Source organism: Kitasatospora sp. NPDC023385, from assembly GCF_055664045.1.
On record NZ_JBVOOL010000004.1, the window covers coordinates 57,672 to 173,014 of the forward strand.

The 115,343-nt window shown below is 72.7% G+C and carries 88 protein-coding genes, 1 tRNA gene and 2 pseudogenes (2 of these 91 cut by a window edge); 35 read left to right on the forward strand and 56 right to left on the reverse strand.

Annotation, left to right across the window (positions count from 1 at the left end; translation table 11 throughout):
* Together AC0B61_RS08420 and AC0B61_RS08425 are read right to left on the reverse strand one after the other, a co-directional pair.
* A protein-coding gene (locus AC0B61_RS08420) for a threonine synthase (RefSeq protein WP_471739840.1) crosses the window boundary here: on the reverse strand, positions 1-241 show its 5' portion. It extends 989 nt beyond the left edge of the window; the window shows 241 of its 1,230 coding nt (coding positions 1-241); its start codon is at positions 239-241; its stop codon lies off the left edge, out of view.
* A 146-nt stretch (positions 242-387) separates the two neighbouring features.
* On the reverse strand, positions 388-951 hold the full coding sequence (locus tag AC0B61_RS08425; RefSeq protein WP_471739841.1) for a YceI family protein: 564 nt from the start codon (positions 949-951) through the stop codon (positions 388-390).
* 186 nt (positions 952-1,137) lie between these two features.
* On the opposite strand from AC0B61_RS08425, the gene AC0B61_RS08430 reads away from it, so the two are divergent.
* Positions 1,138-1,440, forward strand: coding sequence for a hypothetical protein (locus AC0B61_RS08430; RefSeq protein ID WP_471739842.1), 303 nt, complete (start codon positions 1,138-1,140; stop codon positions 1,438-1,440).
* A 43-nt stretch (positions 1,441-1,483) separates the two neighbouring features.
* Here AC0B61_RS08430 and AC0B61_RS08435 read toward each other — a convergent pair whose 3' ends face one another.
* The 5 genes from AC0B61_RS08435 to AC0B61_RS08455 form a co-directional block, all read right to left on the reverse strand.
* Positions 1,484-4,300, reverse strand: coding sequence for a penicillin acylase family protein (locus AC0B61_RS08435; protein ID WP_471739843.1), 2,817 nt, complete (start codon positions 4,298-4,300; stop codon positions 1,484-1,486).
* A 107-nt stretch (positions 4,301-4,407) separates the two neighbouring features.
* Positions 4,408-5,340 (reverse strand): N-acetylglucosamine kinase, encoded by a 933-nt coding sequence (locus AC0B61_RS08440; protein ID WP_471739844.1) that lies wholly within the window; start codon positions 5,338-5,340, stop codon positions 4,408-4,410.
* A 68-nt stretch (positions 5,341-5,408) separates the two neighbouring features.
* Positions 5,409-6,005 (reverse strand): DUF1349 domain-containing protein, encoded by a 597-nt coding sequence (locus AC0B61_RS08445; protein ID WP_471739845.1) that lies wholly within the window; start codon positions 6,003-6,005, stop codon positions 5,409-5,411.
* Positions 6,006-6,027: 22 nt separating this feature from the next.
* Complete coding sequence (locus tag AC0B61_RS08450) at positions 6,028-6,396, reverse strand: DUF4180 domain-containing protein (RefSeq protein WP_471739846.1); 369 nt, start codon at positions 6,394-6,396, stop codon at positions 6,028-6,030.
* Positions 6,397-6,499: 103 nt separating this feature from the next.
* Complete coding sequence (locus tag AC0B61_RS08455; protein ID WP_471739847.1) at positions 6,500-7,183, reverse strand: macro domain-containing protein; 684 nt, start codon at positions 7,181-7,183, stop codon at positions 6,500-6,502.
* A 262-nt stretch (positions 7,184-7,445) separates the two neighbouring features.
* Between AC0B61_RS08455 and AC0B61_RS08460 the strand changes: the two genes are divergently transcribed.
* Together AC0B61_RS08460 and AC0B61_RS08465 are read left to right on the forward strand one after the other, a co-directional pair.
* Positions 7,446-9,065: an ADP-ribosyltransferase domain-containing protein gene (locus AC0B61_RS08460; protein WP_471739848.1), complete on the forward strand. Its 1,620-nt coding sequence runs from the start codon at positions 7,446-7,448 to the stop codon at positions 9,063-9,065.
* 326 nt (positions 9,066-9,391) lie between these two features.
* A complete protein-coding gene (locus AC0B61_RS08465; RefSeq protein WP_471739849.1) occupies positions 9,392-9,655 on the forward strand; it encodes a hypothetical protein in 264 nt (87 codons plus the stop codon).
* A 51-nt stretch (positions 9,656-9,706) separates the two neighbouring features.
* On the opposite strand, the gene AC0B61_RS08470 is transcribed toward AC0B61_RS08465, so the two are convergent.
* The 3 genes from AC0B61_RS08470 to AC0B61_RS08480 all read right to left on the reverse strand — a co-directional run bounded on the left by AC0B61_RS08470 (position 9,707) and on the right by AC0B61_RS08480 (position 12,707).
* Entirely contained in the window at positions 9,707-10,339 is a 633-nt protein-coding gene (locus AC0B61_RS08470; protein WP_471739850.1) for a phosphatase PAP2 family protein, read from the reverse strand.
* Positions 10,332-11,642, reverse strand: a complete 1,311-nt coding sequence (locus AC0B61_RS08475) for a diacylglycerol/lipid kinase family protein (RefSeq protein WP_471739851.1) — start codon at positions 11,640-11,642, stop codon at positions 10,332-10,334. Before AC0B61_RS08475 ends, AC0B61_RS08470 begins: the two co-directional genes overlap by 8 nt.
* Positions 11,643-12,161: 519 nt before the next feature.
* Entirely contained in the window at positions 12,162-12,707 is a 546-nt protein-coding gene (locus AC0B61_RS08480) for a MarR family winged helix-turn-helix transcriptional regulator (RefSeq protein WP_471739852.1), read from the reverse strand.
* 231 nt (positions 12,708-12,938) lie between these two features.
* Here AC0B61_RS08480 and AC0B61_RS08485 point away from each other — a divergent pair, with 231 nt between their 5' ends.
* The 3 genes from AC0B61_RS08485 (at position 12,939) to AC0B61_RS08495 (ending at position 15,688) form a co-directional block, all read left to right on the forward strand.
* On the forward strand, positions 12,939-14,138 hold the full coding sequence (locus AC0B61_RS08485) for a cytochrome P450 (RefSeq protein WP_471739853.1): 1,200 nt from the start codon (positions 12,939-12,941) through the stop codon (positions 14,136-14,138).
* Between the two features lie 156 nt (positions 14,139-14,294).
* Complete coding sequence (locus AC0B61_RS08490; RefSeq protein WP_471739854.1) at positions 14,295-14,492, forward strand: ferredoxin; 198 nt, start codon at positions 14,295-14,297, stop codon at positions 14,490-14,492.
* The gene (locus tag AC0B61_RS08495) at positions 14,489-15,688 is read left to right on the forward strand and encodes an NAD(P)/FAD-dependent oxidoreductase (RefSeq protein WP_471739855.1); all 1,200 of its coding nucleotides are present in this window, start codon (positions 14,489-14,491) and stop codon (positions 15,686-15,688) included. The genes AC0B61_RS08490 and AC0B61_RS08495 overlap by 4 nt, the downstream gene beginning before the upstream one ends.
* Before the next feature lie 162 nt (positions 15,689-15,850).
* Here AC0B61_RS08495 and AC0B61_RS08500 read toward each other — a convergent pair whose 3' ends face one another.
* The 4 genes from AC0B61_RS08500 to AC0B61_RS08515 all read right to left on the reverse strand — a co-directional run bounded on the left by AC0B61_RS08500 (position 15,851) and on the right by AC0B61_RS08515 (position 19,905).
* Complete coding sequence (locus AC0B61_RS08500) at positions 15,851-17,035, reverse strand: alcohol dehydrogenase catalytic domain-containing protein (RefSeq protein ID WP_471739856.1); 1,185 nt, start codon at positions 17,033-17,035, stop codon at positions 15,851-15,853.
* Between the two features lie 59 nt (positions 17,036-17,094).
* On the reverse strand, positions 17,095-18,066 hold the full coding sequence (locus tag AC0B61_RS08505) for an SDR family NAD(P)-dependent oxidoreductase (protein ID WP_471739857.1): 972 nt from the start codon (positions 18,064-18,066) through the stop codon (positions 17,095-17,097).
* A gap of 63 nt (positions 18,067-18,129) precedes the next feature.
* Positions 18,130-19,203 carry a PHP domain-containing protein gene (locus AC0B61_RS08510; protein WP_471739858.1) on the reverse strand — a complete coding sequence of 358 codons (1,074 nt, stop codon included), beginning with the start codon at positions 19,201-19,203 and terminating at the stop codon, positions 18,130-18,132.
* Positions 19,204-19,581: 378 nt separating this feature from the next.
* The gene (locus AC0B61_RS08515) at positions 19,582-19,905 is read right to left on the reverse strand and encodes a plasmid stabilization protein (protein WP_471739859.1); all 324 of its coding nucleotides are present in this window, start codon (positions 19,903-19,905) and stop codon (positions 19,582-19,584) included.
* A gap of 290 nt (positions 19,906-20,195) precedes the next feature.
* On the opposite strand from AC0B61_RS08515, the gene AC0B61_RS08520 reads away from it, so the two are divergent.
* The 3 genes from AC0B61_RS08520 to AC0B61_RS08530 all read left to right on the forward strand — a co-directional run bounded on the left by AC0B61_RS08520 (position 20,196) and on the right by AC0B61_RS08530 (position 23,124).
* On the forward strand, positions 20,196-21,116 hold the full coding sequence (locus tag AC0B61_RS08520; protein ID WP_471739860.1) for a SigB/SigF/SigG family RNA polymerase sigma factor: 921 nt from the start codon (positions 20,196-20,198) through the stop codon (positions 21,114-21,116).
* Between the two features lie 118 nt (positions 21,117-21,234).
* On the forward strand, positions 21,235-21,912 hold the full coding sequence (locus tag AC0B61_RS08525) for an HAD family hydrolase (protein WP_471739861.1): 678 nt from the start codon (positions 21,235-21,237) through the stop codon (positions 21,910-21,912).
* Between the two features lie 270 nt (positions 21,913-22,182).
* On the forward strand, positions 22,183-23,124 hold the full coding sequence (locus AC0B61_RS08530; RefSeq protein WP_471739862.1) for an iron-containing redox enzyme family protein: 942 nt from the start codon (positions 22,183-22,185) through the stop codon (positions 23,122-23,124).
* On the opposite strand, the gene AC0B61_RS08535 is transcribed toward AC0B61_RS08530, so the two are convergent.
* The 3 genes from AC0B61_RS08535 to AC0B61_RS08545 form a co-directional block, all read right to left on the reverse strand.
* Complete coding sequence (locus AC0B61_RS08535; RefSeq protein WP_471739863.1) at positions 23,121-23,321, reverse strand: CDGSH iron-sulfur domain-containing protein; 201 nt, start codon at positions 23,319-23,321, stop codon at positions 23,121-23,123. The two genes, AC0B61_RS08530 and AC0B61_RS08535, sit on opposite strands and share 4 nt — an antisense overlap.
* Positions 23,322-23,364: 43 nt before the next feature.
* Positions 23,365-24,030: a HemK2/MTQ2 family protein methyltransferase gene (locus AC0B61_RS08540; RefSeq protein WP_471739864.1), complete on the reverse strand. Its 666-nt coding sequence runs from the start codon at positions 24,028-24,030 to the stop codon at positions 23,365-23,367.
* 243 nt (positions 24,031-24,273) lie between these two features.
* Positions 24,274-25,161, reverse strand: a complete 888-nt coding sequence (locus AC0B61_RS08545) for a Rieske (2Fe-2S) protein (RefSeq protein WP_471739865.1) — start codon at positions 25,159-25,161, stop codon at positions 24,274-24,276.
* Between the two features lie 157 nt (positions 25,162-25,318).
* Here AC0B61_RS08545 and AC0B61_RS08550 point away from each other — a divergent pair, with 157 nt between their 5' ends.
* Positions 25,319-25,777, forward strand: a complete 459-nt coding sequence (locus AC0B61_RS08550; protein WP_471739866.1) for an SRPBCC family protein — start codon at positions 25,319-25,321, stop codon at positions 25,775-25,777.
* A gap of 137 nt (positions 25,778-25,914) precedes the next feature.
* Here AC0B61_RS08550 and AC0B61_RS08555 read toward each other — a convergent pair whose 3' ends face one another.
* A complete protein-coding gene (locus AC0B61_RS08555; protein ID WP_471740102.1) occupies positions 25,915-28,074 on the reverse strand; it encodes a catalase in 2,160 nt (719 codons plus the stop codon).
* A gap of 228 nt (positions 28,075-28,302) precedes the next feature.
* Complete coding sequence (locus AC0B61_RS08560) at positions 28,303-28,932, reverse strand: HAD-IIIA family hydrolase (RefSeq protein WP_471739867.1); 630 nt, start codon at positions 28,930-28,932, stop codon at positions 28,303-28,305.
* Positions 28,933-29,097: 165 nt separating this feature from the next.
* Between AC0B61_RS08560 and AC0B61_RS08565 the strand changes: the two genes are divergently transcribed.
* The 5 genes from AC0B61_RS08565 to AC0B61_RS08585 all read left to right on the forward strand — a co-directional run bounded on the left by AC0B61_RS08565 (position 29,098) and on the right by AC0B61_RS08585 (position 33,216).
* A complete protein-coding gene (locus AC0B61_RS08565; protein WP_471739868.1) occupies positions 29,098-29,262 on the forward strand; it encodes a hypothetical protein in 165 nt (54 codons plus the stop codon).
* Positions 29,263-29,295: 33 nt separating this feature from the next.
* Positions 29,296-31,767: a molybdopterin oxidoreductase family protein gene (locus tag AC0B61_RS08570; protein ID WP_471739869.1), complete on the forward strand. Its 2,472-nt coding sequence runs from the start codon at positions 29,296-29,298 to the stop codon at positions 31,765-31,767.
* Entirely contained in the window at positions 31,764-32,252 is a 489-nt protein-coding gene (locus tag AC0B61_RS08575) for a hypothetical protein (protein WP_471739870.1), read from the forward strand. Before AC0B61_RS08570 ends, AC0B61_RS08575 begins: the two co-directional genes overlap by 4 nt.
* Before the next feature lie 65 nt (positions 32,253-32,317).
* Positions 32,318-32,394: transfer RNA gene (locus tag AC0B61_RS08580), tRNA-Met, on the forward strand.
* Positions 32,395-32,733: 339 nt separating this feature from the next.
* Complete coding sequence (locus AC0B61_RS08585; protein WP_471740103.1) at positions 32,734-33,216, forward strand: hypothetical protein; 483 nt, start codon at positions 32,734-32,736, stop codon at positions 33,214-33,216.
* Between the two features lie 40 nt (positions 33,217-33,256).
* On the opposite strand, the gene AC0B61_RS08590 is transcribed toward AC0B61_RS08585, so the two are convergent.
* From AC0B61_RS08590 to AC0B61_RS08615, 6 genes are all read right to left on the reverse strand, one after another.
* Complete coding sequence (locus AC0B61_RS08590) at positions 33,257-33,838, reverse strand: hypothetical protein (RefSeq protein WP_471739871.1); 582 nt, start codon at positions 33,836-33,838, stop codon at positions 33,257-33,259.
* A gap of 142 nt (positions 33,839-33,980) precedes the next feature.
* On the reverse strand, positions 33,981-34,985 hold the full coding sequence (locus AC0B61_RS08595) for a LacI family DNA-binding transcriptional regulator (protein WP_471739872.1): 1,005 nt from the start codon (positions 34,983-34,985) through the stop codon (positions 33,981-33,983).
* Positions 34,986-35,110: 125 nt separating this feature from the next.
* The gene (locus tag AC0B61_RS08600; RefSeq protein ID WP_471739873.1) at positions 35,111-36,577 is read right to left on the reverse strand and encodes a glycoside hydrolase family 1 protein; all 1,467 of its coding nucleotides are present in this window, start codon (positions 36,575-36,577) and stop codon (positions 35,111-35,113) included.
* Between the two features lie 60 nt (positions 36,578-36,637).
* Entirely contained in the window at positions 36,638-37,495 is an 858-nt protein-coding gene (locus AC0B61_RS08605) for a carbohydrate ABC transporter permease (protein ID WP_471739874.1), read from the reverse strand.
* Between the two features lie 5 nt (positions 37,496-37,500).
* On the reverse strand, positions 37,501-38,484 hold the full coding sequence (locus tag AC0B61_RS08610; RefSeq protein WP_471739875.1) for a carbohydrate ABC transporter permease: 984 nt from the start codon (positions 38,482-38,484) through the stop codon (positions 37,501-37,503).
* A gap of 142 nt (positions 38,485-38,626) precedes the next feature.
* On the reverse strand, positions 38,627-40,000 hold the full coding sequence (locus AC0B61_RS08615) for an ABC transporter substrate-binding protein (protein ID WP_471739876.1): 1,374 nt from the start codon (positions 39,998-40,000) through the stop codon (positions 38,627-38,629).
* Positions 40,001-40,292: 292 nt separating this feature from the next.
* Here AC0B61_RS08615 and AC0B61_RS08620 point away from each other — a divergent pair, with 292 nt between their 5' ends.
* Together AC0B61_RS08620 and AC0B61_RS08625 are read left to right on the forward strand one after the other, a co-directional pair.
* The gene (locus AC0B61_RS08620; protein WP_471739877.1) at positions 40,293-41,327 is read left to right on the forward strand and encodes a LacI family DNA-binding transcriptional regulator; all 1,035 of its coding nucleotides are present in this window, start codon (positions 40,293-40,295) and stop codon (positions 41,325-41,327) included.
* A gap of 375 nt (positions 41,328-41,702) precedes the next feature.
* Positions 41,703-44,684, forward strand: coding sequence for a glycoside hydrolase family 48 protein (locus tag AC0B61_RS08625; protein ID WP_471739878.1), 2,982 nt, complete (start codon positions 41,703-41,705; stop codon positions 44,682-44,684).
* A 135-nt stretch (positions 44,685-44,819) separates the two neighbouring features.
* Here the strand turns inward: AC0B61_RS08625 and AC0B61_RS08630 are convergent, their stop codons facing one another.
* From AC0B61_RS08630 to AC0B61_RS08675, 10 genes are all read right to left on the reverse strand, one after another.
* Positions 44,820-47,408: a glycoside hydrolase family 3 protein gene (locus AC0B61_RS08630; protein ID WP_471739879.1), complete on the reverse strand. Its 2,589-nt coding sequence runs from the start codon at positions 47,406-47,408 to the stop codon at positions 44,820-44,822.
* Positions 47,409-47,412: 4 nt separating this feature from the next.
* Complete coding sequence (locus tag AC0B61_RS08635; protein ID WP_471739880.1) at positions 47,413-48,204, reverse strand: PIG-L deacetylase family protein; 792 nt, start codon at positions 48,202-48,204, stop codon at positions 47,413-47,415.
* Positions 48,201-49,184 carry a glycosyltransferase gene (locus tag AC0B61_RS08640; RefSeq protein WP_471739881.1) on the reverse strand — a complete coding sequence of 328 codons (984 nt, stop codon included), beginning with the start codon at positions 49,182-49,184 and terminating at the stop codon, positions 48,201-48,203. The genes AC0B61_RS08635 and AC0B61_RS08640 overlap by 4 nt, the downstream gene beginning before the upstream one ends.
* Entirely contained in the window at positions 49,181-50,458 is a 1,278-nt protein-coding gene (locus AC0B61_RS08645; RefSeq protein WP_471739882.1) for a sugar efflux transporter, read from the reverse strand. Before AC0B61_RS08645 ends, AC0B61_RS08640 begins: the two co-directional genes overlap by 4 nt.
* Positions 50,455-52,011, reverse strand: a complete 1,557-nt coding sequence (locus AC0B61_RS08650) for a flavin-containing monooxygenase (protein ID WP_471739883.1) — start codon at positions 52,009-52,011, stop codon at positions 50,455-50,457. The genes AC0B61_RS08645 and AC0B61_RS08650 overlap by 4 nt, the downstream gene beginning before the upstream one ends.
* Before the next feature lie 114 nt (positions 52,012-52,125).
* Positions 52,126-53,268, reverse strand: coding sequence for a radical SAM protein (locus AC0B61_RS08655; RefSeq protein WP_471739884.1), 1,143 nt, complete (start codon positions 53,266-53,268; stop codon positions 52,126-52,128).
* Between the two features lie 357 nt (positions 53,269-53,625).
* On the reverse strand, positions 53,626-55,053 hold the full coding sequence (locus tag AC0B61_RS08660; protein WP_471739885.1) for a GH1 family beta-glucosidase: 1,428 nt from the start codon (positions 55,051-55,053) through the stop codon (positions 53,626-53,628).
* Positions 55,054-55,122: 69 nt separating this feature from the next.
* Complete coding sequence (locus tag AC0B61_RS08665) at positions 55,123-56,088, reverse strand: carbohydrate ABC transporter permease (RefSeq protein ID WP_471739886.1); 966 nt, start codon at positions 56,086-56,088, stop codon at positions 55,123-55,125.
* Positions 56,089-56,105: 17 nt separating this feature from the next.
* On the reverse strand, positions 56,106-57,107 hold the full coding sequence (locus tag AC0B61_RS08670; RefSeq protein ID WP_471739887.1) for a carbohydrate ABC transporter permease: 1,002 nt from the start codon (positions 57,105-57,107) through the stop codon (positions 56,106-56,108).
* Positions 57,108-57,296: 189 nt separating this feature from the next.
* Positions 57,297-58,598: an ABC transporter substrate-binding protein gene (locus AC0B61_RS08675; RefSeq protein ID WP_471739888.1), complete on the reverse strand. Its 1,302-nt coding sequence runs from the start codon at positions 58,596-58,598 to the stop codon at positions 57,297-57,299.
* A gap of 598 nt (positions 58,599-59,196) precedes the next feature.
* On the opposite strand from AC0B61_RS08675, the gene AC0B61_RS08680 reads away from it, so the two are divergent.
* Complete coding sequence (locus AC0B61_RS08680; RefSeq protein WP_471739889.1) at positions 59,197-59,355, forward strand: hypothetical protein; 159 nt, start codon at positions 59,197-59,199, stop codon at positions 59,353-59,355.
* On the forward strand, positions 59,355-59,777 hold the full coding sequence (locus tag AC0B61_RS08685; RefSeq protein ID WP_471739890.1) for a Tn3 family transposase: 423 nt from the start codon (positions 59,355-59,357) through the stop codon (positions 59,775-59,777). The genes AC0B61_RS08680 and AC0B61_RS08685 overlap by 1 nt, the downstream gene beginning before the upstream one ends.
* A 194-nt stretch (positions 59,778-59,971) precedes the next feature.
* On the opposite strand, the gene uppS is transcribed toward AC0B61_RS08685, so the two are convergent.
* From uppS to AC0B61_RS08700, 3 genes are all read right to left on the reverse strand, one after another.
* Entirely contained in the window at positions 59,972-60,748 is a 777-nt protein-coding gene (gene uppS / locus AC0B61_RS08690; RefSeq protein ID WP_471739891.1) for a polyprenyl diphosphate synthase, read from the reverse strand.
* Positions 60,749-60,814: 66 nt separating this feature from the next.
* Positions 60,815-61,603 carry a hypothetical protein gene (locus AC0B61_RS08695; protein ID WP_471739892.1) on the reverse strand — a complete coding sequence of 263 codons (789 nt, stop codon included), beginning with the start codon at positions 61,601-61,603 and terminating at the stop codon, positions 60,815-60,817.
* Positions 61,600-61,899, reverse strand: a complete 300-nt coding sequence (locus tag AC0B61_RS08700; RefSeq protein ID WP_097241037.1) for a PadR family transcriptional regulator — start codon at positions 61,897-61,899, stop codon at positions 61,600-61,602. Before AC0B61_RS08700 ends, AC0B61_RS08695 begins: the two co-directional genes overlap by 4 nt.
* 84 nt (positions 61,900-61,983) lie before the next feature.
* Between AC0B61_RS08700 and AC0B61_RS08705 the strand changes: the two genes are divergently transcribed.
* A complete protein-coding gene (locus tag AC0B61_RS08705) occupies positions 61,984-63,015 on the forward strand; it encodes a hypothetical protein (RefSeq protein ID WP_471739893.1) in 1,032 nt (343 codons plus the stop codon).
* A 258-nt stretch (positions 63,016-63,273) separates the two neighbouring features.
* Here the strand turns inward: AC0B61_RS08705 and AC0B61_RS08710 are convergent, their stop codons facing one another.
* Complete coding sequence (locus AC0B61_RS08710; RefSeq protein ID WP_471739894.1) at positions 63,274-64,299, reverse strand: LacI family DNA-binding transcriptional regulator; 1,026 nt, start codon at positions 64,297-64,299, stop codon at positions 63,274-63,276.
* A gap of 303 nt (positions 64,300-64,602) precedes the next feature.
* Here AC0B61_RS08710 and AC0B61_RS08715 point away from each other — a divergent pair, with 303 nt between their 5' ends.
* The 4 genes from AC0B61_RS08715 (at position 64,603) to AC0B61_RS08730 (ending at position 70,699) form a co-directional block, all read left to right on the forward strand.
* On the forward strand, positions 64,603-65,577 hold the full coding sequence (locus AC0B61_RS08715; protein ID WP_471739895.1) for a glycoside hydrolase family 6 protein: 975 nt from the start codon (positions 64,603-64,605) through the stop codon (positions 65,575-65,577).
* A 79-nt stretch (positions 65,578-65,656) separates the two neighbouring features.
* Positions 65,657-66,988, forward strand: coding sequence for a glycoside hydrolase family 6 protein (locus AC0B61_RS08720; RefSeq protein ID WP_471739896.1), 1,332 nt, complete (start codon positions 65,657-65,659; stop codon positions 66,986-66,988).
* Positions 66,989-67,324: 336 nt separating this feature from the next.
* Complete coding sequence (locus AC0B61_RS08725; protein ID WP_471739897.1) at positions 67,325-69,520, forward strand: cellulose binding domain-containing protein; 2,196 nt, start codon at positions 67,325-67,327, stop codon at positions 69,518-69,520.
* A gap of 504 nt (positions 69,521-70,024) precedes the next feature.
* Positions 70,025-70,699, forward strand: a complete 675-nt coding sequence (locus AC0B61_RS08730) for a hypothetical protein (protein WP_471739898.1) — start codon at positions 70,025-70,027, stop codon at positions 70,697-70,699.
* A 321-nt stretch (positions 70,700-71,020) separates the two neighbouring features.
* Here the strand turns inward: AC0B61_RS08730 and AC0B61_RS08735 are convergent, their stop codons facing one another.
* On the reverse strand, positions 71,021-71,704 hold the full coding sequence (locus tag AC0B61_RS08735) for a response regulator (RefSeq protein WP_471740104.1): 684 nt from the start codon (positions 71,702-71,704) through the stop codon (positions 71,021-71,023).
* A 47-nt stretch (positions 71,705-71,751) separates the two neighbouring features.
* Positions 71,752-73,098, reverse strand: a complete 1,347-nt coding sequence (locus AC0B61_RS08740) for a sensor histidine kinase (RefSeq protein ID WP_471739899.1) — start codon at positions 73,096-73,098, stop codon at positions 71,752-71,754.
* Positions 73,099-73,464: 366 nt separating this feature from the next.
* On the opposite strand from AC0B61_RS08740, the gene AC0B61_RS08745 reads away from it, so the two are divergent.
* Positions 73,465-75,657 carry an MMPL family transporter gene (locus AC0B61_RS08745; RefSeq protein ID WP_471739900.1) on the forward strand — a complete coding sequence of 731 codons (2,193 nt, stop codon included), beginning with the start codon at positions 73,465-73,467 and terminating at the stop codon, positions 75,655-75,657.
* Between the two features lie 892 nt (positions 75,658-76,549).
* Here AC0B61_RS08745 and AC0B61_RS08750 read toward each other — a convergent pair.
* Complete coding sequence (locus AC0B61_RS08750; protein ID WP_471740105.1) at positions 76,550-77,695, reverse strand: IS701 family transposase; 1,146 nt, start codon at positions 77,693-77,695, stop codon at positions 76,550-76,552.
* 197 nt (positions 77,696-77,892) lie between these two features.
* Between AC0B61_RS08750 and AC0B61_RS08755 the strand changes: the two genes are divergently transcribed.
* On the forward strand, positions 77,893-78,612 hold the full coding sequence (locus tag AC0B61_RS08755) for a 3-oxoacyl-[acyl-carrier-protein] synthase III C-terminal domain-containing protein (protein ID WP_471739901.1): 720 nt from the start codon (positions 77,893-77,895) through the stop codon (positions 78,610-78,612).
* Positions 78,613-78,636: 24 nt separating this feature from the next.
* Here AC0B61_RS08755 and AC0B61_RS08760 read toward each other — a convergent pair whose 3' ends face one another.
* From AC0B61_RS08760 to AC0B61_RS08785, 6 genes are read right to left on the reverse strand one after another with little or no spacing between them, the layout of a single operon-like run.
* Positions 78,637-80,304 carry a hypothetical protein gene (locus tag AC0B61_RS08760; RefSeq protein ID WP_471739902.1) on the reverse strand — a complete coding sequence of 556 codons (1,668 nt, stop codon included), beginning with the start codon at positions 80,302-80,304 and terminating at the stop codon, positions 78,637-78,639.
* A gap of 43 nt (positions 80,305-80,347) precedes the next feature.
* Complete coding sequence (locus tag AC0B61_RS08765) at positions 80,348-81,949, reverse strand: hypothetical protein (RefSeq protein WP_471739903.1); 1,602 nt, start codon at positions 81,947-81,949, stop codon at positions 80,348-80,350.
* The gene (locus tag AC0B61_RS08770) at positions 81,946-82,452 is read right to left on the reverse strand and encodes a hypothetical protein (RefSeq protein ID WP_471739904.1); all 507 of its coding nucleotides are present in this window, start codon (positions 82,450-82,452) and stop codon (positions 81,946-81,948) included. Before AC0B61_RS08770 ends, AC0B61_RS08765 begins: the two co-directional genes overlap by 4 nt.
* The gene (locus AC0B61_RS08775; protein ID WP_471739905.1) at positions 82,449-86,138 is read right to left on the reverse strand and encodes a hypothetical protein; all 3,690 of its coding nucleotides are present in this window, start codon (positions 86,136-86,138) and stop codon (positions 82,449-82,451) included. Before AC0B61_RS08775 ends, AC0B61_RS08770 begins: the two co-directional genes overlap by 4 nt.
* On the reverse strand, positions 86,135-88,837 hold the full coding sequence (locus AC0B61_RS08780; RefSeq protein ID WP_471739906.1) for a CBM96 family carbohydrate-binding protein: 2,703 nt from the start codon (positions 88,835-88,837) through the stop codon (positions 86,135-86,137). Before AC0B61_RS08780 ends, AC0B61_RS08775 begins: the two co-directional genes overlap by 4 nt.
* A gap of 5 nt (positions 88,838-88,842) precedes the next feature.
* Complete coding sequence (locus AC0B61_RS08785; RefSeq protein ID WP_471739907.1) at positions 88,843-93,678, reverse strand: DUF6603 domain-containing protein; 4,836 nt, start codon at positions 93,676-93,678, stop codon at positions 88,843-88,845.
* Between the two features lie 315 nt (positions 93,679-93,993).
* Here AC0B61_RS08785 and AC0B61_RS08790 point away from each other — a divergent pair.
* The 6 genes and pseudogenes from AC0B61_RS08790 (at position 93,994) to yjfF (ending at position 101,530) form a co-directional block, all read left to right on the forward strand.
* A pseudogene (locus AC0B61_RS08790) lies at positions 93,994-95,262 on the forward strand (GNAT family N-acetyltransferase).
* A 284-nt stretch (positions 95,263-95,546) separates the two neighbouring features.
* Positions 95,547-96,578 carry a LacI family DNA-binding transcriptional regulator gene (locus AC0B61_RS08795; RefSeq protein WP_471739908.1) on the forward strand — a complete coding sequence of 344 codons (1,032 nt, stop codon included), beginning with the start codon at positions 95,547-95,549 and terminating at the stop codon, positions 96,576-96,578.
* A 319-nt stretch (positions 96,579-96,897) separates the two neighbouring features.
* A complete protein-coding gene (locus AC0B61_RS08800; RefSeq protein ID WP_471739909.1) occupies positions 96,898-97,881 on the forward strand; it encodes an ABC transporter substrate-binding protein in 984 nt (327 codons plus the stop codon).
* A gap of 78 nt (positions 97,882-97,959) precedes the next feature.
* A complete protein-coding gene (locus tag AC0B61_RS08805; RefSeq protein WP_471739910.1) occupies positions 97,960-99,483 on the forward strand; it encodes a sugar ABC transporter ATP-binding protein in 1,524 nt (507 codons plus the stop codon).
* Positions 99,480-100,562 carry an ABC transporter permease gene (locus AC0B61_RS08810; protein ID WP_471739911.1) on the forward strand — a complete coding sequence of 361 codons (1,083 nt, stop codon included), beginning with the start codon at positions 99,480-99,482 and terminating at the stop codon, positions 100,560-100,562. Before AC0B61_RS08805 ends, AC0B61_RS08810 begins: the two co-directional genes overlap by 4 nt.
* A complete protein-coding gene (yjfF, locus tag AC0B61_RS08815) occupies positions 100,559-101,530 on the forward strand; it encodes a galactofuranose ABC transporter, permease protein YjfF (RefSeq protein WP_471739912.1) in 972 nt (323 codons plus the stop codon). The genes AC0B61_RS08810 and yjfF overlap by 4 nt, the downstream gene beginning before the upstream one ends.
* Positions 101,531-101,930: 400 nt before the next feature.
* Here the strand turns inward: yjfF and AC0B61_RS08820 are convergent, their stop codons facing one another.
* Together AC0B61_RS08820 and AC0B61_RS08825 are read right to left on the reverse strand one after the other, a co-directional pair.
* Entirely contained in the window at positions 101,931-103,775 is a 1,845-nt protein-coding gene (locus tag AC0B61_RS08820) for a peptidoglycan recognition protein family protein (RefSeq protein WP_471739913.1), read from the reverse strand.
* 66 nt (positions 103,776-103,841) lie between these two features.
* Positions 103,842-105,785 (reverse strand): PhoX family protein, encoded by a 1,944-nt coding sequence (locus AC0B61_RS08825; RefSeq protein ID WP_471739914.1) that lies wholly within the window; start codon positions 105,783-105,785, stop codon positions 103,842-103,844.
* A gap of 326 nt (positions 105,786-106,111) precedes the next feature.
* Here AC0B61_RS08825 and AC0B61_RS08830 point away from each other — a divergent pair, with 326 nt between their 5' ends.
* Positions 106,112-106,495: a hypothetical protein gene (locus AC0B61_RS08830; RefSeq protein ID WP_471739915.1), complete on the forward strand. Its 384-nt coding sequence runs from the start codon at positions 106,112-106,114 to the stop codon at positions 106,493-106,495.
* 77 nt (positions 106,496-106,572) lie between these two features.
* Here the strand turns inward: AC0B61_RS08830 and AC0B61_RS08835 are convergent, their stop codons facing one another.
* The 6 genes from AC0B61_RS08835 to AC0B61_RS08860 all read right to left on the reverse strand — a co-directional run bounded on the left by AC0B61_RS08835 (position 106,573) and on the right by AC0B61_RS08860 (position 111,093).
* Positions 106,573-106,938, reverse strand: coding sequence for a peptidoglycan-binding domain-containing protein (locus AC0B61_RS08835; protein WP_471739916.1), 366 nt, complete (start codon positions 106,936-106,938; stop codon positions 106,573-106,575).
* 47 nt (positions 106,939-106,985) lie between these two features.
* Positions 106,986-107,357 (reverse strand): peptidoglycan-binding domain-containing protein, encoded by a 372-nt coding sequence (locus AC0B61_RS08840; protein WP_471739917.1) that lies wholly within the window; start codon positions 107,355-107,357, stop codon positions 106,986-106,988.
* 100 nt (positions 107,358-107,457) lie between these two features.
* Positions 107,458-108,543 (reverse strand): peptidoglycan-binding protein, encoded by a 1,086-nt coding sequence (locus AC0B61_RS08845; RefSeq protein ID WP_471739918.1) that lies wholly within the window; start codon positions 108,541-108,543, stop codon positions 107,458-107,460.
* Positions 108,544-108,626: 83 nt separating this feature from the next.
* Entirely contained in the window at positions 108,627-109,022 is a 396-nt protein-coding gene (locus AC0B61_RS08850; protein ID WP_471739919.1) for a peptidoglycan-binding domain-containing protein, read from the reverse strand.
* 414 nt (positions 109,023-109,436) lie between these two features.
* Positions 109,437-110,192 (reverse strand): thioesterase II family protein, encoded by a 756-nt coding sequence (locus AC0B61_RS08855; RefSeq protein ID WP_471739920.1) that lies wholly within the window; start codon positions 110,190-110,192, stop codon positions 109,437-109,439.
* Between the two features lie 100 nt (positions 110,193-110,292).
* The gene (locus AC0B61_RS08860; RefSeq protein WP_471739921.1) at positions 110,293-111,093 is read right to left on the reverse strand and encodes an aminotransferase class IV; all 801 of its coding nucleotides are present in this window, start codon (positions 111,091-111,093) and stop codon (positions 110,293-110,295) included.
* A gap of 171 nt (positions 111,094-111,264) precedes the next feature.
* Here AC0B61_RS08860 and zapE point away from each other — a divergent pair, with 171 nt between their 5' ends.
* Positions 111,265-112,326: a cell division protein ZapE gene (gene zapE, locus AC0B61_RS08865; RefSeq protein WP_471739922.1), complete on the forward strand. Its 1,062-nt coding sequence runs from the start codon at positions 111,265-111,267 to the stop codon at positions 112,324-112,326.
* Between the two features lie 70 nt (positions 112,327-112,396).
* Positions 112,397-115,343: pseudogene (locus AC0B61_RS08870) on the forward strand (type I polyketide synthase) (its annotated part continues 2,615 nt past the right edge of the window); the annotation flags it as partial.

A 115,343-nucleotide genomic window follows, 5' to 3' on the forward strand; every position in this document is an offset into this window, starting at 1 on the left:
GCGGCGGCAGCAGCGGGGCCCAGCGCTCCAGGCCGCCGCGGGTGGGGGCGGGGGCGAACAGGCTCGCCGGGTCGGCTTTGTCGTAGGCGTAGTCGACCTCGACGGGGTAGGAGACGTCATCGGTGCTCGTGCGCGGGCAGCCCGCGGTGAGCGGGGGCCAGAGCGGGTAGTCGAGGTCCGGATCGCCGAGGGAACGCTGGCCGGTCGCGAGGGAGTCTGCTGGTGCCGTGTCAGTCGCCATGACAGGAGACTAACCGGACGGTCCGCGCCGGGTCCGGTGGTTTCCGGCTCCCGCTCGGGGCAGCGGTTCCGGGCTCGTCGGCTGGACTGGCTGCTGCTCAGGCTGGACTGCCTGGACTGCCTGGACGGGCTGCTGCGCTGGCTGCGTTAGCCGTTCTGGCCGTTCTGGCGGACGGCGGAGATGTCGAACTCCAGGACCACCTTTTCGCCGACCAGGACGCCGCCGCCCTCCAGTGCCGCGTTCCAGGTGACCCCGAAGTCCTTGCGGTTGATGGTCACCGAACCCTCCAGGCCCACCCGCAGGTTGCCGTAGGGGTCGACGGCGTTGCCGGTGTACTCGAAGTCGATGCTGACCGGGCGGGTGGTGTCCTTGATGGTGAGGTCTCCGTTGACCCGGAACTCGGTGTCGGAGCGCGCCTCGACCGAGGTGCTGCGGAAGGTGATGTCCGGGTAGGTCGGCGCGTCCAGGAAGTCGTTGGCGCGCAGGTGCTGGTCGCGCTGTTCGACGCCGGTGTCGATGCTCTCGGTCTTGATCACCACCTGGCCGGTCGAGCGGGCCGGGTCGGCGCCGTCGAGGTGGGCGCTGCCTTCGAAGGTGTGGAACGCGCCGCGGACCTTGGTCACCATGGCGTGGCGGGCGACGAAGCCGATCCGGGTGTGGGCGGGGTCCAGGACGTAGTCGCCGGTGAGTTCGGCGAGGTTGGTGGTCATGGTCGGCAAGCCTCCTGGTCGGGTGTCGGGTGTCGGGTGTCGGACCTCGGCCCGGCACGGTTCGGGCGGTCCCCGGACCACGCTAGGTGCTCATCCGGGCCGTCGCCCGTCGGGTGGGCCTAAGCGGGCCGGGGGACGGGAAGGGAACGCGGGACAACGGAGGCTCGGAAGGATCAGGGTGCCGGAATGGACAGTGGCGTACGGGCGATGGTCGAGGCGGTCGACGAGGCGCGGCGGCAGCTGCGCGAGAACGCGCTGCCGAAGGCCCGGGAGAGCGGCCGCGACAAGGTCCCGGAGGGCGACGAGGCCGCGCTGCTGGGCGCGCTCGCCCGGCTGGTGGAGAGCGCGGGGGAGTTGGTCGGCGCGATGGCCGAGCGGATGACCACCAACGCCACCTGCCGGACGTACGCGGTCGCCGCACGGCGGCTGCGCGACGAGGCGAACAACCTGAGCGGCGACGAGAAGGTCGCCGCCGACCGAGTGAAGTGACGGCCGCCGGGCCCCCTGGCTGCGGGGGCCCGGCGGCTTCGCCTCAGCGGTGGCCGGCGAACTGCACCACCTGCTGGTAGGTCGGTCGGTTCTGCCAGGTGGTCTTGGCGTCCGTCACGCCGCCCAGCGGGCGCTGGACGATGGTGTCGGCGCACCACTGGTCGCCGGCGGAGCAGTCCGCGTCGCCGGGGTAGACCTGGGCGGCGGTCTGGGCAGCCGCGCGCTTGAGGGCGTCCAGCAGGACGGTGCGACAGGCCGCCAGGTCTCCGCCGCCGCAGAACGGACGGGCCAGCGGGCCCTTCACCGGGTCGCCGAGGACCGAGCGGAGGTCCTTGTCCAGATAGCTCCACCAGCCGTACTGGAAGGCCGAACCCTTGTGCGGGATGGCCTCGTTGGCGCTCACCGGCCCGCCGCCGGGCCCGCTCTGGCCGCCGGAGGGCGACTCGTTGATCTGCAGGGCGCCCGTCAGCGCGGTGAACAGCTGATCACCGAGCCCCGGCCGCATCTCGCCCTCGGACACCAGCGGCCACCAGGCGTCCAGCACCCGGATCGCGGTCGCGTCGGCGTACGTGTGACTGCCGGGGGACGTCTCCTTGCGCTGGGCGCCGTCGGCGAGCCAGGCCTCCAACTGCTGGAGGGCGGTGAGGGCGGCCTGGTCGGTGACGGGTGCGCTGCGCAGCACCCGGACGAGGTCGGGCAGCACGTCCTCGGCCCGCAGGTCGGCGAGGGCGGCGCTCTCCATGGCCTGGGTGAGCGAGACCCGGCTGACCTTCCCGCCGCTCCGGAGCAGCGCCTTGACCCGGTCGTCGAGCAGATTGCCGCGGTGTACCGAGCCGTTGCCGAAGGCCGCCGACGTGTAGCCGTTCGCCTGCTTGTTGTTCCAGGAGACGTAGTAGTCCTGGTCGACGGACTGCGGGTGCTGTGCCGCCGGGGTGTAGCGGGCCGTGTTGGTGGCGGGGTCGAAGTCCGCCCATTCGTAGGCGGGTCGGGCGAGCACCGGCAGTCCGGCGTCGACGCCCGGGGCGCGGACCGGGTTGTTGCCGGAGTTGTAGTAGGCGATGTCGCGGGAGTCGGCGTAGAACCAGTTGAAGGTGTAGTTGATGTCCTGCGCGGCCTGCTGGAAGCTCGCCGCGTCGTGCACCGCGCCGGGGTCGTTGAGCTCCTGGAAGCCGATGATGGAGTCGGCCTCGTGGCGGTAGGTCGAGCGCAGCGCGGTGAAGGCGACGGGCGCGCCGCCGACCGTGCCGCGGGCGGTGACCAGGCCGTACTTCGAGCGGTACATCACCAGGGTGTAGGAGCCCGCCGCGGTGGAGTCGGCGGTGGTCGGATTCCAGGCGTTCTTGCGTTCCAGCCGGTCGAAGGGCAGGCACTGGCCGTGCCACAGGTAGGAGCCGGACGCGGTGGTGACCGGGGAGCCGTCGGTCGTGCAGAGCGGGACGGCGTAACTGTCGGTGATGTCCTGCCCCGCGGAGGTGGCGCTCCAGGCGTAGTCCTGGCCGCGGCCGAGCTGCACGTAGAAGCTCAGACCGGCGAACGCGGCGCCGCGGGCGCTGATCCCCGGGCCCTGGATCTCCTCCAGCATCAGCAGCTGCGGGGCGAAGTAGCCGGTCTGGGGGCCGAACACGGCCACCGGGTGGCCGTCGTCGGTGTGCGCGCCGGAGACCAGGAGGGCGTTGGACATGCCGTGCCTGGCGGTGAGCAGGTTGCCGGGGAGCACGCCGGGCGCCTTCGTGGCGGCGGTGTTCGCCGAGCCGGTGGCGTCGTAGACCAACCGCTCGGGCACCACCGAGCCGGGGTCGGGCAGCGCTTCGCCCTGCGGCTGGTCGGGCACCGTCGCGTACGGGAAGCTCTGCCCGTCGTGCAGGGTCTGGACGGCCTCCGGGTCGTCGGCCTCCCGCAGGGACTTCCACACCGCGTCCCCGGCATCCTTCCCGTACCGGGCCTCGGCCGCCGACTTGACCTGCGCCGAGGCGAGTTCGTTGCCGCCGCCGGTGCCGAACAGCGCGCCGACCACCGAGGCCAGGGCGACCAGGTCGGTCAGCTTGAACGGCTCGATCGACCCGGCGTTGGTGACCGGGTCGATGTGCCCGGTCAGGTCGTACTCGCCCGGGAAGGTGCGCGCGCTGTAGACCTCCTTGGCGTACTGGTCGACGCCGTCCAGGTAGGCGTTGGCGTCGGTGAGGGCCAGGGCGGCCCGGCCACCGCGGGCGGCGATGGCGTCGATCTGCTGCTGCAGCTCCGCCTCGGTGTACGGCGCGGCCTGCCAGAAGCTCTGCTCCAGCGCGCGGTTGGCGGCGGCGCCGCCCGCGAAGCCGGACAGCTGGCCGCGGCCGACGTGCCGGAACAGGTCCATCACCCAGAGCCGGTCCTGGGCGGCGGCGTAGCCCGCGCCGAACTCGGTGCCGTAGCGGGTGGTGCCGGTGATGTGCGGGACGCCGGCGGCCTTGTCGCGCACGATCGTGACGTCCGGGCGCGGGCTGGTGGTGCTGGCCACCTGGTCGGCGGGGACGCCGAAGGAGGCGTCGTTGAAGAAGTCGCGCAGCTTGGCCTCGGTGAGGCCGGGGTAGCCGGAGGCGAGCGAGGCGTACGGGCCGAGTTGGTCGTCGGTGTGCGCGGGGCGGGTGCCGAACATCTTGTTGAGCAGGATGTCGGAGAGGGTGGCGTTGCCGTTCTCGCCGGGCGGCAGGATGTCGGCGCAGTGGCCGCCGCAGTAGTCGTTGGCGGCGGCGGTCGGTGCGGCGGTCGGTGCGGCGGTCGGCGCGGCGGTTGCGGTGGGGGTGGTGGTCAGTGCGGCGGTGACGAGCAGGGCCGACGCGAGGGCGGCGGCCGGGAATCGGAGGGGGTGGGGGCGTAGGCGCAAGGCGGACTCCTCCGTCGAAGCCACGGGGAGTCGACGGTAGGGGTGCTACTGGACGGTTGGCTAGTGGCGTGCATGCCATTTTCGTGTGGACGGCGGCGAGCTGACGGTCAGTGAGGTGGGTGGTGCTGGGTCCGTGGACGGGGGTGGGGGTGGGGGCGTGGGTGGGGGCAGGTGGCGCCGAGGTGGGCGGCGGCGGTTGCGGCGTCCGTGGCCGGCAGGCGCGGGCCGAGGTCGGCGAGGCGGCGGAGCAGGTGCTCGCGGACCGGGCCGGCGGAGGTGGCGACCGAGCCGGCGATGACGAGCGGTTCGGCAGATTCGGCCGGTGCGGCGGTGGCACGGACGAGGCCTGCGAGGTGGCCGGCGGCCGCGCGGGCGAGGGCCAGCGCGCCGGGATCGCCGTCGCCGGCCAGTCGGGAGACCAGTGGGGCGAGGCCCGCGAGCCGCTGGGGCGGGCCGTCGTAGGCCCATCGCAGCAGCTCGTCCTGGGAGCCGGCGGCGCAGTGGGCGCGGACGGCGGCGCCGAGGGCGCTGTCCGGGTCGGCGTGGGCGCGTCGGAGCGCTTCGCGGCCGAGCCAGAAGCCCCCGCCCTCGTCGCCGAGCAGCCAGCCGAGCCCGCCGTTGCGGGCGAGTGTGCGGGCGCCGTCGAGGCGGACACAGATCGCGCCCGTCCCGGCGATCAGCACGGTGCCCCGGCCGTCGGCGACACCTCCGGAGGCGAGGGCGGGGACGGTGTCGGGGACGAGCCGTACGGGACAGTCCAGGCCGAGGGCGGCCTGGCACTGCCGGGCGAAGCCGTCCGGGTCGGGCAGCGCCCGGTGGCCGGCGAGGCCGACGAGACAGGACGCGACCCGGCCCGGATCCCGGGCGCCGAGCGCGGCCGACACGGCGGCGGCCAGGGACTCGACCGTCCCGGCCGGGTCGCTTCCGGCGGGGTTGGCGCCGCTGCTCCGGCCGCGGCCGCGCGGCGTGCCGGCGGCGTCGAGTAGGACGGCGCGGGTGTGGCTGCCGCCGGCGTCGACGCCGAGGTGGAGGGTGGTCACGGGGCGGCTCCGGTGGGCGGAGGGGGGTGCCGTGCTGGGTCGAACGGGCGGATCCGGCCGACCGGCGGTCAGTGTGCCAGGTGCAGAGCCGCATCCGCTGGTCCCTGCGCGAAACGGGTGAAGCGGACCTGGAGACCCTCCCGTTCGGGGGAGGCGCAGAACGGTCCGGCCGTCGCGGGAGCCGCCGGCGGCAGCGGGGCCAGCCGGACCAGGCGCCAGGGGCCGCCTTCGCAGCGGGCGCGGACCGTCACGGCGTCCCCGCTGCGGCTGGCTCTGACGGTCACCTCTCTTCCGTGCCACTCGGGCACGGGCGCGAGCGACCAGTCCGAGACCCCGCGGGTGACGACCGCGCCCAGGTGCGGGAGGCCGTCGCTCATCTCCACGCCGGCCTTGATCCAGGTCTGCGGGTCGACCCGGATCAGCAGACCGGCCTGGTCGTAGCGGGCAGCGAAGTCGGCGACGAACGTGACCTCGGTCGCGCTGCCGGGCGGGAAGCCGGTGAGCAGTGCGTGCCCGTCGTCGCGGACGAAGCCGTAGCTCGTGGTGCGCCAGAAGTCGCTGCGGCCGCGGGCCGTGACCAGGAGATCGGTGCCGTCGGTCCGCGCCTGCTCGGGGTGGTTGAGCCAGTTGCCCTCGTGCCAGGCGATGTTGCGGAGCGGGTGCATGGAAGGCCTCCCTGTCGGGGCGTCAGCCGGTGGCCCGCAGGCGGGCGTCGAGGGCCTCCGAGTCGGCGAGGAACCAGATGTGGTGGGAGGCGTTCGACTCGACGACCAGGGCGCGCAGGGCCGAACTGGCCTCCAGGTGACGGGAGATGTCCCCGATGACAGCCAACTTGAGGTGGTAGTTGACGAACTTCTGCATCACCTCGCCCGCGAAACCGGTGCTCAGCGTGAAGAAGCTGTCGTCCAGCCGCTCGGCGGGCACGGCGACGACCTCGGCGCCGGCGAAGGCCGCACCGATGAGGTCGAGGGCGTCCTGCGGGGTGGCGACGGTGGGCCCGGCCGGATCGCACACGAGGACCTTCGTCCCGCCGAGTTCCTTGATGTCGTCTGCCATGTCGGCCTCCAGGTGATGAGCATGATCGTCTGCATGCCGGGCCCACTGTATGCCGACGGCTCCGGGCCGGGAACCGGTTTGTCGGCAGGCCGGACCAGGACCGTCACGCCCTCCCGGCCGGGCCGCGGCGGGTGGGCGCCGCGATCCGGACCCGCTCGGTGGCGGGCGCCCGCTCAAGGTCGTCCAGTTGGGCGAGGATGGTGGCGCGCAGCTCGTCGTCGTCCTCGAAGTGGTGGTCGTTGAACAGGGTGTAGCCCGTCCACATCAGGTTGGCGCAGACCCGGGCGGGAACCCGGCCGGTCCGGGCGCCCATGCCGACCAGTGCGACGGACCGGACGGAGCCCGGCTCCAGCCGGTTCTGCCGGTGGACCGCCTGGAAGGCGGCGGCGCAGGCCAGGGCCACGTTCAACGTCTCGCTCACGTTCTGCGAGGAGGTCTGCATGGTCGGGGCCGATATCAGGAACCTCGGGGTGACGGCCCCGGACGGGACGCATACCGCGCTACCCACCGGGAGCGTGCCGGCGTGCCCTTCGCGGATCGCCTTCTGCACCCTCAACTGGATGCCGGCGCCCAGGTGGCGCTTGATCGCCGCATCCGTCCCGCCGTCCATCCGGCCACGGGAGTTGGTGGGGCTGACCCAGGCGTCGACCTTCGCGGCGAGGAGCGAGGCGTGCCGGATCTCGATGCCGGGGGTGTCCGCGAAAGCCGCTCGCCACGACTCGACCACCGTCGTGTTGAGGTCGGTCAACACGACCTTGAGCGGCTCCCGGGTGCGGTCCGTGATCACGGCGGAACTCCTGTCGGTCGGTGCGGGTCCTGCTGGTTCCTGCTGACGTGGACGAAGCTAGCGCGTGCCACTGACAATCCGTCGGCCGCTGGGCGGCGGTCGAAGGTGGGCGGGTGGCGGACACGGGCGGCGGTCCTCCGCGGCGGCCGGGTTGTCAGACTCGGGTGGTAGGACTGTGGCGTCCGCCAGGGAAGCTGATGCGCCGTCAGCTCCTTTCGGTCCGCCTTTCGTACCGTCCCGACCAGCCCGGAGTCGCACCACCATGAGCGCTGTCGACACCCCCGCCACCCAGCCCGACCCGAACGACCCGCTCGCCCTCGCGGAGCTGTTCACGGGCGGCGCCGAGCCGTGGCTCCCGCTGCTGAAGCCGGTCATCGAGGCGCAGTCCGGCGCGGCCTCCTTCATCGGTCCCGGCCGCGGCCCGGACGTCGTCCCGGTCCGCGAGCTGACCTTCCAGGCGCTCAAGCCGCACGCGCCGCACCGGTGGAAGGTCGTGGTCTTCGGCCAGAACCCGTACCCGCGGCCGGAGAGTGCGACCGGCATCGCGATGTTCGACAACACCTTCCACGACTGGAAGGACAGCAAGTTCGGCCGGGTGGTCAGCATCCGCTGCATCATCAAGGCCGCGGCGATGTGGAAGTACGGCATCCCCAAGAAGACGCCGATCGCCGACATCCGGGCCCTGCTCAATAAGGAGGAGACGGTCCAGCCGCCGGAGTGGTTCCAGGCGATGCTCACCCAGGGCGTGCTGCTGCTGAACGCGGCGCTGACCGCCAGCAGCGACGGCGCGCTGGGCCCGGACCGGCACTCCGCGTTCTGGCGGCCGGTCGCCGAGCGGATCGTCGAGGAGATCCTCCGGGCCAAGCAGCAGGCCGCCGAGGAGGACCGCTACGTGGTCTTCGCCTGGTGGGGCGCGCACGCGCGCAACCTGAAGAACGTCGTGCTGCGGCTGCAGAAGAAGTACCCCGAGGTCGAGGTCCGGCACATCGACCACGCCAACCCGGCCGCCCAGGGCGACATCTTCTGCGACGGCGAGCACTTCGCGACGGTCAACGCCGCCCTCGCCTCGGTCGGCGCCGACGAGGTCGACTGGCTGCCCAGCGCCGGGTGGAACGCGCAGTCGACCGAGGGCGGCGGGGCGGACGGCGAGGTCGCCGAACGGATGGGCGCCTTCATCGCCTCCACCATGGAGCTGCACCAGCTCTACCTGGACCGCCTCGCGAGCGTCAAGGACGAAGGCCTCGTCCTGCCCGCCATCACCGGGGTGTTCGACACCCCGCTGATGGGCTTCCGGGAGGCGGCGGCCCCGGTCGCGGAGCTGCTGCGCGGCCTGGATCGGCACGTCTCGCTGTCGCACGACTTCGGCAGGCGGCGGGTGGACGAGGCGGCCGCCGGCCTGTCCGCCGACGAGATCGCCGCGCTGTACCTGTACACCTGCGAGTCGGCGTTCTACCGGGAGATCAACGCCGTGCTGCGCTCGCCGGACCGCGCCCGGTTGGTGCCCTACCTCCCCTATCTTCGACTGCTGTTCGCGGCGGTGTCGCGGCTGCCCGCCCGGACCGAGCCGCTCTGGCGCGGGGTGTCGCTGGACCTGCGCCGGCAGTACCCGCTCGGCTCGACGGTGACGTGGTGGGGCGTCTCCTCCTGCACGTCCAAGCTCGGGGTGGCGCAGGCCTTCCTCGGCGGCCGCGGCAAGCGGACGCTCTTCGAGGTGCGCCCCGTCCGGGCCGCGGGCATCCAGAACTTCTCGGCCTTCACCGGCGAGGAGGAGTTCATCCTGCTGCCGGGCACCCAGCTGCAGGTCACGGACGTCCGGACGGAACGCGGCGGACTGTGCACCGTGACGCTGACCGAGCTGGAGGAGGCGCCGCTGGTGTCGTGATCCCGTCGGCGCCGCCGGTTCGGCTGGGCGCCGTGGAGCCTCGGCGGCCGGGCTCGGAGCAGCTGGTCGTCCCCGACGGCTCCAGCCGCTGGCGGGTGGCGCCGGAGAAGCCCGAACAGCTCGGCCACCTCGGCTGGCTTCCGCGTCCCGGGCGCGGTGATGGCGCTGGCGAACCGGGTGCTGGGCGCACTGGACGTGGACGTGCCGCAGGCCGTCTCGCTTTGGCAGGACGGTGAGTTGGCGGTGCGGCGGGTTGCGGGGGCTGAGTTGGAGGCGGGGCTGATGGGGTCGAGGGGCTCGGTGAGACCGAGCTTGGTGGCGCGGCGGTGGCGGCGGCCGCCGAAGCCCTGCGAGCCGCCGGAATCCCGACGGCCTCGGCCGAGCAGGTCGGCACCACGGCCCGGGTGACGGTGTTGCCGGCCTTGCTGGTCACGGGGCTTGAGTACGACCACGTGGTGGTGCTGGAGCCGGCTGCGATCGTGGCCGCCGAACCGCGCGGTCTGCACCGGCTCCACGTGGTCGTGACCAGGGCGGTCTCCCGGCTGGACAACCTCCACGCCCGGCCGCTGCCCGCACCGCTCGGAGAGTGAGGGAGGTGGAGGATTGCCGGTCGGGGCCGGGCGGCCCCGCGCGTGGGCCGCTCACTGTTCGGTGAGTCGCAGCGGGACGTGGACGAAGGTCAGTGCCGCCGCGGCGGACGCGAAGCCGAGGAGCGCGCCGGCCGCCACGTCGCCCGGGTAGTGCACGCCCGTGTGGACCCGGGAGTAGCCGACGGCGAGGGCCAGTGCCCCGAGCGGCACCGCCGCCGGGGGCAGCACCACGCCGACGGCGGTGGCGAACGCCGTCGCCGAGGCGGTGTGCCCCGACGGGAAGGAGGCCGACGCGGGCATCCGTACCTGCCGGGCCACGATCACCCGGGCCAGTTCCCGGTCGGGCCGCCGTCGGCGGACCAGGTGCTTGCCGAGCAGGTTCGCCGTCGCGGAGGCCAGCGCGACCGCGGCGACCCCGACCACCGCCGCCTGCCGGGGCCGGCCGGGCAGCAGGGCGAGGCCCGCGGCGACGGTCAGCGAGATCTTCGAGTGGTCGGCCGCGCGGGACAGCCGCCGGAGGGCCGAGTCCAGAGTCGGTGTCGGGGTGGCGGCCACCGCCGCGTACAGGGCGCCGTCGATCGCGCGGAGGTCGCTGAGCACGCCCGCCGAGGGGGTGGCGGGGGAGCCTGCGGAGCCCGGGACGTCGGGGGTGGCGGGGGGCGGCGTGGAGTTCTGGTCAGGCATGGGCGTGCCCTTCGGAGTCCGGGGCGGCGGCCGGTTCGCCGCGGCTGAGCGCGAGGGAGACGAGCTGCCGCCAGTCCACGCGCGGGGTGGCGGGAGCGACGCCCGGGCGGTCGCGTGGCACCAGGACCCGCAAGGCGCCCGGGCGCACGGTGACCACCACCGGCGTGGGCATGCGCAGGGCCTCGCCGTCGACCGCCACCGGGATCTCCTCCTCGTCGGACGTCACCTCGACCCGCCGCCCGGTCAGCACCGTCAATCCGGTGGATTGCGAGCCCCGGACGGCCAGCTCGGCGGCCTGCGCCGCGCCCTCCACCCGGATGCCCACCACACCCAGCTCACCGCTGTCGAGCCGGGGCCGGCGGCCGCCGATGTCGAGGTCGTCGGCGGAGCCGTACGGGTTGTTGCTGACCAGCAGCGCCTGCTGGGCGGTGAGCGACTCGGGCGCGGTGCCGTCGACCCGGGCGTCGACCCGCCGCACCCCGTCGCCGACCAGCAGGTCCGGCAGGAGGTTCAGCGCCGTGCCCGCCTTGTCGTCCCGGTACTCCGGGCGCTGCACGACGTCCGCGTACACCCCGAACGACACGGTGTTGACGAACGCCCGGCCCGCGACCTCGCCGAGGTCGACCCGCAGCTCCTCGCCGGCCGTCAGCGCGTCCAGGCAACGCGCCGGATCGTCCCGGTCGAGGCCGAGATCCATGGCGAAGTGGTTGCGGGTGCCAGCGGAGACGACGACGAACGGCAAGCCGTGTTCGGCGGCGACGGCCGCGACCAGCGCCTGGGTGCCGTCGCCGCCCGCGACGCCGAGCAGGTCAGCGCCGTCGGCCACCGCGTCCCGGGCCAGCGCGGCCACATCGGTGTGGTCGTCGGGATCCAGCAGGACCACCTTCGCGCCGAGCCGCTCCGCCCGCTCGACCAACCCGAAGCGGCCGACCTTCCCGCCGCCGGAATTCGGGTTCATGATGAGCACCGGCTTCTTCGGCCGGGTCGTGGTGGACACCCCACTCGCCCGGTCGGGGCGGGCCCGGCGCAGCGCCAACCGGGCGAGGGCCAGCGCCGCGCCCCAGCAGAAGAACAGGACCAGTGCGGTCAGCCACAGGTCGTGGAAGGCGAACAGCACCACGAGGGCGATCGGCGCGGCGATCGCGAGCAACGCCCCGACCACCCGCACCGCGCCGCGGTACGCCAGGAACCACCAGAGGCCTGCGGCGCCGACCACCAGTCCCAGGAGCCCGCCCGCCACCACCTCCAGGCTGCCCTCGTCCAGCGCGAGCACCAGCATGGCCACGGCAACGGCCGCGGCCACCAGTGCGCACCGTGCGAGTGCCCGCGCGGTCACGTCGCCGTCGAATCCCGTCTGCCGCGTCCCGTCGATGTCGTCCTCCCTGTGCCGCTGTCCCGGGGGGGTCCGGTCTGTGGCAGCCGCCTGCCCCGTCTGCGGGAATGCACTCCTGCCCGCCTGCCCGCCTGCCCGCCTGCCCGCCTGCCGTCATGCGCGCTGCGGTTCCGCCGTCACGGCATCGCGGTCGGCCTTCCGCACATCCTCGCCGCCGACCGTGCAGGGCCGCCACCGGGCGGCGTTGCGCCAGGCCTTGCCCTGGGGCGGCCCTCCCGGTGGTGTGGGCGTGTCGCCGCCGACGGATCGGCCGCCAGGCCTGGTCGAGTCGCCGCTTGGCCGCCTGCCACGACGGGCTCCGCCACCGGTCGCCGGCCCGCGAGGGGGCTGTCGGGGGCGTTGCGGTGGGGCGCGGCGGGGCCGCGTTGGCGCTTGTGGTCGGTGCGTGCGGGGCCGAGACGGGCTCCGTCGCGGCCCCGCGGCCTGGGGTCAGGTGCGGAGGGGTGGGCCCGCGTCGGCGTTCTCGGCGGGGCGGGTCGGTGGTGGGGCGTCGGCGGACAGGACCGTGGTCCGGACCCGGTGGACGTACCGCTCGACCAGGTGGCGCAGGACGGCGACGGTGGCGGCGACGTCCGGTTCCGGGATGCCGTCCAGGGCGTCGGTGAGGCCGGCGATGTTGGCTCGTTTCAGGCGGTCGAGCGTCGCGAGGCCTTCGGCGGTCAGTTCGATCTGGCGGGCCCGCCGGTCCGCCGTGTCCGGGGTGCGTTCCACCAGGTGCTGGCTCTGCAGCCGGTCGATCTGCCGGGTGACGTGGGAGGGCTTGACCATCAGGCGGGCGGCCAGGTCGCCGACGCGGCTGGTCCCTTCGGCCTCGGCGAGCGCGCGCAGCAGGTAGACGTCCGAGCGGGCCGCGGTGATGCCCGCCCGGGCGGCCTGGCGTTCGTGCTCCTGCGATCGGGTCAGCAGGTAGGCCAGTGAGGCCAGTACGGCCTCCAGGTCGGAGGTGGCGGTCCGATGGTCGGTGGCGTCCGGCATGGAGGAACTGTAGCGATCCGGTTCGGGGTGTGGCTCGGCCGTCGGCGTCCGACCGGTTTTCGGACAGATTCGGCCGTCATCCGGTGAGCCCTTTCATCGCCACGGACCGCGAGTTAGCGTGACGGTGAGTTAGTTGCTTAGGGCATGTAAATGGTCCGGACTACTCCGAGGCGCCCGGGCCCACCCGCCCGACGCCCCCGGCACCCCCATGCTCCGAGAAGGGAGCCCATGATGGCCACTGCCGCTCAGACCCCCCGGTTCACCCACCCCGCCGCCCGCGGCGGCTGCCCCTTCGACCCGCCGCCGGCCTACCGGCAGGCCCAGCACGACGAGCCGATCAGCCGCGTGTCCCTGTGGAACGGCACCCCCAGCTGGCTGATCACCCGCCACGAGGACGTCAAGGCGGTGCTCAGCGACGCCCGCTTCAGCTCGGACGCCACCCGCTCCGGTTTCCCGTTCATCAGCGCCGGCGCCCGGCAGCTGAGCACCGGTCAGCCCACCTTCATCCGGATGGACGACCCGGAGCACTCCCGGCTGCGCCGGATGCTCACCGGCGAGTTCATGATCAGGAAGGTCGAGGCGTTGCGCCCCGAGATCCAGCGGATCGCCGACGACCTGCTGGACCGGATGGCCGCCGGACGCACCTCCGCCGACCTGGTCCGCGAGTTCGCGCTGCCGCTGCCGTCCCTCGTCATCTGCCTGCTGCTCGGAGTCCCGTACCAGGACCACGACTTCTTCCAGGAGTGCAGCCGCGTCCTGCTCCGCCGCGACTCCCCGGCCGAGGAGGTGGACGCCGCCCAGGAGAGACTGGCCGACTACCTGGTCAAGCTCACCGAGGCCAAGCGCGCCGAGCCCGACGAGGGCATCCTCAGCCGGCTCGTGGCCCGCGGCGAGCTGGACACCGCGGAGATCGGCGCGATGGGCCGCCTGCTGCTGGTCGCCGGGCACGAGACCACGGCGAACATGACCGCGCTCTCCGTCCTGGCCCTGCTGCGCAACCCCGACCAGCTCGCCCACCTGCGCGCGCACCCGGAGTCCGTCGCCGGAGCGGTCGAGGAACTCCTGCGCTACCTGACCATCGTCCACTCCGGCCTGTCCCGGGTCGCCACCGAGGACGTCACCGTCGGCGGCGTCCGGATCGGGGCGGGGGACGGCGTGATCTGCATGGTCAGCACCGCCAACCGGGACGAGCGCGAGTTCGCGGACGGCGACGCCCTCGACCTGACCCGCGACGCCCGCCGGCACCTGGCCTTCGGCTTCGGCGTCCACCAGTGCCTGGGCCAGCCGCTCGCGCGCCTGGAGCTGCAGATCGCCCTGGACACCGTCCTGCGCCGGCTGCCCGAACTGCGCCTGGCCGTACCGTTCGAGGAGATCCGCTTCCGCGGCGAGATGCTCATCTACGGCGTCCACGAGCTGCCCGTCGCCTGGTGACCGGCGGCGCCGCGGCCGACCCGGGCCGAGCCGGGCCGACTCGGGCCGGCTCGGGCGGACCTGGGCCGACCCGAGCCAGCCGCGGCGCCAACGGGCAGCACGTCCACCGGCCCGCCCGGGCCGACCGGAACCACCACTCACGAATGAGGACACCCCATGCTCGTCCAGATCGACCAGGAGAAGTGCTGCGGCGCCGGACACTGCGTTCTCGCCGCCCCCGAGGTCTTCGACCAGCGCGACGAGGACGGCATCGTCGTTCTCCTCGACGCCCAGCCCCCGGTCGAATCCCACCAGGCCGTCCGGGACGCCGCCGCCGTCTGCCCGGCCGCCGCGATCCTGCTGGACGAGGCGTGAGCGCACCGCGCGCGGTGGCCGTCGTCGGCGCGGGCGCGGCGGGGCTGCACACCGCCGAGGCGCTGCGCCGGTCCGGCTACGACGGCCGCCTCACCCTGATCGGGGCCGAGGAGGAGCCGCCGTACGACCGGCCGCCGCTCTCCAAGCAGCTGCTCGGCGGCCAGTGGGAGCCGGAGCGCCTGGCACTGCGCGGCCCGCAGGCACTCGCCGACCTCGACCTCGACCTGCGCCTGGGCGTGCGGGCCGAGCGACTCGACCGGCAGGAACGGGCGGTGCACCTCTCCGACGGCAGCCGGGTGCGCGGCGACGCCGTCGTCCTGGCCCCCGGGGTCCGGCCGCGCCGACTGCCGGGCGCCGACGGGCCGCTGGCCGGTGCCCACGTGCTGCGCACCCTTGCCGACGCGCTCGCGCTGCGCGCCGAACTGCACGCGGGCGTACGGCTGTTGGTGGTCGGCGGCGGGCTGCTCGGAGCGGAGGCGGCGGCCACCGCCGTCGGCCTCGGGGTCGAGGTGACCTGGCTGGTGTCCACCGCCGCACCCCTGGCGGGCGTCCTGGGCGCCGAGCCGGCCGCGCTGCTGACCGCCCTGCACCGCGAGCACGGCGTGCGGATCCGGCAGGGTGTGGCCGCGGAAGTCCTCCGGGGGGCCGACCGGGCCGCCGGCGTCCGACTGGCCGACGGCACCGAACTGGGCGCCGACGTCGTGCTGATGGCCGTCGGATCCGTGCCGGACACCGAGTGGCTGGCCGGCAGCGGCATCCGCTTGGACGACGGCGTGGTCTGCGACGCCCACTGCGCCGCGGGGCCCGGCGTCTGGGCGGCCGGTGACGCCGCCTCCTGGCCCGACGCCCGCAGCGGTCGCCGCCGACGCCTCGAACAGCGCACCAACGCCGCCGAGCAGGCACAGTGCGTCGCCCACAACCTGCTGGCCGGCCCGGACGGCGCACGCCAGGCCTACGCGCCCGTGCCGTACCTGTGGACCGACCAGTACGGCCTGCGGATCCAGGCCTTCGGCAGCCCCGGTGGCGCCGACCGGTTCGAGCTCGTCGACGGCAGCCTCGCCGAGCGCCGCTTCGCCGCCGCCTGCGTCCGGGACGGGCTGGTCGTCGGCGCCGTGGGCATCGCCTCCGCCCGGGCGCTGCGGCAGGTGCGCGCCCAGGTGGCGGCGTACGGCCCGTGGCAGGGCGTCCCCGCCTGAGCGGGAGGCGGCAGGGCCGCCGTCGCGCGCGGCTCGACGGGGAGCCCAACTCGGCTTCGCGGTTTACTTGTTGTGAGGGACTGCCGCGCCGTCTGCGCCTCCCGGTCGGCGCACTCGGCGGCGGCGGGGCCTGTCGGGGCCGTCGGAACCGGCGACGCGCACTCAGGGCTGGAAGAGCACCTTGACCACGCCGTCCTGCTTGTGCTGGAACATCTCGTAGGCGGCGGGGGCCTCGGCCAGCGGCACGTGGTGGGTGGCGAAGCCTTCGACGCCGAGCGGGTCGCCGTCGCCGAGCAGCGGCAGCAGGTCGGCCGTCCAGCGCAGGACGTTCGCCTGGCCCATCCGCAGCTGCAGCTGCTTGTCGAACATGGTCATCATCGGCAGCGGGTCGGTCATCCCGCCGTACACGCCGGACAGCGAGACGGTGCCGCCGCGCCGTACCAGGTCCACCGCGAGGTGCAGGGCGTGCAGGCGGTCCAGGCCCACCCGGGTCATCAGCCGGGAGGCGAGGGCGTCGGGCAGCAACGAGGTCATCCGCTGGGCGGCGGTGGCGGCGGGGGAGCCGTGGGCCTCCATGCCGACCGCGTCGATCACGGAGTGCGGGCCGCGGCCCCCGGTGAGCTCGCGGACGGTGTCGACGACGCGGGAGCCGAGCCGGGCGAGGTCGAGCGCTTCGACGCCGCGCTCCCGGGCGCGTTCCAGCCGTTCGGGCACCAGGTCGATGCCGATCACGGTGCCCGCCCCGCGGTGGCGCGCGATGCGGGTGCACATGTCCCCGATCGGGCCGAGGCCGAGCACGGCCACGCTGCCGCCCGGCGGCACGTCCGCGTACTCGACCGCCTGCCAGGCGGTCGGCAGCACATCGGAGAGCAGCACGTACCGGTCGTCCGGCGGTCCGTGCGGGACCACCACCGGGAGGGTGTTGCCGAACGGGACGCGGAGCAACTCGGCCTGGCCGCCCGGGACCTGGCCGTAGAGCTTGGTGTAGCCGAACAGTGCCGCGCCCGTGCCGTACGCGTGCACCTGGGTCGTCTCGCACTGGGACTGGAGGCCGTTCACGCACATGTAGCAGGTGCCGCAGGACACGTTGAACGGCACCACCACGCGGTCGCCCACCGCGACCGCGTGCACGGCGCCGCCGACCTCGCGGACCACGCCCATCGCCTCGTGGCCGAGGATGTCGCCCTCGTCCAGGAAGGCGCCCAGGACCTCGTAGAGGTGCAGGTCGGATCCGCAGAGCCCGGTGGTGGTGACCTCGACCAGGACGTCGGTGGGCTCCTGGATCACCGGGTCGGGTACGGAGTCGACGCGGACGTCCCGGCGTCCGTGCCAGGTGACGGCTTTCATGGTGTCTCCTTTCGGTCGGGCCGGGCCGGGCGGCGGTCAGGCCCGCCCCCCGGCACCCTTCAGGACGCCGTGGGCTCGTTGTGCGCCCGGCTCGCCCGGCGCCCCAGGGCGGTGAGCCGGTGGACCGGTCCGCCGCGCCGGTGCCGGGCCGCCGCCAGGGCGCCGGGCACCCCGTGCTCCGGCGCCGGACCGGCCGACGGCAGCGCTCGGGCCGTCAGGCCGAGCAGCCGGTTCGTGGTGGCCGGCGCGACCCCGTGGGCGAGGACGGCGGCCTTGGCAAGCGGGGTCAGTACCAGCTCGCGGCGCCCACCCTCGACCGCCCGGACGATCCGGCGGGCCGCCCGGGGGGCGTCCATCGACACCAGCGGCAGCGACGCGGCGGTCGCGAACCAGGCGTACTCGTTCCCGGCCTGCCCGGCGAACTCGGCCGCCGTGTGGGAGCCGGTGCGCATCAGCCCCGGCAGGACGGTAGTCACCCGGATCCCGTACTGCGCCAGCTCCGCGGCGAGCCCCTCGGAGAGGCCGGTGAGCCCGAACTTGGCCATCACGTACGGCAGGAGGTGCGGAGCCGGGATCCGGCCGCCGATCGAGCTGATCATGACGATCGAGCCCGCGCCGCGGGCCCGCATCGAGGGCAGTACCGCCTGGACCAGCCGCAGCGGCGCCATCGTCATCAGCTCGTGCGCCCGCCGGAAGTCCTGCTCCTGCATCGCCGCGACCGGGCCCACCTGGATCACGCCGGCGTTGTTGACCAGGAGGTCCACCTCGGCGTCGAAGCGGTCCCGCACGGCCGCGAGCAGCGTGGCCGGCGCCTCCGGGTCCACCAGGTCGCAGGCCGTGGCGGCGACCTCGCCGGGGCGGCCCTGCAGCCGCCGGACGGCCCGCTCCAGGCCGAGTTCGTCCCGGCTGGTGAGCATCACCCGGCAGCCGCGGTCCGCGAGTTCGCCCGCGATCAGCAGGCCCAGCCCGCGGGACGAGCCGGTCACCAGGGCGGTGCGTCCGGTCAGAACACCCTTGCCGTTACCGTGCATCGGATGCGACCTCCTCGATCGGGGGCGGTCGGACGCCTGGGCGTCTGTCCGTGGGGGCCGCCGTCAAACGCGCGGCGCGGCGTCGGCGGCCTCGGTGGTCGCGGCGGTGGCTCCGGCGGCCTCAGTGACTCCGGCGGCTCCGACGGTTCCGGCGGCCCAGGCCAGCAGGCGGTCGCGCGGCCAGGTGGTCACCAGGCGTTCGGGCCCGAGGCCGAGCCGGGCGGCGCGGGCGTAGCCGGAGGTGAACCAGTGCAGTTGCTCGGGCGCGTGGGCGTCGGTGTCGACGGTGAACAGGCAGCCCGTGTCGGCGGCCAGGCGCAGCAGGTCGTCCGGTGGATCTCGGCGCTCGGGGCGGCAGTTGATCTCCACGGCCGTCCCGGCTTCGGCGCAGGCCGTGAAGACGGCCTCGGCGTCGAAGCGGGACGGTGGCCGGCCGCGCCCGGTGACGATCCGGCCGGTGCAGTGCCCGAGGACGTTGGTGCGCGGATTGCGGACCGCCGCCAGCATCCGGGCGGTCATCGGTTCCGGGTCGGAGCGCAGCTTCGAGTGCACGGAGGCCACCACCACGTCGAGCCGGGCGAGCAGTTCCGGTTCCTGGTCGAGGGAGCCGTCCTCCAGGATGTCGCACTCGATCCCGGTCAGGAGCCGGAACGGGCCGTCCTGCGCGTTCCAGGCCGCGACGGCGTCCAGCTGGCGCCGCAGCCGTTCGGGGCTCAGGCCGTGGGCGATGGTCAGCCGGGGGGAGTGGTCGGTGAGCACGGCCCAGTGGTGCCCGAGCGCGCGGGCGGCCCCGGCCATCTCCTCGAACGGGTGGCCGCCGTCCGACCAGTCGGAGTGCAGGTGGCAGTCGCCCTGCGCCGCGGCCTGCAGCCGCCACCCGGCCGCGCCCGCGGGCCCCGCCTCGGCCTCCAGGCGGGCGAGGTACGGGGGTGTCGCGCCGGTCGAGGCCTGCGCGATCACTTCGGAGGTGACCGGGCCGACACCCGGCAGTTGCCGGGCCCGGGCGGCGTCCACCGGCCCGGACGGCAGGTCGCGGACCGCGTCGGCGGCCGTGTGGAACGCCCGGACGCGGTAGGGCGAGGCGCCGTTGTACTCCAGGAGGAAGGCGATCCGCCGCAGCGCCTCCGCAGGGTCCACGGCGGTGGCCGCCTCAGGCCGCCGCGGCGGTGACCGCCGCGAGCTCGTCGACTACGGCGGTCAGCCGGCCGCGGCGGTGCAGGGCGCGGCAGTGGCGGAGCGGTGAGGAGGCCGCCGGTCCGGCCGCAGAGCCCGGGGAGGCCGGTGCGCCCCCGGGGACGAGCGCGGGGCGAGGCCCCGGACACGGGTGGTTCTGCATGCCGGGCGTGTTGCCGGGCGGGTGCCGGCGAAACGTGCTCCGACGGCGCGTTTCCCCAGCTCAACCCCTGCGCTTACCCCCTGCGCTCAACCACTGCGGCACGGGGGTCCAGGGAAATCACCGCCCGGCCCCGCTGCAAGGCGTGGGCCGCGGCGGGGCCGGTGTCGGGCGGGTTCCGGTCAGCGACCGAGCGCGTGGGCCAGCTCGCTCTTGTTCATCTTCGAACGGCCCTTGACGTTGCGGTGCTTGGCCTCGTTGTACAGCTGGTCGTAGGTCGGTCCCTGGGCGCCCTGGTGCGAGCGCTTGCCGCCGCGGTGGCCCGAGGACACGTCCTTGAGGGAGCTGCGGCTCGCGGTCTTCGACTCGCCGTGTCGGGCGCGCTCCTTGTTCACCGTCCGGGCGGCGATCTCCTCGGCGCGCTTCTCGCTCTCTCCCCGGTCGAGCGCGCTGTCCTTGATGTGCTCGTACTGGCGCTCCCGCTTGGGGCTGGATCCTCGGGGCATAGCTGCCCCCTCCTCTCGTAGCGGTGGTCGTCGCGAGACGTTGCGACGGCGCGACTACCCGGACGAACCATAAGAAAACGCGCGAAACATGAATTCAGGGTCGTATGTCGGGTAGAACAGTCAAGGCAGCGGCCGAGACCGATCCGGCCGCCCCAGCACCCACCGGGTGCCACCGGGGCCCGCGCTTGCAGAAGCCGGGCACAGGTCATGGGGAAGAAGCCTCCCGAGGCGTACGGGCGAGAGCCCGTACACGCCGTCGGGCGGCTGCCCCGTCGTCCAGGAGAATCGACGTGTCCACTCGACTGGAAACCGCCCACCGGGACGCCATCACACCCCCGGGCCGGCCGCCCGACCTCCCGCCCGACCTGCCGCCCAGGCCCACCGAGGCCGAACTGCGGTCGATGGGGAAGAGCGAGGCCCGTGAACTCAGCGACGCGCTGTTCGAGCGCCTGGCCGGTCTCGCCCGGGAGACCCACGCGTACAGCTACGTCCGCGGCACGATCATCGAGCTCAACATGCCGCTCGTCCGGTTCATCGCCGCCCGCTTCCGCCACCGGGCCGAGGACATGGACGACATCCTCCAGGTCGGCACCGTCGGACTGATCAAGGCCGTCGACGGCTACGATCCGCAGCGCGGCGTCGAGTTCGTCACCTACGCCATCCCGACCATCATCGGCGAGATAAAACGGTTCTTCCGCGACACCTCCTGGCCGGTGCGGGTACCCCGCAGCATGCAGGAGCTCTACCTCACCGTCGCCCGCGGCTCCGACCGGCTGGAGCAGGAACTCGGCCGGCTGCCACAGCCCGAGGAGATCGCCGAAGGCCTGCACCTCACCGTCGAACAGGCCACCGAGGGGCTGATGGCGGGCCGGGTCTACCGCCCCAACTCGCTGGACGCGCTGCGCGACCAGGACACCGACGAAGCCGGCAGCGCCCTGCTCGACCGGCTCGGCGACTGCGACCCCGGCATCGAACTCGCCGACTTCCGCACCGCCGTACGCCCGCTGCTGGCCGACCTGCCGCTGCGCGAACAGACCGTGCTCAAGCTCCGGTTCTGGGACGGCTGCACCCAGTCCCAGATCGCCGAGCGGATCGGCGTCTCCCAGATGCACGTCTCCCGGCTGCTCACCGCCACCCTGGCGCAGCTGCGCCGCCAGCTCGACGACAGCGACGCCCCCGGCTGGTCCGACGGCGCCGACGAACCGGAATAAGGCCGAGAACCGGAATCCGGACAAAGGCCGCCGGACGCGCCGGCCCGCGCGAATCCCGCTCGGGCGCGTCCGTGCGCACCCCTGCCCCGCCCTGCCCGGCCGACCGAAGGAGATCCTGGTGACCACGACTGCGGCGGCGCTCTTCGACGTCGACGGCACCCTGCTCGACACCACCTACTTCCACGCCCTCGCCTGGTGGGAGGCCCTGCGCCAGTACGACCGGACGGTGCCCGCCGCCCAGGCCCACCGGGCCGTCGGCATGGGCGCCGACCAGCTGCTCGACCACCTGCTCGGCCACGACCGCGACCGCGGCGACGACGAGGCGATCACCGCCGCCCACGACGCGCTCTACGCGGCCCACTGGCCGGCGATCACGCCCCTGCCCGGTGCCGCCGAGCTCCTGCGCGCCTGCGCTGCCCGGGGGCGGCGGATCGTGCTGGCCAGCTCCGCCTCGGAGCGGGAGCTGGCCGTGCTGCGCCGCGTCCTGGACGCCGACGACGTGATCGCGGCCGCCACCACCGCCGACGACGTGGCCGCCACCAAGCCCGCGCCGGACCTCGTCCGGGCCGCCCTGGACCTGGCGGACGCGGCCCCGGAGGACACGGTGTTCGTCGGCGACACGGTCTGGGACGTCGTCGCCGCCCAGCGGGCCGGCGTGCCCTGCGTCGCCGTGGAGAGCGGCGGCTTCGCCGCCCAGGAACTCCTCGGCGCGGGCGCCGCCGAGGTCCACCGCGACACCGCCGAGCTGCTGGCCGACCTGGACCGGAGCCTGCTCGTGCAGCGGTCCGCGCGGTGACGGACGGGGCCCTGAGCCAGTCCCGATCCAGGCCTCGCGGCCGACCGTCGCGTTAGCATCCGCCCGTCGCGGGCATCCGCCTCGACGGGTCGGGGAGCAGACACCGGTGCGAGGAGGGCTGACGGCATGGACGGTCGGGAGCAGGCGACACCGCTCGGCGAAGGGCGGTCGGAGCGGCCAGGACGGTGGGGTCGGCGGTCGGGGGAGGAGCGGGCGCTGAGCGGCCGACCCACCCCGCGCGGTCCGCTGTCGGCGGCGGTACTCGGGTTGGTGAACTCCGGACCGCCCGGCGCCGGGCGGCTCCTCGACCTGCCCGGGCCCCTCGACGACCCGTGGGGCGAGGACCACCAGCTCGCCCTGTACCTCTGCTACGAACTCCACGACCGTGGCCTGCCGGGCGTCGATCCCGGCTGGGAGTGGGATCCCGAACTCCTGCGGCTGCGACAGGCGTTGGAGCGTCCCTTCCTTGCCGCCGTCCGTGCCGAATCGGAGCCCGTCCCGCCCCTGGGGGAGGCGCTGGAACGCCTGCTGACGGAACCGCCCGACGGCACCGGCCCCTCGTACTTCCTGCTGGCCGAAGGCGACCGCCGGCACGCCCGCGAGTACCTGGTGCACCGCTCGCTCTACCACCTCAAGGAGGCGGACCCGCAGCTGTGGCTGCTGCCCAGGATCCACGGGCCCGCGCAGGCCGTGCTGATGGCGATCACGTACGACGAGTACGGCGCCGGGCGGCCGGAGCGGGCCCACGCCCTGCTGTTCGCCGGGATGATGGCCGCCTTCGGCCTGGACCCGGGCTACCGGCACTACCTCGACCTGATCCCGGCGCCGACCCTGGCCGTCGTCAACCTGATGACGCTCTTCGGCCTGCACCGGGCGCTGCGCGGCGCGGCGGTCGGGCAGTTCGCCACCATCGAGATCACCTCCTCGCCCGGCTCCGCCCGCCTGGCCAAGGCCCTGGAACGGCTCGGCGGCGGCCCCGACGGCACCCTGTTCTACCGTGAACACATCGAGGCGGACGCCGTCCACGAGCAACTGGTGCGCCGCGGGGTCATCGAGGAACTGATCGCCGCCGAGCCCGAGTCGAGCACGGACGTGGCGTTCGGCATCGCCGCCGCCGGGGTGGTCGACGGCCGCTTCTCGGACCACCTGCTCGGCTGCTGGCGGGCCGGGGACACCTCCCTGCGCTCACCCCTGCCCGACGGGCTGGCTTAGGCCGACGCAGGCCGCCCGCGCTTGCGGTGGCTGGTGTCGCAGAAGGGGTAGGTCCGGCTCCGGCGGCAGGCGCACAGCGCCACCACCGGGCGTTCGGAGAGCCGTACCGTGCCGTCCGGCAGGACCACCTCCACCGGCCCCTCCACCAGCAGTGGACCGCCCTGGACGACGACCACCCGGGTCGCTTCCCGCTCCACCGCCCGGGGCGTTTCCCGGCCCACCACTAGGGGCCTCTCCCGGTCAGCGCTCGCGGACACCGCGCACCACCACCAGCTCCTCCTCGCGCTCGCCCGGCCGGATCAGCCCGCGCTCCTCGAACAGCGCGGCCCGCGCGGTCATCACCGGCCCGAAGGACTGCCGCCGCCGCGCCGCCACGCCCGTACGCAGCCCGGCCGCGCGCAACAGCGCCAGCGTGGCCGGGACGTCCGCGAGCGAGGACTGCACGAGCAGCAGCACGCCGCCGGGGGCGAGCAGGCCCGGGGCCGTGCGGCAGATCCGGTCCAGGACCAGCCGCCCGTCCGGCCCGGCGTCCCACGCGAGTGCGGCGCCGTGGCCGGGTGCCTGAGCGGCGCGGGCGGCGGGATCGACGGGGACGTACGGGGGGTTGGCGGTGATCAGGTCGAACCGCCCGTCGGCGACCGGGGCCAGCAGGTCGCCCCGGCGCAGCCGGATCCGGCGGTGGTGCAGGCGGGCGTTGAGCCAGGCGGTCGCGACGGCGCGGACGGACAGGTCCACCGCGGTGACCCGCGCGCCCGTTCCGGCGGCCACGAGGGCGACGGCCCCCGTGCCGGTGCACAGGTCGAGCACCCGGCCGGAGGAGTCCAGGCGCTCGCGGCGCACGCACGAGGCCAGGAGCCGGGTGTCGGCCTGAGGCGAATAGACCCCCGGGGGGCGGATCAGCAGCATGTCGGGCCCCTTCCGGGACGGCCGCGGCCGGCGGTGCTCGGCCGTGCTGTGCGCGCTGCCTGCGCTGTCCGCACCGACCGCGCCCGGCCGGTGTCCGGGCCCCCGGTGCGGCACCGGTATTGCGGCGCGGCAGCACGGGGCGGGAGATCGGGGATGGCGGCGATCATGGCTCTCCTCCTGCGCGGTTCCCAGGCGGCTGCCCCCGGTCGCGGAGGCGAAACGCCCCGCCCGGGGCAGCGCCGGTCAGCCGGCTCCGGGCAGCCGCACCTCCAGGTGCCCCGAGAGCACCCGGGACTCCAGCGCCGGCTGGGGCGCGGTCGCCGGACCGTGCACCACCTCGCCGTCCCGCAGCCGGAACTCGCTGCCGTGCCACGGGCAGCGCAGGCAGCCGTCGACGACGGTGCCCTCGGAGAGCGGCCCGGACAGGTGCGCGCAGCGCTCGGCCAGCACGTGGCAGCGCTCCCCGTCCCGGACGACGACCACGGCCAGCTCGCCGGTCGTCCGGCGCACCGGCCGGCCGTCCGGGAAGTCCTCCAGCGGGCCGAGGCCGACCCAGTCCGCCGGTGCCAGCCGGGGGACGGCGGCGGCCCGGTCCGGGCCGGCGGCCTGCCGGTACGCCAGGTGCCCGCCGAGCGCGGCCCCGGCCGAGACGGCGGTCAACCCGGCCAGGCCCAGCAGCCGGCCCCGGGCCCGGTGGCCCCGGCAGCGGGCCAGCAGCGACCCGGCGTACAGCAGCACCCCGGTGGTGTTGGAGAGCGCGTGCACCAGGCCGGTGCGGCGGCGCGGCGGGTCGAGCCGGGCCCAGTCCACCCAGCCGGTGAGCGCGGCGGGCCCGGCGGCCAGCAGTCCGGCCGCCACCAGGGCGCTCGCCGACCGGCGCCCGCCCGGGGTGAAGTCCAGCAGGGCGGCGGACGTCCAGCAGCCGAGCGGGAACTGGACCAGGGCCGGGTGGAGCGGATGGCCGAGCCACACGCCGTGCAGGGCGTCGCGGTACGGGCCGAGCGGCAGGGCCTCGGCCGCGTCGGCGAGCGGCCCGGCCGGGGCGTCGAGGAAGTCCCAGTGCTCCGGCGCGTCCAGGGCGCGGCGCAGGCGGCGGGACCACCGTCGGGTGTGCAGGGGTGAGATGTCCATACCGGGCGGCTAGCCGGACACCGGCGCGCCAAACCCCGCGTCCGGGTGAGCCTGCGGCGCGGGCCGGACCGGGAACGGACGGTTACACCGGTAGCGAGCGGGCAGACGCGCGGACGGCCGGGAAGGGCCCGGCCGGTACCCAGCGAGGAGGCCCCGGATGAGCATCGTGAAGGAGTCGGTGGACGTCGACGTCCCGCTGCACACCGCCTACAACCAGTGGACCCAGTTCGAGGAGTTCCCGCGCTTCATGGAGGGCGTCGATTCGGTGACCCAGCTGGACGACCGCCACAACCACTGGCGGACCAGCATCGGCGGCGTCAGCCGCGAGTTCGACACCGAGATCGTCGACCAGCTGCCCGACGAGCGGATCGCCTGGCGGACCACGGACGGCGAGGTGGACCAGAAGGGCGTCGTCACCTTCCAGCGGCTCGACGAGAGCCACACCCGGGTCAACATGGCCATCGACTTCAAACCCGAGGGCATGGTCGAGAAGGCCGGGGACATGGTCGGAATGGTCGACCGGAGGGTCAAGGGGGACCTGAAGCGGTTCAAGGAGTTCATCGAGGAGCGCGGTCGGGAAGAAGGCGGCTGGCGGGGCCGGATCAGCCCGGGCTGATCCCGTCTCCCGTGATCCCGCCGTAGTCCCGTAGTCCCGCAGGAGCCCCTGAGCCATTGCGATGCATCGGCCCCCGCCCGAGTGGGCGGGGGCCGATGCGTGGGGCGGCCGAGGCCTCATCCGTCAGGCCTCATCCGTCAGCGGGCCGGGAAGCGGTGCTGTTCGATCAGGCCCGTGAACTCGGTCCAGAACGCCGGGCCGACCGGCTCGCCCGCCGGATGGGAGGCCACGCCGGCCAGGCCGCCCGGGTCGCCGAAACCGGCCGCCCGGGACAGCTCGACGCCCGAGCCGAGCACCGCGACCGGCTTGCCGTGCCGTAGGGCCTCGGTGAGGAAGCGGACGGCGTCCGGATCGGCGGACAGCGTCGGCTCGCAGCCGTCCGGGACCACCAGCGCGTCGTAGAGCACCGAGGCGGTGGTGGGCAGCGCGCGGTCCACGGCCAGGTGCCCGCCGTCGCCGGCGAGGACATGACCGCCCTGCGCGGCCAGCGTCTCCACGGTGGCGCCCTCGGCGCCCAGCTGTTCGTGCGCGGCCCGGACCTGGTCGCCCGCCACTCCCGGGGCCGTCAGGACGGCGATCTTGCGGGTACGGATGCCGGAGGCGCGCAGGTTCTCCAGGCTCAGCGCGGGGGAGACCTCCGGTCCGTTCGCCTGGCCGCTCGCCTGGTCGTCGGGCCGGCCGCTCGTCTGCCCGCTCGTCTCGTCGTCCGCCTCGCCGCCCGGTTGCGCGGACGGGTTCCCGGGCGCGGGCTCCGGCTCGGCGTCCGGCTCGGGCACGCCGATGCGGCGGGCGACCTCCGCGGCCAGGCCGGCGTCGACCCGCAGCAGGTTGGCGACCATACGGCGGCGGACCTCCGGCTCCTCGACCTTGCCGAGCTCGAAGGAGAAGGCCTCGACGATGTGCTGCTGCTCCCAGTCGGCCATGCTGCGCCAGAACAGCGTCGCCTGGCTGTAGTGGTCGGCGAAGCTGGGGCTGCGGCGGCGGATCGCGGTGCCGTCGATCCGCTCCTGGTAGTGCTCGAAGACGCCCTCGGGCAGGTGGCCGCCGCCCATGGTGACCGGGCAGCCGCCGCCGACGGACGCGGGCGTGTAGCTGCTGCCGGGGTGGATGACCTGCTGGCCGTAGCCGTCGCGGTGGTTGTTGCGGACATCGACCAGCGGCCGGTTGACCGGCAGCTGCGCGAAGTTGGGGCCGCCGAGGCGGATCAGCTGGGTGTCGAGGTAGGAGAAGTTGCGGCCCTGCAGCAGCGGGTCGTTGGTGAAGTCGATGCCGGGCACGACGTTGGCGGTGTGGAAGGCCACCTGCTCGGTCTCGGCGAAGAAGTTCTGCGGGTTGCGGTCCAGCACCATCCGGCCGACCGGGCGGACCGGCACCAGCTCCTCCGGGACCAGCTTGGTCGGGTCCAGCAGGTCGAAGGGGTAAGCGAACTCGTCCTGCTCCGGGATCAGTTGGACGCCGAGCTCGTACTCGGGGAAGTCGCCCGCCGCGATCGCCTCCCACAGGTCCCGGCGGTGGAAGTCGGGGTCGCGGCCGGCCGTGATCTGGGCCTCGTCCCACACCTGCGAGCAGACACCGAGCAGCGGCTTCCAGTGGAACTTCACGAAGATCCCGCGCCCGTCCCCGTTCACCAGGCGGAAGGTGTGCACGCCGAAGCCCTGCATCATCCGGTAGCTGCGCGGGATGGCCCGGTCGGACATCACCCACATCAGCATGTGGGTGGACTCGGGCTGGAGCGAGCAGAAGTCCCAGAAGGTGTCGTGCGCGGAGGCGCCGGTGGGGATCTCGTTGGGCGGCTCGGGCTTGACCGCGTGGACGAAGTCCGGGAACTTGATCGCGTCCTGGATGAAGAACACCGGAATGTTGTTGCCGACCAGGTCGTAATTGCCGTGCCGGGTGAAGAACTTGGTCGCGAAGCCGCGGACGTCGCGCACCGTGTCGGCGGAGCCGCGCGGGCCCTGCACGGTCGAGAAACGGACGAACACGGGGGTGCGGCGCCCCGGCTCCTGGAGGAAGTCGGCGCAGGTGAACTCGGCCAGCGACTCGTACGGTTCGAAGAAGCCGTACGCCCCCGCGCCGCGGGCGTGCACCACCCGCTCGGGGATGCGCTCGTGGTCGAAGCGGGTGATCTTCTCGCGCAGCTGGAAGTCCTCCAGCAGGGTGGGGCCGCGGTTGCCGACGATGAGGGAGTTGTCGGTGTCGTCGGCGCGCACGCCCTGGTCGGTGGTGAGCGGCCCGTTCGGGTCGGGGGCGCGGAAGGCTTCGAGCGCGGCGTCCTTGGCGTCCTTGACGGCGTCCATGGCGGCCGCGTCCGTGGCGGCCGCGGTGTTCGTGGAGTCCCGGGCGCCGGGTGCTTGCGACGTCGGAGGTACCGGCTCGGGGGTTCCGGGGGGCAGGGGCATCGTGTGTTCTCCGTCCTGGAGTCGGGGCGGGAGGGGCGGGATGCTGGGGGCTTGCCGGCGCCAGGGGCCCGGTCGGCGCTCGGCACGTCGGTCGGCGATCGGCGATCGGCGCGCGGCGCGCGGAGTTCAGCGCCTGAGCAGGAGCTCGGCGGCCTGCTCGGGCCCGTCGGCGGTGCGGCAGGTGGCCAGGGTGCAGGGCGGGCACCCGGTGGTCGTCGGTGGCGCCGCCTCGGGCACGCGGATCGCGTGCGCGCCGGCCGCCAGGGCGGCGACGACCACCGCGTCGCTGCAGCCGATCACCGTCACCCGCGTGGGCGGCAGACCGAGCGCCCGGCACGCCGCCGTCACCAGCGTCGGGGCGGGCATCCGGCAGGCGCAGCCGTCGTGCGGGCCGTGCGGGCAGACCGCCCAGACGTCCAGCGGGCCCAGCAGCGCCTCGGCCCGGGACTGGACGGCCTCGACCTGGGCCGGCCCGATCAGACCGCGCGCGACACCCGGCTGGTTGCTCACCACACCGAGCGCGAAACCGGCCGCACGCAGCGCCGCGAGCGCCGCCCGGACGCCCGTCATGGGGTGAACCATCCCGGGATCGCCGTTGCAGGTGACGTCCTGGAGGAGCGTCCCGTCGCGGCCGAACAGCACGGCCCCGGCCGGCACACCGGTGGTGGCCCCACCGGGGCGGACGAACAGCCACGGGCCGGGCCGGTCGCGCGGACCGGGCGGCTCGGGCTGCGGAACGGGCGGAACAGTCAGCACGGTCGGCACGGTCGCTACGGGCCCTCGGAGGTACGCCATGCCCCTGCGGGTTGCCACCGCGCGGAGTGCCAAACAAGGCGCCGGCGTTTGACCGCGGGGCGGCCGGGGACACGTCCGGGCGGCGGGGTGGCCGTACAAGCGGAGCCGTCGAGGAGGAGGCGAGCGATGTCGAACGATGCCATCGTCCTGCTGCGGGAGGACCACAAGGAGGTCCGCCACCTGTTCCGCGAGTACCGGGCGCTCGTCGAGCGCGAGCGCGAGGGCGAGCGCGGCTGCACCGCATCGCCGACGCACTGGAGGACTGACCCTCGAGCCTGTCTCCGGAGCTGACCCCCGAGCCCGTCTGCGACTGGAAGGTGTGACATGCGGGACCGCGTGGACCGGATCGCCGAGCCGTGGGGCGACCGCACCCCCTACGCCCCCGGCGGGCGCTGGCCGGCCCGGGTGGACGCCTTCCTGGAGCCCGGCGCCACCGCCGACGCGGTGCAGCGGTGGGTGCCGACGGCGTCGCTGCTGCACTCCAACGGGGACGCCATGGACGTCGCCGTCGCCGACGGGCGGATCGTCGGCGTGCGGGGGCGGGCCGCGGACCGGGTGAACCGGGGCCGACTCGGGCCCAAGGACCTGTTCGCCTGGCAGGCCAACCGCGCGGACGACCGGCTGACGCGCCCACTGCTGCGCCGCGGCGGCCGCCTGGTCGAGACCGACTGGGACACCGCCATGGGCGCCGTGGTGGCGCGGTCCCGGCACCTGCTGGGCGAGCGGGGCCCGGGCTCCATCGGCTTCTACACCAGCGGGCAGCTCTTCCTGGAGGAGTACTACACCCTGGCGGTGATCGCCCGGGCCGGCATCGGCACCAACCACCTCGACGGCAACACCCGGTTGTGCACCGCGACGGCCGCCGAGGCGCTGAAGGAGACGTTCGGCTGCGACGGCCAGCCCGCCTCCTACACCGACGTCGACCACTGCGACACGCTGGCGCTGTTCGGCCACAACATGGCCGAGACCCAGCCGGTGCTGTGGATGCGCGTCCTGGACCGGCTGGCCGGCGCCGAACCGCCCCGGCTGGTGTGCGTCGACCCGCGGCCGACCCCGGTCGCTCGCCGTGCCCGCGTCCACCTCGCCCCGCGCGCCGGGACCAACGTCGCCCTGCTCAACGCCCTGCTGCACGAGGTCATCCGCACCGACCGCGTCGACCGGGACTTCGTCGAGCGCCACACCGTCGGCTTCGACGAGCTGGCCGAGCGGGTCGCCGGGTGCACCCCCGCCTGGGCCGCCGCCGTGTGCGACGTGCCGGCCCGCCGGATCGCGCAGGCGGCGGAGGTCATCGGCGACGCCGAGCGGCTGCTGTCCACCGTGCTGCAGGGCGTCTACCAGTCCCACCAGGCCACCGCCGCGGCCTGCCAGGTCAACAACCTGCAGCTGATCCGCGGCATGCTCGGCCGCCCCGGCTGCGGCGTGCTGCAGATGAACGGGCAGCCGACCGCCGAGAACACCCGCGAGTGCGGCGCCGACGGCGACCTGCCCGGCTTCCGGAACTGGGAGAACGAGCGGCACGTCGCCGACCTCGCGCGGATCTGGAACGTCGAGCCCTCCCGGATCCCGCACTACGCGCCGCCCACCCCGGCGATGCAGATCTTCCGGTACGCCGAACAGGGCTCCATCGGCCTGCTGTGGATCTCCGGCACCAACCCCGCCGTCTCCCTCCCGGAACTCCACCGCATCCGCGGCATCCTCGACCGGGAAAGCCTGTTCACCGTCGTCCAGGACCTCTACCTCACCGAGACCGCCCGGTTCGCGGACGTCGTCCTGCCCGCCGCGACCTGGGCGGAGAAGACCGGCACCTTCACCAACGCCGACCGCACCGTCCACCTCTGCGAGCAGGCCGTCGAACCGCCCGGCGACGCCCGGCCGGACCTGGACATCTTCCTCGACTACGCCCGCCGGATGGACTTCCGCGACAAGGACGACCGCCCGCTGGTGCACTGGCACGACGCGCCGACCGCCTTCCAGGCCTGGCAGGAGTGCAGCCGCGGCCGGCCCTGCGACTACACGGGGCTGAGCTACGACCTGCTGCGCGACGCCGGCGGCATCCAGTGGCCCTGCACCCGCGAGGCGCCCGCGGGCACCGAACGGCTCCACACCGACGGCATCGGCTGGGCCGCGCCGGACACCTGCGAGACGTACGGCAAGGACCTGGCCACCGGCGCCTCCGTCTCCGAGACCGAGTACCGCGCGCTCAACCCGGACGGCAAAGCCGTGCTGAAAGCCGCCGAGTACCTGCCCCCGCACGAGGACACCGACGACGACTACCCGCTGCAACTGACCACCGGCCGCACCCTCTACCACTTCCACACCCGCACCAAGACCGGCCGGACCCCTCAACTCAACGCCGCCGCACCCGAGATGTGGGTGGAACTGTCCGCCGCCGAGGCCGCGGCCCGGAACCTCGGCGAGGGCGACCTGGTCGAAGTCACCAGCCCCCGCGGCTCGGTGCGCGGCCGGCTCAGGCTCACCGGCATCCGCGACGGCCTGGTCTTCCTGCCCTTCCACTACGGCTACTGGGACACCCCGGCGGGGAACCGGCCCGGCCCGGACGGCGGGCGGGCCGCCAACGAGACCACGGTCAGCGACTGGGATCCGGTCTCCAAACAGCCACTGTTCAAGACCGCCACCGCCCGGCTCACCCTCCTCGAACGCGCCGACGGCCACCCGGCCCCCGCACCCACCACCACGGCCTCCGCCCCCGTCGACCCGGCCGCAGCCCCGCCCACCACCGGCGGTCCCGACGCCGTCGCCACCCAGACCGCCGACCAGGAGGAGGACCGGCCGTGAACGGCATCACCGTCACCCTGCGCGCCCTGGACGACGGCGAACGCCGGCTCGAACGCGACCTCCTCGCCGCGGCTGAACGGCACCGGGCCGACCACGAGGTCCACCACGTCGCCACCGACCTCGCCCGGTGGTCCCACGAGCACACCCGCCGGATCGCCGACGCCGCCCGCCACCACGGGCTCGACCTGCCCGGTCCGGACGGCGGGCCGGTCGGCGGGACGGCCGCTGCACCGGCCGGGACGGCCGCCGAAGCGCTCGCCTCCCGCGAACCCGGGTTGCTCCTGCTCCACGACCTGCGGGAGCTCCACCTGGCCGCCACCGCGAACTCCCTGCACTGGGAGATGCTCGCCCAGGTCGCGCAGGCCACCGGTGACGCCCCGCTGCTGGCACTCGCCACCGCCTGCCACCCCGAGACGCTGCGGCAGATGCGCTGGACCAACACCATGGTCAAGACCCTGGCGCCGCAACTGCTCAGCAGCCTCTGAGCACGGTCGGTGAACGCCGTCGATTTCCCATCTCGGCGACTTCCGCGTAGTGTCATGTTCAACGACGCGGGGTGGAGCAGCTCGGTAGCTCGCTGGGCTCATAACCCAGAGGTCGCAGGTTCAAATCCTGTCCCCGCTACCACCAGAAGCCGGGGCTGATGCAGACAAGCATCAGTCCCGGCTTCGTCGTTGTCGGGGCATTCAGCGAGGGTGTGCCGGACGAACGACTCGCCGGATGAACGGCTCCACGAACGAACGGCGGGGCGGCGAACGGGTGTTCCGCCGTTTCGCGTTTCCCGGCACCCGGTCGTGTCCGCTGCCGCCGCCACCGGGCCCACAGACCAGGGATCCGCCGGACCGCATCCGGTCGGCCGCCTATCCTGGGAGCGAACACGCCACCTGGCATGGCCGGTTGAGAAGGAGCCCCGTGTCGTCCTGCGACCCCCAGCACGCTCCCGTCGGGGACGTGAGTGCAGCACTCATGGTGATCGACTCCCGGCTCAAGTCCATCTACGACGGCAAGTCCGCGACGGACCCCGAACAGCAGCGGATGGTCGACCAGATCGCCGCGTCCTTCAGCCCCGCGGAGGCCAAGGCGCTGCTGGACGGCGCCTGCACGCTCATCTACATGTTCATGGAGTGGCTGCGGTCGGCCTTCGAGCAGCACGACGAGGACGCCGTCGACCACGTCGTGCCCAGCCTCGTGGCCACGATGAGGATGATGCCCAAGACCTTCCGTCCCGAGGTCATCCCCACCATGGCCGCCCTGCTCGTCGCCGCGGGCACCGGCCTGAGTCCCACACTGTGGCGCGCTCAGTACGGTCCCTGGACGAAGGCCGAGATGAACCCCCTGGAAGCGATGGCCGTCATGCTCGCGGAGTACATCAACCGGATCTCCGGCAACGGCAACGACTTCGCCACCCTGTTGATCACCAAGGCCCTGTCCGAGCTGGACGAGGACTGACGTGCGCCCCTGCGTCCCGCCGCCGGCACCGGCGCCTGGGTCAGGGCCCGGCCTGCCCGGCGATGTGCAGTGCGACCGCGATGTGGCTGTACCCGGGGATGGGCGCCCCGGCGGCCTTCTCGTAGCGCAGGGCGTCGGCGATCCCGAGCTTCTCGCCCGTCGGGAGGCTGCGGTTCGCCGTCCACAGGAGCATGCGCAGGCCTTCGTGCTCCAGGCCGAGGAGTTCGGCGGCGGATTCCAGCGGCACGCCCGTGTGAGCCCGCCAGTCCGCCACCGCGCCCCAGAAATCGGTGACGGTGTCCCAGCAGACCGTGCTCCGGGGGCCGAGCAGCAGGCGTACCTCCTCGGGAGGCCGAAGCGTGGCGAGGCGGTGGGACACCAGGTTCTGGAGGTTCTCCAGGAACCCGACGACGAACTCGTACTCGGCCTCGTCGTCCAGGAGTTCCTCGACGACCGCGAGGATCTCGGCGGTCGCACCGTGGTCCCGCCGGGCCGCCCGGAAGGCGACCTGCCGGGCGACGTCCAGGTCGTCGGCCTCGTCCACCGACCGGCGCTCGACACCCGCCAGGTCGAGGAGCCGCCGTGACCGGCCGACCGGCCGTCGGCGCCAGGGGATGCGCATCGTGTCCCTTTCCACTCGGACCCCGGCGATCATGGTCGCCGGTGGTCAGCCAGCATGGCACGGCGCCCCGACCAGGCCGCTCCCGGGGGCGGGGACACCCGTGGCGGTGGGCGGCTATCAGCCCAAGCGGCGGGCGGTGTGTTCAGCCTGAGGCCCGGATGACCAGGTGGGTGGGGAGGACCTCTGATTCGCCGGGTGTCGGGTTGCGCAGCAGCAGGTTCATGGCGCGGGAGCCGAGGTCTTCCACCGGCTGGCGGACGGTGGTCAGGCCCGGGCGGCACCGTGCCGCGACGGGGGAGTCGTCGAAGCCGATCAGTGCGACGTCCTCGGGTACCCGCAGGCCGCGCCGTCGCAGGGTCCGGAGGGCTCCGGCGGCCATCTGGTCGGAGGCGGCGAACACCGCGTTGACCTCGGGGCGCTGGTCCAGCAGCCGCTGCATCGCATGCTCCCCGGAGGCGCTGCTGAAGTCGCCGTACGCCACGGCGGGCCGGGCCGCGGCCATCGCGGTCACCGTCTGGTGGTAGCCGGCCAGCCGGTCCGCGCCGGCGGCGGTGTCCGGCGGCCCGGCGATGGTGGCGACCGAGCGGCGCCCGGACGCGCACAGCCGCCGCACCGCGTCCCTGGCGCCGGTGAGGTTGTCCGCGTCCACGAACGCCACTGTGCCCGGCTCCGGGGGCCGGCCGAGCGACACCACTGGCACCCGGGCGGCGTGCAGCAGCCGGGCGAGCGCGCTGTCCCCCCAGGGGCCGACCAGCAGGACGCCGTCGACGTGGCCGCCGCACAGGTAGCGCACCAGTGGCGGCCGCCGGGACCGTCTGGGCACCGTGAAGACGGCCAACTCCCGTTCGCCGCCCGGCAGGGCGCGCCGCAGGCCGGCCAGCAGTCGGGCGGGGAAGGCGTCCGCGTGGTACTGCAGGGGGTCCGCGAAGACCACGACGGCCACCACGCCGGTCTCCCGGGCACTGGGCGCCCGGCGGCGGACGTACGCCAAGTCGCGGGCCGCCCGTTCCACCCGGGCCGCCACCTCGGTGGAGACCCGGGCTGAACGGTTGAGCACCCGGGAGGCGGTCGCCGTGGAGACACCGGCGTGACGGGCGACCTCGGCCAGCGTCGGAGCGGCGTCGTTGCTGCGGATGGGCTGGGGCATGGGGCCGTCCTGAATCGGTCCTCGGCACGGGAACTACACCCTCGGACCCGTCGGCCGTACCGGGCCACCACCTGGGCCAGCGTGGTGGGTTGAACGGGCAGCGTCAAGGGATCGGACACTCCCGCTCACGCCGGGTCGTCGGGCAGCGCGCCGCGGCGGATCACCTCCGCGTACCACCGGGCGCTGTCCTTGGCGGTCCGGGTCTGGGTGGCGTAGTCCACGTAGTACAGGCCGAACCGCTTGCCGTAGCCGTACGCCCACTCGAAGTTGTCCATCAGCGACCAGAGGAAGTAGCCCCGGACGTCCGCGCCGGCGGCGATCGCCCGCCGGACGGCGTCCAGGTGCTCGCGCAGGTAGTCGATGCGCTGGGGGTCGTGCACCCTGCCCCCGGGCGTCAGCCGGTCGTCGAAGGCCGCGCCGTTCTCGGTGACCATCAACGGCAGCCCGGGGTGCTCGCGGTGGAGGCGCAGCAGCAGGTCGGACAGGCCGGCCGGGTCGATAGGCCAGCCCATGGCGGTGCGCGGGCCGGGTGCGCGGTGGAAGAGCACGTCGGCGCAGCCGGCGAAGGGTGACTGTGCGCCGTCGCCGTGGCCGGCGTCGCGGGCGGCGGCCACGGAGTCCGGGGCCTGTCCGTCCGGGAGGGCCGAAACGACGGTCGGTGAGTAGTAGTTGACGCCCAGCAGGTCGATCGGCCGGGCGATCGCGGCCAGGTCGCCGTCGTGGACCAGCGTCGGCCAGTCGACCAGGTGCGCCGTGTCGGCGAGCAGGTCCTCGGGGTAACTCCCTTTCAGCATCGGCCCGGTGAAGACGCGATTGCCCACCGCATCGATCCGGCGGGCGGCCTCGCGGTCCGCCGCCGACCCGGTGAGCGGCCGCACCTCGTGCAGGTTGAGCGACACGGCGATCCGCGCGTCGCGGGGGAGGGCCGCGCGCAGCACCTCGACCGCACGGCCGTGGCCGAGGTTGAGGTGGTGGGCCGCGCGCAGGGCGGCCGCCCAGTCGGTACGGCCCGGGGCGTGCACCCCGGAGCCGTAGCCGAGGAAGGCCGAGCACCAGGGCTCGTTGAGGGTGGTCCAGATGCCGACCCGGTCTCCGAGCGCTTCCGCCACCAGTGCGGCGTAGTCCGCGAACCGGCTCGCGGTGTCGCGGGCCGGCCAGCCCCCGATGTCCTCCAACTCCTGCGGCAGGTCCCAGTGGTAGAGCGTGACGGCGGGCGCGATGCCGTGGTCCAGCAGCTCGTCCACCAGGCGCCGGTAGAAGTCCAGGCCCCGTTCGACGGCCGGTCCGCGTCCGGTCGGCTGCACCCGGGACCAGGACACCGAGAACCGGTAGGCGCGCAGGCCCAGTTCGGCCATCAGCCGGACGTCCTGGGGGTAGCGGCGGTAGTGCTCGGTGGCGCGGTCGCCGGTGTCGCCACCGGCCGTCCGCCCCGGGGTCCGGCTGAAGGTGTCCCAGATCGAGGGCGTCCGGCCGTCCACGTCGACGGCCCCCTCGATCTGGTACGCCGCCGTCGCGGCTCCCCAGAGGAAGCCGGCGGGGAAGGCGGAAACGGCGGTATCGGCTGGGGCCGTCTGGGCCCGTGCGGCAGTCACGGATGGCTGCTCCACTTCTGGTGGGAAAGGAAGTTGACGATAAGTCAGGTCTGTGCGAGCTCAGCTCTTGACGGCGCCGGCGGTGATTCCGCCGACGACCTGCCTGCCCAGGACGGCGAACACCAGCAGCAGCGGTGCGGTCCCGAGCAGCGAGCCGGTGAGGATGACGGCCTGGTCGGAGTCGTACGAGCCGCCGCCGAGGCCGGCCAGCGCGACCTGGACGGTGGGATTGCTCTGGCTCAGCGCGATCAGCGGCCAGAAGAAGTCGTTCCAGGACTGCACGAAGACCAGCATGCCGAGCACGGCCATGCCGGGCCGGGCGATCGGCAGCACCACGCTCCACAGGATCCGCAGGCTGCTCGCGCCGTCCATCCGGGCCGCCTCGACCAGTTCGATCGGCAACGCCTCCGACAGGAACTGGCGCATGAAGAACACCCCGAACGCGGCCACCAGGTTGGGCAGGATCACCGACTGCAGCTGGTCGGTCCAGTGCAGCTTCGCCATGATCTGGTACAGCGGGATGACGCTGAGCTGGGCGGGCACGGTCATGGTCGCCACCACCAGGCTGAGCAGGGCGCCGCGGCCCCGGAACGGCAGTTTGGCGAAGGCGAAGCCGGCCAGCGTGGCGAACAGCACCGTGCTGGCGGTCACGCAGGACGCCACCACCAACGAGTTGAGCAGCGCCTGGCCCATGTGGACCTGGTTCCAGGCGATGTCGAGGTTGTGCCACAGGCTGCCTCCGGGTAGCAGCGGCGGCGGGGTCTGCGCGATCCGGGCGCCGGAGGTCGAGGCGCCGACCAGGGTCCAGTACAACGGGAAGAGGGAGAGGAGGGCGACGACGATCAGCACCGCGTACGTGACCGGTCCGGCTCCGGTGAGGCCGCGCGCTCCCGCGCGCCGTCCCAGCTTGACGGCCATGGTCCTCAACTCCCGTTCCGGGCACGGCGGATGCGGACCAGGGCGAGGTTGAGCGCGCCGATGGCCAGCAGGATCAGCAGCATCGTCCAGGCCACGGCGGCGGCCCGGCCGAGGTGGAAGGCGTACCAGCCCTGGTCGTACAGGTACAGCCCGAGGGTCTGGTACTGGTGGGCCGAGCCGCCGCTGTGGCCGGTCGCTCCTCCGCCGAACAGCAGGGGCTCGCCGAAGAGTTGGGTGGCCCCGATGCTGGAGACCACGATGGTGAACAGGATGGTGGGCCGGATGGACGGCACCGTGACGTGCCGGAACTGCTGCCAGCGGTTGGCGCCGTCGAGCGCGGCCGCCTCGTACAGGTCGTGCGGGACGGTCTGCATGGCGGCGAGGTAGATCAGGGCGTTGTAGCCGGTCCAGCGCCAGGTGACGATCGTGGAGAGGGCGATCTGGGAGCTCCAGGTGCCGCCCTCCCAGTCGACGGGGCCCAGGCCCAGGTGGCCGAGCAGCCAGTTGATCATCCCGTAGTCCCGCCCGAACAGCAGCGTGAACACCAGGGTCGCCGCCGCGATCGACGTCGCGTAGGGCGCGAGCATCGCGATCCGGAAGAAGCCCCGGCCGCGCAGCCGGTAGTTGAGCAGATGGGCGAGGCCGAGTGCCATCAGCAACTGCGGCACGGTGGACAGCAGGCCCACGGTGACGGTGTTGCGCAGGGCGTTCCAGAACAGGTCGTCGTGGAGCAGGCGGGTGTAGTTGTCGAAGCCGCGCCACTGCATCTGGTCGGGCGCCTGCAGGTCGACGCTGTGCAGCGACACCCAGCCCGTGTAGAGCAGCGGGAACAGGCCGAACGCCACGAAGCAGACGAAGAACGGCGCGACGTACAGGTACGGCGAGGCTTTCAGGTCCCACCGGTAGAGCCGGGCGCGCCAGGGGCGGGGCGGCGGGGGAGCGGGGCGTGGCGTGCCGCGGGTGGCGGCCGGGACGGCCTCGTCGAGCATGGGGGCGACCTCTCTGATGAGCGGGGCTGTCCCGGCGGGACCGGACGGGACCGGGTGTTGTCAGGTGTCGCCGGGCGGGGCCGGACAGGACCGGACAGGGCTGGGCGGGGCCGGACTGGACCAGGACGGATGGGCGGGCGAGTCAGTCGCTCACCTTGTCGTCGATCTCCTTGACGGCGTCGCTCCACGCTTTGGCGGGGTCGCTCTGGTGCTGCTCGATGCTGAGCAGGGCGCCGTTGGTGAGGCTGTCCTTGACCAGACCGTCCCATTCGCCGATCACGGTCGGCTGGATGGACTGGGCGGTGGCGGCGTAGATCTGGCCGGTGGGCGTGTCGCCGAAGAAGTCGAGTTTGGCGGTCTGCACCTCCGGCTGGCTCAGCGCCTTGGTGTTGGAGGGCAGGTTGCCGACCGTGGTGAAGACCTTGGCCTGCTGCGCGGGCGCGGTGAGCCAGGCGGCGAGTGCCGCGGCCTCCTTCTGGTGCTTGCCGGACTTGGGCACGGCGAGGAAGGAGCCGCCCCAGTTGCCGGCGGCCGGGGCGGTGGCGATGTCCCACTTGCCCTTGTTGGCGCTGCCGGACTTGTCGGCGACGATGGCCGTCATCCAGGACGGGCAGGCGACCGTGGCGAACTTGGAGTTGGCGAACGCCTGGTACCACGGCGTGTCGAACTGCTTGAGCCCGGCGCTGATCCCGGCCTGGACCGCACCGGTCGCCAGGTTCCAGGCGGTCTTGACCGTGGGGCTGTTCTTGTAGTCCAGTCGGCCGCTGCTGTTGTCGTACTGCGTGGTGCTGGAGGCCACCACGGCGTTGAACAGGCCGCCGGCGGAGTCGGTGAAGAAGGTGCCGGCGGGTGCCTTGGCCTGGTACTGCTTTCCGGTCTCGACGAACTTGGTCCAGTCGCCCTGCCAGAGCTTGGCCACCTGGTCGCGGTCGGTGGGCAGCCCGGCCTGCTGGAACAGGTCCTTGCGGTAGCAGATGGCCATCGGGCCGATGTCCGTGCCCAGGCCGATGGTGCGGCCGTCCGACGTGGTGGCCTGCTGCGACTTCCACGGCAGGAAGGCGGCCTTGTCGACGCCGTCCGCCGTGCCGAGGTCGACGAACCGGTTCGCCTGCTTCTTCACCACCTGGGCGATCCGGCCGACCTCGACCGCCTGGATGTCGTCCAGGCCGCTGCCGGAGGCGAGGTGGGTCTGCAGGGCCGGGTAGTAGTCCGTCTCCTGCTGGACGGTGTGCTCCACGATGGTGGTGCCGGGGTGCTCCCGCATGTACGCGTCGAACAGGCCGGCCTCCTTGTAGCCGAACGTGCCGTAGTCGCCGACGGTCAGGGTGATCTTGGTGTCGGAGGCCGCGCCGGTGGCCGAGCCGGAGCCCGAGCTGCTGCAGCCGGCGACCAGCAGGGCGCACAGGGCCGCTGCTGCGGCGCTCGACAGTGGTTTGCGTACGGGGCGGGTGGCGGCGGCTCTGCCGACGCGGGTGGAGCTGGGCGTGGCGCCGGGGGTGGTGCCGGGGTTCCTCATGGCCGAATCTCCTTGTCCAGGCTGGTCCGTGGCTGGTCCGTGGCTGGTCCGTGGCTGGTCCGTGGCCGGTCCATGGCCGGTCCATGGCTGCGCCGCGCAACGGGTGGCGGGTGGTGCTCGTAACGGGGTCGGAGAGTGTGTGGGAGCGCTCCCACTGCGATGTGGGAAGATTGCTTTGCCGCACGAGGCGTGTCAAGGGCGTGCTACGGCTCCGTTACCGGACCGTGTCGTCCGACCGCCCTCGCCGCGGCCGCCGCCGTCCACCGTCCGCCGTCCGCCCGGGAGTGCGATCATGAGCCGAGCCGCGCAGCAGCAACCCGCTGCCCGCCCCACCCTGGAGGCGGTGGCAGCGCGGGCCGGGGTGGGCCGGGGCACGGTGTCCCGGGTCGTCAACGGCTCGCCCAAGGTGAGCGCCAAGGCCCGGGTGGCGGTCGAGCAGGCCATCGCGGAACTCGGCTACGTCCCGAACCAGGCGGCGCGCTCCCTGGTCACCTCCCGGACCGACGCGGTCGCGCTGGTCATCCCCGAGAACGTCGCGAAGCTGAGCTCCGAGCCGTACTTCGCCGACATCATCACCGGCGTCTCCGCCGAACTCGCCGGATCGGACCTGCAGTTGCTGCTGGTGCTGGTCCGTGACGAACACGAGCGGGAACGGCTCACCCGCTACCTCACCGCCCGCCGGGTGGACGGCGTCCTGCTGGTCTCGGTGCACCAGGACGACCCGCTCCCCGAGCTGCTGGAGCGGCTGGAGCTGCCCGCCGTGCTCGGCGGCCGCCGCTCGGCGCAGGAGCCGCTGAGCTACGTGCACGCCGACAACGCGGGTGGCGCCCGGGCGGCCGTCCGGCACCTGCTGTCCCGGGGTAGGACGGCCATCGGGACCGTCACCGGGCCGCTCGACATGGAGGGCGCCGCGGCGCGCCTGGCCGGCTACCGGCAGGCGCTCGCCGAGGCCGGGGTGCCGGTCGACGACGGGCTCGTCACACACGGGGACTTCACCGAGCGCGGCGGACGCGAGGGCATGCGGGAACTCCTCGCCCGCCGGCCCGGCCTGGACGCGGTGTTCTGCGCGTCGGACCTGATGGCGGCGGGTGCGCTGCAGGCGCTGCGCGAGGCGGGCCGGCGGGTGCCGCAGGACGTCGCCCTGGTCGGCTTCGACGACTCCGTGGTGGCCCGGCACACCGAGCCGCCGCTCACCAGCGTCCGGCAACCGACCGAGGAGATGGGCCGGTTGATGGTCCAGCTGCTGCTCAAGGAGATCGCCCAGCCGGGCCGGGTCCGCCGCCAGATGGTCCTGCCGACGGAACTGGTGGTGCGGGAGTCGGCGTGACTGCGGGGGCGGCCCGGCCCAGGTGCTGACACGGGCGGGAATCTGATGGAACGGTGTGGAAGCGCTTCCAATCGGCGCCGAGGAGCTCCGCCTCGCGTCAAGCCGGAGGCCGGGAAGCCCCGCTGATCGCTGCGGGAGCGCTCCCAGTCGGCGGTGTAACTTACATGCCGGCCAACCGGGCACCGCACCAGCCCGGGGAACGGCTCCGCGCTGGTCGCCGCCATGGTCAAACCCCGGCGGGCCGGCCGAGTGGAGCCGCCGGGCCCTGCGGACGCTTCCCAAGCCGGGCACTCCGCCTCACGATCGCACGCAACACCTCCGTCCGCCGCGCATCCCCACCCGCGCGGCGGTACCCACCCGAACTGGAGGACGCGCATGCGACACAAAGCCCTGCGTGCCAGGGGCAACCGGCTCACCCTCACCGCCACGGCCACCGCGCTCACCCTGATCGGCGCGACGGTCGGCGCCCTCACGGTGCCCACCGCGGCGGCGGCCACCGGGCTGTCCTGCGGCGTGACCTACGCCGTCAGCGACTGGGGCGGTGGCTTCACCGCCAACATCACCATCACCGACACCGGCACCACCGCCATCAACGGCTGGACCCTCGGCTACGCCTACAGCGGCAACCAGACCCTCCAGAACGGCTGGAACGGCACCTGGAGCCAGACCGGGCAGTCCGTCACCGTCACCAACCCCGGCTACGCCGCCACCATCAACCCCGGTGCCGGCTACACCACCAGCGCCAACTTCACGTACAGCGGCGCCAACACCGCCCCCACCGGCTTCACCGTCAACGGCACCCCGTGCCGCGGCGCCAACCAGCCCCCGACCGTCGCGCTCACCTCCCCGGCCGCCGGGCAGACCTTCACCCCGGGATCCACCGTGAAGCTCTCCGCCGACGCGGCCGACGCCGACGGCACCGTGGCGAAAGTGGACTTCTACGCCTCGACCTCGGCCGCCACCAACACCCTGATCGGCACCGCCACCACCGCGCCGTACACCGCCGACTGGGCGAAGGTGGCGGCCGGCGACTACTCGGTCACCGCGGTGGCCACCGACAACGCCGGCGCCACCACGACGTCCAGCCCGGCCGCGGTCAAGGTGGCCGGGCCGAGCGTCCTGGTCAGCCCGGCCTCGCTCGCCGTCCAACAGGGGGGCACCGGCACCTTCACCGTCGCACTGTCCCAGGCGCCGTCCGCCAACACGACCGTCACGGTGGCCCGTTCGGGCAGCGGCACGGACCTGAGCGTCACCTCCGGTGCCGTCCTCACCTTCACCCCGGCCAACTGGAACGTCCCGCAGACCGTCACCGTCGCGGCCGGCACCGACGCCGGCCAGGTCGGCGGGACGGCCACCTTCACCGCCGCCGCGACCGGCTTCGGCGCCGGCGCCGTCACGGTGACCGAGGCGGCGAAGACGTCGGGCTACGACCAGTACTTCCTGGACCTCTACAGCAAGATCAAGAACCCGGCGAACGGGTACTTCAGCCCGCAGGGCATCCCGTACCACGCGGTGGAGACCCTGATCGTGGAGGCCCCCGACTACGGCCACGAGACCACCTCCGAGACGTACAGCTACTGGCTCTGGCTGGAGGCCGACTACGGTCGGGTCACCGGCGACTGGACGGGCTTCAACAACGCCTGGACCAACCTGGAGACCTACCTGATCCCCAGCCACGCCCAGCAGCCCGGCCAGAGCACCTACAACCCGGCCAAGCCCGGCGAGTACGCTCCCGAGAAGGCCCAACCGGACCAGTACCCGGCCAAGTTGAACAGCAGTGTGCCCGTCGGCACCGACCCGCTCTCCGCCGAGCTGAACAGCGCCTACGGCAGCCCGGACATCTACGCCCCGGCCTGGCTGCTGGACGCCGACAACAAGTACGGCTTCGGGCAGTGTGAGGACGGCACCAGCAAGCCGAGCCTGATCAACACCTTCCAGCGCGGCCCGGAGGAGTCCGTCTGGGAGACGGTGCCGCAACCCGACTGCGACCTGCTCAAGTACGGCAACAGCAGCTCCGGCTTCCTCAGCCTGTTCAACGACGGCGGCGGCTCCTTCAGCAAGCAGTACAAGTACACCGACGCGCCCGACGCCGACGCCCGGCTGGTCCAGGCCGCCTACTGGGCCGAGCAGTTCGCCAAGTCGCAGGGCAAGAGCGCGGCCATCACCGCGACCCTCGCCAAGGCCTCGAAGCTCGGCGACTACCTGCGCTACTCGCTCTACGACAAGTACTTCAAGCAGGCGGGCAACTGCCTCGGCGCCGCCACCTGCCCCGGCGGCACCTCCAAGGCCAACGAGCAACTCGGCCTGATGACCTGGTACTTCGCCTGGGGCGGGGCGGCCGACGGCAGCTGGTCCTGGCGGATCTCCGGCTCCGCCGCCCACCAGGGCTACCAGAACCCGATGGCCGCCTGGGCGCTTGCCAACGACCCCGGCCTGAAGCCGCTCTCGCCGAGCGGTGCCACCGACTGGGCGGGCAGCCTGGACAAGCAGCTCCAGTTCTTCCAGTGGCTGCAGTCCACCGAGGGCGGCATCTCGGGCGGAGCCACCAACAGCTGGGGCGGGAACTACGGCGACGACGCGGCACCGCCGGCGGGTGACCCGACCTTCTACGGCCTGTACTACGACTGGCAGCCCGAGTACCACGACCCCGCCTCCAACCAGTGGTTCGGGTTCCAGACCTGGTCGATGGAGCGGTTCGCCGAGTACTACTACACCACCGGCGACAGCCGGGCGAAGGCCATCCTCGACAAGTGGATCCCGTGGGCGATGTCCGTCTCCCGGGCCGACCCGGCCACCGGCACCCTGACCACCCCCGACAAGCTCTCCTGGACCGGCGCGCCCGACACCTGGAACGCCACCAGCCCCGGACGCAACGCCGGCCTGCACGTCACCGCGAGCGGCTCCGCCACCGACGTCGGCGTGGCCGGCTCGCTCGCCAAGACCCTCGCCTACTACGCGGCCAAGTCCGGGAGCAGCGGCGCCCAGAAGTTCGCCCAGAACATCCTGGACACCCTGCACGCCAAGTACACCGACAGCCGGGGCTACTCGGCCACCGAGACCCGCGCCGACTACAACCGCTTCACCCAGCCGTACTCGCCGACCACCCACCAGGGCCTGTACGTCCCGCCCGGCTGGACCGGCAGCTACCCCGACGGCACCCGGATCAGCTCGGGCGGCACCTTCCTGTCCATCCGCCCCTGGTACACCAACGACCCGCAGTGGTCCAAGGTGCAGACCTACCTCGACGGCGGCGCCGCGCCGACCTTCACCTACCACCGCTTCTGGGCGGAGGCGGACATCGCCACCGCCTTCGACACCTTCGCCCAGCTGTTCCCGACGGTGAACCCGGGCAGCTGAGCGGCCCACCCGCACCGGCCCCTCGCCCCGGCCCCGGCCCCGGCCCCGGCCCCGCGCACGCGCGCGGAGCCGGGGCCGGGGTCCGTAGGCGTGCTACGGAAGCCCCGCCAGGGAAGGCGAGTTACGGAAGGCGCGCTACGGAAGGTGCCAGGAGACGTCGGCGATCTCCAGCTCCGCCGTGCCGTCCGTGTAGAGCATGAACGGCACGTCCACGTGTCGCAGGTCCATGCCGACCGCGGCCAGCTCGGTGAGCGGGACGGAGACGGTGGTCCAGTCGGCCGGCCCGGCCGCGCGAAGCCGCGCCGTCAGGTCGACGCCGGGCTGGCCCGGGAAGTCGTCGTGGCAGGCCAGGTAGAGCGGGGCCGAGGGCGGTTGCAGCACGCGGACGGCGAACCGCACGTGCGCCCCGCGCTCCAGGTACCCGCGCAGGTCGGCGGGCCGTCCGGTCGGGGACTCGGCGTACACGAAGGCCGGGTTGCCCTTGAAGCGCAGCCGCAGCGCGGTGCCGTCCGGGGTGGGGAACGGTGTCGCGTGGACGATCAGGCAGTCCATCGGCTTGTCGAGGCCGATGTCCTCCCGGGACCAGGTGTTGTGGCCGCCGACCCGGAGGCGGTAGGCGGTGCCCTCCGCGTCGAGCACGCGCAGCGGGCCGCCGACCGGTGGCGCCGGGGGCGCGGCCGCCGGGATGTGCAAGGGCAGCGGCTCGCCGACCGGGGCCGGGTCGTGCGGCGACAGGCCGTAGCCCACCGGGAACAGCGGGGTGTGGCTGCCCTCCGGCGCCGTCTCCTCGGCCGGTACGCGGTAGTCCGGCAGATGCGCGGGGATGCCGTTGACGGCGCTGGCGTCGCGGGTCCTCGGCCAGGATGAGGGCAGCCGCCCCTGGAAGTCGTGGGCGGGCGTCCCGTCCTCGGCCGCGAACAGCACGTCCGTCACCCCCTGGGCGTACGGGCCCGGCAGCCAGGCGACCACGAAGGCGTCCGAGAGGTTGATCTCCTCCGTGCAGTACAGCGGGCGGCCGGTGAACATGACGGTGACCGTGGGCACTCCTGCCGCGCGCAGTCGGCGCAGCAGTTCCAGGTCCCGCGCGTAGCTCTGCTTGAGGTCGGCGTAGCCGATGGAGCGCCAGGGCCTGACGGTGCCGCGCATCTCCGCGTAGGCGTCCTCGCCGATGCAGACGATCGCGACGTCGTACGCCCCGGGAGCGGTGTGGGCCGGCGTCGGGTCCACCGTGCAGTCGGCGGCGCCGACGACCGCGCGGACCGCGTCGGCCATGGTGGCGCCGCCGGGCAGGTCGGTGCGGTCCAGGTCGTCGCCCTGCCAGGTGAGGGTCCAGCCCCCGCACTGTTTGCCCAGGTCGTCGGCCGCGCTGCCGGTGACGAGCACCCGGCCGGTCCGGGGCAGGGGCAGCAGCCCGGGGGTGTGCTTGAGCAGCACCAGGGACTTGCGGGTCGCCTCGCGGGCCAGCGCCCGGTGCTCCGGCGAGCCGATCACCGCCGGGGCGCCCGGGCGGGTCAGCGACCGGTCGGACGGCCGGGGTTTCTCCCACAGGCCGGCGCGCAGCTTGACCCGCAGGACGCGGGAGACGGCGTCGTCGATCCGCTCCTGCGGGATGACGCCGGCCCGGACCTGCGCCACGGCCGTGCGGTGGACGCTCTGCCAGGCCTCCCGGCCCGCCACCATGAGCACGTCGAGGCCCGCGTTGATCGCGTATCCGGCGTCGCCGGACGAGCAGCGCGAGACCTCGGCGTGCGCGTCCCAGTCGCTGATCACGATGCCGTCGAAGCCCAGGGCGTTCTTGAGCACGTCGGTGATCAGGTACCGGCTGCCGTGCACCTTGTGGTTGTAGGGCTCGCCGCCGCCCGGCGTGTGGTCGTAGTTGGCCGGGTGCTCCCAGCTGCTGAAGGAGACCATCACGCTCTGCGCCCCGGCCCGAATGCCGGCCAGGAAGCCCTGGGCGTGGATGTCGCGCAGGACCTGCTCGGAGCAGCGCGCAGTGCCCCGGTCGCGGCCGTCGGCCGTGCCGCCGTCGGCGATCCAGTGCTTGAGCGTCGCCAGGACCCGCTGGTCGGTGCGGAGCGCGGCGGGATCGCCCTGCAGCCCTTCGACCATGGCGCGGCCGTAGGCGTGGCCGAGTGCCGGGTCCTCGCCGTAGCCCTCGTAGTAGCGGCCCCAGCGGCGGTCGCGCGGGTTGGTCACCGTGGGGGCGAAGATCCAGTCCATCCCGGTGGCGGCGACCTCGCGGGCCGTGGCGGCGCCGATCCGGCGGATCAGATCGGGGTCACCGGCCGCGCCGAGGCCGATGTTGTGCGGGAAGACCGTGGCGCCGTGGACGTTGTTGTGGCCGTGGACGGCGTCGGTGGCCCACATGAACGGGATCCGGAAGGGCCGGTCCTGCCAGGTCTGTTCCGCCGCGCTCCAGAAGTGGTCCACCAGGCCGACCCAGTCGCGGACGGTGGCGTGCCGGCGGCCGTGCGGCCAGATCCCGGCTCCGTTGAGGGCCGATCCGATCTTGTACTCGCGGATGTCCTCGGCGGTGAGCTGGGCGAGTTCGGGCTGGACCAGCTGCCCGACCTTCTCCTCGATCGTCAACTGCGCCAGGATCGCGGCCACTTGCTGTTCGATCCGGGGGTCGGGCGCGATCGCGGAGGCCACCCGGGGCCAGGTCGGCAGCGGCGCGAGCGCGGGCAGCGGGGTGCGCCCGCTGGACGGCAGGATCTCTGACACGTCGTCACTCCGTTTCCGGCCGGGCGGACGCCGGCTCGCTGATCCAGAACTCCTCGACCGAGGAGGCCAGTACGCGTTCCTGGAACGGCTCCGGCACGACCGGCCGGGTCTGGCCCGGAGCGAAGAGTTCGACCTGGGTGCGGTGTTCGCGGAAGGCGGCCCGCTTGAGCGGCAACTGCTCGGTGATGTCGACGGTGACGAGTCGCTCGGCCGCGCCGGCGCCGCCGGCGGGCGGGTTGCGGTTGACGAAGGCGAACTCCTGCTCCGTCCGCTCGTCCCAGACCACGTAGCGGTAGACGGCCGGCGTGAGGCCCAGCTCCGCCAGGCAGCCGAGCACGGTCTCGCCGGTGAGCCGGTGGTCGGCGTTGAGTTCCCGCACCTCGTGCGGGAGGTAGACCTCGGCCACGCCCGGGTGGATGCGGAGCAACTCCAGGACCCTGCCGCGGAAGGCCTTCAGGTGGTCGGCGAGCCGGGTGTCCGGGAAGTCCAGGAAGTGGACGGCGTCCTCCGGCAGCCCGAGTGCCCGCGCGGCCGCCCGCGCCTCCTGACGGCGGATCACCCGCAGCTCGGCCGGGGTGGGGTCGCTGTGGATGCCGAGCACCGCGGAGTGCGACATGGCGCCGTCGGTGGCGAAGACCACGCGCACGCCGGTGCCCTCGGCGACCAGCCGGGCGATGGTGCCGCCGCAGGCGATCACCTCGTCGTCGGGATGCGGCGCGAAGACCAGGACGCTGCCCTCGGAACGCCGGGTGCGCAGGTGCCATTCGGTCCACGTGCCGAGGAGCGGCGGGGTCATCGGGTGCTCCCCTCGGCGGCGACCTGGTGGGCGGTCTGATCGGCTGACTGGTCGATCGCGCGGGTGACCGTCCCGAAGCGGTCGGTGACGGCTCCGTCGGCGAGCCCGCGGGAGCGCAGGATGTCCTCGATCTCCTCGAAGTGGTTGTCGAGGACCAACCTGGCCACCGGGGTGTCGAACTTGTCGGCGAAGTACCGGTAGTTGGCGGCCGCCGCGGCCATGTTGTCCTGGTAGCTCTTGGGGTGGGGCACGTGCAGCGAGGCGGCGTCGCGGCTCAGCACGAACCGGGCGCCCGCCTGGTGGAGCCGGTAGCCGAGGTCGACGTCCTCGGCTCCCCAGGACCGGTACGCCTCGTCGAACCCGCCGACCTTGCGCAGGTGGGCCGTGTTCGCGGACACGTGGCACGTCCACCACATGAGCCAGGGCGCGGTGAGCACGCCGAGGTCCTCGCCGTAGCGCTCGTAGTAGGTCTCGCGGAGGTCCAGCCAGCGGCGCTGTTCGGCGAATTGCCGTATCGAGGCGTCCGGGTCCGCGAAGTCGATCTCCCGGAGGATCTGTTCGCCGTCCTCGTTGCCCTCGTTGAAGCAGTGGACGTAGCCCAGGACGGCGATCGGGCCCTCGGCCCGGCGGTGGGCGGCGAGATGGGCGGCGAGGTGGGCTGCGAGCGCACCGGAGTGCAGGACGACGCCGGAGTCCACGAAGGCGCAGGTCCCGCCGCGGGCGTTGTCGATGCCGACGTTGCGGGCCTTGGCCACCCGGTAGCCCTGGTCCTCCTGGAAGAAGTAGCGGACGTCGAGCCGGTCGTGGTAGCCGGCCACGACCTCGGCCGTGTCGTCGGTGGAGCCGTCGTCGACGACGATCACCTCGAACGACTCGTCCGGGGTGAGGAGTTGGCGCGCCAGTGAGTCCAGGGTGTGCCGGAGCAGCCCCGAGCGGTTGTAGGTGGGCACGATCACCGTGCAGGCGGGCGGCGTGGTCATGCGGCAGTCCCTTCGGGGGTCTTGGTGGACGCGGAGGTGCCCGCGCTCCCGGGGGCGAGGACCAGCAGCCCGGCGAGGGCGGTGAGGCCGGCGCACACCCAGAACACCTGCCCGTAGCCCGTCCAGGTCGCGACCGTGCCGACCACCAGGCCGCCGAGGAACATGCCGGTCTTGAACGCGCTGGCGTAGAGCGAGGACGCGGTGCCGGGGCGACCGGGCAGGGAGTCCTGGAGCATCACGACGGGGATGTTCATCACCACCGCCGTCCAGAAGGCGTTGGGCAGTTGGAGGAGGAGCAGCAGCGTGCGGCTGTGGACCAGCGGCAGGACCGCGAAGAAGAGCGTGGCGCAGACGGTGGCCAGCAGCAGCAGCCTGGTCTTGCCGATCCGGTCGGCCCAGACCCCGACGCCGATCATCAGCGGGATCTCCAGCACCGCGCTCAGCCCGAGCAGGAGGCCGGCGAAGGCGGTGCTCAGGTGGAGTTCCGAGGTGATGCGCAGGGAGAGGTCGATCTGGTACATCATGTTGGCGCCCAGCAGCAGCACGATCGCCACGAGCAGGCGCCCGGTGTGCGCACCGAGTCCGGCGAAGAGCCCGCGGAGCCCGGGGGCGGTGTCGTGGGACGGGTCGTCCGCTGCCGGACGGGGGAGCCGGGGCAGGCCCCATCGGCAGATCGCCGCGGCGAGCAGGGACAGCCCGGCCGCGCTCGCGTAGAGCACCGTGAAGGACCAGCGGGCGACCAGCCAGAAGGCGACCGGCGGGCCGATCACCCAGGCCAGTGAGGTGACCGAGCGCTGGAAGCCGTTGAAGAACGGCGCGTCGACCTGCCGCGCTTCGGCCAGTTCCCGGGTGTAGGCGAAGAGTTGACCGAAGCAGGCGCCGCCGAGGCCGAAGCACACCATGCCGGCCGGCAGCAGCAGGTAGTAGTCGCGGAACACGGAGTAGCAGAGCGCCCCGACGGCGTTGCACAGCGCGGTCAGCACCAGCACCGTACGTCGGTCGCGCAGCCGGTCGGAGACGACTCCCATGGCCAGGTCGGTGCCGATCTCCCCGATCGACCGGACGGCGAAGAACAGGCCGATCATCAGCGGGGTGGCGTGGACGGCGTCCGCCAGGAAGAGGCTGACGGTCGGGATCACGAACGCGCCGGCCAGCCCGACCACGCCGTTCGCGGCGATCAGGCTCTGGACCGACCGGTCGGCGAGCAGGCGCCACCGGCCGACGGTGGGGACCGGCGCGACGGGAACGGTGCCCTCGACGGGTTCCGCGGTCATGTCGTCGCCTCCTCGGGCCCGCTCGTGCGCTGCCGGTACGGCAGCCAGGGGGCCAGCTCGCGGCCGGCCGGGACGCGGGCGGCCGCGGCCAGGTCGTCCGGGCCGATCACCGCCTCGGCGAGCAGGCGTTCGCGGGTGTGCGCCGGCAGGGCGGCCAGGATTCGGTGCCGCACGCCGGACAGGTCCAGCCGGTCGTCGAGCACGGCCGGAATCGGGGTGGCCCGGCCAGGCTCCAGGTTTCCGGGGGCGACCTGGCTGGAGACCACCGTCCAGTAGGCGGCGAAGTCGACGGCCGGGTCCGGCAGGCTCCCACTGAGCAGGCCCAGCCGGATCGTCTCCAGCCAGCAGTCCAGGTAGCGGCGGTCCTGCAGGGCGCCCATGTGACGGCTGCACCAGTCGGCGCGGGCGGCGGCGTCGGGCAGCGTCGCCTTTCCGGTGATGACGGCGACCGCCCAGCCGGCCACGGCCTCGAAGTACGGGCAGGCGGTGCCGAAGGCCTCGGTGTCCACCGGGGTGTTGACCACGGCCAGGGTCGGGTCGTGGCGCCAGAAGTGGTGCTCGTACAGGTCCTCGCGGCGCAGTCCCTCGATGAAGCCGTAGTCGGGCATCTCGTAGCCGAGGCACAGCACCACGGCGTCGTACCCGCGGCGGGAGCCGTCGGCGAACTCCACCGAGCCGTCCTCGGCGAACCGCCCGAAGGCCGGCACCGGCTGCACGTCCCCGGCGTGGACCCGGGGCACGATCCGCTCGTTGACGTGGACCGCGCCGTGGAAGCCAGACTCCGGCAGCAGGCCGGTGGCCCGGTACATCGCCATGTACTCGGGGAGGTACTCGGTGAGCCAGTCGAGGTAGCGCGGGTACGGCACCTCCTCGACGGCGACGCGGCCCGCGTAGGAGAAGAGCGCGTCGTTGTAGGAGTCGCCGATGAGGCGCGGCAGGAAGAGCTGGCGGCGGCGCACCGACCAGTCCACGTGCGCGGCGGTGCCACCGAGGTCGGCGGCGATGTCCGCGCCGCTCACCCCGCCGCCGACGACCAGCACCCGCCGGCCGGCGAACTCCGCGGGCCCGCGGTACTCGGGGGCGGTGAGGACCCGAACTGGCGCCGTCGGGGCGGGCAGGCGGGTGGGCACGCGGGGCTGCCAGAGTTCACCGTTGGCGACCAGGACGGCGTCGGCCGCCTCGGTGTGCTCGCGGCCGTCCGCCGTACGGGCCGTGATCTGCCAGCAGCCGTCCGCCTGGGCGACCCGGACGACCTCGCGGCCGAACTCGACGGCATCGAGGAGGCCGTACCGGGCGGCGTACGAGCGCAGGTAGTCCTGGACCTCGTGCTGGGTGGGGAAGGCGGTGGTGAACCCGGGCGGGTGGTCGCTGAACGGCATGCTCATGCGTGAGCTCTGCATGCGCACACCCGCGTAGGCGCCGCCGCCCGACGGGTTCCAGATGCCGCCGAGGTCGTCGCGCTTCTCGTAGCAGACGACGTCGAGGCCGGCGGAGCGGGCCTGCCGCACGCAGGTGAGGCCTGCGGGGCCGGCTCCGATCACGACTGTTCGCATGAAGTCTCCAGTCTCATGGGCGGGTTCGCGGGTAGCGCGGTCACGGGCACGTTTACGGGCAGCGCGTTCACGGGCGGGCTCACGGGCGGGCTCGCGACGGGATCAGACGGGCCGTCAGATGAATGGGTCGAAGTCGTCGCACAGCTCCGCCTCCGGTCTGCTCGGCAGGATGGCGATCTCCTGGTTGGAGGGGTGCCGCGCGCAGACGAACCGGCAGTCCCGGCTCGGGTCGATGACACCGGTGTCGGCCGCCGACCACATCTCGGCGAAGGTCGACTGCTGGATGTCGCCGATCCGGCCCTTGGGGTTGCCCCGGTGGTACGGGCAGATGTAGACGCCGGTGGGGGTGACGGTGGTGCGCAACTCGGCGATGGTGCACCGGTGGTAGTCCTTCTCCTGGACGGAGTCGGTGCTGCTCCGCACGGACTGCCAGTTGGAGGAGTGCAGGACGTGGAAGCCGTCGTCCTCCAACGCGCGCAGCCGGGCTATCTGCTCCTCGACGGCCGCGATGTCCTCGGCCCGCTGGTTGACCGTGTAGTGGTCCTCGTCGAGCATGGCCTTGACCTCGAAGTAGTCGCAGCCGATCTCCTTGGCGAGCACGCCGGCCTGGTACACCTCGGCGTAGTTGGAGTCGGTGACCCGGCCGTCCTCGTCGAAGCGCTGCATGAGCAGGAACGAGTAGCCGAGCCGGCCGGACTTGCGGGCGGCCAGCGTCCGCATGTTGTCGATGACTTGGGGGAACGCGCTGCGCTTGCCCCGGCTGGGGCGGAACGTGGCGTAGGTGTCGGCGGTGCCGGCGTCGATCGAGACCCGCACCCAGGAGAGCATGTCGGCGAGTTGGTCGAGGTAGCGGTGGATCTGGGTGCCGTTGGTCACCAGGCCGAGCTTGATCCCCGCCTCGTGCAGCACCTCGATGATCCGGCCCACGGAGCGGTGCATCAGCGGCTCGCCGCCGCCGATCAGGATCACGGCGAGGACCTTGGAGTCCGCGAGCTCGTGAGCGAGGCGGAGGATGCGGTCCTGGCCGATCTGCCCGTGGTGCAGGACCTGGGAGGAGATGCACTCCGGGCAGGCCAGGTCGCAGACGGTGGTCGGGTCGAGGTCGACGACGAGGGGGGAGGCCAGTCGCCGCCCTTGCGCGACGTCGAGCACGGCGGGGTGGACGGAACGCTGGTAGAGCTTGCCGACGAGGTCGAGGTTGCGCTCGACGAACCGGGTGCCGACGGCGTCACCCAGCTGAGTACGTGGCTCGTCCATGCGGACTTCATCTCCTGTCCGGAGCAAGTATGGGAGCGCTCCCACACGTGGGTCACAGGGGTCTGGGGCGATGTGGAAGCGTTTCCGGTGAAACTAGCCCGGCCCGGGTCGCCGAGTCAACGGACATCGGACGGCGGGCGTCCTGACGCTGCGGCGCTGGTCGAGTACCTGCCAACTCCCATGAGCCGCAGCGCCGTTGTCGGTGATCCGGAAGTCACGACATGCCACGGCACGGCGCGGCAATACGCAGCACGGCACAGCAGGGCACGACACAGCACAGCGCGGCCGGACGGCGCCCGGGCCCCCGGGTCGTCCGGCCGCGCCGCTTCGCCTCGGCCCCCTCGCGGCCGTGAGCCGTCAGTCCAGCCCGCCGCGGCGGATCACCTCGGAGTACCAGCGGGCGCTGGCCTTCGGCGTGCGCACCAGGGTGTCGTAGTCGACGTGGACGATGCCGAAGCGCTTGTCGTAGCCGTACGCCCACTCGAAGTTGTCGAGCAGGGACCACAGGAAGTAGCCCCGGACGTCCGCGCCACCGGCGATCGCGTCGGCGACCGCGCCCAGGTGGCCGCGGAGGTAGGCGGTCCGTTCGGGGTCGTGGACGGTGCCGTCGGGCGAGACGGTGTCCTCGAAGGCGGCGCCGTTCTCGCTGACCATCAGCGGCAGGCCGAACTCGCGGTGCATCGCGAGCAGCGCGTCGGACAGCCCGGTCGGGTCGATCGGCCAGCCCATGGCGGTGACGTCGTCGTTGGCGAGGTGGAAGGCGACGTCGTCGACGCCCGGCCAGGGCGAGGACGGGCCGCCGCCGTGGCCGTCCTGGCGGGGGAGGCGTCCGGCGTCCGCCGGGGAGGAGACGACGGTCGGGTTGTAGTAGTTGAGGCCGAGCAGGTCGATCGGTCGGGAGATCTCGGCGAGGTCGCCGTCGTGGACGAGGCCTGCCCAGTCGACCAGGTGTGCGGTGTCCGTGAGGAGGTCCTCGTCGTACCGGCCCCTGAACATCGGGCTGGTGAAGATCCGGTTGCCGACGGCGTCGATCCGGCGGGCCGCCTCCTGGTCCTCCGGGCGCTCGCTGAGCGGCCGTACGACGTGCAGGTTGAGCGAGACGGCCACCTGGGCGGCGGACGGCAGTGCGGCGCGCAGGGCGCCGACGGCCAGGCCGTGGCCGAGGTTGAGGTGGTGGGCGGCGCGCAGGGCGTCGGCCGGGTCGGTGCGGCCGGGGGCGTGGACGCCGGCGCCGTAGCCGAGGAAGGCGCTGCACCAGGGCTCGTTGAGGGTGGTCCAGGTGGACACCCGGTCGCCGAGCGCCTCGGCGGCGAGCGTCGCGTAGTCGGCGAAGCGGTACGCGGTCTGCCGGGCCGGCCAGCCCCCTGCGTCCTCCAACTCCTGTGGCAGGTCCCAGTGGTAGAGCGTGGCGACCGGGGTGATGCCGTGGGCGAGCAGTTCGTCGGTGAGGGCGCGGTAGAAGTCCAGGCCGCGCTGGGCGGCCGGACCGCGTCCGCTGGGCTGGACGCGGGGCCAGGCGATGGAGAAGCGGTAGGAGGTCAGGCCGAGGTCGGCCATCAGCCGGACGTCCTCGCGGAAGCGGTGGTAGTGGTCGAGCGCGGTGTCGCCGGTGTCGCCGTTGGCGACCTTGCCGGGAGTGTGGCTGAAGGTGTCCCAGATCGAGGGGGCGCGGCCGTCCTCCGCGACGGCGCCCTCGATCTGGTAGGCCGCGGTGGCCGTCCCCCAGGCGAAGGCCGGCGGGAACGCGCGTCGGGCGGAACGGATGTCCGGTGAGGCCACGGTCATGACAGGAGTACTCCAATGGGGTGTGGTGGACATCGGGTGGTGGACATCGGGTACCGGTCTGCGCGCCGGTCACCCCTTCAGGGCGCCCTGGGTGATGCCGCCGACGATCTGGCGGCCGAAGACGGTGAAGACCAGGAGCAGCGGCACGGTGCCGATGAGCGCGCCGGCCGTGATGACGGACCAGTCGGTGGACCATCCGGTGCCGAGGCCGGCGAGGGCGACCTGGACCGTGGGGTTGATGGCGCCGTTCATCGCGATGACGGGCCACAGGAAGTCGTTCCAGGACTGGACGAAGGTGAGCATCCCCAGCACGGCCATGGCGGGCCGGGCGATCGGCAGGACGACGTGCCAGACGACGCGCAGCGAGTTCGCGCCGTCGATCCGGGCCGCCTCCAGCAGTTCGGTGGGCAGGGCCTGGGTGAGGTACTGGCGCATGAAGAACACGCCGAAGGCGGTCACCAGGGTGGGCAGGATGAGGGCGCCGAGCCGGTTGCCGAGCCCGAGGTGCCGCATCAGGATGAACAGCGGCACGATGCTGACCTGGGCGGGCACGGCCATGGTGGCGACGACGAGGGCGAGCAGCGCGCCGCGGCCGCGGAAGCGCAGCTTGGCGAAGGCGAAGCCGGCCAGCACGGAGAACGCCACCGTGCTGAGCGCGACGGTGCCGGCGACCAGCGTGGAGTTGAGCAGCGCGACACCCATGCCGCGGGCCCCGGCGTTGTGCCACACGTAGCCGATGTTGTGGAACAGGTTCGAGCCGGGCACGAGCGGCGGGGGCGTGGAGACCACCCGGTGGCTGTCGGTCGACGCCGCGACGAGTGTCCAGTACAGCGGGAACAGCGAGGCGAGGGCGGCCAGGACCAGCGTCGCCAGGGCGAGCGGCCCGGCCCGGTGCTGGTCGCCCGCGCCCGGGGAGCGCAGCCGGTTCCGGCGCCCGGTGCCCCGCGGGGTGGAGGGGGTGGAGGGGGTGGAGGGGGCCGCCGGGTCGGGGGCCGGGGAGCCGGGCGCGGGGGAGTCGGCGGGGATGGTGGTCATGTCGTCGTCCTTCGCGGTCACTTGGCGGAGCGCAGGCGGCGGGCGATCAGCGTGTTGGCCAGGCCGACCAGCAGGAGCAGGCCGAACATCAGCCAGGCGATGGCGGAGGCGCGTCCGAGCATGCTGTAGTGGAAGCCCTGGTCGTACATGAAGATGCCGAGGGTCTCGTACTGGTGGTTCGTGCCGCCCTGGTGGCCGCTCTGGCCGCCGAACAGGTAGGGCTCGCCGAAGAGTTGGGTCGCTCCGATGAACGAGACGACGACCGTGAACAGGATGGTGGGGCGCAGTTCGGGGATCGTGACGTGGCGGAACTGCTGCCAGCGGTTGGCTCCGTCGATCGCGGCGGCCTCGTACAAGTCGCGCGGGATGGCCTGCATCGCGGCGAGGTAGATCAGCGCGTTGTAGCCCGTCCACCGCCAGATGACGATCATCGAGATGGCGAGCTGGGAGGTCCACGAGCCGGATTCCCACCGGACCGGTCCGATGCCCACGAGGCCGAGCAGCCAGTTGGCCATGCCGCCCTCGGGGCTGAAGATCAGCGCGAAGACGAGTGTGGCGGCCGCCACCGACGTCGCGTACGGCGCGAGCAGCGCCGTGCGGAAGAAGCCGCGGGCCGGGAGCCGGTAGTTGAGCAGGTGGGCGAGGCCGAGCGCGATCAGCAGCTGCGGGACGGTGGACAGCACGCCGAGGGTGACCGTGTTGCGCAGGGCGTGCCAGAAGAGCTCGCTCGGCGGCCCGAACAGCAGGTCGCCGTAGTTCCGCAGACCGACCCAGTCGGCCTGGTCCACGTTGTACAGGCTGACCTGGTGCAGGGAGAGCCAGCCGGTGTAGACGAGCGGGAAGAGCCCGAAGACCGCGAACACCACGAAGAACGGCGCGACGAACACGTAGGGCGAGCCGACGTGGTCCCAGCGCCGCAGCCGGCCGCGCAGGCCCGTCGGTGTTCCGCGGCGCTCCGGCGGGTCGGTGGCGGGCGGGTCTGCCGGGTCTCGTCGGCGGGTGCGGGTCGAGGTGGCCACAGGGTTCCTCCGTGCCGGGTCGACGGCCGGGCGGGGTCGTCGCGTCGTTCGGGAAAGGGTTCGGTCGGGAAGGGGGTTCGGTCGGTCTTGGCTGCTCGCGGGCGGACGGCGTACGGACGCCGTACGGACCACGGGCGGGGGGCGGGGCTGCCGTGCGCCCCCGGGCGGTCCGTACGGCCGCTCCCGCGGTTACTGGATGGTGCTCGCGATCTGCTTCAGGGTGGAGGCCCAGGCGTCGTCGGAGCTCATGTGGTTCTGCTCCATGAGCAGCACGCCGTTGCTGAACACCCCGTGGAAGTCACCGTGGTGCGGGCCCGTCTCGGCCGGCTGGATGGCCTTGGCCGCGGTGGAGAAGATCTGCCCGGTGGGGGCGTTCGGGCCGATGTAGGGGTTGGCGAAGTCGGTGACGCCGGGCAGCGAGTACGCCTTCTGGTTGGCGGGGATGTTGCCGACCTTCTGGAAGACCCTGGCCTGCTGCTCGGGCGCGGTCAGCCAGACGGCCAGCGCCTGGGCCTGGGCGACGTGCTTGCCGGAGGCCGGCACCGCCAGGAACGAGCCGCCCCAGTTCCCCGCGGCGGGAGCCTGGGCGATGTTCCACTTGCCGGCGTTGTCGGGCCCGGAGAACTTCTCGATGTTGGCCTGCTGCCAGGACGGGCAGACGGTGGTGGCGAACGTGGAGTTGGAGAAGGCCGTCTGCCAGGGGGTGTCGAACTCCTTGAGCCCCTGGGTGATGCCGGCCTGGACCGCGTCGGCGGCCAGCTTCCAGCCGTTCTTCACACCGGCGGAGTCCTGGTAGTCGGCCTTGCCGTTCTTGTAGTACTGCTCGGTGTCGGAGGAGACCACGCCGTTGTACAGGCCGGTGGCGGTGTCCATGAAGGAGGTGCCCTTGGGGGCCTTGGCCTGGTACTGGCGGCCGACCTCGACGTACTTCGCCCAGTCGCCCGCCCACAGGGCGCTGACCGAGGCCGGGTCGCCGGGCAGGCCCGCCGCCTGGAAGAGGTCCTGGCGGTAGCAGATCGCCATCGGGCCGACGTCCGTGCCGAGCCCGACGGTCTTGCCCTGGGCGGTGGTCGCCTGCTTCCACTTCCACGGCAGGTAGGCGTCCTTCTCGACACCCTGGGCGTGCGACAGGTCGGTGAAGGCGCCGCTGAGCTGGTCGGAGGTGGCCAGCGCGATCCGGGTCACTTCGAGGGCCTGGATGTCGTCGAGCCCGCCGCCCGACAGCCGGGTCTGCAGCGCGGTCCAGTAGTCGCCCTCCTGGGTGGTGGTGTTCTCCTTGATCGTGATGTTCGGGTGGGCCTTCATGTACTCGTCGAAGAGCCCGGACTCCTTGTAGCCGAAGGTGCCGAAGTCGCCCACGGTGAGCGTGGTCTTCGCGTTCGGGTCGTCCGAGCCGGCCCCTCCCGAGGAGCATCCGGTGGCCAGGGCCGCGGTGGCGACGGTGGCCGACAGGAGGGCGGCGGCTCTGCGGGAACGGCTGCGCAGGAACATGGGTCTCTCCAGGAAGCGGTAGCGGGATGCGCGAGGGTGGTCGCGCGCTCGGGGCACCGTGGGCGGAGCCGCGAGCGGTCGCGAGGGGGTGGGGGAGGGTGGGTGGCGACGGGTGGGGCCTGGGGGGATCGGTCTGACGGCCCCGGGAGCGCTGACTGTCGAGTGGAAGCGCTTCCAGTTGGGAAACCCTGCTCCCTGGAGCGGGAGACTGTCAAGGGGCAGCCAGCCCAGGGGGCTTCGAGCCGGTGGGAGGCTCGCGGGAAGGACGAATCGCCCACACCCGCAGGAGCGGTCGTGAAATGGTCGGCTCGCCTGCGGGGCGCGGCGCGCGCACGCCGGGCAGCTCGGCAAGGGACGGCGGGGTGAAATAGCGCCGGAAACGCTTCCAGGCGGAGGTGGCGCTTCCAGGTCAGGGCGTGCTCCCGGTCTGGACGGGGGCGGGGTGGGCGGTGGCCCGGACCGATTCGGACGGGCACCAGCTCGTGCTGCTGGTGCTGCTGAAGTCCTACCAGCGGATGGGGTGCTGCCCGCGGTGGGAGGAGGCCCCGAAGGCGGTGGTCGACTTCGTGCGGCGGGCGGTGGCGCTGTCGGAGGGCGTGTGGTGGCCGGCTACGGCGCGGAGAAGACCGCGAAGAACCACCGGGCGCTGGTGCGGCAGCGGGTGGGGGTGCTGTACGACGCCGGGCGGGCCCGTGAGGTGGCCGACGAGGCGATCCGGGCGGAGGGGATCCGACCGGGTCGCACTTCAAGGACCTGATGCGGGTTGCGCTGTCGGTGCGCGAGGGCAAGGTGTCCTCCGTCTTGCTGCTGCGGCGACTGCGCTCGGGGTCGCACAAGAACGCCCGCTATGCGGCGTTTTTTCGCGAGGTCGGCCGGGTGATCCGCACCGTCCAGCCGCTGAGGTACCTGACGGACCCGCAGATGCGTCGGCGGGTGACGGCCGAGATCAGAAAGGTCGAGGCGTTCAACGGCTTCTCGGAGTGGGTGCGCTTCGGTAACCGCGGCGTCATCGCCGACGACGACCCCGTCGAGCAGGGGAAGGCGGTCAAGTTCGACGCCCTGTTCACCAACTGCCTGGTCTTCCACAACACCCTGGACATCGCCCAGGCGGTACGTGAGCTGCAGGCCGAGGGCTGGAACGCCGACCGCAGGACCTGGCGGAGGTCTCGCCCCACCTGACCGAGAAGATCATGCGGTTCGGCGAGCACTCCACCCACGAGCTCGACCTGGCCCCGGAGGCGTACGAGCCGCACTTGGACGTCGACTTCACCCAGCTCGACCCGCAGGACTTCGTCGCAGCCTCCTGATCGCCACCTGCTGCTACGGAAAGGGGCGGCGCCGGCCGAGCCGGTGCCGCCCTACGAGACCGGGGCTCAGCCGCCGTAGCGCCGCTGCCTGGCGGCGAAGCTGCGGACCGCGCGCAGGAAGTCGACCTCGCGGAACGCGGGCCAGTAGGCCTCGCAGAAGTACAGCTCCGAGTAGGCGCTTTGCCAGAGCAGGAAGTTCGACAGCCGTTGTTCGCCGCTGGTACGGATGACCAGGTCGGGGTCGGGTCGGCCGGCGGTGTACAGGTGCGGGGCGATGTCGTCGACGGTCAGGGCGTCCGCGGCCTCGGTCAGTGACGCGCCCTCTTCGGCTCGCGCGTACATCAGGTCGCGCACGGCGTCGACGACCTCCTGGCGGCCGCCGTAGCCGACGGCCAGGGTGACGTGAGCCCCGGTGGTGCAGGTGCGGGTGGCCTCGACGGCCTCCTTGAGGGCGCGGGCGGTGCTGTCGGGCAGGGCGTCGGTCATTCCTGCGAGGTGGACCTGCCAGCGGGCGTCCGGGCGGGTGAGGCGATCGACGACCACCTGCTCGATCAGCCGCATCAGGTAGGCGACTTCGGCGTCGCCGCGGCGCTGGAGGTTCTCGGTCGAGCAGACGAAGACGGTGATGTGCTTGATCCCCAGGGCCTCGCACCACGAGAGCACCTCCTCGACGTGCTCGGCGCCCACCTTGTGGCCGAGGCTCGGGTTGGCCATGCCCATCTGCCGGGCCCAGCGGCGGTTGCCGTCCATGATCAGCCCGACATGCCGGGGCAGTGGGGCCGCCATGACCTCGCGGCGCAGGCGGCGGGTGTAGAGGGAGCGGAGCAGGTCGGGCATGGGCACCGTCCAAGTGGGATGGGAGCGGCCCGCCGGTTCGGGCGAGCCCTGGGCAGGCGGGTGTCGCGTGGCCTACCTGGCCGACAGCAGGTCGCGCAGGTCGCGCAGGGTGCCCGCGCACACCGCCGTCAGCAGCAGCAGGCCCACGCCGATGCCGACGCCGAGCGGGTGGAATCCGGCACCGGTGAGCGAGAGTCCGAAGATGGTCGCGCCGCCGGTGGCGCTGGCGCCAGCGAGGGTCCACACACCGGCCCGGAGGCGGTCGGTGCCGGGTGGCACGACGGCATCCGCGCCGACGCCGGTGAAGATGCGGGGGATCTGGATCGCGCCGAGGCCGAGGGAGATCCACCAGGCGGCGAGTACGGCGGTCCGCAGGGTGGGCGGTGAGGCGTCCGCGTCGACGCCGCCGTGCACCAGGACGACCACAGTGGTGCCGAGGAGCGTCGGTACGGCGAGGCGACGGAGTGCCCAGCCCAGCAATGTGATCGCGGCGCGCAGCGTGGGCCGGGGCCGGGGTGCGACGAGGGCGATGCCGAGCAGCAGCAGGGTGGTGCAGCCGTGCGTGACCTGCTCCCGGACGGCGTCGGCGGGCAGGGGGCCGGCCTGTTCGGCGGCCAGGTGGCTCAGGAACCAGGCGGCGAGGGCGACCGTGATGCCCATGGTGGCCACCCGTCGCTGGCGCTGTGCCGGGGAGTCGGCGGGCCAGTGGGCCGGGTGCAGCCACATGTCCGCGATGCCCGCGATCAGGTTGGGCCAGGACTTCCAGCCCGCGCCCCGAGCCTCGTCCTCCACCATCGAACCCCAGCGCTCGCGGAAGGCGTCCGGGTAGAGCTTGACCAGCCTGCGGGTGACGACGCTCATGCCGGGTTCACCCCCAGGCGCCGCAGTCCCGCGTTCGCGACCCGAGCCATGGCGCGCAGTTCGCGTTCCAGGACCTCGCGGCCGAGGGACGTCAGCTGCACTGGGCGCTGGCGGCCCTGCCCGTCGAGCGGCTCGATCAGCCGCTTCGACTCCAGCCTGGCCAGCGCCCCGTACAGACTGCCGGGGCCCAGCCGCTCCCCGGTCAGCTCCTCGATCGCCGTGTTGATGGCGTATCCGTGCAGCGGTCCGTCGGCCAGCGCGCAGAGCACCAGCGTCTGGGCATCGTTGGCTTGCATGTCGCTCCTTCCGATCTGACGGAGCACCATACTACGTGCCATGAACTACGTGCCACGTAGTACGCGATGTGTACTATCGCCGCCATGCGAAATGACGTGACGACCAATCGGATGGAAGTCGGACACCCCGCTCGGCCCGCCGCGGCCGCGGCGCTGTCGACGTCCGCCGCCGGCGCTGCCGCCTTCACCCTGTTCGCCTACCTGACGACTCAGGTTCGCTCGGTGCGGGCGGGCAGTCCCTGGCAGGGCGATCCGTACGACGCGGTGGTGACCTTCACCATGTTCTTCGTCCCCCTGCTCGGCGCGCTCGGCGGGGCAAGGGCGCTACTGTGTCGCGGCGACCGACCGCTGCCGCGCTACCGGATCGAGCAGGTACTTCGGGCCGCGCTGGTGTGCACGCTGCTCGTCGCCGCCACGCTCGCCACCGACTGGGCGGCGGTGGCCGCGCGGGCGGACCGCGCGTCCTGGGACGGCGGCACCCCCTGGCTGATCGCGTCCCTCCTACCGCTCACCGGGGTGACGGCCGGGAGCCTGCTGCTGCACCGCCGGGCGATCCGACGGCTACCGAAGCCTGTGTGCGGGGCCGAGGACACGGGCGGGGACTGGCTGGACGACCTCGCACCTTTCGCGACTCTCCTCGCCGGCCCCCGCTCCCGCACACGGCGCGCACTCGCTGCGCTGATCGGCCGCGGCAAGGTGCTCGACTTCGTGCGCCTCCGGTTCACCCTGCTCGCCGCGACAGCCGCCGTCGCCGCTGGCCTGCTGGTCGCCACGGGACTGGCTTCCGGCGAGGGCTGGCCCGGGGTACTGCTCTTCACCGTGGAGACCGCAGTCTTCGCGGGCGGCACCTTCGCCTTTGTGATGATCTGCAACAGCGTCCTGCGGTTCGCCGCGCCTCCTCCCGCGTCGGAAACGAGACGGGCCGCCCGGATCGCGACCACCGCAGGCGCGTCGACACTGCCGGTCTCACTTGCGCTGCGGGACACCGCCTGGCAGCTACTCGGGCTCGGTGACCAGGTCGACTCCATCGGACAGTGGGCGGCCGTCACCCTCGCGTTCGCGCTACTGACGGGCGCGCTCACCTTCGGTGTGACTGCGACCGCGACCAGGGATTGACTGCGGGAAGCATCCGGTCGGTTGCCGGAGCAGGGAGACGCTGCCATTGAGGCTGGCACATCGGACCGACGACCGGAATCTACGGCCCCAACGGGTTCGGCGGGATGTTCTTCGCGGTGCTGGCCGTCGCCGCCCAGCTCGACCGCAACTATTCGCCTGTGATCCCCGGCCCGCACCGACTCGAGGGTGGGGCCCTCCAATCACGCTTCCAAGATCACGTCATGGTCCCTTTTGCACGCACCTTGGCCGGACCCCAGGTCAGCCCGCGGTCGAGGGCGCGGATTCGCGGATCGTCAGCCGGGTGGGGAGTACGAGGGGGCTCGGGTCCTGGCCGTCGATGACGGCCGCGAGCATCCGGGCCATCTCCAGCCCGAGCGCCCGCACCGGCTGGCGCACGGTCGTCAGCGGCGGGTCGGCGTACAGGGCACTGGCGAGGTCGTCGAAGCCGACGACCGCGACGTCCTCGGGGACGCGTCTGCCGTGTCGGCGCAGGGTGCGCAGCGCGCCCAGCGCCATGCCGTCGTTGGCCGTGAACACCGCGTCGATGTCCGGGCGGTCCGCGAGCAGCCGCTCCATGGCGGCCTCGCCGCCGGCCTGGGTGAAGTCGCCCGGCACCACGCCCGCGGCGGACCGGCCGGCCAGCACCAGTGCCTCGCGGAAGCCCTGTTCGCGGGCGACGGCGGCCTGCAGGTCGACCTGTCCGGTGATCATCGCGATGTTCCGGCGGCCGCCGCGAACCAGGTGCTCGACGGCCAGCCGCGCGCCGCCCCGGTTGTCCGGGTCCACGTACCACCGGGGCGTGCCCGCCAGTGGCAGGCCGCCGAAGACCACGGGCAGGTCCGTCTCCTCGGCCAGCCGGCCCAGGGGATCGTCGCCGCGCACCGCCATCAGCATCACGCCGTCGGCCCGGTGGGAGCTCAGGATGCGCCGCAGGCGCTCCTTGCCGCGGGGCGTGTTGGCCAGCAGCAGGACCAATTCCAGGTCCGTCTGGTCGAGGAAGGAACTGACGCCCACCGTCACCTCGGCGAAGAACGGGTCGGCGAAGAGGCCGGGCTCGTCGCTGGACACCGCCAGCACGACCGCACCCGCGCGCCGGGTCGCCAGGGCCCGGGCGGTCGGGTTCGGCACGTAGCCGAGCTCGCGGACCGCCCGCTCCACCGCGGCGCGCTTGGCCGCGCTCACGTGCGGCACGTTGTTGATGACGCGGGACGCCGCCGTGCGCGAGACACCGGCCCGGGCTGCGACCTCGTCCAGCGTCGGCTGGCGTCGGGGAGACGTCTCCATCGCGATTGCTGATCCTCCTGTTGCCGGCGGGCGTTCTCCCGACCATGGTTCCACAGACCTTCCGTGCCCCCAGGGCGGCCGACCGACCCGCTTGCCTCCGCTGATCGGAAGCGCTTCCACACTCTAGGCCAGCCGCCCCCGGTTTCGCCGGGGCAGCGGCGACTTCCATCGGTTTCCGAGACGGCAGACCGCACAGCGTGCTTGCGCACGCGTCTTGACACCGGGTTCGGATCGGCCCAATCATCTGGTCAGTTGGAAGCGCTTCCATCTTCCGCCCCCACCCCACCCAGTGGAGGAAGTACCATGCGCCGCTCACTCCGCAGGCTCTCCCTGCTCCTGACCCCCGCGCTGACCGCCCTCCTGGTCGCGATCCACCCCGGGACGGCGTACGCCGCCGACCCCACCACCATGACCAGCGGCTTCTACGTCGACCCCGACTCCTCCGCACGGCAGTGGGTCAACGCCAACCCCGGCGACGGCCGGACCGCCGCCATCCGGTCGTCGATCGCCGACGTGCCCACGGCCCGCTGGTTCGGCAACTGGAGCGGCACCATCGGCACGGCGACCGGCGCCTTCGTCGGCGCGGCCGCCGCCAACCGCAAGCTGCCCGTCCTGGTGGCGTACAACATCCCCAACCGCGACATCTGCGCCGGCCAGTCCGGCGGCGGCGCGGGCTCCGACGCCGACTACGCCACCTGGATCGCCGCCTTCGCGAGCGGCATCGGCAACCGGCCGGCCGTGGTCGTCCTCGAGCCCGACGCGCTGGGGGACGAGTCCTGCATGACGCAGACCCAGATCACCGCGCGCAACGCCCTGCTGAACAACGCCATCGCACAGTTCAACGCCAAGGCCCCGAACACCTGGGTCTACCTGGACGCCGGCAACCCCGCCTGGCTGAGCGCCACCACCATGGCCCAGCACCTGGCCGCGGCCGGGGTGAGGGGAGCCCACGGGTTCTCGCTCAACGTGTCCAACTACTACACCACCGCGCAGAACACGGCGTACGGCAACTCCGTCAACGCGGCCCTGGGAGCGACGTACGGGTACACCAAGCCGTACGTCGTCGACACCAGCCGCAACGGCAACGGATCCGACGGCAACTGGTGCAACGCGGCGGGGCGCAGGACCGGCACGCCCACGCAGGTCGGCGGCGGCGCCGAGATGCTGCTGTGGATCAAGGCGCCCGGCGAGTCCGACGGCAACTGCGGCACCGGCGCCGGATCGAGCGCCGGACAGTTCCTGCCGAAGGTGGCGTACAACCTGATCTACGGCTACTGACCGGAGAGCGGCACTGACACCCCCCCACCCTCACCCTCCTCTCGCCCCAATTCCGAGAAGCCGACAAGAGGACGACCCTGTGAGACCACGCATCCCCCGCTCGCTGATCCCCGTCGGCATCGCCGCCCTGCTGATCGGGCTGGCCGTCCCGGCCCAGGCGCAGGCGCAGGCCCAGGCCCCGGGCCAGGTGCAGGGCCAGGTGCAGGGCCAGGGCCGCCAGGCGACCGGCCACACGCTGCCGGCCGGCACCCGCTTCTACGTCGAACCGGACCGCGACGCCGACCGGCAGTCCGTCACCGACCTGCTGCACGGCGACTTCGCCGGCGCCACCACCATGGCCAAACTGGCCAGTTGGCCCGGAGCGCACTGGTTCTCCGACGGCACACCGGCCCAGGTCGAGGACCAGACGCGCACCCTGGTCCGCCGCGCGGCCCGCACCGGCACCGTCCCGGTCCTGGTCGCCTACAACATCCCGGGGCGGGACTGCTCCCAGTACTCCAGCGGAGGCGCGCAGTCCGACGCGGACTACCAGGCCTGGATCGCCGCGCTGGCCCGCGGCGTCGGCCGCGACCGGGCGGTGGTCGTCCTCGAACCCGACGGCCTGGCCAACCTGCCCCGCGACTGCTCTTCCACCACCGACCCCACCGGCGCCCTCACCGCGGGTCGCATCGCCGACCTCCGCTACGCGGTCGACGCCCTGGAGAAGCAGCCCGATACGACCGTCTACCTGGACGCGGGCAACAGCCACTGGCAGAGCGTGGGCACCATGACACAGCGGCTGATGGAGGCAGGGGTCGACCGTGCCCAGGGCTTCTCGCTGAACGTCTCCAACTTCTTCGCCACCGACCTCTCCGACCACTACGGCACGTGGGTGTCGAACTGCCTCTGGTCCGCCACCAAGGGCCCGGAGGCCGCCCGCGGGCACGCCGACGCGTGCGCCGGACAGTACTTCTCCCCGGCCGCCCCCAACGACGGCCGGCCGGGCAACGCCGTCGACGTGGACGACCCCGGCACCTGGCACTGGACCGACCTGTGGTTCCAGCAGAACGTCGGCACCCCGCCCGCGGGCGAACGCACCCACTTCGTCGTCGACACCAGCCGCAACGGACAGGGCTCCTGGACGCCGCCGGCCGGCAAGTACACCGGCGACCCGCAGATCTGGTGCAACCCGCCCGGACGCGGCATCGGCGACCGCCCCACGGCCGGCACCGGCACCCCGCTCGCGGACGCCTACCTGTGGATCAAGACCGTCGGCCAGTCCGACGGGCAGTGCAACCGCAACATCCCCGGCGGAACGATCGACCCGGAGTACGGCATCGTCGACCCGGCGGCCGGCGCCTGGTGGCCCGAACAGGCCGCCGCCCTGGTGCGGAACGCCGATCCGGCACTGCCCTTCAACAGCAGGTACTGAGTCCGGGCGGGAGCCTGCCGGTGGCCGGGGGAAGCCGGCCGGTGACCGGGGGGAAGCCAGCCGATGACCGGGGGAAGCCGGCCGGTGACCGGGGGAGCCGACCGGGCGGTTTCCTCTGCCGGCATGAAAGTTACGCCGTGCACCGCGCCGTCCACCGCAGCTCAACCGGCCGACCCGGGAGGGCCAGCCGGCAGCGGCGTTGACCCGCGGCGGCGCCCCGGCCGACCCTCGGGACACCGTCGGCGATCCGCTCCCACGCCCGCCCGCCTTGCTCCGACGGCCCCCACCCCCACCCGCGTTGCTCCGACGGTACCCACCCCCGAGAGGAACACGCCCATGCCCTTACGGCCCCCACCGGGCACCTCGCGCCTGCCCGCCGCACTGGCCGGTCTGGCCCTGCTGGCCGCCGGCCTGCTCTGGAACACCGCGCCGAACGCCGACGCGGCCGCCCCCGCATCCTCCGCCGCCGCCCCGGCGCCCCTCACGGCGACGGTGAGCGTCAACGCCGCGCAGTCCCTCGCCACCGTCCCCGCCGCCGCGATCGGCACCAACGGCTCGGTCTACGACAGCAAGTTGACCGACGCCGCGGTGCCCGGCCTGCTCAGGCAGGCCGGCGTCGGCCTGGTCCGCTTCCCGGGCGGCAGTTCGTCCGACAGCTACGACTGGAAGACCAACACCGACCTCACCAACGGCCCCCAGGCCGTCGACTTCGACCAGTACGCCACCCTGCTCCAGCAGTCCGGCGCCCAGGGCATGGTGACGGTCAACTACGGCAGCGGCGACACGATCGGCGCCACGAAGTCCCCGGCCGAGACGGGCGCCCAGCTCGCGGCCGACTGGGTGCGGTACGCCAACATCACGCACGACTACCACATCAAGTACTGGGAGATCGGCAACGAGATCTACGGCAACGGGACTTACACCGCCGACTGGGAGACCGACAAGCACTGCGCCGCCGGCGCCGACCCGGCCGACTGCGGCCCCGCGGTGTACGCGCAGAACGCCAAGGCGTACATCGCGGCGATGAAGGCCGTCGACCCGACCATCCAGGTCGGCGTGGTGCTCACCGCACCGGGCAACTGGCCGGACGGCGCCACCTCGGCGGGCAGCCCGCAGCCGTGGAACCAGACCGTGATGACGGCGTTGGCCGGGCAGATCGGCTTCGCGGACGTGCACTGGTACCCGCAGAACCCGAGCAGCGTCAGCCCGCCCGGTCCGACCGACGCGGGCCTGCTCGCCGCCTCCGCGCAGATCCCCACCATGGTCGGCACGCTGCGCTCGCAGCTCGGCCGGTACACGGGCGACAGCTCGGTGCCGATCATGGTGACCGAGACCAACTCGGTCTCCTCCAACCCGGGCAAGCAGACCGTCGGCCTGGTCAACGCGCTCTTCCTGCCGCAGGACTACCTCGGCTGGCTCGCCAACGGGGTTGCCAGTGTGGACTGGTGGCAGATCCACAACGGCATCGTGACCACCGGTGACAACGGCTCCGCGCTCTACGGCTCGGCCGCCTACGGCGACTACGGCATGCTCGCCGACGGCAGCTGCGGCACCGTCGACGGCGCGCAGCTGTGCGAACCGGCGCCCGACACGCCGTTCCCGGCCTACAACGCCATGACGCTGCTCGGCAGGTTCGTCCACCCGGGCGACACCCTGGTCCCGGCCGGCTCCAGCCAGTCCCTGCTCAAGTCCTACGCGGGACGGTCCGCGGACGGCTCGCTGCGGGTGCTGCTGGTGAACGACGACCCGGCCGTCAGCTACCAGGTGGGCCTCGACTACGCCGGGTTCACCCCGGCTCCGGGCCCGCCGGCGGTGACCACCATGGCAGGCCCCGCCGCCGCACTGACCACCGCGAGCACGGGCACGGCCGGCGCCCAGACGGTCGCGCCGTACAGCGCCGTCCTGCTCACCCTGCGGCCGGGCACCGCGCTGCCCCCGCCGACCACGCCCGGCACACCCGCGGCCTCGGGCGTCACCAGCGCCTCCGTGCAGCTGGGTTGGGCCCCGTCCACCAGCTCCACCGGCCTGGCGGGCTACGACGTGGTCCAGATCGCGGGCAGCACCGAGACCGTGGTGGCCTCGCCGGCCGCTGCGAACGCGACCGTGACCGGCCTGCAGCCGAACACCGCCTACACCTTCGCCGTCTACGCCAAGGGCACGGCGGGCGACCGCTCGGCCCGCTCCGGCACCGTCACCGTGACCACGGCGGCGGCCGGTGGCGGCACCTGCAAGGTCGGTTACGCGGTGACCGACTGGGGCGGCGGTTTCACCGCCACCCTGGTGCTCACCAACACCGGCAGCACACCGGTGAACGGCTGGACCCTCTCCTTCGCCTGGCCCGGCAACCAGCAGCTGAGCCACGGCTGGAACGCCGCCTGGACCCAGTCCGGCAGCACGGTGACCGCCACCAGCCTCGCCTACAACCCCACACTGGCACCGGGCGCCGGCACCACCGTCGGGCTCAACGCCTCCTACACGGGCAGCAACCGGCCGCCGAGCAGCTTCACCCTGAACGGCACACCCTGCGGCTGACGGCGCGACGGGGACCGTCCGGGCAGCGCGCACGCCGCTGCCCGGACAGCCACGCCCGGCTCGCGCCGCGCCATGCCCCGCCGCGGGGCTGTGACTTCGCGGTCCGCGCGACCGGTCGCTGTGCACGGGCTACGCGCGCCACGTCGCGAGCAGGGGCGCGGTGCCGGCGCACGGGCCGCACGCCCCGGCCGCCGCGCGGACGGACGGCACGCCGGTGCGGCTGGTCGAAGTGCCGCACGGCATCGACGGCTTCGAGAGCGACGAGCCGACCGAGGAGGTCCGTGCCGCCGTCGAGCGGGCGGTGCGGGCAGGGCTCGAGCACCTGTGGGCCTGCGGCGATCGCGGCTTCGTCCCGGTGCTCTGCCCTGCCGATCGGCAGGGCAGAGCACCCGGGAGAGCCGGACTTTTATGCCGATCAGCACATGTGTGGGAGGGGGTGCGGCGGCCACTCTTGGGGCATCGAGACGGCGGCCGCCGGGGCCGCCGGGAGGAGGGAATCCCACCATGTTCCGCATTCGTACCAGTGCCCTTAGCCCTGCCCGTGGCCGTGCCCGTAGCCGTGCCGCCCGGGGTGCCGCCGCTGCCGGGCTGGCCCTCGCGGCTCTCACGGGGATCGCCCCGGCCTCGGCCACCGACACCTCCTCCGTACAGCAGGACGGGCGGGCTGGGCGTCCGGCGAGCGTCAGCGGTGCCGCCCGGATCTCGTACGCCTTCACCCCGAACGACGAGATCTGGTTCACCGTCGACGCCCAGGCGGTCCCGTACACCCACCGTTTCCCGGGCACCGGCGTGTCCGAGGGACTGCCCACCGACGCCCGGGGGACGGTCCGCTACTCCCATCATGTGAGCAGCACGGGGGAAACCCGCAGCGCCGAGGCGGAGGTGGACTGCCTGAGCACCGGAGGCCCGGTCGCCACGCTGACAGCCGTCGTCACCAGGTCGGATGTGGGCAACGTGGGCGAGCGAATAGGCCTGAGCGTCTACCAGGGCACCGGGCACGGCGACGGCCGGCTCGGGTTCTCCTGGGGCGTGGCCAACCTGGACGTGGGCGCGGACGGCAAGCCGTACCAGCCGGTGGTCGGCACCTGCATGGCGCCGGCCCCGTTCGCCCCGGTCCTGCGGGGCGGCTTCACCGTCCACCACACCGAGTTGGAGGTGCCGAAGACGGCCGGCCGGTAGCCGGGGCGGCCTGCCCACGGCCCCTCCCCACATGTCACGGAAGGAGCACCTGTGCAACCAGGCCGACCCTGGGGCGGATCGCACCTGCGGACCAGCCGAGCTGGACACGTTACCGACCGAGGCTCGACCGTCGTCGAACTGCACGCTGCGTGGATTCCCAGTCAAGGACCGCCGTCTGTACCTCGCGGACGGCATCGTGGTGACCGCGGTGTGGTCGAGAGATCTGCCGGGCGATCCTTCCTCGGTGCGGGTGCACCAGGAGGCCGTCGGGCACGGGTTCGCGAGCTTCGCGGTACTGCGGCCGCAGGCAGAAAGCCGCCGCTACCCGCCTCCCGTACGGGCGGTGACCAGGCCGGACTCGTAGGCCGCGATGACCGCCTGGGCGCGGTCCCGGACGTCGAGCTTGCCGAAGATGCTGGTGATGTAGTTCTTCACCGTCGACAGGCTGATGTCCAGGGCCCGGGCGATCTCGGTGTTGTCGAGGCCGGTGGCCATCAGCCGCCACACCTCGACCTCCCGGGGCGTCAACCCGCCCGTGTCGGTGACCGGCGGCCGGGCGCCGAGCGGGGCCCGGACGTAGGTGGAGATCAGCCGGGTGAGCAGGCGCGGGGCGACCACCGCCTCGCCGGCGTGGACGGTGCGGATCGCCGCGCCCAGTTCCTCGGGCGAGACGTCCTTGGGCAGGAACCCGTGGGCGCCGGCGCGCAGCGCGGCCACCACGTACTCGTCCATGTCGAAGGTGCTGAGGGCGAGGACCCGGCAGGAGGGCAGGGTGCGGGCCAGCTCCAGGGTCGCGCCGACCCCGTCGAGCACGGGCATCCGGATGTCCATCACCACGACGTCGGGGCGCAGCAGGCCGGCGGCGGTGACGGCCTGCTCCCCGTTCTCGGCCTCGCCCACCACCTCGAAGGACGGGTCGGGGGAGAGGATCAGGGACAGTCCGCGCCGCACCAGCGGCTGGTCGTCCGCGATGAGGATCCGGATGGCCGGTGCCACCGCGCTCACCGGGCCACCGCCGTCCCCGCCGCCCGCCGGGCCGCCGTCGTGCGCGCTCACCGGGCCGTCGCCGTTCCGTGCTGCACGGCCGCGTCGGCCGTCTCCTCCGGGGCCAGCGGCAGGTCGGCCAGCACGGCGAAGCCGCCCTCCGGCCGAGGTCCGGTCCGCAGGGTGCCGCCGTGCAGGGCGACGCGCTCCCGCATGCCGATCAGGCCGTACCCGCTCAGGCCGTACCCGCTCCGGCCGTGGCCGCTCCGGCCGCCGGCCGGGGCTGCCTCCTGCGGCGCGGCGCCGCCCGTGCCCGCCGTACCCCCGTCGTCGCGCACCTCGACGGTGACCCGGTCCGGACCGTACGTCAGGGTGACGGTCGCGCGGGCCGCGGCCCCGGCGTGCTTGCGGGCGTTGGTGAGGCCCTCCTGGACGATCCGGAACACGGTCAGGCCGATGGTGGGCGGCAGCGGGCGGAGGGGCCCGTGGACGCTGAAGTCGGTCGGCAGGCCGGTCACCCGGGACTCGTCCACCAGGCGGCCGAGGTCCTCGGCCCCGGGCTGGGGCGAGGGCGGGGCGGTGTCCGGTTCGTCGCCGGCCCGCAGGACGTCCAGGAGCTGGCGCATCTCCCGCAGGGCCAGTCGCCCGGAGGACTCCAGGGTGACCAGGGCGTCCCGGACCACCTCCGGGTGGGCGAGGTTGGCCCGGGCGCCACCGGCCATCAGCTGCATGGTGGTGATGTGGTGCGCCACGATGTCGTGCAACTCCCGTGCGATGCGGCGGCGTTCGTCAGCCACCGCGCGGTCGGCCAGCAGTGCGCGGTTGGCCGCGACCTCCCGCTGCCAGCGCGTGACGGCGAGGGCGGCGCCGGCCACGAGCAGGGAGGAGCAGGACGTGGCGGCGAGCGCCTGCCAGGAGGGGACGCGCAGGTGGCTCTGGCTCAGCATGGTCAGCACCGTCGTCGCCGCCGCGGCGGCCGCCGTCACCAGGGCGGGGCGGGCTCGGGCGACCGAGTACAGGCCGACCATCAGGACGGCGCCGAAGTGGGTGCTCGCCGGTGTGGACAGGTCGATCGCGGCCTCGACGGCCAGGACCGCGGCGAGCGCCGGCACCGGGTGGCGGCGCCGGACGAGCAGCGGCAGGGCCGACAGTGCGACGAGGAGCAGGACCGGCGGGGTCACCCGGCGTACCCCGTCCATCTCGCTGAAGAGCAGGTAGTTGAGCAGGTCGAGCGTGCAGGCGCTGGCGGCCACCAGCGCGTCGGTGTGGCTCCACAGCGCGCCGTCGGTCTCCGGCGGCGCGCTCGCCACCCCGCCGGGTTCCGGGCTCCCGCTCGCCGGGTGCGCCGGGTGCGCCGGGTCCGCCGGGTCCGCACCGAGTGCCGCATCCGTCGCGGGGCGCTGATGACCGCCCATGTCCGTTCCCCCTCCGTGCCCGGCCCGCGCCGCGCCTCACCGATGAGCCCCGATGAGCCCTGATGAGCCCGATCAGACCCCGTTCGGACCCTGTTCAGGGCCTGAACAGGCTGTGAACAGGCCCGATGACCCCATTCTTTCATCGGCCCACCCAGCCCCGGCATGGTCCCCGCGGCCGATCACGCCGGTGCGGACCAGGACCACGGTCCCGGGTCCGGGCCCGGTCGAGGAGTTGGGGCCCCGGTGCGGATCGTCCGTCGCAAGGACGTCCTCGGCCCACCCCGGGTGATGGTCTGGAACCCGGCCGGGAACCCCTCGAGCCGAGACCGACCTTGCGGACGCTCGCGTCCACCGCCGGAGGAAATCGTGATCCGCGCACTGACCGGATACTCCACCAGGAACCCGTGGAAGGTGATCACCTTCTGGGTGGTGCTGGGAATGTCCCTGGCCCTGCTGAGCCCGATGCTGCTCGCCCGCGTCACCCAGTCCCAGACCGGGGACTTCCTGCCCAGGAGCTACGACTCGGCCGCCGCACTGCGGATCGCCGAGGAGAACTTCGGGATGAGGCCCGACGCCATCACGGTCACGGTGCTGGTCGCCAGGGCCGACGGCAAGGCGCTCACCGCCGCCGACCAGCAGCGGGTCGAGGCCGAGGCGGCGAAGCTCGCCCAGCGCCGGGTCGTCATGCCCCGGAAGGACGACGAGCCGGCCTTCCTCGTCCCCGACCGCTCCCAGACCCCCCGGGTCGCCCCGGCCATGGTGGCGCCGGACCGCGGCTTCGAACTGCTCTCCGTCGAACTGAACGGCAACGCCGCGGACGAGGGCGTCCAGGGCGTCTACCGGGCGTTCCGGGACGCCACCCGGGCCCAGTTCGCCGAAGCCGGGATGCGCACCGGGTTCACCGGGGGACTGGCCGGCGCCGTGGACACCGCCGACTCCCACCGCACCGCCGCGACGGTAGGCGGCGCGCTCGTCATGGGGCTGATCGTCCTGCTCAACGTGCTGGTGTTCCGCAGCGTGGCGGCGGCCCTGCTGCCGCTGCTCGCCGTCGCCCTGATCGGCGCGGTGGCCGGCGGAGCCGTGGCCGGCGCCGCGACACTGACCGGCCTCAAGCTCGACGCCGGCACCCCCGGGCTGGTCTCCGTGGTCCTGCTCGGCATCGGCGTCGACTACCTGCTCTTCCTGCTCTTCCGCTTCCGCGAACACCTGCGGGCCCGGCCCGAGCAGCCCGCCCGCGAAGCCGCCGCCGAGGTGACCGCCCGGGTGGGCACCGCGATCACCTCGGCCGCGCTGACCATCGTCGCCGCCTTCGCCACCCTCGGCGTGGCCAGCTTCGGCCAGTTCCGCTCGCTCGGCCCGGCCATCGCCGTCGCCGTCCTGGTCATGCTGCTGGGCAGCCTCACCCTGATGCCCGCCCTGCTCGCCGCCTGCGGCCGCGGCATGTTCTGGCCCTCCCGCAGCCTGCGCCGCCGGCCGGTCGAGGGCTTCGCCGCCCGCTTCGGCACGCTCGTCGCCCGGCGGCCGCTGCCGATGCTGCTCGCCGCCGTCGCCCTGCTCGGCACCCTGGCCGCCGGGATGGCCGGGATCCGGATGGACTACGGCCTGGGCGGCGCCGGCGACCGGACCCCGGCCGCCACCACCGCCGCCGAGATCTCCCGCACCCTGCCGGCCGGCGTCTCCGACCCGACGAGCGTCTACGTCGTCACCACCGACGGCACCACCCTCGACCCCGGCCGGCTCGACGGCCTCTCCCACGCCCTCAGCCAGATCGACGGCGTCGGCAGGACGGGCGGCACCGTCCTCAACGGCGACCGGCGCGCCGCCCGGATCGACCTCTACCTGACCGCCGACCCGCAGAGCCAGCGCGCCCGCGACCTGGCCTCCGGCCCGGTCCGCGCCGTGGTCGCCGCCCACACCCCCGCCGGGACCAGCGCCCACGTGGGCGGCACGGCGGCGATCTTCGCCGACATCTCCACCGCCGTCGACCACGACCTGGCGATCGTCTTCCCGGTCGCGGCCGCCCTGATCGCCCTGATCCTGCTGCTGCTCCTGCGCAGCCTGCTCGCCCCGCTGGTCCTGATGCTCTCGGTCGGGCTCGGCTTCGCCGCCACCCTCGGCGCCGCGACCCTGCTGTTCCAGCACGGGCTGGGCGAACCGGGCGTCAGCTTCACCCTCCCGCTGGTGCTGTTCCTGTTCGTCGTGGCGCTGGGCACCGACTACAACATCCTCATCACCGACCGGATCCGCGAGGAGATGCAGCGCCCCGGCCCGCCCCGCGCCGCCGTCGCCCGCGCCGTGCGGCACACCGCGCCCGCCATCGCCACGGCAGGGCTGGTCCTGGCCGGCTCCTTCGCGACCCTCGCCGCCACCCCGGGCAGCGAACAGGTCGCCTTCGCGCTGACGCTCGGCATCCTGCTCTCCGCCGTCGTCCTGTCCCTGGTCCTGGTGCCCGCCGTCGCCGCCCTGCTCGGCCGCGCCCTCTGGTGGCCGCTCCGCCCGGACCGCCACCATCACCGGGCCGAGCCGGCCCCGGAGCCGTACCGCGTCCCGGTGCCCTGACCGGCGAGCCGTCAGGGGGGCGGGCCCGGCCCGCCCCCTTCGCACGCCTGCCCGTCGGCCTGTCCGGTCGGCCCGCCCCCAGCCGGCGGCCGTCGCGCATCAGCCCCCGCCCGGCCAGCTCGACCGCCTCGCGCCACGCCTGGACGCGGCGCGCGGTGATGCGGAACCGGCGGAGGCGGTGGCGGTGGCGGTGGCGGGTTCGCGTGGTTCGAAGCCGGTGCGTGCGGCGAACCGGTCACCCCGCCGCCCGGGCAACGCGTCGATCGCGAGCACCTCCACCTCGCCGTCGACCACGGTGACCCGTCACGGGTGACCCAGCGGCCAGCCGGCCGGTGCGGCCCGCAGCCAGGTGACGGCCGGCCGGACCGTCCGCGGGAGCGGCAACCAGCCAGGCCTCACCGTCCGTCCCAGTCGAAGGACAGCGCCGGTCGCTCGCGGATCAGGGCACGGATAGCCGGTCCGCCGTCAAGGCAGAGCGGCGTCCATCACCTGCAGGGGCCCGTTCTGCTGCTCGGTGTACTGGTGTAGGACGCTGATGGGGCTCCGTCGACGGAGCCGGCGAAGTAGGAGCCGGCCCCACAGGCGCTGTGCGCGCAGGTAGTGCTGTAACAGGTCGGGGAACTCCTGGCGGAGCCTGCGAGGGCTGACGCCCTTGAGGAGGTGACCGGACTGATCCTCACCCATCCCGATCACCGATCCGAAAGTCAACGAGCGCCGCATCAGGCAACGTTCGCCCCGAATCAGCCCTTAGTACTGCAACCGCATCTGGGGTTGTGGCCTCGGCGTTTGTAGTGGGAGCGGCGGGCTCGGGCCTGGCTGCGTCGTCGGAAGCGTGACCAGTGCAGATGGTGCTCGTTGGTCTGGTGTCGGGGCGTGACGACGATGTGCCCGATCAACCGGCGGATCTCCGGGACACTGAGGGGTATGAGGTCTTGCTCGTCGTCCGCGCCGCCCCTTTTGCGGCTTCTGTGGCGCGGACGGCGGTCAAGTAGGCGAGGGCGGCCATGGCCAGGGTGATGTGCCGATACCACGCCCGGTAGAGCCTGACCTGGTAGTGGTCCAGGCCGCACTCGCCCTTCGCGACCTGGAAGCACTCCTCCACCGCCCACCGTGCCGCGGCTACTTTGACCAGGTCTTTCAGTCGGGACGTGGTCGGTCCGTAGCAGACGTAGTAGGCGACTTCCGTCGGGTCGCTGACGGATCGTCTGGCCAGGACCCGGTGCCCGAAGCCGTTCTCCCACACGGGTCGGATCGCGACACGGGACCAGTCGTAGATCCGCTCACCATGAGCGCCCGCTCCGCCGGACAGGCGCTTCCACGCCTGTCGGGGCAGGGCGGCGATCAACTGGTCCACCCGGGCATCGGCGCCGGCCGCGGTGACCACGGTGTCGTTGACCTTGGTCGCCAGCACATGAGCCACCCGCCGCTCCTCCAACCACACCCGCAGATGCTTGACCTGCCCGTATGCCTCGTCCGCGGTGACCCACGCGAACGGGATGCCGGCATCGATCGCGCGTTGCAGCATCCACTTGAAGTGCTCATTCTTGGTGGCGAACGGGATGTCGTCGTCGATCCCGGCTGCCTGGCAGCGCTCCCGGTCGTCCGTCCAGGACACCGGGAGGTAGAGCTCGCGGTCGATCAACGCCCGTCCCCTGGTGGAGGCGTAGGCCAGGAAGGTGCCGATCTGGGAGTTCTCGGTGCGGCCGGCGGTCCCGGTGTACTGACGCTGGACACCGGCGGACCTGGTGCCCTTCTTCAGGAAGCCGGTGTCGTCTCCGATCAGGACCGCGTCCTTGGCGCCCTCCTCGGCGCTCTCGTCGCCCTGGCGCCAGCCGCCGGGCGGGGTCCAGTAGCCGGTCCAGGGGCCGGGGCCGGTGTCGCGCAGGTGCATCAGCAGCCAGCCTGCCGGGTCGGTGACGAGGACCAGGACGCCTTCGAAGTCGTCGTCCGGACGGGCGGGGCGCTCCAGGTAGAGCGGGCGTCCGCACCGGTGGGCGCGCAGGATCTGCCGCAGTCGCTGGTAGTGGTCCAGTTCCATGTGGTGGCGCCAGTCGTGGGCCGTCTCGAACCGGAACTCGGTGTGCTCGGTGGGGTCGAGGCGAATGCGGGCCTGCTGCTCGGCGGTCAGCGTGCCGCCGTCGAAGACGTGGCCGACGACCGGGACCGGGTAGTCGGCGTCGGCCTGGGTGTGGATCACGGCGACCAGGCGGCGGCGGAGCAGCTGCGGGTACCGAGGTGGCACGCCGGCTGGGGCTCAAGCCGAACTGGCTGATCGACGTGGCCAACGCCGGTTGCGCCTCCTTCGTTCACATGCTCGAACTGGCCCGGCAGATCCTCACCACCACCGACGCCAGGACCGCGCTGATCTGCAACGCGCAGAGCGCCGCCGGCCAGCTGTTCACCCAGTCCGACGTCCGCCGGCTGGCCCAGGCCGCGATCCCCGGTGACGGCTGTGGAGTGGGGAACGTGACCACATCGGGGTCCTCTCCGGTGCTGAATGTGGTGACCCATCACATCGGCGACTACAGCGGAGACATGACCGCCGTGCTGGACGACGGTCGCAAGTACTGGGAGCCCGGCACATCCCAACTGCGGATAGGCTTCACCGAATCCGGCGTCGCAGAGGTCCTGGAACGCGGCAACCGCCTGGTGCCGAAGGTGGTCACGGAACTGTGCCGACGGCTCGGTCTCAGCACCACGGAGATCGACTTGCTGGTGACCAACCAGCCCAACCGCGCCTTCCTGCAGAACTGGCGGGAGGCACTGCGGCTACCGGCGGATCGGCACCCTGACACCTTCGACAGCTGCGGAAACATGTTCGGCGCGGCGATCCCCATCACCCTGGACCTCGCGATCCGTTCGGGACAGGTCAAGGATGGCGACCTGGTAGTGCTCGGCGGCTTCGCCCATGCGGGCGACTTCGCCGGTGCGGCCGCGATCCGATGGGGCGGATGAGGGTGGCGACCGGCTCGGGTTGAGTCAGGCCAACGGTGTTCCCGGCCCCGCGGTGTCGGGGTCGGGGTCGGCGGCGAGGTTCGGTTCACCGGTATCGCCGGCATCGATCGAAGCGGCGTTGCCCGCCTCCGACACCACGGTCCACCTGGTGTGCTCGTTGGTGTTGCCGGTCCTCGCAACGACGTTGTCCCACTGGCCCGCATTCACCGCGTGATAGAGATAGTTGCCCCCGCCGAAGCTGTTCAGCAGCGCGATCCTGTCACTGTTCCGGACAACTCGCTTTCCGCCGACCGTCATGCCGGTAGCGCTGATGATGCCACGGAGGGTGATGCTGCCATCGGTCCTGATGCCCGTCGGGCTGATCTCGACCTTGGGGTATGTCACGTTCGGGTAGTGCGACTTGGCGACGAACGCGTCGGCCACGGAGATCTGGCCACCGCCCAGGGGGATGGTGATGTTCTTGCCTGCGGCCAGGGTCACGCCGTTGTTCGCGCTGAGGAGGCCGCTGACGTTGAGGGCACCCTTGGCGTTGAGGACGCCGCTGAGATTGAGGGTGGCCGCCGCCGCGGTGTCGAAACGGCCCGTCTTGAGCCAGATGTACCCGTCGGCCCCAGGGTCGACAGTGACGTTGGCGTTGGCCTGGATGGGCCCGTTCGTCGTCAGCGTCTTGCCGGCGGAAACCGTGATGTTCCCGCGCACGCTGATCGTGCCGGTGGCGAGCGTCGGATCCACCCAAGTGACCCTGAGCGTCTTGTCCTTGTCGATCGTCACATCGCCGGTGGCGAGGGTCTTGTCCGCCTTGACGGTGACGTTGCCGTTGGCTTGCACCGGCCCGTTCGTCGTCAGCGTCCCCGCCGCCGCCACCGTGACGTTGCTGTTGGCGCTCAGCGTGTTGACCACGACGTTGGGGGTGTTGACGGTCAGATAGGTGGTGAGGAAGTAGTCGTTCCCGTCGAGGGTCGCCTTCAGCGTGAAGTTGGCGTTGTCGTCCAGCACCGGCGACTTCCAGATCCGCCCCGCGAAGTTGCCCTGGACCGCGTCACTCGTCTCGGTCCCGTCCGCCTTCCGGTAGTACATCGTGTACGTGATCCTGTTGTCGGCCGGCGCATCCCACAGCAGATCCACGGTCAGGCCCCGGTTGATGACGGTCGTGCGAGGGCGCAGGCTCCGGAAGAAGAACTCGTCGTTCCCCTTCTTCACCTTCACCTGACCGGTGCGCTTCTGGTAGCTGCCATCCGCCCCCGTCGTCGACGTCGTCTCCTCGATGTCCAGGTCCACCGTCCCGATCGACGGATTCACCTCGATCCCCGACAGCGTGAACATGACCACCCACGTCCCGTCGAAGACCGCCGTCGTATCCGGCACGAACGAGAACACCGCCTTCATCGGATCCGTGGTGTCCCGATCGATCCACCACTCCGTCCCCTGCGCCTCACCATCCACCTTGCTCACCGCCGTGGTGATCAACGACGGCACGACCGTCAGATCCGACCCCGACGTCCCCGTCGGCACCTCGAGCGTGATCCCCTTGCAGTACACCTTGGGCGTGCCCTCCGGCAACCCCCGGCCGAAGCGCAGCACCACCGTCCCGTACTCCAACTCATGAATCGTGCTCACCCGCAACGGACTCGGCACCGTCTCCCGAGCCGGCTTGAGCAGATTCGTCTCCGCAGTGGATTCGACGGCAGTCACAGGTGTCCCTTCGAGGAGTGGCGAGCTGGCACGGTCGCGCCGGTCAACGCTTGTAGATCTTCAGGTTGTTGTCTCCGTCGCTGGTGTTCCCCCAGTAGGCGGTCGCCTTCCAGCCGCCGGGATTGCCGACGTTGTTCTTCGTGGTGGCGTTCAGCCGGACTCCGTGGTTGTCCTGCTGGATGTAGATGGGAGCGCCCGAAGTGACCACGTTGCCATCGGTCCTGATGCCCGTCGGGCTGATCTCGACCTTGGGGTGTGTCACGTTCGGGTAGTGCGACTTGGCGACGAACGCGTCGGCCACGGAGATCTGGCCACCGCCCAGGGGGATGGTGATGTTCTTGCCTGCGGCCAGGGTCACGCCGTTGTTCGCGCTGAGGAGGCCGCTGACGTTCAGAGCACCCTTGGCGTTGAGGACGCTCTCGGCATTGAGGACCCCCTTGGCGTTGAGGACGCCGTGGAGATTGAGGGTGGCTTCCGCCGTGGTGTCGAAGCGGCCCGTCTTGAGCCAGATGTACCCGTTGGCCCCGGGGTTCACCGTGACATTGGCGTTGGCCTGGACAGGCCCGTTCGTCGTCAACGTCCCTGCCGCCGCCACCGTGACGTTGCCGTTGGCCTGGATGGGCCCGTTCGCCGTCAGCGTCTTGCCCGCCGCCACCGTGACAGGCCCGTTCGCCGCCAACGTCCCCGCCGCCGCGACCGTGACGTTGGCGTTGGCCTGGATGGGCCCGTTCGCTGTCAGCGTCTTGCCCGTCGCCACCGTGACGTTCCCCTTGGCCTCCACCGGCCCGTTCGTCGTCAGCGTCCCCGCCGCCGCCACCGTGACGTTGCTGTTGGCGCTCAGCGTGTTGACCACGACGTTGGGGGTGTTGACGGTCAGATAGGTGGTGAGGAAGTAGTCGTTCCCGTCGAGGGTAGCCTTCAGCGTGAAGTTGGCGTTGTCGTCCAGCACCGGCGACTTCCAGATCCGCCCCGCGAAGTTGCCCTGGACCGCGTCACTCGTCTCGGTCCCGTCCGCCTTCCGGTAGTACATCGTGTACGTGATCCTGTTGTCGGCCGGCGCATCCCACAGCAGATCCACGGTCAGGCCCCGATTGATGACGGTCGTGCGAGGGCGCAGGCTCCGGAAGAAGAACTCGTCGTTCCCCTTCTTCACCTTCAGCTGACCGGTGCGCTTCTGGTAGCTGCCATCCGCCCCCGTCGTCGACGTCGTCTCCTCGATGTCCAGGTCCACCGTCCCGATCGACGGATTCACCTCGATCCCCGACAAGGTGAAACTGACCGCCCACGTCCCGTCGAAGACCGCCGTCGTATCCGGCACGAACGAGAACACCGCCTCGTTCGGATCCGTCGTATTGGGATCGACGAACCACTCCGTCCCCTGAGCCTCACCACTCACCTTGCTCACCGCCGTGGTGATCAACGACGGCTCCACGGTCAGATCCGCCCCGGACCGACCCGTCGGCACCTTCAGCGTGATCCCCCTGCAGTACACCTTCGACGTCCCCGACGGCAGGTCCCGCCCGAAGCGCAGCACCACCGTCCCGTACTCCAACTCGTCCATCGTGCTCACCCGCAACGGACTCGGCACCGTCCCCCGAGCCGGCTTGAGCAGATTCGTCTCCGCAGTGGGTTCGGCGGCAGTCACAGGCGTCCTTCCGAAATAGTGGCAGGGAGTACGGTCGCCACAACGCGGCTGCTGCGGCGACTGACCGGACCGCTGTCGGCGGTGGTCTCCTCGGTGATCTCGACGGCGGTGCTCTCGAAGCCGGGGTCCAGCTCGATCAGGAACGAGATGGCCCAGGTGCCGTCGAAGCGGGCGGGCTCCTCCGGCACGCAGGCGAAGACCGGGCCCGCCGGGTCGGTGGTGTCGGGCACGATCCACCACGCCTGGCCCTGCGCGCTGCTGCGCACGGACGGCACCGTGGTGGAGATGGCCACCGGCTGGCGCGCGAGGCGCCGGTCGCTGGTCGGGGCCGGCACGCGCAGCGTGATCCGGGTGCAGCGCACCGGCTGCTCGGCGGGCTTCTCAGCGCGGCCCTGGCCGTCCTCGCCGACCGTCAGGCGCAGTTGGTTGTAGCGCGGCGGGCCGTCGTCCGTGGTGGCCGGTCCGGGGGTGACGTCCACCTGGTAGGGCAGCAGCAGGGTCATCGGGTCGCTCCTTCGCCACCGGCGCGCGGGTGCAGTTGCAGGTAGCCGGCGCGGGCCGCCGGTACCGGGTCGTCGGGGTGTGACAGATCGTCGGCGGGCAGGATCGGCAGGTCGGTCCAGAGCGGCGGACCGTCGCCGGAGACCAGCGGCTCGGCCCAGCTCCAGGCGCCGTGCAGGACGCTGGGCTGCGGCATGAGGATGCCGTTGTCCGCGGGCTCGGGCTCGCCCGAGCGCCGCGTCGGCTCTCCCGAACGGACGGGCGCCAGCAGCGGGTTGAGGCGGAACGAAGCGCGGATCGCGGCCAGCGCCCGGTGGGTGGTGTCGGCGTCCACGGTGAGCGAGGTGACGGGGAGGATGTCGGTGGTGGCGTGCACGGCCGTGTGCGGGCAGGCGAGCAGGGTGAGGTACCGGGTGAGGGGGCGGTCGGCCGGGCGGGCCGGCATCGCGATCCCGGCTCCGGTACCGATCAGCGAGAAGTACGGCTCGTCGCCGGTCACTTCATAGGCCACGCTGTCCCGGCCCTGCACCGGCACGTGCAGCTGCCGGTACGAGGTCTGCTCGCCGGGCTCGGAGGTGTAGTAGCCGATCAGCCCGTCGGCGAGCCGCTCGTACGCCCCCAGTCGCACCGCCCACCGGTAGTCCGGGTACTCCTGCGGGTTCGGCTTCAGGGCCTCGTCCCAGGCGGGGTCGGTCAGCGGCGGGCCGAGCAGCTCCAGGCCGAGCCGGGCCCGGATCAGGGCGACCGGCCGACCGATCAGCCGGGCCGGGGTGCGGTCCTCCTCGGGCGCCGTCTCGGTGATCCGGCTCAGTGCCCGGTCGATGGTGTTCATCAGCAGGCCGAAGTCGTCGGCGTCGCGGCCGACCAGCTCCGCGGCGAAGCCGGCCACGTGCGGGTAGACGTCCGCGAAGTCGGCGGGCTCGTCGTAGCGGGCGTGCGGCAGCGAGTTCCAGGCGATCTCCCGGCTGCTCTGCGCCGTGTGGATCACTCGCAGCTCGCCCAGCGGGCTGCCGTCGGGGGCGTAGACCAGCAGGGTCTGGTCGAGGTGGTTGACCAGCAGCCAGCCCGCCACCGGGGTGTCACCGACCGGGTCGGGGGCACTGCTCACCGCCGCGAGCGGTCGGTCGTCGCTGTGGTGCACCGGTTCGAGCCGGATCCGGCTCTCCTGGAGCAGTCGGGGCGGCAGCTGGATGAAGCGCTGCGGCCCGGGCAGTGGCGAGAAGAGCGGCCGGTCGGGGTCGGGGGTGACGCTGGCCGCGCGGACCGGGTCGAACTGGGCGGGCTGCCCCTGCAGGGCGGTGACCAGCCGCAGGGCCTGGCCGAAGCGGTCGATGACGTGCAGCTCGGTGAAGTAGAACTGGCCGGCCCGCACCGGTTGGAACCGCTGCTCGCGGCGGTCCCCGGCGCCGTCCGGCACGTAATTGCTCTGCCCGACCAGGTCCAGGACACGCCGGTCGGTGGTGACCTGGGCGCTGCCGTCCTGCTGGACGAGCCAGTCGTTGAAGCCGTCCAGGGTCTGGGAGAGGATGTCGAGCTTGTCGAAGTCCTCCTGCAGCAGCTGCAGTTGACCCACCAGTTCGTCCGGTGCACCGGCCAGCTTGCGCTCGGCCTGCTGGCGCAGCACGTACGACAGGGCGGGGGTGAGGAAGGAGCGCCCGGCGAAGCTCGTCCAGCGGACGCCGCCCTCGCCGTCACCCTCGGGCACGTTGGTGCCGTTCCAGCGGTAGTCGCCGCCGTCGAAGGTCCAGTTGTCGCTGCCGCCGGCGCCGGTTCCCCCCGTACGGAACGGGGTCGCGCAGTACTTGATCCGCCACTGGAGGTACATCGGCAGCCAGGGCTGGCGCCAGACCCGGGTGTACTCGGGGAACGGGCCGTCGGTGAGCTCCGCCGGGCGCGCGACGAGGTCCTCCAGGGCGCTGCCGGTACGGGCGGCGCGGTCCAGCATGGCCAGTTCGGCGATCAGCGGTCGGCACAGGGCGGGCAGCCCGGTCAGGTCGGGGGCCGCCGGGTCGGACGCCGGCGTGACGTCCTCGCTGCCGATCCGCACCCGGGTCAGCAGCCGCGAGGGCAGCCGGCAGGGCAGCGGCTGGTCGTCCAGGCGGCCCAGCGGCTGGGTGGTGCCGGTGCCCTCCATCACCACCACCGGGTCGGCGGGCCGGTAGAAGGACGGCTGCGGTGAGCGCTTGAGCTCCTGGGTCTCGGGCAGTTCCCGGTCGGCGGCGAACCGCGCGATCCTCGCCGGCAGGCGGTCGGGGTCCTCGGCGTAGGGGAGCTCGGCACGCAGGGCTTCGAGGGTGCCCTGGAGGGTGGCGACCTGGCCGCTGAGCGTGGTGATCTCGGCGTTCCAGGCCGTCAGGTCGAAGTCGAACGGCTTGGGCCGCCGCTTCTCGGGCAGGTCGCGCAGCCACCAGAGGGACCACAACCGCCACTGCAGGCGGGCGAGTTCGGCCATGCCCTGGTCGTACTCGGTCTGCTGTGCGTTGAGGGCGTCCAGCCAGGCGGGTTGCGGGAGTTCGGGGGCCGGCTCGTCCGTGCCCTGCTCGGCGGGCCGGTTGACGACCTGCCAGAGGTGGCCGCCCTCGCTGCCGCTGAACCAGGAGCGGCGCATCACCTCGTCCAGGTCGATCGGACCGTCGGCGCTGTCCATCGCGCCGAGTTCGCCGTGGAACAGCGCCTTGACCAGGTCGCCGTCGCGGGCCGAACGCGTCTGCTGGGCGACCAGCGCGGCGGCCGCGTCCCCGGTGCTGTGACCGAGGGCGACCTTGGTCGAGGTGCCGTCCGGCCGGTCGGAGTCGGGGACCAGGCCCTCGCGGTCCCAGTCGACGCCCAGCGCGGCGCCGGCGTAGCGGGTGCGCACGATGGAGCCCGGCATACCGTCAGGAGCCGCCCAGCCCAGGGCTTCCAGGACGTCGGCGACGTCGGCGGGGTCGGCGTCGGGCGGCAGCAGACCGGGGATCCGGGCGGCCGTGTGCAGGATGTCGGCGTCGTCGTCGGAGTACCAGCCGACGACCGCGTAGCTGAGCGTCGCGGGCGGCGGGTAGTTGTCCACCGGCCCGCGCAGGTCCTGCAGGGTGTCCTGGAAGAGGAAGACGTTGCGGTGGTAGGGCGCGAAGGCGGCGAAGGCCGGCAGCCCGGAGCCGATCGCGGTCAGGAAGAGCGGCCGGGGCGCCGGGTCGTCCGCGCGGGGGTCGCTCCACGGTCCGGTGGCGAGGTTGTGCGCGCGGCCGATCCGGTCTGTGGTGACGGTGTCGGCGTACGGGTTCAGGTAGGAGTTGCTGCCGTCCCAGATCGGGTTGGAGTCGGGGCGCTGCGAGGAGAGGTAGTCGCTGTGCACCACCCAGCCGGCCACCGTGGGGGTGGCTGCGCCGCGCAGCGTGGCGTAGCGGACCACCAGCCACCGGTTGGGCACCAGCGGGAACCTGCTCTCGCCGCTGTCCGGGTCGAGGTAGCCGGTGGTCAGCGCCTCGGGGAGCTGCCACTGGAGGTGCACACCCTCGAAGTCGGTGCCGGTCCAGTAGTCCTGCATGTTCTCGTACGGCTCGGGTTCGCCGCTGGTCTTGAAGTCCTCGTTGAGCATCATGGTGAACATCGGCGACCAGCGCTTGAAGCGGTCCTTGTCGGCGCGGACCGCGCGGTTGGCCACCAGGGTGTGCAGCTCGACGGGCACGATCAGGTCGGTGTCGGTCATCGGCGCTCTTCCCCGGAGTTCAGTGTCGGCTGCGTGACGGTGATGCTGAGGTGGGGCGGGTTGGCGGCGTTCTCCCGGGAGGCGATCCGGGCGAGCTTGGCGCCGCCCTGGTCCTTGCTGAGCGCCACCGAGAGCTCGTCGCCGCTGTGTTGGCGCAGGTGCGCGGTGAGGTCGAACTCCAGCCAGGCCCAGGCGTCGACGGCGCCGACGTGCGCGGTGGCGACGGGAGCGGCCGACAGCGCGGGCCGGTCGGCCCAGGCGAGGGAGGCCTCGTCCCAGTCGTTGGCGGTGGCGTACGCCTGCAGGTCGAAGTCGCCCGCGTCCTGGGCGGCGGCGTAAACCCGCAGCAGGGCTGTGCCGATCTGCTCGGGCGGCGGGAGCTGGGTGGTGTCGAAGCGCAGGTAGGCGATCCGGGTGACGCTGCTGGTCGGGCCCTCGTTCTTGACCACCAGCGGGTCGGTGGAGCCGTTCGCGGCCGCCGAGCCGTACTGCACGAAGGTGTCGGCGACGCAGTCGCGGCGCACCGTGGGCGGCAGCAGCAACTGCTCCAGCGGCGCGTTGACCAGCTCCAGCGCGAACTGGCCGGACGTCAGGTCACCGGTGGGCCGGCAGGCGGCCGACAGGGCCCGCAGCAGGCCGCCGGCGCCACCGAGGTCCAGCACGTCCGGCTGGGCGTCGCCGCGGCCGGGGCGCAGGTAGTCGAAGACGGTGCCGGAGCCCGGGACGGCGGGGTCGGGGAACTCGGTGTCGGTCGGATAGCCGACCCGGCTCCCCGTCAGGTGCCGCAGGCTGATCCGCTCCTCGGAGTTGATGCCGAAGTGGATGCCCTGGCCCGGCTCGCGGATGGCGATCTGGTCCGGGACGGCGTCCCAGAGCACCAGCAGGACGTCCGGCGCGAGGTGGTCGCGGCGCAGCTCGCCCACCGGCTCGCCGTCGGCCGTGGTGGCGAGCAGGTCGAAGACGGGCCAGGCGCGCACGAGCTCGGAGTTCATCAGCAGGCCGGCCACCGGCAGCGCGCCGCCGGCCCGGCTCAGGCGCTCGGCGAGCACCGGGCTGAGGCTGCGGTCCAGCGTGGTGTGGGCGCCGACGTCGGCGGCGCCGGCGACCAGCGCGTGGATCCAGGCCGGGTCGATCCTGAAGGCCCGCAGGCTCTCGGGCGGCAGCATCCTCGGGTCGGGCACCAGATGGGCGAACGGCACGCCGTTGAGCAGGGCCAGGCGTTCCAGCCAGTCGGGCATGGTCGGCGTGTGGTCCTGGGCCACCGTCAGCAGCGACTGCTGGTGGCGCGGTTCGGCGAGCAGCGCGGGCGGGTCGAGCCGGGCCTGGCGCATCGCCGCTGCCGGGGGCGGGCCGTGGACGGCGGGGGCCCGCAGGGCCGCGACCAGGCCGCGGCCGAAGCCGGGCGCGGCCAGCTCGCGCAGGGCCGCGGTGCCGGCCGGCTCGTCCGGGTCGGTCATGGCGCGGGCCGGGTCGGTGGAGAGGGCCAGCAGGGTGGCCGCGCGGTTGGCCAACTCCCTTCGGGCCTGGACGACTTCGCTGCTGAAGTCGGGGTCGGCGAGGGCGATGGCGCGGCCCAGCGTCCAGGCGGCCGCGTAGCTGACGTCGAAGAGGCCGTACTCGCGGTCGTAGATCAGCGCGTGGTCGGCGGTGGTGTGCGGGCCCTCGACGGCTTCGACGGGCAGCGCGGGGGCGGTCAACGGGGTGAGCGGGCCGCGGTACCAGGCGTAGGTGTCCTCCCCCGCCAGGGTGCGGTAGGCCACGGCGGTGTAGCCGCGGTGCAGCCGGGTCCGCGCGTGCGTCACCTCGGGGGTGGTCGAGGGGTCACCGGTGGGCGCCAGCCGCAGCGCGAGGTTCTCCGGGTCGCTGTGTCCGGGGGCGACCAGGTTGCGCAGCAGGCCGGCCGGGTCGAGCGAGCCGTCGGGGTCGTTGGTGAAGGACCAGGACCACAGGGTGCACAGCCGCACCTTCTCGGTGCTGGGCAGGGTGCCGGGCGCCAGGCGGCCGAGCCAGCCCTCCAGCGAGACCAGGTGGACCGCGTAGCTGCCCGGGGTGCGCGGGAAGCGGTTGGCGGCCAGCACCGCGTACTCGCCCTCGGTCAGGATCTCCCCGTTGTCGCGGCGCTGCGGGGCGGTGTGCACGTCGCGCATGTGGACCAGGTGGAAGAGCTCGTCCTCGCGCGCCACGGTCGCGTGGAAGACACTGACCGGCAGGTCGATGGTGCGGCACGGGTTGCTGCCGTCGATCGCGCCGGACAGCTCCGGGCCGTTGATGCCCGCGCCGGGCTCGCGCAGTTCGCTGATCGGCCGGGTGGTGAACTCGCCCTGGGCGTCGGGGTCGTCGTCGAGCTCACCGGCGGCGAAGACCAGCAGCGCCAGCCAGGGGGCCTTGGCCGCCCGGCCCAGCAGCTGCCGCTCCCAGGGCAGGATGGCGCGGCTCAGGGTGAGGTGCGGCAGCACGTGGGTGTAGCGGCCGACCGCGCCGGCCGGCGGGAAGACGGCATGCACGGAGGAGGGGTCCAGCACGAACTGCGCCGCGCGGATCTCGTAGCTGTCCGAGGCCTTGGGCAGTTCGGCGTCGGCGTCGATCCGTTGGCCGTCCTTGGTCAGCCGGTGCTCGACGGTGACGGTGTAGACGCCGGCGGTGGCCTTGGGGTCGAGGTGGTCGTAGAACGAGACGTTGAGGTCGGGTCGGGTGGGCATCGCGGTCACCTCGCGGCTGCGGTCAGGAGCGGGGGGTCGGTCAGGGTCTTGCCGGCCTTCTCGGCGGACCGGGTCAGCGGGCCGTCGCTGCCCGGCGCGGCGCCGAGCCCGGCCAGCGCCTGGTGCAGCAGGGTGCGCTTGGCCGCGGTGGCCACCAGGGTGCTGGTGATCACGCCCACGCTGCCCTCGTCGGGGACGGGGGACTCACCAGCGACGGCGCCGTCGCGCAGCGGCATCCGGCTGGACGGCAGGCCCTCGACGTCCAGGGCCTTGGACGGGACATCGCCGACGCCGAGCTGCTTCGTCGGGCCGGGCACCTCGATCGTCAGTCCGGTCAGGCAGTCGTCCACCAGGCCGGGCCGGTTCAGGGCCTGGTCGGGGTTGGCCAGCGGCGCGCCCCACAGGGCCTGCGGCAGGCCCTCGGTGGTGGCGGTGACCGTCCAGCCCTCGGCCGCCCAGTCGTACCGGTTGCCCCGCTGGTCGAGGATCTCGACGACCTGCTCGCAGACGACGCCGGTCAGCCGCATCGGGCGGATGTCGATCCGGGCGTCCTCGCTGCCCGCGAAGGGCTTGTCGTTGAGGGTGATCCTGGAGGCCGGCAGCGCCGACTCCACGGACACCGTGAACCCGTCGATCCGTACCAGCTCCGGCAGTTCGGCGGTGCTGCGCGCCTCGGACTCGTTCTTGTCGATGTCCGGCAGCTCGCCGCCCTGCTTGAGCGCGGTGCGCGAGGGCGCGGGCAGCTGGAGCTGGAAGTCCTCCCAGGGCACCGGCGGCGCGCCCTCGCGGTCGGCGCCGAAGCCGAAGGTGAAGGAGAAGAACCAGACCTTCACCTTGGCCCGCCCGCCGAACGGCGGCAGCCACAGCTGCAGGCTGACGCCGACCTCCACCGAGACCCGCACCCGGACGAAGAGCACCTTGACGGTGGCGGCGACCCCGACGCTCAGGCCGAGGGCGAGGTCGGCGTAGAACGGCTTCCACTGCACCAGCGCGTCGAGGTGGGCGGTGAACCAGGCCCGCAGGTTGATGCCGTGGCCGTTGTCGTAGACGGCGGCCAGCGCCCCGCCGATCATGAACGCGCCGTCGGTCAGCGCCGCGTAGGCCTGGGCCTTGATGGTCACCGGGCCGAGCTCCCAGAGCCAGCCGACCCGCGGCGGCCTCGGGTAGTGCGCGGGGACCTTGAACTGCGGGTGGTAGCCACCTGCCGAGAGCACGAAGCCCTTGCCGATCCCGCCCGGCAGGTTCTTGCCCCACACATAGAGCGAGACGCCGCCGGTGAGCTGCGCGCGCGGGTCCAGGATCCAGGAGCCCTTGGCGATCACGGTGTCCATCGAGAAGCGGCCGAGCGCGGAGTCGTAGACGTAGACGAAGTCGACGATCACCTTGCCGAGGCAGAGCGAGTTGACGGCCAGTGGCGCCCCCGCGAAGGCGTCGCTGGAGGTCGGCAGCTTGGGCGGCAGCATCAGCGTGGTGCTGCCCGCGAGCATCACCTTCCAGCCCGCCTCGCCCCACTCGACCAGGGCCAGCGCCCGGGCCTGGATGATGCGGTAGACGGTGAACTCCATGCCGCCGGCCACCCAGTACTGCCCGCGCGCCGGCGTCACCCAGCCACCGGCGCCGACCAGTTCGTTCAACGCCTGGGCCGGGGTCTTCTTCTCCTCGCCGTCCCGCGCGCCCAGGCGCTGGATCAGCGGGAAGGTGCCGATCTCGCCGGTGGTGGGGATGCGTACGGTGCTGTTGATGCCGAAGCCGAGCACGACGCCGGTGAAGGTGACCGGGCCGATGCTGAACAGGCCGTTGACCATGGTCTTGCCGGCCACGAACTCGGCGTAGGCGAAGATCGAGTCCCAGCCGTCCTTGTGCTTGGCCCAACTGCCGGTCAGCTGCATGACGAAGAGGTCCATGAGCTCGATCCGACCCGCGGCGCCGAACGCCAACTCGTAGTCGGGGCCCAGGTCCACCCGGGTGAACGCTCCGGAGATCAGCACCTTGGGCGGGCCGGGGCGCTCCAGCGCCAGGCTGGCGCCGCGCAGCACCGGCCTGACCTTCCAGTCCTTGTCCACCCCGAGGCCCAGGCCCAGCAGCTCGATGGTCAGTGGGCCGATCGCCATGGTGGCGTCGAAGGCGATGAACAGCTGCCCGTGCGCATAGCCCAGGGCCGCGTGGCTGAACCGCACCGGGCCCAGCGCGTACCCGTCGAGGCGGCGCGCCTCCTCCTCGGCCCGCTCGCGGCCCAGCACCACGTCGCCGCCCTGGCCGAGCACCGGGAACTCCCGCTCGGCGGGGTAGACCAGGTCCAGCTTGCCGCCCTCGAAGCCGAGTTTCGCCCAGATGACGGCCGTCTCGGGCTCGAAGTCGCCGGGGAGCAGGACCGGCAGCAGGCCGGCGGCCGTCGGGTCGGCGGAGGCGACGGCGGGGTCGGTGGCGAACTCGGCCAGCAGCTTGTTCAGCTCGACCACCTCGGCCGCCGTCCAGCTGCGCGGGGGCGCGCCCCTGGTCATGCAGGCCCAGGCGAACTGAATGTCGCTGACGGTGACCTCGCGGTCCGGGTCGGTCAGGTCGATGATCGGCAGGTCCGAGGCCTTGGCCTGCACCGTGCCGCGCACCGCCACCAGGAAGCGGCGGCGCTGGGGTTCGTTGGCGGGCTGGACGGCCAGCATCCAACCGAAGAAGGACGAGGTCGCGGCGATCACGATCTCGAAGGTCCGGAAGTTGAAGCGCAGGCCCACCGAGTAGAGGCGCGGCATCAGTTGCTCAGGGAGCACGGCGGTCACCAGGTCCGCGCCCAGGCCGAGCATCAGGTCCGAGGCCGGAACGCCGTCCTCGTCGCTCCAGCGGGCGGTCAGCGCGACCGGCGGCACCGGGCCGGTCGGCATCGGGATGCTGAACTCCATGTCGAACCCGGTGGGCAGGGTCAACGACAGGCGGGGGAAGCGGAAATGCACCTCGGGCTTCTTCAGGTCGATGTCGAAGCCGAGTCCGGGCAGGCCGAGCGAGATCCCGCCGCCGAGCGTGAGGCGGGCGTTGAGGACCAGGCGCAGCACCCAGTCCGTGCCGAAGTCCCAGTCCGGCTCGTCCAGGGCCGGCCAGGACAGGCCGATCCCCGAGAGCGTCAGCGGCCCGATCTCCAGGTCCGGGAACTCCAGCCAGCTCAGGTCGGGGGGCGTGAGCGGCGGCGGCCAGGGCATCCCCCACGCCGCGCCGGGACGGCCGGGGAGCCGCCAATCCACGTCCAGCGACCAGCCCTGGCGGCCGCCCCCGCCGCCGGAGGATTCCCAGGTGAGGGTGGGCCACCAGCCCTCCAGCCCGCCGGGGAAGGTCCCGATCCAGCCGTTCAGCAGGTCCAGCTGCGGTCGGCTGAGGCCGGATCCGAGCCCGGCCAGGCTGATCCCGTTCAGCAGGAAGTCGGGCAGGTCCGGGAGCAGGTCCCCGATGAACGGCAGCTTCGAGAGCAGGGCATTGAGGCCCCTGAGACCCAGCAGCGCGACCTTGCCCCAGCCCTCGGGGCCCGACAGCGGCGGCAGGCCGCCCAGTACGAAGCGCAGCCACCCCGACTCGCCGGTCAGTTCGAAGTCGCCGACGTTCAGGTCGAACCGCAGTCCGAGGGAGGGCAGTTCCGGATTGAAGAGGTCCGGCAGCGAGGGCAGTGAGACGTCGAAGAGGGCGAGCAGGTCCCGCAGCCGCTTGCCTCCCCCGCCGCCACCGGCGCTGTCCCACCAGCCGGTCAGCACCCCGAGCTCCGGCAGCCCGGGGAAGCCCGGGAGTTGGGGCAGCCCCGGTCCCTTGGGCACCGTGAAGGTCAACTCCAGGTCGCCCAGCGGGAGGCTGATCGACGGCAGACGCGGAATGACCGAGAACCCACCTGCGTCCGGAAGATCCGGGAGCGAGAAGTCGAAACCGACGTCGGGGAGTTTCAGGTCCAGCCAGCCCAGCTTGATCGACAGGCGGAAGTACAGCCCCAGACCGCTGCCGCCACCCCCGCCGCCTCCGCCGGAGCCCGCCAGCGGCCAGCGCAGGCCGAAGCCGGAGAGCGTGAAGCGCCCCAGCTCCAGGCTGGGGAAGCCAGGTGCCCAGCCGACGTCCGGCACCGTCAGCCGCACCGCCCACACCTGCCGCTCCTGGGAGGGCACTTGGTAGCAGGCCCCGACCCAGACGCCTGCCGCCAGCGCCTGCACCGGCAGCGACGGCCACCAGTCGGTGCCGCCGACGGCCGCCGCCACCGCCGTGTTCACCGCCGTGCCCTGCGCCTCGGTGAGCGGGCCGGCCAGCACCATCGCCTCGACGCCGTGCACTCCGATCAGCTCGCCGTCGGGGATCTCACCGCCGATGTACGGCAGTTGGCTGAGCAGCGCGCCGCTCTCCCTGACGCCGATCAGGGCCACCAGCGGCCCACCGATCGCGGGCGCGGCGAATACCAGCCGCAGGTGCTCGGTCTCCGCCCCGATGACCACCCGACTGTTCGTCAGGTCGTACTGCGCCAGCAGTGCGCGCACCTCGGCCAGGAACGCCTGCGGCACCCCGGAGAGGTCCAACTCCCAGGCCTCGGCGAGCTCGACCAGCCCCACCGCCACCTCGATGCCGGCCTTCAGCCGCGTGACGTACTGCCGCGCCGCGTCCGCCAGGAACTCCAGGCGCAGCAGGGCCTGACGCCCGTTCAGCAGCGCGGCCGTGCCGGTCACGGTCAGCTCCGCACTGACGGCCTCCGTCACCCGCAGCACGAACTCCTTGCCCGCGCCGAACAGTTGGTAGAGCTCCGGGACTTCGATCGCATCCAGGGGCAGGACGAAGTCATCGCCCGGGGCGGGGAAGTTCGCGAGCAGGTCAGCGACAGCCAGGGCCATGGGAACGGAGATCCTCTCGTGCGCGACGGCGGGAGGCACGTGCCGGGGGCATCCGCCCCGGCGCGCCGAAGCGGGCGCGCCATCGGAGCCAATACACCGAGTGATGTGACCACGACGCAACGTCCTGGCGACACCCCACGGACGGAACGCCACCCAGAACTCGCCAATCATGCGGAACGCATCACACCGGCAGTCACTCCGTGATAAGGATCGCACACGGAATGATTTCCGTTCGGGCACCACACCGGCCGAGCCGCGCCTGCCCCAGGCGGCAGCCGTAATTCGTTTGACCCGGCCACGGGTCGCCGCTGCACTGTGGCGGGACACCACGCGTCGTGGTGCCGGTATGCCGAGGGGGCAGCAGTAGCGCAGATCCGTTCCACGACCGTCCAGGACCACGACGTCTTCGTCGACACCGTGCATGCCGCGTTCGGGCTCTTCCGGGAACCCACCGCCGATGGCCGCGGGGTCCTGTGGGCGGCGTACGAGATGGACCGCGGCGTGCTCGCCGTGACGGCGGACGGGCGCCCGGTCGGCACCGCCGGTGCGTACTCCTTCGAGCTCACCCTGCCCGGCGAGGTCGTCGTCCCGGCCGCCGGGGTGACCGCCGTCGGCGTCCCGGCCTCGCACCGGCGCCAGGGCGTGCTCAGCGCGATGATGCGCCATCAGCTCACCGAGCTGCGCACCCGCGGCGAGTTCCTCTCCGTGCTGCTGGCCTCCGAGGCCCTGATCTACCGCAGGTTCGGTTACGGACCGGCGACCTAAACGCGGAAGTTGACGGTGCCGCGCCACCGGGCCGCCTTCGCCCTCCCCCGCGCGGGCGACGCGGCCGACGCCCCGGCTGCCGGCTCGGTCGAGCTGCTGCGGCAGGCCGAGTGCGGCGAGATCCTGGAGCAGGTCTACGACCGCTACCGCCGTGCGCAGCCCGGCGCGCTGTCCCGGCCGCACCGCTGGTGGGCGGCGGGCGCGGGGCAGCCCCCGGTCTCGCCGGCGCCGCGCTACGTCGCCGTCCACCGGGACGCCGACGGCGTCCCGGACGGGTACGCCAGCTACTCGATCGCCGCCGAGACCCTGACGGTCGACGAGACCATCACCACCGACGACGCCGTCTTCACCGCGCTGGCCCGCTTCGTGCTCGGACACGACCTGGTCAAGCAGGTCCTGTTCAAGCACCTCCCGCCCGAGAACCCGCTGCGCTGGCAGCTCGCGGACTTCCGGGCGGGCCAGCTGACCGACGAGACCGACTGGCTCTGGGTGCGGCTGCTGGACATCCCGCGGGCGCTGACCGCGCGCGGCTGGTCCACCGACGGCGAGCTCGTCCTCGACGTCGACGACCCGTTCCTCGGCGAGCACGGCCGCTACCCGCTGACCGTCCGGGACGGCAAGGCCGACTGCGTCCCGACGGACCGGGAGCCCGACCTGTCGCTGGACGCCGGCGACCTGGGCTCGGTCTACCTCGGCGGCACCGCCCCGAGCACGCTCGTGCGCGCCGGACACATCCGGGCCCACCGCCCGGGCGCGGCCGCCCTCGCCGACGCCCTCTTCCGCGCCGAGCGGACCCCGCACTGCCTGCACTGGTTCTGACCGGGCGGGCGGGCCGTCCCGCACGGCCGGACGGCCCGCCCCCCTGCGGCGGTCGGCGGGCTCTCCAGCGGGGCGATCAGCCCCTCCAGGTAGTCCAGCGCCCGCTCACGGGGCTCCGACCTGCCGAAACGATGGGCGAACCGAGCATGGAGCCCGGCTATCCCATCGGACCACGACTCGACCCCGCTCGTGCCGCCTCAGCGCCGGCCACTTCTCCGCCAACACCGTGCGCCGGCGGATCGAGGCCTGCCCTCACGGTGGGTGTTAGCGCTAACATCTGCAGGGTGGCAACTGAAGCGGTCGGCACAGAGGCGCGGCAGCCGGTGATGGCGGACGTCGCGAAGCTGGCCGGCGTCTCCCATCAGACGGTGTCCCGGGTGCTCAACGGCGCCCCGCATGTGCGGTCCGGCACCCGGGAGCGGGTGCTCGCCGCGATCCGCGAACTCGACTACCGGCCGAACTCGGCGGCCCGCACCCTGGTCACCCGCCGCTCCCGGACCCTGGGCGTGGTCAGCTTCGGCTCCACCCTGTACGGGCCCGCCTCGACGCTCGACGGCATCGAACGCGCCGCCCGCACCGCCGACTACGTCGTCAGCGTCGCCGGCCTGCGCTCCCTGGACAGCCGATCGGTGCAGGAGGCCGTGGACCGGCTGCGCGACCAGGGCGTGGAAGGTGTCGTGGTGATCGCCCCGCAGATCTCCGCGGTCGACGCCCTCGCCGGACTGTCCAGTCCGGTACCGGTGGTCGCGGTCGGTTCCGGTAGCCGGTCCCGGGTGCCGACGGTGTCGTTCGACAACCGGGCCGGCGCCGAGGCCGCCACCCGCAACCTGCTCGACCTCGGCCACCACACCGTGCACCACCTCGCGGGGCCGCCCGGCTGGACGGAGAGCGGCGACCGCCAGGACGGCTGGCGGCAGGCCCTGGAGGCCCGGGGTGCCCGGGTGCCGCGGGTCGAGAACGGCGACTGGAGCGCCCGCTCCGGCTACCGGGCGGGCCGCCGGATCGCGCACGATCCGGAGGTCACGGCCGTCTTCTGCGCCAACGACCAGATGGCCCTCGGCCTGCTCCGCGCCCTGCACGAGGCGGGCCGCGCCATGCCGGGCGAGATCAGCGTGATCGGCTTCGACGACATCCCCGAGGCCGCGTACTTCACCCCGCCGCTCGCCACCGTGCGGCAGGACTTCGGCGAACTCGGCCGCCGCGCCCTCGAACTCCTCCTCGACGAACTCGCCGGCGTCGCCCACACCGGCGACCACGTGCAGATCTCTCCGGAGATGGTCCTGCGCCGCAGCGCCGGCCCCGCCCGCCGCGCCTGACGCCGCGCCCGACCGCGCCTGACGCCCCGCCCGCCGCGCCCGACCGCGCCATCCGGGCGCCGTCCGGTGTGCGGTGTGCGCTGTGTGCGGCGGGGAGTCACTCCCGCAACGGCACAACTCCCATCGAACCATCCGAGTTGATGGTGCCTCGGATCGCGGCCGACGGGGCCGGTCAAGATTGGGTAACGGGACGCGAGGGCCTTGCCGGTGTGGATTGTTAGCGTTAACAATCTGTGTCGAGCGAAGCGGCGCCGATACCTCGCGTTCACGTGACCGGTGCCGTTCGCGCGATCGACGATCCCGAGAGGAAGTCCCCACCATGTCCAAGAGAGCTGCGGCGGCCCTTGTCGCCGGTGCGATGGTCACCGTCCTCACCGCGTGCGGTTCCGGCGGTGGTGGGGGCTCGGCCGCCGGCGGTGCGGGCCACAAGCTCGTCGTGGGCTTCTCGCAGGTCGGCGCGGAGAGCGGCTGGCGCACCGCGAACACCAAGTCGGTCCAGGAGTCCGCGAAGAAGGCGGGCATCGAGCTGAAGTTCTCCGACGCGCAGCAGAAGCAGGAGAACCAGATCAAGGCGATCCGCTCGTTCATCCAGCAGAAGGTCGATGTGATCGCCTTCTCGCCGGTGGTCGAGTCGGGTTGGGACACCGTGCTGAAGGAGGCGAAGGACGCCAAGATCCCGGTGATCCTCACCGACCGGGCGGTGGACTCCAAGGACGACTCGCTGTACGCCTCCTTCCTCGGTTCGGACTTCGTCGAAGAGGGCAAGAAGGCCGGCGACTGGCTGGTGAAGGAGTACCAGGGCAAGTCCGACGACGTGAACATCGTCGAACTGCAGGGCACCACCGGTTCGGCGCCGGCCAACGACCGCAAGGCGGGCTTCGGCGACGTGATCAAGGCGGACGCGAAGTTCAAGGTGGTGGCCTCGCAGACCGGCGACTTCACCCGGGCGAAGGGCAAGGAGGTCATGCAGGCCTTCCTGAAGGCCCAGCCGAAGATCGACGTGCTGTACGCGCACAACGACGACATGGCGCTGGGTGCGATCCAGGCGATCGAGGAGGCCGGCAAGAAGCCCGGCACCGACATCAAGATCATCTCGGTGGACGGGGTCAAGGACGCCTTCACCGCGATGAGCCAGGGCAAGATCAACGTCGACGTCGAGTGCAACCCGCTCCTCGGTGACCAGTTGATGGACCTGGCGAAGAAGGTCAAGGCCGGGGAGCAGGTGCAGAAGCGGATCAAGACGGACGAGAGCGTCTTCACCCAGGACCAGGCCGCCGCCGCGCTGCCGACCCGCCAGTACTGACCGGGCCCGCCGCCCGGGGAGCGTTCGGCGGAACGCTCCCCGGGCGGCCCGGGCTCGCACGAGGAGAGGAGAACCCGGGTGCGTCAGCAACCGGTCCTGGAAGTGCGGGGGATCCGCAAGGAGTTCCCCGGGGTGGTGGCGCTGGACGGGGTCGACTTCCGGCTCTTCCCCGGCGAGGTGCACGCCCTGATGGGCGAGAACGGCGCCGGCAAGTCCACCCTGATCAAGGTGCTGACCGGGGTGCACCCGGCGGACGGCGGCGAGGTGGTGCTGGCCGGGCAGCGGGTGCGGATCGCCGGGCCGCTGCAGGCCCAGCAGGCGGGCATCAGCACCGTCTACCAGGAGGTGAACCTCTGCCCGAACCTGTCGGTCGCGGAGAACGTCTTCATCGGCCGCGAACCGCGCCGCTTCGGCCTGATCGACTGGGCCGGCATGCGCCGCCGGGCCGCCGAGCTGGTCCGCACGCTGGAACTGGACATCGACGTCAGCGCGCCGCTGGGCAGCTACTCCATCGCCATCCAGCAGCTGGTCGCCATCGTCCGCGCGGTGGACGTCTCGGCCAAGGTGCTGATCCTGGACGAGCCGACCTCCAGCCTGGACCGCGACGAGGTGCAGCAACTCTTCACCGTCATGCGGCGGTTGCGCGACCAGGGCGTCGCCATCCTGTTCGTCTCGCACTTCCTCGACCAGATCTACGAGATCTGCGACCGGATGACGGTGCTGCGCAACGGCCGGCTCGAGGGCGAGTACCCGACCAGTGAGCTCAACCAGGTCGAACTGGTCTCCCGGATGATCGGCGCCGAGCTCGCCGGACTCGACCAACTCGCGGGCGGCAAGCGGCGCGAGCGCACCGCGCCGGCCACCGACCGGGCCTTCCTGGAGGCCGAGGGCCTGGCCCGCAAGGGCGCCGTCGAACCGTACGACCTCGCCATCCGCCCCGGTGAAGTGATCGGCCTGGCAGGCCTGCTGGGATCCGGCCGGACCGAGGCCGCCCGGCTGCTGTTCGGCGCCGACCACAAGGACCGCGGCACCGTGCGGATCAACGGCACCGAGACGGATCTGCGCAGCCCGCGCGACGCGATCGCCCACGGCATCGCGTTCTGCTCGGAGAACCGCAAGACCGAGGGCCTGGTCGGCGAGTTGACCGTCCGGGAGAACATCGTGCTGGCGCTGCAGGCGGCCCGCGGCTGGGCCCGTCCGCTGAAGCGCACCGTGCAGGACGAGCTGGCGCTGCGCTGGATCCGCGCGCTGGACATCCGCCCGGACAACCCGGAGGCGCTGGTCCGCAACCTCAGCGGCGGAAATCAGCAGAAGGTGCTGCTGGCCCGCTGGCTGATCACCGACCCCAAGCTGCTGATCCTGGACGAGCCCACCCGCGGCATCGACATCGGCGCCAAGGCCGAGATCCAGAAGCTGGTCGCGGACCTCGCCGACAAGGGCATGGCGGTGCTGTTCATCTCCGCCGAACTGGAGGAGGTGCTGCGGCTCAGCCACCGCGTCGGCGTACTGCGCGACCGCCGGATGGTCGCCCAACTGCCCAACGACGGCGAGCTCACCCCGGAGCGCGTCCTGGCCACCATCGCGAGCGGAGCGGAACAATGACCACGGCGCCGACCACCCCGGTGGCCAGGGCGGTGATCCGGCACCGGCTGTTCTGGCCGGCCGCGGTGCTGGCCGTACTGCTGCTCGCCAACCTCGCCTTCACCCCGGACTTCTTCGCCGTCCACCTCAAGGGCGGCCACCTGTACGGCAGTTCGATCGACATCCTGCACTTCGGCGCTCCGCTGATCCTGGTGTCGCTCGGCATGACCCTGGTGATCGCCACCGGCGGCATCGACCTCTCGGTCGGCTCCACCGTCGCCATCGCCGGCGCGCTGGCCTGCCGGCACATCAGCGAGGCCGCCGACCCGGCGAGCCTCGGCACGGTGCTCGGCGCGGTCGGCATCGCGCTCGGCACGGCGGTGCTGCTGGGCCTCGCGAACGGGGTGCTGGTGGCCCGGGTCGGCGTGCAGCCGATCATCGCCACCCTGATCCTGATGGTCGCCGGGCGCGGCGTCGCCCAGCTGATCACCGACGGCCAGATCATCACGATCACCAGCGAGCCGTACAAGCTGATCGGCGGCGGCTACTGGCTGGCGATGCCGTTCGCCATCCTGCTCAGCGGACTCGTCGCGCTGCTCACCGCGCTGCTCACCCGCTCCACCGCGCTCGGCCTGCTGCTGGAGTCGGTGGGCGGCAATCCGGTCGCCAGCCGGCTGGTCGGCATCCGGGCGATGCGCCTGGTCGGCCTGGTGTACGTGTTCAGCGCGCTGTGCGCGGCGGTCGCCGGACTGATGGTCTCGTCCAACGTCTCGGCGGCGGACGGCAACAACGCCGGCCTGTGGATCGAACTCGACGCCATCCTCGCGGTGGTGATCGGCGGGACCTCGCTCAACGGAGGGCGGTTCTCGATCGGCGGCACGGTCCTCGGCGCGCTGATCATCCAGACCCTCTCCACCACCGTCTACACCATCGGCATCCCGCCGGAGACCACGCTGGTCTTCAAGGCCTTCGTGGTGATCACGGTCTGCCTGGTCCAGTCGCCGAACTTCCGGGCCAAGCTCGGCCGACGCGGCGCCGGCCGCCGCAGCGATGCCCGGCCGATCCCTGCCACCACCACCAACCGGGAGGTCGGCGCGTGAACGCCAACACCCTGCTGACCAGAGTGCGCGGACAGATCCCGCTGCTGGTCACCTCCGTCCTGCTGGTGTCGATGTTCACCGCCGGCTCCGTGCAGTACGACGGCTTCTTCTCCGGGCAGGTGCTGCTCAACCTGCTGATCGACAACGCCTTCCTGCTCGTCGTCGCGGTCGGGATGACCTTCGTCGTGCTGACCGGCGGCATCGACCTGTCGGTCGGCGCGGTGGTGGCGCTGTCCACCATGGTCTCCGCCTGGCTGGTGGAGCGGCACGGCTGGCCGCCGCTGGTGGTCATCCCGCTGGTCCTGCTGATGGGCACGGCCATCGGCTGGGTGATGGGGTGGGTGATCCACACCTTCGAGATCCAGCCGTTCATCGTGACGCTGGCGGGCATGTTCCTGGCCCGGGGGCTGTGCTACACGATCAGCATCGAGTCGATCTCCATCACGGACCCGTCGTACACCGCGATGGCGCAGACCCGGATCCCGCTCGGAGACCTGTTCGTCTCGCCGAGCGTGGTGATCGCACTCCTGGTGCTGGCAGCCGGCTTCGTCGTACTGCACTACACCCGGCTCGGGCGGAACGTGTACGCGATCGGCGGCAGCGAGCAGTCCGCCCTGCTGATGGGCCTGCCGGTGGGGCGGACCAAGACCACCGTGTACGCGATCAGCGGCTTCTGCTCGGCGCTCGGCGGTGTGCTGCTGACCTTCTACATGCTCTCCGGCTACGGCCTGCACGCGGTCGGCCTCGAACTGGACGCGATCGCCGCCGTGGTGATCGGCGGCACCCTGCTCACCGGCGGCTCCGGCTACCTGCTGGGCACCCTGCTGGGCGTGCTGGTGCTGGGCCTGATCCAGACCGTCATCAGCTTCCAGGGCACCCTCAGCTCGTGGTGGACCAGGATCGTCATCGGCGGGCTGCTGTTCGTCTTCATCGTCCTGCAGCGCCTGATCACCGCCCGCCGCCGGTAACGCACCGACGCCGGACCACGCCGGACCACGCCGCACCAACGCCGCACCAACGCCGCACCACGCCCCATGGGGCCGGGTCGGCAGGTCAACTTCCCGTCAAACGCTGAGCAAGCTCTCGACAACGCCGTCACGTCGGGCGGCCGCCTCTGGTGAGGTGGGAAGCCAGGGCCGGACCAGGGGTTCGGGAAGCCGTCGGCACCGGGGGTTCGGTGCCGGCGGCCGGGTGCCCGCGAACCCCGTCAGGTCCGGTCCTGGGGCCGGCTGCGCACGCTGTGTGGGGCACAGCGAGCAGACTCCGCGCAGCCGGCCCCTCGCACAGCGGCGCCCAGGGCGGTGCCGGGAGGACGACCCCGGACCGGCGGTCGAGCCTGCCGGTCCGGGGCCGGGGCTGGCCGAAGGGTCAGAACCTGCCCTGGTTCAGCGCGTTCTGCAGGGCCGAGATGGTGGCCGGCCCGAACTGGCCGTCGACGGTGAGGCCGGCGCCGGTGGCGTTGAGGAAGGTCTGCAGCGCCTTGTAGGTCGCGGGGCCGGGGTCGCCGTCCTCGACGAGTCCGGCGTTCCCCCACACGTTGAGGTGGTGTTGCAGCGACCGCTTGGAGTCGGGCCCCCACTGGCCGTCCGGGGTGGAGCCGCAGACCCGCTGGACCGCCATGATGGTCAGGGTGCCGAACTGGCCGTCGACGGTGAGGCCGGCGCCGTCGTCGATGTACGCGAAGTACGCGGACTCGGTGGCCGGGCCCCACTGGCCGTCGGCCGTGGTGCCGACCTTGCCCTGCAGCCAGCGCACACCGGCGGCGGTCAGCGGCCCCCAGTCGCCGTCGACGGCCAGCGCCGGGCTGTAGCCCAGGTCGTTGACCGCCTGCTGCTGGCGCGCCACCGACCGCACGGACGTCATGGCGCCGCCGGACGAGCCACCGCCCGCGTTCGCCGTGAACGCCGCCTCGGTGCCGGGCCCCCACAGGCCGTCGGCCGTGACGCCGACCTTGCCCTGCAGCCAGCGCACACCCGCGTCCGTCAGCGGCCCCCAGGCGCCGTCGACGGCCAGCGCCGGGCTGTAGCCCAGGCTGTTGACCGCCTGCTGCTGGGCGGAGACCGACCGCACCTGGGTCATGCCGCCGCCGCTCGCGCCGCTGGAGTCGGTGGGCGGCGGGGTGTAGTCCGAGCTCGCCCACTCCAGCGGGCGGACCTGCGCCGGCATGCCGTTCTGGACCCAGGCGCGCAGCTGCGCCCCCGGGCAGTCGGTGGAGTTGCCGGGGAGCATGCCGTGGTAGGTCTTGTCGAGGACGTGGCCGGCCATGTCGCAGGCCTTCTCGTACATCGACCGGATCGCGGACAGCGCGATGTCGGTGGCGTCCCCGCTCTCCCCGATGAAGCAGACGCCGATGTGGGTGGTGTTGGCCCCGTAGGCGTGCGCTCCCTGGAGGTACCAGCCGCGGCCCTCGAAGATCCGGCCGCTGGTGTCGACCAGGAAGTTGTAGCCGATGTCGGACCAGCCGTTGGAGTCCATGTGGTAGTTCTGGATCGACCGGAGCGTCTGCGTGGTCGGCCCGTCCGAGTAGTGCACGGTGAACCCGGTGCGGGCGCCGATGTCCACCGGCGTGATGTCCTTCGCCGGGCGGGCACCCCACTGGCTGCGGGTGTACATAAACAGCGTGTCGGAGTCGGGGCCGCCGCCGGTGCCCGCGCCGGGCACGATGAAGTCGCCCCGCTGGACGTACGGGTAGAGCTTTCCTGGGCAGTCCGTGTGGGACTTCGTGCGGACGTCGCAGTGTCCGGCGATCCGGATGCCCGCGTCCTTCTCCTGCTGTAGGTAGCCGCACAGGGCCTTGATGCCCGCGGCCATTTCCGGCGTCACCTCGTCGTCGGAGCCGATCAGGCCCATCACGGCGTAGAAGTCGCTGTTGGCGCCGGGCATTTCGGCGCCGTTGGCGGCGGACCGGTGGCCGAGTCCTCGTCCCTCGTATATGCCACCGTGCTTGCAGACCACGAAGTTGTACGGGATGTCGTCGTACTCGGGTTCCTTCTTGCCGGCTTCGACCAGGATGTCGTCGACGAGGTCGTAGTTCATCGCGTCGTCCTGGATCTTCTGGACCAGCCCGGCGCACTGGCTGTGGGGATCGACGGTCTTGTGCCCGGCGCCCTCGTGGTGGATGACGATGCCGCCGTTCCACGGGGTGAAGGGAAGCTGGTCGACCTTCTTGGGCGCCTTGGCGCCCCATTCACTGCGCGAGATGATGGTGACCATCTGGTTCTCCGGATTTCGTGCTGGGCTTGCTGATACGGCGGGCGTCGAACTACGTCGGTGGGCGTGTCACGCGGCCCCGATGACGCCCCCGTCCGTCCGCTGGATCACGAGCACGGCCGAGCGCGGCCGCCCGGCTGCGTCGTGGTCCGGCCAGTTGCTGACCACGCGGGGATCGTCCTGGGTGGGCGTGCCCCAGGCGAGGGTGTGCTCGCCCGGGTGCTGGACGTTGACGAACATGGTGCGGCGGTCCGGGGTGGTGACCGCGCCGGCGATCTCGGCGCCGCGCGGGCCGGTCAGGAAGCGGCGGATCTCGCCGGTGGCCGGGTCGGCGGCCAGCATCGCGTTGTTGCCCAGGTGCTCGTGGCCGGTCTCCGCCCGGTTCTGGTCGTAGGCGGAGATGCCGGTCCCGATCCACAGCCGGCCGTCGGCGTCGGACCACAGGTTCTTCGGCGAGGCGAACGTGCCGGCGGCGTCCAGGTGGACCTGGCGGTCGTGGGCCGGGTCGCCGGCGAGCACGAAGACGTCCCAGTGGAAGCCGGTCGCCCGGCCGTCGTTCTGACCGGCGTCCCCGTCCTCCCGCCACCGGACGATGTGTCCGTACGGGTTCTCGGCGCGGGGGCTGACCTTGGCCCGGTGGGAGTTCGGACCGACACCGCAGTGGCCGAGGCCCGGGCTGTTCGCGAGCGCGCAGAAGGCCGTCCCGTCGGGGCGGACCGAGGTCTGCTGAGGCCGGTCCAGCGGGGTGGCCCCGAGCGAGTCCGCCGCCTGCCGGGCCCGCAGCAGCACGTCGGCCTGGTCGGCCCAACCGTTGGCGACGGTCAGCGGGCCCTGGCCGTGGGTCAGCGGCAGCCAGCGGCCGGTGCCGTCGTCCTCGAACCGGGCGACGTACAGGGTGCCGTGGTCCAGCGGGCTGCGGCCCTGGGAGCGCAGCCGCCACCAGCTGTCCGAACCGACGAACTTGTAGAGGTAGCCGCCGTTCTCGTCGTCGCCGCTGTAGACGACGACCCGGCCGGCGGACTCGGTCACGCTCGCCCCGACGTGCTGGAAGCGGCCCAGCGCGGTGCGCTTCACGGGCGGCGCCTGCGGGTTGCCCGGGTCGATCTCCACCACCCAGCCGTACCGGTTGGCCTCGTTGCCGTTCGCCGCGAGGTCGAAGCGTGCGTCGGCGCGGTGCCAGCCGTAGCCGTCGCCGCGGGCGCTGATGCCGGCCCGCTTCTGCGCGCGCGTCGGCCGCCACGTCTTGTTGTCGGTGCCGAAGTACCCGGCGACGTTCCGCTCGCCGGCCAGGAACGTGCCCCACGGGGTCACCCCGTGCGCGCCGGTGCCGAGCGTGCCCGCGACGGGCGTGCCCGTCCGCAGGGCCGGGTGGTCGGAGTCCAGCGGTCCGGAGAAGGAGACGGGCGTGGCACCGGTGACGCGCACGTTGCGCGGGGAGTCGGCGAGCTGCCAGGTGCCGCCGGTGCGGCGCACCTCCAGCAAGCTGACGCCGTGCGCGGCGAGCGCCTTGGCGACCTGCTCCTTCGTGACCGTCGTGTTCGTGCCCGTCGTGCCGCCGCGGCCGTACAGGAGGGCGGCGTCGGTGGACTCGTGGGTGAGGACCAGCGTGCCGCGGTTGCCGTCGGTGCCCGGGAAGAAGTGCAGTCCGGCGTGGTGGGAGCCGACCTGCTCGGCCTGCTCCGCCGCGGTGTTGCCGCCGTCGGCGCGCCACTTCGGGCCGCTGTCGCGCACGGCCTGCCCCCACGGCGCGAGCACCTGCACGGAGTACCCGGCGGGCACGGCCACGGTGTCGGCGCTGCTCGGCGGTACGGCGGTGAAGCCGAGCAGGTTCGGCGCTGGACGGTCGGAGCCCGGCTGTGCGGCGGAGGCGGGGGATGCGGACAGGCCGAGGAAGGCGGCGAGGGCGACGGTGCCGCCGGTCAGGGCCTGACGGCGGGACAGGCCGGCGGCCACCACGTCGGCGAACGTGCGGCCGGGTGCTGCCTCCGGATGCGGAGCGTGCTGATCTGGCATGGTTGCCACCTAGGGAAGTCGGCCCGCCGGGGCGGGGTACGGGACTGAAGAGGACCGGCTGCACACGCCGCCTCGCGCGGTTGCGAGGCGTACGGCGGCAGCCGGCCGGGCCGGAGCGCAAGGAGTGCCGGCGGGCTCGCGGCTCCGAATCCAGATCGAGTTCGGCCCCCGCAGGATGCTGAGCCCGTCTCAAACGTCGGGGCCCCTCGTTCTGAGACGCCTTGAGACAGCGGGGACGGGAACCGGCTGCGGGTCGACGGGCATCGTGGAACCGGAATCCGGCGATCTGCGTTTTCCGGAACGACCGAGGAGCACGTGGAGGCGGCATGCAGTCAGCGCGGGAGCGGCGGAGTGTCTGGGTGTGGGTGGCGGCCGCGCTGGTCCTGGCCACGAGCGGCACACTCGTCGGCAACAGCCGCATCCTGGCGGCCTGGCGGTTCTGCCTGAGCCAGGACCACGAGCCGGACCCGAACCTGGCGATGGCCACGGTGTCCGGGTGGGCCGTCATGCTCGGTGCGCTCCTGGCGCTCGGCGCACTGCTGGGCCGCCTGCCGAGGGGGCGCCGGTACCGCTTGCCGGCCCTGCTCGCCGCCGCGGTCGTGCTGAGCTGGCTCTACGTCGCCGGGATGGGAACGCCCGCATCGCCCGGACCCGGGCAGCCGCCGGAATCCGTGTGCCGGGTCCTGCCGCCCTTCCCCTTCACGGGCTGAGCCGCCTGGGCGACGGTGGGGTCGAAGCTGTCGAAGCCGTCGAGGCGGCTTCGACACGCCGCACATGAGGGACGGGTTCAGCAGGTGAGCTCGTTCCACGGGGTGGCCCAGAAGTCCAGCGCGTACCAGGTCTTCGGGCCGACGATGCCGTCGGCCTGGAGCTTGGCGCACCCCTGGAACTTCTTCACCGCGGCCAGGGTCCGGTCGCCGAACTGCCCGTCGACGCCCAGGTTGAAGGGGGCGGAGAAGGAGCTGGAGGACGCGTTCAGTTCGCACTGCAACGCCTTGACCTCGTCACCGGCGTCGCCGTAGCTCAGCTCCGCCTCGCTCTTGCTGTACGCGCCGCAGTCCGAGGTTTCGGCCGAGGCGCTGCCGGCGGTGGCCAGACCGAATCCGGCGGCCAGGGCGGTGGCGATGACGACAGCAGCGAGCTTGTTGCGCAAGGTCATTCCTTCGGTACAGGTGGTCGGGCGTACGTGGTCGGGCCGGATCAGCAGAGGTAGTTCGCCGCGGTGTCGATGTCGCTCTGGTAGTCCAGTGCGGCCCAGGTCTTCGGGCCGACGATGCCGTCGGCCTGGAGGCCGGCGCAGCCCTGGAACCTCTTCACGATGGAGCGGGTGTTGTTGCCGAAGATCCCGTCCACCTGCAGACCGGCGCCGCGCACGCTGTAGTTGAGCTCGCACTGCAGCGCCTTGACTTCCGGGCCGCTGTCGCCGTAGCCCACCTCCGCCTCGTCGGCGCTGCTGTAGCCGTAGGAGCTGCACACGGCGGGGGTGGCGGCGGACGCGGTGGTGGCGGTGCCGACTCCGAGGCCGGTGAACACGACGGCTCCCGCGACGATGGCAGCGAGCTTGGTACGCATGGGCGTTCTCCTTCAGGTGGGGCGGGTGGGACAGGTCGGGCGAGGAGCGTCGGGCCCCGCGTGGGTGACGGCAGCCGTCACCCACGCGGGGCCCGTGCGGTCAGGAGGACACGTGGTACCAGTAGCCGCCGGTGCGCAGGCCGACGTAGTGGACGTCGGTGCCGGTCTCCTTCGCCTCGACCATCATGTCCGCGCCGGTGGCGGGGTCGGGGCCGGCGTAGAGCACGACGTGCACGGTGTTGTGCGCGTCCGTGCCGAAGTACTCGACGTCGCCGGGCCGGCGCTGGGACTCGGTGATCGGGGTGAGGTGCTTGTCCAGGGTCTGCTCGGTGGTGTCACCGCCGTTGGCGAGGTCGATGCCGGCGCCGAACCAGAAGGCCGCGCGGACCAGGCCCGAGCAGTCCAGGCCGGCGGTGGTGGCGGCCGGGCAGGGCTGGATCGAGCCGGTGTAGCCGTCGCAGGTGCCGAGCGACGGGCCGGGGCCCTCGCCGCGCAGCGAGTGGCCGCCGCCCCACACGTACGGGACGCCCAGGTAGGACTTCGCCGCGGCCAGGACCTTGGCGGGGTCGACGGTGCCGCTGGGCAGCGGGGTGGGGGTGCTGGTGTAGAGGGCGTTCTTGGTGGCCGTGCCGACGGTCCCGTTGACGGTCAGGGCGTGCGCGGCCTGGAAGTTGCGCACGGCCGTGTCGGTGGCCGGCCCGAACTGCCCGTCCACGGTGAGGCGGCCCGCGTTGAATCTGTTGAGCATCGTCTGCAGGGTGGTGACGCAGGCACCGGTGGCGCCCTTCTGCAGGTCGCCGCACTGGGTGCGCAGGTCCACCGTGCCGGAGGCGGCGGCCGCCGCCGCGTCGAGCGCCGACTTGGTGGCCGGGCCGACGATGCCGTCGGCGCTCAGGGTGTGCGCGGCCTGGAAGTTGCGCACGGCGGTGCCGGTGGCCGGCCCGAACTGCCCGTCCACGGTGAGGGCCGCGCCGGTCACGTTGAGCTCCAGCTGGAGCTGGGTGACGCAGCCGTCGGCCTCACCCTGCTGGAGGTCGGCCGGGCAGGCCGGGGAGGTGAGGGGTACCGGGGCCGGCGCGGTCGCGGCGGTCGCGGTCGAGGCGGTGTACGCGCCGACGCCCGTCAGTACGGCCGCGAGGGCCAGGCCCAGCGACAACCGGCGCCGGGCGGGGAGGAGGGTGCTCACAGAAGGGTCTCCGGATCCATGATGGGGCGCCAGGGGAACAGAGTGCTCCACCCTCGGCGCGCGAGGTGCTCGACGGGCGGGTGCTACTCGAACAGCCCCGAGTCGCTGGGCACGTACGTGAAGCAGTAGCCGGACTTCCCGCCGTAGTACTGGTCGCCGCGGTACAGGATGTTGTCGCCGGTGAACTGGCCGACGATGCCGTCCGGTTGCACGTGGACGAAGGTCTGGAACCACAGGACCTGGTCCTTGGTCCGCGGGCCCCAGGCACCGTCCTCGTCGACGGTCGCCCGGTTGTTCTGCCGGGCGACGTCGTTGATCAGGTGCTGGACGCACCAGACGCCGTGGGTGTTGTTGGGCTGGTTGTCGCCGATGTAGGCGGCGGCGTCGGAGGCGCTGGCGGGGCCGGCCAGGGTGAGCACGGCGGCACCCGCGACGGCGGCCGCGGTGGCGGCCTTGGCGATACGGGACTTGAGGCTCACGGAGTGTCCCTCTCGGGGAGTGGTCTCGGGTGTCGGCCCATGATCACCGGGCCGTGGCAGAACTGTGACTGACTCCGCCGTCCGTCTGGAAGGCGGTTTGACGTCCCATCGGCCATGGAGACGCGTCCCACGGCCCTGACCTGGGATGTGAGACGCGTTTCCATTTTGGGCGTGAGACCGCTGTGACGGGATGCGCCCTCCGGTCCCCGGGGGCCTTGCCGGTTGCGTCCGGTGGCGGGGTGCGCTGCGCGTGTTCGGACCACGCTGTCCGACGGATGGATGCCGTTCGCGCGCTCCGACTCCGGAGACCACTAAAACGCCGGGCGATCCCGTGTGAGGGATCGCCCGGCATTATCGTGCGTGGGCGGCTCGAGCGTGTCAGCCCTGCCGGTCGGAGCCGGGTTCAGACGCCGTTCAGACGCCGTTGAGGCGCTCGGAGACGGTGCGGAGGATCGCGGGCTGGTGGTGGACCAGGTAGAAGTGGCCGCCGTCGTAGATGTCGAGGGAGAAGGCGCCGGTGGTGTGGCCGGACCAGGCGGCCGCCTCGTCCTCGGTGACCATCGGGTCCTCGGTGCCGATGAGGACGTGTACCGGACAGTTCAGCTTGGGGCCGGGCCGGTACCGGTAGGTCTCGGCCGCCTTGTAGTCGTTCCGGATGGCGGGCAGCGCCATCCGCAGCAGCTCTTCGTCGCCGAGGACCTGTTCGTCGGTGCCGCTGAGTTCCCGGAGCTTCGCGATCAGTTCGCGGTCGTCGCCGAGGTGGACGGTGCCGCCCTGGCGGTGCCGGGAGGGGGCGGGCCGGGCCGAGACGAAGAGTGCGCTCGGCACCGTGCCGGACTCCTCGAAGCGGCGGGCCAGTTCGAAGGCGAGGCTGGCGCCCATGCTGTGGCCGAAGAACGCCACCGGGCCGTCCGTGGTTCGCCGGAGCACGGGGAGGAGCTGGTCGGCGAGCTCGTCGATCGACTCGACCAGCGGCTCCGAGCGGCGGTCCTGCCGACCCGGGTACTGGACCGCCACCACGTCACAGCGGGGGGCCAGTGCGCGGGACATGGGGAAGTAGAAGGTGGCGCTGCCGCCCGCGTGCGGGAGGCAGACGAGGGTCGGGGCGCCGGGCTCGGCCTGGTGGTAGCGGCGTATCCAGAGCTGGTCGGTGGTGACGGTGCTCGTCATGGGTGGTGCTGTCCTTCCGTGGTGCGCCTCGCCGGCGCGGGTGCTGCGGATCTGCGGTGCTACGGTGCTTGGGTGCTGCGGACCTGCGGGTCCGGGACCGTCAGCGCGGGTCCTCGGCGGCGATCTCCGCGTACCGGTCGCGGAGTTCGGCCAGGATCGGGTGATCCGTCGCAAAAGGTACGGTGCCGATGGCGGAGATCGGCCGGACGCCGACGGCGGCGTTCGTGGCGAACGCCGCCTCCATGGACGGGAGCTGGTCCAGCGTCACGGTCCGGGAGATGCAGCGGTCGTGGACGCCGGTCAGCAGCGCCTCGGTCACGCCGGGCAGGTGCTCCGCCCGCGGCCAGACCACCTGGCGGCCGTCGAAGAAGCCCACGTTCCAGGTGGCGCCCTCGGAGATCCCCAGCTCGTCGATGTGGAACAACGCGTCGTCGAAGCCGTCGAGTTGTGCGGCGCGGCGCAGGTGCAGGCTGTCGAAGAGCCCGGTGTGCTTCACCCCGGCGACCTGGCGCAGGTGCCGGACGGGCTGGACGCGCATCGGCCCCTGCGGAACCTCCGGTGCGGGACGCATGGTGACGAGGATCCGCGGGTTGGCGGGGCCAGCCGGGTGAGGGAGACTCAGATCCGGGTCGAAGACAGTGATCCGGGCGACGACATCGACGATGTCGGCGACATTATCGGCCGTCAGATCCATTGCGCGGCGCAGTTCCTGGCGGACCTGATCCATGTTCAGTTCGGTACCGAACACGGTTCGGCAGTCGCGCGCCAGCCGCGCGAAATGCAGCGCGAGTCCGCGTATTGCGCCGCCCTCGATGCGCATGGTCGTGAAATGGCCGTAACCGATCAGTGCGAGCGACGTGATCTCGTCGACGCCCAACTGTCGCCCGTCGAGCTCTTCCATGGCGCACAGTGTTCCACCTGCGAGGTTGCCCGACGATAGTGATGATCATCACCCTCCGGTAAGGCATTGTCGCAGGCGGTGGGCATCTGGCAGGATCACGACCGCTCGCCGGTGAAAAAACCGTCACCGGCTTCGGCGCAAATCAGACTGGAACCGGGGGGCCGTCAGTTGATGGAGGAGTTCGAGCGCGCAGCCGAGGAAGCGGGTTTCGTTCTCGACGCCTCGCAGACCGCCGCGGCCGGGCGGCTTTCCGCGCTCGCCGCCGAGTTGTCCGGCCGACGCCGCTTCTTCGGTGGAAAGCCGCCGCGCGGCGTCTACGTGTGGGGGCCGGTCGGACGCGGCAAGAGCTGGCTGACCGGGGTCTTCTACGAGGCGCTGCCGGTGCGGAACAAGCGCCGGGTGCACTTCCACGAGTTCTTCCGGGAGTTCCACGCCGTCTACGCCCGGCACCGCAAGGAGCGCAACGCCTGCGACCTGGCCGTCGCCGAGCTGCTGAGCGACTGCCGGCTGCTGTTCTTCGACGAGTTCCACGTGCACGACCCGGGCGACGCCATGATGATGGGCCGCGTCCTGACCTCGCTGTTCGACCAGAAGGTCACCCTGGTGACCACCTCGAACTACCCGCCCGACGGCCTGCTGCCGAACCCGGTCTACCACCACATGTTCGAGCCGACCATCAAGCTGCTCGAGGGCAACCTGGACGTCCTGGAGGTCGCGGGCCCGCAGGACTACCGGGCGGGGAGCACCGCCGGGGAGGCCCGTTCGCAGTTCCAGCGCGGGGCCTACATCTGGCCCGGCACCGAGGAGCAGCTGCGCGAGGCCGGACTCGAACCGCCGGCCGACGGCGAGCGGCAGCACATCGACATCGGCGGCCGGGACCTGGTGGCCCGCGCCGTGCGCGACGACCTCGTCTGGTTCGACTTCCACGAGCTGTGTGACGAACGCACCTCGACCATCGACTACCTGGGCCTGGCCGACCGGTTCGGCACCTGGGTGCTGTCCGGGCTGCCGCAGCTGACGGCCGGCAGCAGGGACGCGGCGCAGCGCTTCGCCAACCTGGTCGACGTCCTGTGCGACCGGGACGCGAAGCTCTACCTCGTCGCCGACGGCCCCCTGGCGGACTGCCTGCGGGGCGACGCCCTGCCCATCGACATCAACCGGACCGCCAGTCGCCTCATGCTCCTTCCGGGCTCCGCCACGCCGGGTGCGACGCAGGCGACCAGACAGGCGTGAACGAGGGCCGGACGGCGGTCCGAGGCCGCCGTCCGGCCGTGGCGATTCCCGTAGGAGGAGCAAGACCATGGCGGCTGAAGAGAAGCTGCGCGACTACCTGAAGCGGGCTACCGCCGAGCTTCGCAACGTCCGACAGCAGCTCCAGGAGGCGGAGGACTCCGCCCACGAACCCATCGCGATCGTCGGGATGAGCTGCCGGTACCCGGGCGGGGTCGGTTCGCCGGAGGACCTGTGGCGACTGGTCGCCGACGGCACCGACGCGATATCGCCCTTCCCGACCGACCGCGGCTGGGACACCGAGGGCATCTACGACCCGGACCCGGAGCGGGCCGGACACACCTACACCCGGGACGGCGGCTTCCTGCGCGGCGTGACCGGGTTCGACGCCGAGTTCTTCGGCATCAACCGGCGCGAGGCCCTCGCCATGGACCCGCAGCAGCGGCTCCTGCTGGAGACCGCGTGGGAGGCCGTGGAGCGCGCCGGCATCGACGCGGCGACGCTGCGCGGCAGCCGCACCGGGGTCTTCGCCGCGGTGATGTACCACGACTACGAGGGCCTGCTCGAAGGCCAGGACGAGCTCGCCGGCTACGTCATCAACGGCAGCGCCGGCAGCATCGCCTCCGGGCGCATCGCCTACACCTTCGGCTTCGAGGGCCCGGCGCTGACCGTCGACACCGCCTGCTCGTCCTCCCTCGTCACCCTGCACCTCGCCGCGCAGGCGCTGCGGCGGGGCGAGTGCACCCTGGCCCTTGCCGGCGGGGCCACCGTGATGTCGACGCCCGCCTCGTTCATCGAGTTCAGCCGCCAGCGCTCGCTCGCCCCCGATGGCCGCTGCAAGGCCTTCTCGGCCGCGGCCGACGGCACCGGCTGGGGCGAGGGCGTCGGCATGCTGCTGCTGGAACGGCTCTCCGACGCCCGGCGCAACGGCCACCCCGTCCTCGCGGTGGTCCGGGGATCGGCGGTGAACCAGGACGGCGCGAGCAACGGCCTCACGGCGCCCAACGGCCCCTCCCAGCAGCGGGTGATCCGCCAGGCGCTGGAGAACGCCCGCCTGCGCTCCGACGAGGTCGACGCCGTCGAGGCGCACGGCACGGGCACCTCCCTCGGTGACCCGATCGAGGCCCAGTCCCTGCTCGCCACCTACGGGCAGGAGCGCGCCTCGGACCAGTACCTGTGGCTCGGCTCCCTCAAGTCGAACATCGGCCACAGCCAGGCCGCCGCGGGCGTCGGCGGCATCATCAAGATGGTCATGGCGATGCGGCACGGCGTCCTGCCGAAGTCCCTGCACTCCGCCGAGCCGACCGGGCACGTCGACTGGTCCTCCGGTGCCGTCCGGCTGCTCACCGAAGCCAGGCCCTGGCCGGAGACCGGCCGGCCCCGGCGCGCCGCCGTGTCGTCCTTCGGGATCAGCGGCACCAACGCGCACGCGATCCTCGAACAGGAACCGCCGGCCGTCGAGGAGTCGGCACCCGCTCCCGAGGAGGCGCCGCCGGCCACGCTGCCCGTCCTCCTCGCGGCGCCGCCGGTGATCCCGCTGCTGCTGTCCGGCAGGTCCGCGGACGCCCTCCGGGCGCAGGCCGAGCGGCTGCGGGAGCGCATCGAGGCGGAGCCGTCCGCCGACCCGGCGGACATCGCGGCCGCGCTGCTGCACAACCGCTCCTCCTTCGAGCACCGGGCAGTGGTCTTCGGCCGCGACCGGCACTCCCTGCTGCGGGAGTTGACCGCCCTCGCCGAGGCCGCCCCGACCGTGCCGCGGGGAACCGCCCCGGCCGGCGCCCGACCGGTGTTCGTGTTCCCCGGCCAGGGTTCGCAGTGGACCGGCATGGCGCTCGAACTCCTCGACGCCTCCCCGGTCTTCGCCGCGCGCATCGCGGAGTGCGACCGGGCGTTCGCCCCGTACCTCGACTGGTCGCTGACCGAGGTGCTGCGCGGGGTCGAGGGCACGCCGTCCCTCGACCGGGTGGACGTGCTCCAGCCCGCGCTGTTCGCCGTGATGCTGGGACTCGCGGACGTGTGGCGGGCCTGCGGGGTCCGGCCCGCCGCGGTCGTCGGCCACAGCCAGGGCGAGGTGGCCGCCGCGGTGGTGGCCGGCGCGCTCTCGCTGCCCGACGCCGCCCGGATCGTGGCCCTGCGCAGCCAGGCCCTGCTCGAACTGTCGGGCACCAGCGGCATGCTGTCGGTCTCGCTCTCGGCCCAGGCGGTCGAGGAGCGGCTGCGGCCGTGGGGCACGCAGCTCTCCGTCGCGGCCGTCAACGGTCCGCACTCCGTGGTGGTCTCGGGCGACAGCGGCGCACTCGACGAGTTCCGCCTCGCCCTGGAGGCCGACGGGACGTGGGTCCGGCGCATCCCGGGCGTGGACACGCCCGGGCACTCGGCCCGCATCGACGAGGTCCGTGAGCGGATGCTGGCCGCCCTCGCCGACACCGCGCCGAGCGCCTCGGACGTCCCGTTCTACTCCACCGTCACCGGCGGCCTGCTCGGCACCGACGAGCTCGACGCCGGGTACTGGTACCGCAACATGCGCCAGACCGTGCAGCTGGAGCCCGCGACGCGCGCGCTCGTCGCCGACGGCTACGCGCACTTCCTGGAGATCAGCCCGCACCCCGTCCTGCACGTCGGGATCCGGGAGACCTGCGAGGCGGCCGGCGGCCAGGCCTTCCTGGGGGAGACGCTGCGCCGCACCGACGGCGGTCCGCAGCGGCTGCTCACGTCGCTCGCCCAGGCCTGGATTCACGGCCTCGCACCGGACTGGAGCGTCGTCCTCGGCGACCGCCGGCCGCAGCCGGTCGAGCTGCCCACCTACCCGTTCCAGCGGGTGCGCCTGTGGCCGGAGGCCCGGCAGGGCCGGACGGACGCCGACTCGCTCGGCCTGCGCAACGCCGACAACCCGCTGCTCGGTGCCGGCGTGCCGCTGCCGGAGACGGACGGCTTCCTCTTCACCGGGCGCCTGTCCCGCGGCAGCCACGCCTGGCTCGCCGACCACGCGCTCGCCGGCACCGTGCTGCTGCCGGGTACGG

What these genes read in the sequence shown, in the direction of transcription:
- AC0B61_RS08655 (WP_471739884.1), bottom strand. Translation starts at nt 53,268, where the DNA reads ATGGACGAGCCACGTACTCAGCTGGGTGACGCCGTCGGCACCCGGTTC.
- AC0B61_RS08740 (WP_471739899.1), bottom strand. Translation starts at nt 73,098, where the DNA reads ATGGGCGGTCATCAGCGCCCCGCGACGGATGCGGCACTCGGTGCGGAC.
- AC0B61_RS08450 (WP_471739846.1), bottom strand. Translation starts at nt 6,396, where the DNA reads ATGGCAGACGACATCAAGGAACTCGGCGGGACGAAGGTCCTCGTGTGC.
- AC0B61_RS08645 (WP_471739882.1), bottom strand. Translation starts at nt 50,458, where the DNA reads ATGACCGCGGAACCCGTCGAGGGCACCGTTCCCGTCGCGCCGGTCCCC.
- AC0B61_RS08550 (WP_471739866.1), top strand. Translation starts at nt 25,319, where the DNA reads ATGAGCATCGTGAAGGAGTCGGTGGACGTCGACGTCCCGCTGCACACC.
- AC0B61_RS08685 (WP_471739890.1), top strand. Translation starts at nt 59,355, where the DNA reads ATGCGGGTTGCGCTGTCGGTGCGCGAGGGCAAGGTGTCCTCCGTCTTG.
- AC0B61_RS08650 (WP_471739883.1), bottom strand. Translation starts at nt 52,011, where the DNA reads ATGCGAACAGTCGTGATCGGAGCCGGCCCCGCAGGCCTCACCTGCGTG.
- AC0B61_RS08445 (WP_471739845.1), bottom strand. Translation starts at nt 6,005, where the DNA reads ATGCACCCGCTCCGCAACATCGCCTGGCACGAGGGCAACTGGCTCAAC.
- AC0B61_RS08565 (WP_471739868.1), top strand. Translation starts at nt 29,098, where the DNA reads ATGTCGAACGATGCCATCGTCCTGCTGCGGGAGGACCACAAGGAGGTC.
- AC0B61_RS08590 (WP_471739871.1), bottom strand. Translation starts at nt 33,838, where the DNA reads ATGCGCATCCCCTGGCGCCGACGGCCGGTCGGCCGGTCACGGCGGCTC.
- AC0B61_RS08640 (WP_471739881.1), bottom strand. Translation starts at nt 49,184, where the DNA reads ATGACCACGCCGCCCGCCTGCACGGTGATCGTGCCCACCTACAACCGC.
- AC0B61_RS08485 (WP_471739853.1), top strand. Translation starts at nt 12,939, where the DNA reads ATGGCCACTGCCGCTCAGACCCCCCGGTTCACCCACCCCGCCGCCCGC.
- AC0B61_RS08585 (WP_471740103.1), top strand. Translation starts at nt 32,734, where the DNA reads ATGGTGATCGACTCCCGGCTCAAGTCCATCTACGACGGCAAGTCCGCG.
- AC0B61_RS08515 (WP_471739859.1), bottom strand. Translation starts at nt 19,905, where the DNA reads ATGCCCCGAGGATCCAGCCCCAAGCGGGAGCGCCAGTACGAGCACATC.
- AC0B61_RS08770 (WP_471739904.1), bottom strand. Translation starts at nt 82,452, where the DNA reads ATGACCCTGCTGCTGCCCTACCAGGTGGACGTCACCCCCGGACCGGCC.
- zapE (WP_471739922.1), top strand. Translation starts at nt 111,265, where the DNA reads ATGGAGGAGTTCGAGCGCGCAGCCGAGGAAGCGGGTTTCGTTCTCGAC.
- AC0B61_RS08840 (WP_471739917.1), bottom strand. Translation starts at nt 107,357, where the DNA reads ATGCGTACCAAGCTCGCTGCCATCGTCGCGGGAGCCGTCGTGTTCACC.
- AC0B61_RS08730 (WP_471739898.1), top strand. Translation starts at nt 70,025, where the DNA reads ATGTTCCGCATTCGTACCAGTGCCCTTAGCCCTGCCCGTGGCCGTGCC.
- AC0B61_RS08800 (WP_471739909.1), top strand. Translation starts at nt 96,898, where the DNA reads ATGTCCAAGAGAGCTGCGGCGGCCCTTGTCGCCGGTGCGATGGTCACC.
- AC0B61_RS08750 (WP_471740105.1), bottom strand. Translation starts at nt 77,695, where the DNA reads ATGGAACTGGACCACTACCAGCGACTGCGGCAGATCCTGCGCGCCCAC.
- AC0B61_RS08705 (WP_471739893.1), top strand. Translation starts at nt 61,984, where the DNA reads ATGCGAAATGACGTGACGACCAATCGGATGGAAGTCGGACACCCCGCT.
- AC0B61_RS08775 (WP_471739905.1), bottom strand. Translation starts at nt 86,138, where the DNA reads ATGACCGACACCGACCTGATCGTGCCCGTCGAGCTGCACACCCTGGTG.
- AC0B61_RS08825 (WP_471739914.1), bottom strand. Translation starts at nt 105,785, where the DNA reads ATGCCAGATCAGCACGCTCCGCATCCGGAGGCAGCACCCGGCCGCACG.
- AC0B61_RS08480 (WP_471739852.1), bottom strand. Translation starts at nt 12,707, where the DNA reads ATGCCGGACGCCACCGACCATCGGACCGCCACCTCCGACCTGGAGGCC.
- AC0B61_RS08855 (WP_471739920.1), bottom strand. Translation starts at nt 110,192, where the DNA reads ATGACGAGCACCGTCACCACCGACCAGCTCTGGATACGCCGCTACCAC.
- AC0B61_RS08620 (WP_471739877.1), top strand. Translation starts at nt 40,293, where the DNA reads ATGAGCCGAGCCGCGCAGCAGCAACCCGCTGCCCGCCCCACCCTGGAG.
- AC0B61_RS08595 (WP_471739872.1), bottom strand. Translation starts at nt 34,985, where the DNA reads ATGCCCCAGCCCATCCGCAGCAACGACGCCGCTCCGACGCTGGCCGAG.
- AC0B61_RS08470 (WP_471739850.1), bottom strand. Translation starts at nt 10,339, where the DNA reads ATGCCTGACCAGAACTCCACGCCGCCCCCCGCCACCCCCGACGTCCCG.
- AC0B61_RS08500 (WP_471739856.1), bottom strand. Translation starts at nt 17,035, where the DNA reads ATGAAAGCCGTCACCTGGCACGGACGCCGGGACGTCCGCGTCGACTCC.
- AC0B61_RS08660 (WP_471739885.1), bottom strand. Translation starts at nt 55,053, where the DNA reads ATGACCGTGGCCTCACCGGACATCCGTTCCGCCCGACGCGCGTTCCCG.
- AC0B61_RS08540 (WP_471739864.1), bottom strand. Translation starts at nt 24,030, where the DNA reads ATGCTGCTGATCCGCCCCCCGGGGGTCTATTCGCCTCAGGCCGACACC.
- AC0B61_RS08570 (WP_471739869.1), top strand. Translation starts at nt 29,296, where the DNA reads ATGCGGGACCGCGTGGACCGGATCGCCGAGCCGTGGGGCGACCGCACC.
- AC0B61_RS08675 (WP_471739888.1), bottom strand. Translation starts at nt 58,598, where the DNA reads ATGTTCCTGCGCAGCCGTTCCCGCAGAGCCGCCGCCCTCCTGTCGGCC.
- AC0B61_RS08460 (WP_471739848.1), top strand. Translation starts at nt 7,446, where the DNA reads ATGAGCGCTGTCGACACCCCCGCCACCCAGCCCGACCCGAACGACCCG.
- AC0B61_RS08695 (WP_471739892.1), bottom strand. Translation starts at nt 61,603, where the DNA reads ATGAGCGTCGTCACCCGCAGGCTGGTCAAGCTCTACCCGGACGCCTTC.
- AC0B61_RS08625 (WP_471739878.1), top strand. Translation starts at nt 41,703, where the DNA reads ATGCGACACAAAGCCCTGCGTGCCAGGGGCAACCGGCTCACCCTCACC.
- AC0B61_RS08605 (WP_471739874.1), bottom strand. Translation starts at nt 37,495, where the DNA reads ATGGCCGTCAAGCTGGGACGGCGCGCGGGAGCGCGCGGCCTCACCGGA.
- AC0B61_RS08635 (WP_471739880.1), bottom strand. Translation starts at nt 48,204, where the DNA reads ATGACCCCGCCGCTCCTCGGCACGTGGACCGAATGGCACCTGCGCACC.
- AC0B61_RS08725 (WP_471739897.1), top strand. Translation starts at nt 67,325, where the DNA reads ATGCCCTTACGGCCCCCACCGGGCACCTCGCGCCTGCCCGCCGCACTG.
- AC0B61_RS08505 (WP_471739857.1), bottom strand. Translation starts at nt 18,066, where the DNA reads ATGCACGGTAACGGCAAGGGTGTTCTGACCGGACGCACCGCCCTGGTG.
- AC0B61_RS08785 (WP_471739907.1), bottom strand. Translation starts at nt 93,678, where the DNA reads ATGGCCCTGGCTGTCGCTGACCTGCTCGCGAACTTCCCCGCCCCGGGC.
- AC0B61_RS08425 (WP_471739841.1), bottom strand. Translation starts at nt 951, where the DNA reads ATGACCACCAACCTCGCCGAACTCACCGGCGACTACGTCCTGGACCCC.
- AC0B61_RS08615 (WP_471739876.1), bottom strand. Translation starts at nt 40,000, where the DNA reads ATGAGGAACCCCGGCACCACCCCCGGCGCCACGCCCAGCTCCACCCGC.
- AC0B61_RS08430 (WP_471739842.1), top strand. Translation starts at nt 1,138, where the DNA reads ATGGACAGTGGCGTACGGGCGATGGTCGAGGCGGTCGACGAGGCGCGG.
- AC0B61_RS08810 (WP_471739911.1), top strand. Translation starts at nt 99,480, where the DNA reads ATGACCACGGCGCCGACCACCCCGGTGGCCAGGGCGGTGATCCGGCAC.
- AC0B61_RS08610 (WP_471739875.1), bottom strand. Translation starts at nt 38,484, where the DNA reads ATGCTCGACGAGGCCGTCCCGGCCGCCACCCGCGGCACGCCACGCCCC.
- AC0B61_RS08715 (WP_471739895.1), top strand. Translation starts at nt 64,603, where the DNA reads ATGCGCCGCTCACTCCGCAGGCTCTCCCTGCTCCTGACCCCCGCGCTG.
- AC0B61_RS08490 (WP_471739854.1), top strand. Translation starts at nt 14,295, where the DNA reads ATGCTCGTCCAGATCGACCAGGAGAAGTGCTGCGGCGCCGGACACTGC.
- AC0B61_RS08860 (WP_471739921.1), bottom strand. Translation starts at nt 111,093, where the DNA reads ATGGAAGAGCTCGACGGGCGACAGTTGGGCGTCGACGAGATCACGTCG.
- AC0B61_RS08555 (WP_471740102.1), bottom strand. Translation starts at nt 28,074, where the DNA reads ATGGACGCCGTCAAGGACGCCAAGGACGCCGCGCTCGAAGCCTTCCGC.
- AC0B61_RS08700 (WP_097241037.1), bottom strand. Translation starts at nt 61,899, where the DNA reads ATGCAAGCCAACGATGCCCAGACGCTGGTGCTCTGCGCGCTGGCCGAC.
- AC0B61_RS08710 (WP_471739894.1), bottom strand. Translation starts at nt 64,299, where the DNA reads ATGGAGACGTCTCCCCGACGCCAGCCGACGCTGGACGAGGTCGCAGCC.
- AC0B61_RS08830 (WP_471739915.1), top strand. Translation starts at nt 106,112, where the DNA reads ATGCAGTCAGCGCGGGAGCGGCGGAGTGTCTGGGTGTGGGTGGCGGCC.
- AC0B61_RS08665 (WP_471739886.1), bottom strand. Translation starts at nt 56,088, where the DNA reads ATGACCACCATCCCCGCCGACTCCCCCGCGCCCGGCTCCCCGGCCCCC.
- AC0B61_RS08545 (WP_471739865.1), bottom strand. Translation starts at nt 25,161, where the DNA reads ATGGACATCTCACCCCTGCACACCCGACGGTGGTCCCGCCGCCTGCGC.
- AC0B61_RS08780 (WP_471739906.1), bottom strand. Translation starts at nt 88,837, where the DNA reads ATGCCCACCCGACCCGACCTCAACGTCTCGTTCTACGACCACCTCGAC.
- AC0B61_RS08820 (WP_471739913.1), bottom strand. Translation starts at nt 103,775, where the DNA reads ATGGTCACCATCATCTCGCGCAGTGAATGGGGCGCCAAGGCGCCCAAG.